Genomic DNA, 115,343 nt, shown 5'->3' on the forward strand with positions numbered 1-115,343 from the left:
TGCGACCGGCACTTGACCAGGCCAAATCCGAAAACCCCATAGCGCAGCGTGTGCGGACCGCGGGTTCCTGCATGGGTGGCTTTGCGACGCCAAGCGGCATCCCAAACCCTTCACCTTTCCGGCCGTTGCCATAGGAATGGACGTAAACCGAAAGCAGACCTTTTTTGCGCAGCTTGCCCATCGTAAGCCTGATCGGTAGACGGCGACCAGCTACCTCCAACCAAGGTTTCCGGCTGCATGTCGTCAAGCGTCCCGCGTGAGCGTATCCGCTCAACTCAAACACGGCCGCTGAAGGGAGAGGGAAGCGAAAGAACGTTAACTGTGAAGCCATCTGGGCCGGCAAAGGAGAGGTGGGCAGTACGCGCGCTGCAATGATTAGGAGTAGCGATCGATCGACAGGTCGGACGCTTCTATGTCGGGCTGACGTTGCGAGATCAGGTCGGCCACAATACGGGCGCTGCCGCATGCCATGGTCCAGCCCAGCGTACCGTGGCCGCTGTTGATCATCAGCTTTGCTATCCGCGTCGGGCCGATGATCGGCGTACCGTCAGGTGTCATGGGGCGCAGGCCGGTCCAGAAGTGGGCATCTCCGGTGTTGGCAGCGCCTGGAAAGAGTTCATCGACACAATGGGTGAGCGCGGCGCGCCGGCGCGGGGGCAGGTCGGTGCTGTAGCCGGATAATTCCGCCATGCCGCCGACGCGAATGCGGGATCCCAGGCGCGTGACGGCAATCTTGTAGGTTTCGTCGAGCACGGTGGAGACCGGTTCCGTTGCGGGGCCGACGAGGTCGGCCGTTATGGAATAGCCCTTCACCGGGTAGATGGGTAAGCGAAGGCCGATGGTTCGAGCCAAGGTCGGCGAGAAGCTACCCGCCGCGAGCAGGTAGCTGTCTGCAGTCAGCCGGCCGGCGCTGGTCCTGACGGCGGAAACCGCCCCTCCATCGATCTCGACAGCATCGATCGTGGTGCCGAAGCGGAAGGTGACGCCCCGAGCGCGGGCGAGGTCCGCCAAGGCCTGGGTGAAAAGCAGACAGTCACCGGTCTCGTCGCCGGGCAGCCGCAGGCCGCCCTCAATGCGGGCCGCGCTTTGCGCAAGGCCCGGCTCCGCCGCCTCGCAGCCGGCGCGGTCCAGCATCTGGTAGGGGACGCCATACGCGGCGAGGACCTCGGTATCCTTATGCGCATCCTCGAGCTGCTTGCGGGTGCGGAAAAGCTGTAGCGTGCCCTGCGTTCGACCCTCATAGCGGATGCCGGTATCGGCACGCAGTGCCATGAGGACGTCGCGGCTATATTCGGCGATGCGGACCATGCGCGCCTTGTTGATCGCATAGCGATTGGACGTGCAATTGGTCAGCATCTGCATCATCCAGCGATACATGGCTGGGTCTGCGGTGGGACGGATGATGAGGGGTGGATGCTCCATGGTCATCCAGGTCAGCGCCTTGCGCAGAACGCCCGGAGCGGCCCAGGGCGAGGCATAGCCTGGAGAAATCTCTCCGGCATTGGCAAAGCTGGTTTCCTGCGCGACGGAGGGACGACGCTCCACCACCTCGACCTCATGCCCCTGCAAGGCAAGATAATAGGCCGACGTGACGCCGATGACCCCACCACCCAGAACCAATATCTTCATCTCGTCACCTTGCAGTTCGCCGGTTGGCTGTGTCTTCGCCTTTAAGCCCGCTTCGCCGGCCGGAGCAGATTGCCGGAGATCAGTCCGCCAAGGACGATCAGTGCGGAGCCAAGCACTTCGTTGGCTGCCGGCACCTCCCGCCAAAAGAGGTATCCAAAGGCGATCGAAATCACGACGGCTGAATACCGAAAGGGTGCAATGGTGCCGAGCGAAGCCATGCGCATGGCGCTGATCAGCAGGAGATTGCCGATGCACACGCAGATGCCGGTTCCCGCTATCAGCAGCCAGTCGCCGCCCCCAATGGCCACCCAGCCGCTGCCAAGAAGATCGGGAATGCTGATAAGCGGCAGCGCCAGGGTTGAGACGAGGGCGATCCAGGTGCTCGGAATGGTGTGGGCCGTACCCCGCGTGACGAGGTCGCGGAGCACCATCATGGCCGCAGCGCCTCCGGCCGAAAGCAGCGACGCATCTGCCGAGACAGCGGCGATATTGGTTATGGCAAGAACCCCGATCATGCAGATGGCAAGAGCCACCCATTGCCGAACCGGCAGGAGATCGCGGAAGACGAGCACGCCGGCGAGCGTGGCAAGCACCGGTACGCTCTGGATAAGTGCGGTCACCGTGGCGATGGGCATGACCATCAGGGCATGGACGAAGAGCAGGCTCGCAGCTGCGTCGCAGAAGGCTCTTATCAGCACGAAAGGATGCAGAATGCCCCGCCAATGCCACGGCTCCCGGCTCCACCATCCGATGCCGAGGAGCATCAGTCCTCCCACAATGCCGCGCAGGACCATCAGCTGACCAATGGGCATGCCCGCGCCCGCGAACTTGAGCATGACGTCGTTGAGCGTGAACAACGTCATGGCAGAGCAGATCAGCAGCGCGCCACGAAGGGTTTGCGCGCCGGCGGCGGCGGTAGACATGATCGATTTCCGCTGGATTATGCCGACGTCATGGAGGCGACGAGATACTCGGCGAGCCGGTCAGTTGCCGTTCGCAGGACGTCGTGATCGCCGGCGAAGCACAGGCGGAAGAAACCTTCTCCGCCGGGTCCGAAGGCCGAGCCGGGCGCCAGACCCACACCGGTATGCGCCAGAATGGTCTTGGCGGTTTCGGTGGAGTTGCTGACCCCGGCAATGCGGAAGAAAAGATAGAAGGCGCCTGGTGCCGCGAACTCGATGCCGGATATCTTGGCGAGGCGGGCGGTCACTATCTCCCGACCGATCCGCGCACGGTCGAGCAGCGCTCCGAGCGCGTCTTCCCCCTGGTCGAGCGCGGCGATAGCCGCGCGCTGCATGAATACCGCGGAGCCTGAGGTCGAGTACTGAATCAGGTTCTCGATCGGCCCAGCCAACCCGGACGGCGCTTCCAGCCAGCCGATGCGCCAGCCCGTCATCGCCCAGTTCTTGGAAAATGTGTTCACGAACAATACGCGGTCGTCCGGTTCGATAAGGCTATGGAGGGACGGCGTCGTCATCGCGTCGGTATAGCTGAACCGACCATAGACCTCGTCGGCAATGATCCAGAGCGCGTGCCGGCGGGCGAATGCGAGAAAAGCCGTCAGATCGTCAAGGCTCGCCGTCCAGCCGCTCGGGTTCGAGGGGGAGTTCAGGAACAACGCGCGCGAGCGGTCGGTAACCGCCGCTTCGAGATCGTCCAGTTCCAGCTGCCACCCATTGGGCGAGAACCGCTGTTGCACCGGCACGGCCCTCGCGCCGGCGACACGGGTGGCTGCGGCAAAATTGGGCCAGGCAGGAGTGGGCACCAGGATTTCCTCATCGGTGCCGGCGACGAGGCGGATGGCGATCTGGATTGCCTGCATGCCCGAGCCGGTGACGAAGAAACGATCAGCGCCGAAGGGAGAACCGAACAACGAACCGAACAGGCGATCGTGGTATCGCGCCAGGGCCGCTCGCAGGTCGGGAATACCGGCCTGCGGCATGTAGAACGTTTCGCCCCTCTGCAAGGATTGCGTGGCAGCGGTGGCGATGAAATCAGGCGTCGGCTGGTCGCCTTCGCCCACCCATAGCCGGACGATGTCGTCGCGCCCGAAGCCATGCTTCATGACTTCGGCTATGCCGCTCGCCGGCGCGGCGGCGGCGGGGTTGCTGAGGCGGGAAAGCCAATCGACGCGGTCGGGCATTATCTATCCTCTGTTGCAGGCATGGGCGAAAAGCCCATGCCCAAGGCACACGGCCATTACTGGTGATCGTAGGGATTGCCGCGGGTCACGAAAGGCACGATGGAGATTTCGCCTGTCGGGGACTGCCGGTAACCTCTTACGCCCGCGTAAGGAATGGCGTTGTCATCGAGCACTTTTTGCGCCTCGGTTTCCTTGCCCTCCGGAACATAGAGGAAGAAAATGCGCGTGCCGTAATCGGGCAGTTCGTCACCGGCCGCTGAAGCGGCGCGCCATTGCTCGATCTTGGCGAGGTCGATGGTTTCCTCGACATCGCCGATCTCTCGCGTCTTGCCGGCGGCGTCCACGACGACGATGTCGGGATAATAGTCGCCTTGAGGGGTGGGTACTGCGCGCTTCTTGTCCGAGACGTTAGTCAGGGTGACGTATTCGGCCGGCCAGGTCTTCTGACCCGGAAAGGGGAAGCGGTTGGCGGCAACGAAGCGAACAACATCGTCGTGATCGGGTAGGCTCATGGCAGGCTCCTTGAAGATAAGATTAGAGGATTGACCATTCCGGGCCGCGTGGCGTCACCACCCATTCGGGCCAGTTATAATCGACGGGCGCCTGGAAATCGGCGGGAAGCAATGGTGCCACCCATTTCCTGCCGCCGACGCCACCGCCAGTGCGGTCGCGGAACTCTTCCTGGGCGCGGCTGAGGATGGCCGGGTCGGTCAGCAGGTCGATCAGCGTCGTGGAAATCACCTGGGCGGCCTTGGACCACATCGGATCGATGCAGGCCGGATCTCCATTCATGGCGTGGCGAAGCCATTCGGGATAGCGCTTGCCGGAGGCTGGGGGCTTGAGGGTCGGCCGGGCCACGTAAAGGCGCACGGTAGGCGCATGCCAGGTATAGTCGACATAATCGTCCGCAGCATAGTTGAGCTGCCAGGCCGGCAATTGCTGGCGGAAAGCGGCTTCAGCTTCCAGCGGTGGCGTCAGCCGCTCCATTTCGTCGATAAACGGCTCGTCCATCGGCTCATGGCCGAGGTGGCGCTGGCCTTCCCGCGCGAAAGCCTTGGCTTCTTCGGGCCAGACCGGAGCGCCGAGACGGACAAAGTTGCGATAGGTGGCTTCAGCCATGGCATGGTTGGGCAACCCGGCGCGCGTCTTGGTGATCCAGGCGGAACTGACCGTGCAATGGGTCATGGCCGCCACGTGTTCGGCATTGCGGTCGAGAACGGCAAAGGCGGTTTCGCACATTGCCAGCGTGGGCGCGCGCATCGAATACTGAATCTGCGAATAGGCCGGCGCCAGATTGTCGGCTGCGGCTTGTCCTGCCACGGGGATGAATTCATTGAGGGTCCAGGTGCCGGTATGGGGCAGCATGGATTCCTTCATCATCTTGGAATTGGTGTACATGAGGCACACCGCGTCAATGGCGCCGGGGGCCCGCGCGGTAGCATGCGCGTGGGCGACGCTGCCCCCATGCACGGTCTCCTGCCAAGTCTCGGGGTTATCGCACTCGAATGTGTAAATCTTGCTCCAATAGGGGGCGCTGGTCGTATCCCAGAACACGCCATTGGTTAGTGCATTGAAGGAATGCGGGTGGAAGCTCATCGCGGCGTCGAGGCCATCGTAATAGCCGTGCGCGGCGTGTACCGGCTTGGATCCGCACATCTTCTCGGCCGGTTCGCCGAAAAAGACCAGGGTGCCCCCAATGCCATGGGTTTCCATCGCGCCCTTGGCTGCCATGAATCCGGCGAAGGAGCCGATGCCCAGCGCTGAATGTGGATCGGTATGGCCGGCGGCATGCTTGGTCGTACCGGGGCGCGGCGCCCGGAAGGGCTGGGCGACCTGAGACTGGCCGGGCACGGCGTCGTATTCTGCATAACCGGCCAGAGTAGGGCCGGAACCATTGCTCCAGCGGGCACAAAAGGCGGTGGGCATGCCCGCCGAGCCCTGTTCCACCTGGAAGCCTTCGGCGCGCAGACGATCGACATAGAATTGCGAAGACCGGTATTCCCGCCAGGACGGTTCGTGGAATGACCAAATCGTCTGGTGATCGCGCGACAGGCTGGCATGGTTGGTCTCGAGCCAGTCAATGGCGGACTGCTGGGCAGGGGAGAAAGGATCGTCGGACATGATCTGCCTTGTTCGCGGCCGTGCAGCACCGGTCGCCGCGCTTGCGTGCGGCGCAGATTTTGCGCGGAACTGAAATGCTTTGCCCGCCGCTAGAATGCGAGCAAGCAGAGCCTAAGACAGAAGCGGAGAGCGTGGCAAGCGAAATTTGGAGTCAACTACAAACTTGAGTTTGACTCCGGCAAAACTACGCCGCGCAGCACCAGCCGCAGGTGGGGCAGGGCCGCCTCGCGCATGGCGTCGACGGTCATGCTGCTCGATGTGACAAGCCTGGCCAGTGCTGCATTGCCGATGCCGATCAGCACGTCGCAGAGCACGGACAGGTCAATATCGGGGGCAATGCGGCCACGTTCCTGATAGGTGCGCAGCATGACTATGTATTGGCGGCGGATCACCAGGTCGAGGCGGCGGGCGGTGCGATGGGCCAGTCCATCGGTATCGACGAACTGGGCAGACATGACGACGCGCCAGCTTTCCCGCGTCAGGTGCCGGACGGCCTGATCCGCCAGCAGCTTCTCGAAAGCGATGATGCCGTCGGTGGGGTCGCGAGGCAGCGATTCCAGAAACTGACGTCGTTCCGGAACCGCCGCACGAATATGGCGGAGCGTGATCTCCATGAGCAGGTTGGGCTTGTTCTTGAAGTAGTTATACACCGTGGCCGAGGCGACCGACGCAAGTTCGGCAATGTCCTCGATCTTGGTTTCCTCATAGCCCTGATCACGGAATAGGGTATCGGCGGCGTCCAGAACCTCGGCTGCTCGCCTGGTCTTGTGGCGTTCTCGCAAGCCCTTGGCCATGACAAATCTCCAGTTGCGGTGCTGCCGCAAGATCGCGCACACCCGGTCCGTGCTGCAAGAATGTGCAGCAAGCTCTAAATTTGGAGTTGACACCAAATTTATAGTAACTCAACATGACAGCAACTCGGGTCCCATTCAAGGGCCGGGTCGTCGTTCACAGACTTAGGTTGCTCCTCACGCCCGAGACGGTCCCCGTGTCGGCGAGCGGCAGCGGCTACCCTTCGGAGGCGTGCGTGCTCAAGCTCATCGACAATCCCCCCGCTTGGCCGAATGGCGCCAGATGCGCCGTCTGCTTTGCGTTCGACATGGATGCCGAAAGCCTCCTGCATCTCTATTATCCCGACGATTCCAAGCGTCGCATCACGCTGTCGTCGGCCTTGCGCTATGGTCCGCGTATCGCCGCCCCCCGGCTAGTACGAATCTGGGAGCATTTCGGCATCAAGCAGACGGTCTATGTGCCAGGCTGGTGCGTCGAGACCTATCCCGATGCGGTTCGCATGCTGTCGGATGCCGGGCATGAGATCGGTCATCACGGCTGGCTGCACGAACGGGTCAACCAGCTGACGCCGCAGGACGAAGCCAAGGTTCTGCGCGCCGGCATCGAGGCGATCGAGCGGGTGACCGGAAAGCGCCCGACCGGCTATCGCTGTCCATCGGGCGCCTTCTCCGCGGCAACGCTGGACCTGCTGCTCAAGGAAGGGTTTACCTATGACGCGTCTCTCTCGGGCGATGACGTGCCCTACCTCATCGAGTCCCATCGTGGCTCGCTGATCGAGTTGCCTTCGGACCATGCGCTAGACGACTGGCCGCAATATGTGAATATGCGAGACTTCAATCACATGCTGCCGATCCAGTCGCCGCAGCAGGCCATGCAGGTCTTTCGCTCGGAGTTCGATGCGGCCTGGACCGATGGAGGCCTGTGGTCAGCGGTCTGGCACCCCTTTGTATCGGGCCGCCCGGCGCGCGCGCATGCCATGGTCGAACTCATTGAATATATGAATTCCAAGGGTGGCGTGTGGTTTGCCACCATGGACGAGATCGCACGGCACATCGCCGGTCTGATAGCGAGGGGAGAGTGGACCCCACGCAAGGAGCGCCTGCCGTTCTGGGCAGAGCCGGTCCCCCAGATCGTTCGGCCCGTGGGATAAGCCGGCTCGGCGAGGAAACCCGGCAACCAAGCTCTAAATCAGTCATCTGGATTTCTCAGGAGGGAATCGTGCTCAAGAGCCTTTTGAACATCACCATAGCGGCGAGCGTCCTGCTCGGCACCGCAGTCGCTTCTGCGCAGGACGTGCCGCAGCGCATCGTCGACAAGGGAGCGATCGATGTCGGCATCGAACGGGATCACCCGCCGATGGAATTCATCGATGCCGATAGCGGCGAACTGGTCGGCTTCGACGTCGACCTGATCAATGCCGTCGCCGCCGAGCTTGGCGTAGACGTCAACCAGGTCCATTCCCGGTTCGAGGCGCTCACCCCGAACCTGCAGACCAACCGCATCGACCTGATCATCAGCGGCATGTACGATACGCCGGCGCGGCGCGAAAACTTTGACTTCATCAACTATCTGAGCGCCGGCGCTGTCTTTTATACACTCGACTCCAGCACCGACATCCAGGAGCCGCTCGACCTTTGCGGCAAGGTGGTCACAGCGAACCGCGGGACTTCCTATCCGGACTCAGTCACCAAATGGAGCGACGAAAACTGCGTCGCCGCAGGCCTGGCGCCAATGGAAGTGATCACCGACACCGACATGGCCAGCGAATTCCTCTATCTCAACCAGAACCGCGCGCAGGGTTCGGTCCAGGGCACCGAGGCCATCCCCACAGTGCTTGCCAGTGAAGAAGGACCGTTCCGTACGCTGGGCGGCCCCTTCACGAATGTGTTGCTCGGCATCGGTTTCCGCAAAGACGACACCGAATTGCGAGACGCTGTGTTTGCCGCGCTCGAAGAGGTGTTCGAGAGCGGGGAATATACCGAGATCGTGGCGAAGTGGGGCCTTGAGGCCAGCGCCATTGCCGCTCCTTCCATCAACGCCGGCGAAGCCCCTTAAGGGGCTCGCCACCTCCGAGACTGGAGTAGTCGATGTCCATCGTTGCCATAGACATAGCGCAGATGAAGCGCGCAAAGCCCCGCCATTATGGGCGTTGGCTCGGAGCCCTGGTCTTGCTGCTCTGCCTCGGATATCTCGTTTACGCGTTCGCCGTAGGCAAGATCGACTGGGGCACGGTCGGTAACTACCTCTTCCACCCGCGCATTCTGTGGGCCGTGGGAATGACGATCTTCCTGTCGGTGGTCTCGATGACCATCGGCGTGATCATCGGCACATTCACGGCCCTGGGCAGATCGTCGCGCAACCCGGTGATTTCCTCGATAGCGGCCTTCTATACATGGCTCTTCCGCGGAGCGCCGATCCTGCTGCAACTGCTGATCTGGTATAACCTTGCCCTGATCTTTCCGGTTATCGGCATTCCGGGCATTTGGGAAGCCGATACCGTTCGCATTATGTCGCCACTGGCGGCTGCGTTGATTGCCTTCAGCCTGCACGAGGGGGCCTATACATCGGAGGTCATCCGCTCGGGCCTGTTGTCGGTAGATGCCGGACAGCATGAAGCGGCCAAGTCGATCGGCATGAGCTATGGGCTGGCATTCCGGCGCATCATCGGGCCGCAGGCGCTGCGTATCGTCATTCCCCCGCTCAGCAACGAATTCATCGGCTTGCTGAAGATGAGCGCACTGGCGAGCGTTATCGGCTTCCTCGAGCTTACCGGCACGGCGCAGGACATCTACTACGTCAATACCAAGATCATGGAGATGCTGTTCGTCGCCACCGCCTGGTATCTCGTCGTCGTCTCGATGTTTTCCCTGGGCCAGTTCTGGCTCGAACGGCGCCTGGCGCGCGGCTTCGTCTACGGAGGCAAGCACGGATGAATTCTCCCATCGTATCGGCGCAGCGGGTCAGCAAGCGCTTCGACAAGTTCCAGGCCCTCACCGATGTCAGCATCGATGTGGAAAAGGGCGAGGTCGTCTGCATCGTGGGTCCCTCGGGCTCGGGAAAAACCACCTTCCTGCGGTGTATCAACCAGCTGGAAAGCATCGATGGCGGCAGCCTTTGGGTGGATGGCGAACTGGCTGGGTACCGCGTGGAAGCCGATGTCGTGCATCGGCTTCCCGACAAGGAAATTGCCCGCCAGCGCCATTTGACCGGTATGGTTTTCCAGCGCTTCAACCTGTTCCCGCACCGCACGGCGCTGGAGAACATCATCGAGGGGCCGATTCATGTCCTGCGTCAGCCGCGCAGGGAAGCTCTCGATATGGCGCAAGGTCTGCTGGCGCGCGTGGGTCTTGCAGCCAAGGCAGGGTCTTACCCTTCGGAGCTTTCCGGCGGGCAGCAGCAACGCGTCGCGATCGCCAGGGCGCTTGCGATGAAGCCCAAGCTGATGCTGTTCGACGAGCCGACATCCGCGCTCGACGCGGAACTGGTTGGTGAAGTGCTCGCCGTGATGAAGGACGTAGCGGCCACCGGTATGACGATGGTCGTGGTGACGCATGAACTCAATTTCGCGCGCGAGGTCGCCGACAAGGTGGTCTTCATGTCGGAGGGAAGGGTAATCGAAACGGGGTCGCCGGATCGCGTTCTCACCAACCCCGAGGAAGCCCGCACGCGCTCATTCCTCTCCGCCGTACTCTCCGGCAATTCAGAAGCTGCCTGACTATCATGCCTGGATCCATAAATCCCGATCGTCTTCTTTCGGACATGCGTAGGCTCGCCAGCTTCGGTGCCTACAGTAGCGGTGTACATCGTCCCACGTTCTCCGCGCCAGACATGGCCGCCCGCCACTGGCTGGTGGAGCAGATGCGCGAGGCCGGCCTGGCCGCGGAGATGGATGGCATCGGCAACATCATTGCCCGGAATCCCCGCCAAGGACGTCGCCTTCTGATGGGGTCGCATTCGGATTCGCAGAACCATGCTGGTTGGCTCGATGGCGCGCTGGGTGTGATCTATGCGCTAGAGATCGCCCGCAGCCACATCGAACGCGGCCATGCAGGCGCCATCGATCCGGTGGTCTGGGCAGACGAGGAGGCTCACTATGCCAGCTTTCTGGGCAGCCGTTCGGCCATCGGTGCGCTGGAAGAGAACGAAATCGAGGCGGCCCGGGATGCAACGACTGGTTTGGCCCTGCGCCAGGCACTGGCCGATGCGGGCCTTGCCGGCATGCCCCGCATGCATATATCGGCAGGGGATTATGTGGGTTATATCGAGGCGCATATCGAGCAGGGCGATCATCTGGATTCGGCCGGGCTGCGCATTGGTGTGGTGACCAGCATCGTCGGCATCTACCAGTACCGCATCACCGTCAGCGGCGCGCGCAACCATGCCGGCACCACCAGCATGGAACGGCGGCGCGATGCGTCCCGCACGCTTATCCGCCTGGCGGCACAGATCGATGCACGTATTGCCGAGCTGGCAGCCGAGCGAACGGTATGGACCGTTGGCAATATCACTGTCGAGCCGGGGCAGGTCAGCATCATCCCCGATCGCAGCGACATGCTGCTCCAGGTGCGCGACGCCGATCCGCAGGTTCTGGTCCGTATCGACGCAGCCCTTCGGGAACTGGTGGATCGCTGCGATGGTGGGTGCCCTGTGACGCTCGGCATGACAGCACGAAGCGAGCCGCATCGCATGGACGAAGGCATGCGGGAGGCGTTGCGCACAAGCGCCGAGCAGCATGTGCCGGGAGATTGGGTGGATATGCCCAGTGGTGCCGGACATGATGCGCAGATTCTGGCCGGCGTGATGCCGGCTGCCATGCTGTTCGTGCCCAGTATCGGCGGCATCAGCCATCACTGGACGGAGAATACAAAGGACGAGGACATCGTCCTGGGCTGCCAGGTGATGGCCGATGCCGCTTACCGACTGCTGGCGGGCTAATCCAATGCGTCCACTCGCGACTTTTCTCTGTGAATTGCTGGAAGCCAACGATGTCGAGTTCGTCTTTGGCATTCCGGGCGTGCATACCGTCGAGCTTTATCGCGGCCTCGGTGGTACCAGGTTGCGTCATGTGACGCCCCGGCACGAACAGGGTGCCGGCTTCATGGCCGATGGCTATGCCCGCGTCAGCGGCCGACCCGGGGTCTGTTTCGTCATCACGGGACCCGGGCTGGGCAATATCGCCACTGCGGTGGGGCAGGCATATGCCGACTCCGTCCCGATGCTGGTGATTTCCACCGTCAATGCGGTGGGTGAAATAGGGTCCGGCCGCGGCCACCTGCACGAATTGCCGCATCAGAGACAATTGCTGGCCCAACTGACCGCCTTCAGTCGCACCATCCTGGCGCCGACAGACCTGCGGCCCGCGCTTGCCGAAGCGTTTTCCGTATTCGCTGCGGGTCGCCCGAGGCCGGTGCATATCGAGATCCCCATCGACCTGCTGACGGTCGACACTGAAGATCTCGGTCCCGCCAGACGCTTCGTTCTGCCCGGCCAGCCGGCGCCAAGCCCCGATGCAATCATGCGGGCTGCCGCGCTGTGCCGCAGCGCCGTCAAGCCACTGATCATCACCGGCGGTGGCGCCACGCGCGCCGCCGCGTCGGTGCAGCGACTGGCCGAGGCGCTGGATGCGCCGGTGCTGATGACGGCGAATGGGCGGGGCATCATGCCCCCTCACCACCCGCTGGGCGTGTCCTTGGCAGCGGGCAGCGTCGGCGCCGTGTCGCTCATGACATCGTCGGACCTGATCCTGGCGCTGGGCACCGAGCTCGGACCGACCGATTTCGAAGCGGTGCTCGATGGGCCTGGCGCGCCGTCGGCGCCGGTGATCCGTGTCGATATCGATCCGCTGCAAATCCAGCGTGGCCTCGCGCCGGCTGTTGCTATCCTTGCAGATGCTGGGCTGGCCACGGATGCTCTTGCTGCGCAGATAGCTCGTGGCGCCAGGGACGGCGCGAAGCGGGCCGCCGAAACACGCGACAATGCTATGGCGGGAAACGATGCAAGGCAGGTGCGAACGCTGGGAATGATGGAGGCGGTACGCGATATCGTTCCGCATGCCCTGCTGGTGGGCGATTCGACGCAGCCGGTCTATGCAGGCCTGCAGGGATTCGCCGCTGCCTCGCCCAACAGCTTCTTCAGTTCGGCGACAGGCTTCGGCACGCTCGGCTACGGTCTTCCCGCCGCCATCGGTGCAGCCCTGGCCGCACCGGCGCGCCGTGTATTCGGCATTGTGGGCGATGGCGGATTACAGTTTTCACTGGGTGAGCTGGGCAGCGCCACTGAGCTTGGGATGCCGCTCACCCTTATCGTCTGGAACAACAGAGGCTACGGCGAAATCAAGTCCTTCATGCAGCGGGCAAATATCGAGCCTCTGGGTGTCGATATTCTTACACCGCAATTTTCGGCTTTGGCCCATGCCTATGGCTGGTCGTATCGTCTCGTGCGCTCGCCACAGGCCTTCGCCGATGCGCTCGAGCAGCCTCCGGCAGTGCCGCTGATGATCGAGATCGAGCAGGACGCCTTCTTGAGCAGCGTGGATGGAGCATGACCAGTCTCGTAGCTGAACGGCAGCTCTTTATCGGCAATCATTGGCGCGACAGCAGCGATGGCGGGGTGATAAGCATCGTCCAACCTGCAAGCGGAACGACAATGGGAACCGTCGCCTCCGCCACTCGTGACGATGTAGACATGGCGGTTTCGGCAGCGCATCGCGCCTTTGCGGATTGGTCGCAAAGCGCGAGCGAAACGCGGGCGCATGCGCTGGACGCTATCGCCGACCACCTCGAAGGGCGGCGGGCGGAGCTCGTCGAGAGAACGGCCCGCAATAATGGCAAGCCAATTGCCGAGGCGGAGGCCGATCTGGACGACGCCGTGGCCTGCTACCGGTATTACGGCAGGCTCGCCGCGGATGGCTTGCCGACTGTGCCGGTCGAGGCGCCCGCGGGTTGCAGCGTGCGCAAGGAAAGACTTCCCCTGGGCGTTGCTGCCCTGATCGTCCCGTGGAATTTTCCTCTGACCACGGCCGCATGGAAGGTGGCGCCGGCCCTGGCGGCGGGATGCACGGTGGTGCTCAAGGCTTCAGAAGTGACACCCTTTGCCGAACTTGCCCTGGGCTCGGCGGCGCTGGCGGCCAAGCTTCCCGAGGGCGTGGTCAACATCGTGGTGGGGGGTCCCGAATGCGGCGCGCATCTCACCCAGCATGCTCTTGTCGGCAAGATATCCTTTACCGGCAGCAACACGGTGGGCGAACGCGTGATGCGCGCGGCTGCCGAGCGCGCCGTTCCGGTGACGCTGGAGCTCGGTGGCAAATCGCCGATCATTGTCTGCGCCGATGTCGATCTGGACTGGGCCGCCGACATTGTCGCGGGATCGATCTTCACCAATTGCGGGCAGGTCTGCTCGGCCACGTCCCGATTGGTGGTCGAAGCTGACATCGCCGAAGCGCTGCATTCGAGGCTGGTTGCACGTGCCGAGGCGCTGGTGATGGGTGATCCACTCGATCGATCCACCACACTGGGTCCGCTTACCTCGGCCGCCCAGCTCGCCAAGGTGGAGCAGTATTTTGCCATAGCGGCGGAAGAGGGCCTGCGAAGGCTGACAGGCGGCACTCGGGTGTCGGGGCCCGGACAGTTCGTGACGCCGACCATCTATGCCGATGTGCCACCGACCAGCCGGCTCTGGCGGGAGGAGATCTTCGGCCCGGTGCTGGTGACCGCCCGGTTCAGCTTTACGGCGGAAGCGCTGGCCCTCGCCCAGGACACGTCTTTTGGCCTGGGCGCGACCGTCCTCTGCGGCGATGGTGAACGCGCCGCGCGCATGGCCGCCGCATTGCGGGCGGGCAATGTGTGGGTGAATACGGGGCAGGTCGTTTTTCCCGGCGGAAGTTGGGGTGGATTCGGCGCGAGCGGCTTCGGGCGGGAGCTCGGCCTTGCAGGACTCGAAGCCTTTACCAGCGTCAGGCAGACTCTGGCACCGAGCCAGTGGACGGCGCCTCGTCCATCATCTCGGCCCTGAGCCAGCCCGCGAACCGGCGTATGCGGTGGTCATTGCGCATCCGGGCTGCCACCAGCAGATAGTAGCCGCCCAGGTGAATATCGGTATCGAACAGTTCGACCAGCGCGCCATCGGCCAACTCGCGTGCCGTCATCAGGCTCGTGACCAGCGCAATGCCCTGACCGGCCATCGCCGCATCATATCCGAGATTGGCATCGGACAGGCGCGGGCCGCGCAGGCGCGCTGTGGGCGATCCAGCCGCCGCCAGCCAGGCACTCCATTGCTTGTGGCTTTCCTCATGGATCAGTGGGAATGCGGCGAGATGTTCAATAGCCTCGGGGCGGCCATTAAGGGCAAGCCAGCCGGGTGAGACAACGGGGAACATCCTGGGGCGCAGCAGGGGGATTGCGCCGGCCGGCAGGGCGTCAAAATCGCCAAAGCCGATCTGGATGTCGGCCTCGGCTGCGACAAAATCGGGAACCTCGTCCGTTGCGCGCATGACGATGTCGGTTTCGGGGAGAATATCGACAAGCATGGACAGGCGGGGCGTGAGCCATCGTGTGGCAAGTCCTGGAATACACCAGATCCGCAACACGCCGCCGGGATGGCGGGGGCGAAGCTCCGTCGTGGTTTCCCCGATAATGGCGAAGGCCTTGCCGACGCTGTCGAAAAGCGTCCGTCCCGCGTGTGTCGGCTTTACTCCGCGGGGTCCGGTCTCGACCAGCTTGGTGCGCATCCAATATTCTAGATTGGCGACATGGCGGCTGATGACCGTGTGAGAGACGCCGATCTCCTGCGCCGCAGCGCGCATGCTGCCGCATCGTACGGCGGCCTCGAAGGCCTGGAGCATGATGAAGGGGGGCAGGGGGCGAAACGAGCTCGCCTCGGTGGAGCGATTGGTGGGCATGTGGTGCATTCTACGCACCACAGTGGTCGAAGGCAAACGGCTGTTGAGCGGTTTGGCCCGACGATAGGTTTCCAGCAAACCGGAGACCATTCCATGCTCAATTCATCGCTCCATACCCGTCGCCAGGCCGCACTGCCGCGCGGTCTAAGTTCTGCAGTCCCGTTCTATGCCGGCCGGGCCGAAAATGCCGAGCTTTGGGACGAGGAAGGTAACCGCTACATCGATTTTGCCGGCGGCATCGCCGTGCTCAACACCGGTCATCGGCATCCCAAGGTCGTCGCGGCCATTGCCGCGCAACTCGAGCGCTTCACCCATACTGCATTTCAGATCGTGCCCTATGCGCCCTATGTGGAGGTCTGTGAGCGGCTCAACGCCATGGCGCCAATCTCGGGACCGGTGAAATCGGTCCTCTTCTCTACCGGGGCCGAAGCGGTGGAGAATGCCGTCAAGATTGCGCGCGCCCATACGCGGCGCCCCGGCATCATCGCCTTTGCCGGCGCATTTCATGGCCGGACCAATTTCACGATGACGCTCACCGGCAAGGTTGCCCCCTATCGGCAGAAGTTCGGCATCGGTGCGCCGGGAGTCTTCCACCTGCCGTTTCCCGCGCCCAGCCACCGCGTCTCGGTCGAGGATAGTATGCGTGCGCTCATGCAGGTCTTCCGCGCCGATATCGCTCCCGAGGACGTCGCTGCCATCATCATCGAGCCGGTCCAGGGCGAAGGCGGCTTCCTGCCGGCGCCCATCGAACTGCTGCAGCAGCTGCGCTCCATCGCCGACCAGCATGGCATCCTGCTCATTGCCGACGAAATCCAGACTGGTTTCGCCCGCACCGGCAAGATGTTCGGCATCGAGCATGCCGGTGTGGAGCCCGACCTGATAACGGTGGCAAAGTCCCTTGCCGGCGGCATGCCGCTCTCAGGCGTTATCGGCAAGGCCGAGGTGATGGACGCCGCCGATCCGGGCGGGCTGGGGGGGACTTATGCGGGCAATCCCCTGGCCTGCGCAGCGGCGCTGGCGGTCTTGGACATTATAGCCGAGGAAGGACTGGTCGAGCGCGCCAACCATATCGGCGCCCGCATCAGGTCGACGGTTGAAAAGGTGGCGCAGCGGAACGACGCGGTCGAAATATCCGGTCTGCGCGGTCCCGGGGCGATGGTCGCCTTCGATATTACCAGCGCGGGCCAGCCCGATGCCGGGCTGACGCGAAAGGTCATCGAAGCCGCTCGACGCGAGGGGCTCATACTTCTCTCCTGCGGCGTGTTCGGCAATACTATTCGCATTCTCAATCCCCTGACGATCAGCGACGCCATGCTGGACGAGGGGCTGGGCAAGCTCGAATCTGCCCTGATCGCCGCCATGAACCCGTGAGCACCGCCATGCACCAGCTAGCCAACCGCGCCTTGTTGCGCGACCAGTCCTTCATCAATGGCCGCTTCGTGGGCGAAGGCGCCGACCCGGTGACCAATCCTTCGACCGGAGAGGTCCTTGCTCTCGTGCCAAGCTTCGGCGCAGCGGAAGCGACCGAGGCGGTGGAAGCGGCATCGGCCGCCTTCCCGGCCTGGGCCGCCCTCACCGCCAAGCAGCGCAGCGCGGTGCTGCGCCACTGGTTCGACCTGATCATGCTGCACAGGCAGGATCTGGCCGCCATCCTTACGGCCGAGCAGGGCAAGCCCGTGTCCGAGGCGCTGGGCGAGATCGACTATGCGGCCAGCTATGTCGAATTCTATGCCGAGGAAGCCAAGCGGGTCAGCGGCGAAATCCTGGCTTCGCACCGCGCCGACGCCCGGCTTCTGGTGCTCCGCCAGCCCGTGGGTGTCGTCGCCGCGATCACGCCCTGGAATTTCCCTGCTGCCATGATCACGCGCAAGATTGCTCCGGCCCTGGCAGCTGGTTGCACTGTGGTCGTCAAGCCGGCGCCCGAGACGCCGTTGACGGCTCTTGCCTTGGCCGACCTCGCCCAGCAGGCAGGCTTCCCCGACGGGGCGGTGAATGTCATCACTGGCGACGCCATCAGCATCGGCAAGGTTCTCACAAGCCATCCGGCGGTGCGACTAGTGGGCTTTACCGGCTCTACCGAAGTCGGACGGATCCTGATGGCGCAGGCGGCGCCCACAATCAAGAAGGTGGCGCTCGAACTGGGCGGCAATGCGCCATTCATCGTCTTCGACGATGCCGATCTCGATGCCGCAGTCGATGGCGCCATCCTTTCCAAGTTCCGCAATATGGGCCAGACCTGCGTCTGCACCAACCGCATCTATGCGCAGAGCGGAATCCACGACGCCTTTGTCAAGCGCCTCCAGGAGAAGATCGCCGCTCTCAAGGTGGGCGACGGCTTCGAAGACGGGGTGGTGCAGGGACCGCTCGTCAATGCGGACGCCCTGGCCAAGGTCGAGGCCCATGTCGCTGATGCCCTTGCCAAGGGAGCGCGTCTCGTCACCGGCGGGCAGCGCCACGCGCTGGGTGGCAGCTTCTTCGAACCCACCCTGATCGTAGGCGCGCGAGCCGATATGCTGGTGGCGCAGGAAGAAACGTTCGGGCCTCTGGCGGCCGTCTTCGCCTTCGACACGGAGGCCGATGTGCTCGCGGCTGCGAACGCCACCGAAACAGGGTTGGCCGCCTATCTCTACACGCGCGACAACAGCCGGGTGTTCCGCATGATCGAGGGGCTCGAATATGGCATGGTTGGCGTCAATACGGGACTTATCTCGACCGAACTCGCCCCGTTCGGCGGTATCAAGCAGAGCGGCAATTCTCGCGAGGGCTCCCATCATGGGATCGAGGAATTCACCGAGCTCAGATATGCCTGCATCGGCCTCTGACCGGCAGAAACTGAGAAGGGCTGGAAGATGACAGCTGACGCGCCCCATGCCATTGCCCGTGGCGAGATCGAACTGCCGGTGATGACGCTGGATCGTCCGGTCTGGGAGAACAATCTCGCCGCCATGCTGGACTTCTGTCGGTCCGCTGGAGCGCTGTTCGCGCCCCATGCCAAGACGGCCATGATTCCTTCCCTTGCCATGGATGCTGTCCAGCAGGGCGCCTGGGGCGCGAGCGTCGCTGATGTCAGGCAGGCGGAGTCCATCCTCAAGTGCGGCATTAGCAATGTCATCATCGCCAATCAGGTCGTGGGCCGCACGGCGCTCGACCACCTTGCGGATCTGCAGCGGCAGATGCCGGAGGCAAGCATCGCTGTTTTCGTCGATTCCGATGAAGGCGTTGATCGTCTCGTCGCAGCGGCATTGCGGAACGGGACCCGGTTCCGTGTGCTGCTTGAGATCGGTGGTGGCCGCGCCGGGCTGCGAAGCAGCGACGAAGCCAAGGCGATTGCGGAACGGCTGCTCGGCCTGGACTGCATCACGTTGGTTGGGATTGCCTGCTACGAAGGCTCGGTCGCTTCGGCCGACCACGCCGAAACAGTGTCACGGATCGACGCGCTCCTGGCCATGACAAGCGAAGTCGCCTTCTGGCTCAGGGAACGCGATGCGCACCGCCCAATCATGCTTTCGGCCGGCGGATCGCTTTATTTCGACCTTGTCATCGAGCGCCTCGCCACCACGGCGCAACGCCTCGGCAATGCGGAAATCGTTCTGCGCTCAGGAGCGGGGATATTCCACGACCACGGAATCTATCAGATAGGGGTTGAGAAGATGCGTCAGCGCAATCTTTCCGGCTCGGAGGAATATGCCGGCCATCTCCGGCCAGCCTTGCGTGTCTGGACGGAAATTCTATCCAGACCAGAGCCGAAACTGGCCATAGCCGGCGCCGGCATGCGACACCTGTCCTTCGACCAGGGGCTTCCCGTGGTCCTCAATTGCTACCGCGACGGTAGGATGCTGACCATCCGTCCGGGCGAAGTCAGGATCGTGCGGCTGAATGATCAACACGCCTTTGTTAAACTACCCGAGGACTCGAACCTAGCCGTTGGTGACGTTCTGGAACTGGGTATTTCTCATCCCTGTACAGCAATGGATCGTTGGCGGCAGGTCACCGTGCTGGACCGGAGCGGTATCACCGGTAATCTGGACACGGAATTCGGCTGAAGGCTTTCTCCCGAGCGCGCTTCGAGTCCGATAAAGACGCCCGCAAACATGCTGGACTTTGCCGCTCGGAGCGAAGTTGGCAGCTCTTGATCCTCCCGGGAAAATGGCAGACTAAGGCTCATCTACGCCATAACCAGACAGTCTGCTTCCCACCCCATTTCTGCTGTTTGGTCACTAGGCCGATGTGACCAACATCTTGCTTGCAGGCCCACCCTTGAAATCGAAATGTGCCTGATACACATTGGTTTTCGAGCTTATGCCGCTGAAAGTCCCATGCTTCCGGAACTCCCGGAGAGTCCCTCTCTCTCCGCCAATCTTAAACCATTGATTTCATTAAACATTTGACATTTCGGGCGGGAATTGTACCCAGCAATGTACCCGAGGCGTCCATGCACCTTACCGCTCGTCCCAGCGGCTGGCGTTTTCAGATCAGAATCCCCCGTTCCCTTGAGCCTTGTTTCGGCACCGTGCCGGTCAGGCTGAACCTTGGCCCCTTGCCGAAACGTCCGGCATTGCGAGTGGCGCGTTTACTGGCCGGTCACGCCGAGCGGTTATTCCGTGCCGTCGAAACGGGGAACGCCATGACCGATATGAGCCGCGACGAACTGGTCGAAGAATTGCAGGAACTGCTGGTGCAGGTGCTGGCCGATGCCGAAGCCACCATCGACAGCCTTCGCCGGCAGCGTGAGATGGAGGTGAAGACCGTCACCTTGCGCTTGCAGACCGAGCGGTACCGCGACCAGTTGGAAATGCAGGACCGGTTGAAACTGCTGGGCGGCGCTATCGACGGCCTCACCAAGGCTGCGGAGAGCCTGCCGAAGAACCAGCGCGACGACATTGCCGCCCAGATCGCGGTATTGTCGGCACAGGTGCAGCAGGTCTTGGCCGGTGGCCCCGACAAGCCCATGCTGCTGGACCAGCTTGAGGTTTGGACCGAGCTTCGCAAGGACCACGCGCAGGACAAGAAGGTCAAGACTGACGCGAACCGCATCCGCGACTTCGTGGAATATGCCGGCAACAAGCCGGTCAACCGCTATCGGTTCTCAGATTTCCAGAGCTTCACCAATGTGCTGGCGCGCTCGCCCGCCAACATGGTCAAGGAGCGGGTGTTCCAGGGCATGACGCGGGAGCAGGCTGCGAACCACAATGACACCCTGAAGGAGCGTCGTTTCCCCACGCTCACGGGCAAGGCCATCGAGGCGAACTATCTCAGCCCGCTTCGCATGTTCTTCAAGACCATGGCCGCAGAACATGATTTCCGTTCACCTTTGGCCGACATGAGCCCGAGCATTCCCAACACGGCCCGCGATTCCGTGGTCCGCGTGCCGTTCACGGTCGAGGAACTGAATATCTGGTTCAAGGCGGCGGCGCAGGAGAAGCGGCCAGACCTCAAGTGGTTGCCGCTATTGGCGACACTGACCGGCGCCCGCGTGGGCGAACTGATCTTTCTGCAAGGCAAGGACGTTCGCAAGATCACCGATACGCTCTGGGTTGCGGACCTGACCACAGACCTCATCATCGAGGGAGAAGAGACGGAGCGGCAGATCAAGAACGAGACCAGCCGCCGCCTGTTCGCGCTGCATGAGATGCTGGAGCAGACGGGGTTTTATGAGCATTGCGCCAAGCGCAAATCCGACGAATGGCTGTTCCCCCATGCTTTCCGGCATGGCAAGGAACTGGTGAAAGACCCCGCAGATGCCGCCAGCAAGCGCCTTAATGGACGGTTGGAGAAGCTGGGCATCCATCGGCCCTATGAAACCACGTTCCATTCCAGCCGGCACACCGCAAAGGACATTATGCGCGTGGCCAAGATCGACCCTCGCACGGCAGACCGCCAGACAGGCCACGCGATGAAGAGCGCCGGCGACAACTACGGCAAGAAAACCTTGCTGGTCGAAGAAGTCGAGGTGCTGGCTGCGGTGCGCTTGCCCGAGGCGCTGGACCTGTCGCCTTATATCACCAGGCCAAACGCATAGGGGTCGTCCGAATCGACCCCACTACCGACACTCGCTGCGGATTTGGGCAATCCCGAAAGCCGCCGTTCACGCCCTCACGACAATATCGGCGGGCAGCTCTAAAAGTTCGAAATGGATGACAAAGGCCAAGCCAGACTACAACCCAGCTCCAATTGCCTCCATCTGCTCAATTTCGCGTCGTTGCGCCTCGATGATTTCGCTGCAGAGCTGCACCAGTTCCTGATCCCGTAGGTCTGCCTCACGGCACATGAGGATTGCGCCGGAATGGTGAGGAATCATGGAGTCGATGAACTGGCCGTCATCGATCAACGCCTGCGATCGTGTGGCCCAAAACGAGCCGACTGTTAGCACGGCGAACAGCACGTAGAGCATGATATTCAAGCCCTTCTTGGGGAACATGCCCGGCATGGTGGCGAGCATGAATATGCCCATGGGCGCCCACATGGTCACGGCCATGTAGAACATGTTTAGGTTGTTCCGGAAATCGCCTGTGCCATCGATCATCGAGAACATCACCACGTACATAACGACAAGGCCCAGGATCATGTTGATCCAGAACATCAAGTAGGGGTGCCCGTGGCCGCGATGCTTGCCCTGCAACTGGGCGTGTTGTTCATGTTTGCTCATGTTCGCTTTCCCTCTATGTCACGCAGTTCAGGCGAGTGAAGGCCCTCGGAGCTGTCTACCGCAAGCGCTTTCGTCAGTGCTCGCTACGCCTAGTTGCGCTGGCGCAACGAGCCGAAGCTTTAGCGAGGGTATCGTGAGTTCCATGATGTCGAGAGGAGACCACATGCGCGCGCGAAATCGCCTACTCCCGGCTCTGGCAGCAATCTTGATGTTGGTCACCTCCGCTGGAGCTGTTTCGGCAGCGGGGTCTCATGACCATCCTGAGGAGAACGGCACAGCCACTGCGCCGCTCGACATTGTTCGGAAGGCTACTGATCTGCCGGCATGGGAGAGCCGTGCGCCGCAGACCATCACGATAGACCTCGAAACGGTGGAGGTGACCGGAGCGCTCGCTGATGGCGCCAGCTACCATTACTGGACCTTCAACAGGAAAGTGCCAGGGCCCTTCGTGCGGGCTCGCGTGGGCGATACCATCAAGGTCAGCCTCCACAATGCCTCTGACAGTTCGGAACCCCACAGTGTCGACTTCCATGCTGCCACTGGCCCGGGCGGCGGCGGGGTGGCAACCCATGCAGAAGCGGGCGAGACCCGGGAGTTCTCCTTCAGGACGCTGAAGCCCGGGCTCTACGTGTACCATTGCGCTGTGCCATCAGTGGCACAACACATCTCAAATGGGATGTACGGTTTGATCTTGGTCGAGCCGGAAGAAGGGCTGCCGCCCGTGGACAGAGAATTCTATGTCATGCAGGGGGAGCTCTATACCGCTGAGGCATTTGGTACCCAAGGTAACCTGCAAGGGAGTGTGGAGAAGCTCGGGGCTGAACAGCCTGAGTACTACGTCTTCAACGGCGCTGCCGAGGCGCTGACCGGCAACAATGCATTGGTGGCTGAGACAGGCGAGACCATCCGGATTTATTTCGGCGTCGGTGGGCCGAACAAGGACTCTAGCTTCCATGTCATCGGAGAGATATTCGATCGCGTGTATCAGCTGGGCTCGTTCGTTACCCCGCCGATGCTGGATGTGGGCACTATCTCCGTGCCGCCCGGCAGTGCCGCCGTGGTTGATATGACGCTGGAGGTGCCCGGGGAGTTCATCCTGGTGGATCACGCTCTGTCGCGGGCCGAACGGGGACTTCTCGGCAAGTTGGTCGTCACGGGCAAAGAGCAACGGGATATTTTCGATGTGCCTGACCTTGGTTTGAATGAAACCCACACGGACAAGGAGCCACATTGATGAATGGAAGCCACGTCCAAGACGCAACCGCTGGTCAGTGAAGGAATAAGGACATGAAGATTTTCACCCGCAGATCGACCCTGTGTCTGGGTGCAGCCGCCGTGGGGCTTACGATCGTCCCTGCTTTCAGCTTCGAGAGCGGCCCGGAGGTGATGGTCTGGAACGATCCTTATTGTGGCTGCTGCAGTGGGTGGATGGCCCACCTGCGGGCAAACGGATTTTCAGTTCAGTCTGCTGATGTCGAAGACATGGAAACGCTGAAGAGCGAAAGAGGCATTCCTCCAGAACTCCGATCCTGCCACACCGCCCAAGTTCAAGGTTATGTTGTTGAAGGCCACGTGCCTGCTGCCGCCATAAACCGGCTGCTGGAAAAGAAGCCTGCGAACGTCTCGGGCCTTGCAGTCGCTGGCATGCCACTCGGTTCACCAGGAATGAGCGCACCCGAAGGATATCCACCCGACCGTTACGACGTGATTGCCTTCAGGGGCAAGGAACAGTTCCTGTTCATGCGTTTTGAGGGTGACCAGCAACTCTAAGGTGCAATGGCTTGCTGAGAAGGGGCGCTACAGCGCCCCTTCTGCTTTCTATCTTCAGTTCGCCGCTTCGGCTGCGGCGTGCTCCTCAAGCCAGGACATCATTTCGGCGATCTCCTGCTCCTGGGAGTCGATGATCTTCTGAGCCATTGCCCTGGCGTCTTCGTTGTCGCCATGGTCCAGCTCAGCCTTGGCCATGTTCACTGCGCTCTGGTGATGGGGGATCATGCCGCAGATGAACGCTACGTCGACGTCCTCGGCCATCATGCCCATCATCATTTGCCGGTTCATCTCATCCATGCCCTCCATGAGGGCCATGTGAGCTTCATCCATCTGTTCTGGTTTCATGGACATTTCTTCCATGGGATGGTCGCCGCCCGTCATGCAGATATCGGGAAGCTGCATCTGGCCGGGCGCCATGCCTGCCATGTCATGTCCTTGGTGTTCCTGAGCGAGAAGGTTTCCTGTCGAAGCTGCAAGCAGGAGACCGGCTACAGCAGTTGATTTGAAGAAGTTCATTTTGTTCATTCCTGAAAATGTTTTCCGAAAGGGATCGATCGGGTCAGGAATGCCTTGGAGGTCGATCAAGGCGCTCAATGGGCCAATTCACATCGACATGCGTGGCCAGCGGGTGGTGCGGAGATCGGTTCCAGTCTGGAGGGGTGGTAGCAGCAGGACCAGGCAGCGCAGCCAGGCATAAACCCATTCCGCAACATTCGGGCAAGGTGTGATGCTGTTGCTCGCAAGCCAAAGCTCCGCAGTCGTTATCGTGATGAACCTGGTCTTGGTGCTGATGGTGAGCAACAGAAAACTGGCTTGCCATTGCGCTGTGGTGCAGTGTCATGCTCGACACTACAGCCAGCATGACGGCGATAATCAGCCGCATGCGCCACCTGCCGCAATGGTCCAATCTGTATAACCTCATGGGCATCCTAATCTGCAAATCTCCGGTGGGTTCCCCGTGTAATTCACGCAAGGATCAGCGAGCACGTTCATCAAACTAGCCAATGCTGGCGCTGCGGAGGCGTAACGAGTTGGCGATCACGCTGACCGAGGACAGCGCCATGGCCGCCGCAGCGATCGCTGGTGATAGGGTAATGCCGAAAAACGGATAGAGGAGGCCTGCTGCAACCGGCACCCCGGCTGCGTTGTAGATAAACGCGAAGAACAGGTTCTGGCGGATGTTGCCCATCGTTGCATGCGACAGGCGGCGGGCACGGACAATCCCCATCAGGTCCCCATTGAGCAAGGTCACCCCGGCACTTTCCATGGCAACATCGGTTCCGGTTCCCATGGCAATGCCGACATCGGCAGCAGCTAACGCGGGTGCGTCATTGACACCGTCACCAGCCATGGCCACCACCTTGCCTTGGGATCGGAGACGTTCGACCACTTCGCTCTTGCGTTCTGGCAACACGTCGGCCTCCACTTCAGTGATCCCGAGGCGCTGGGCAACGGCATTTGCGGTCACAGCATTGTCGCCGGTCATCATGACGACGCGGATGTTCTCCGACCTCAGCGCCGATAGTGCATCGGCTGTCGTTTGGCGGATCGGATCAGCGATACCGATGCCCCCGGCAACCTCTCCGTCGATTGCCACCAGCACGACCGTGGCGCCCTCAGATCGGACATTGTCAGCCCTTCCCTTCCAGTCGTCTATCGAAACGCCCTCGGAAGCGAGGTACTTGGCGCTGCCGATCAGCACCCGCTTTCCGTCTACCATGCCCGTCAACCCTTTCCCCACAGGAGAGTCCACGTCTGACGGGTTAGACAGTTCAATGGCCCGTTCCTGGGCGGTAGCCACGATGGCGACACCAAGCGGATGCTCGCTTGCGCGTTCAAGGCTGGCCGCCACACGAAGCAGGGTATGCTCATCGAAACTTTCGGCTGGAAGAAGGTGGGTCACTTTGGGCTTACCTTCGGTCAGGGTGCCGGTCTTGTCCACGACCAGCGTGTCGACCTTTTCCAGACGTTCCAGAGCTTCCGCATTCTTGACCAACAGCCCGGATTGGGCACCCTTACCCACACCCACCATGATAGACATGGGTGTAGCCAGACCGAGGGCACAAGGGCAGGCGATGATCAGCACCGACACGGCGGCAACAAGCGCGTGGGCGAAGCGAGGTTCGGGCCCCCAGATCATCCATGCGCCGAATGCCACGAACGCGATGCCGATCACCAGGGGAACAAACCAACCGGAGACTTGATCCGCCAGGCGCTGGATAGGCGCCCTTGATCGCTGTGCGGTGGCCACCATTTGCACGATACGAGCCAACATGGTGTCGCGGCCAACGCCAGTCGCCTCCATGACCAGACCCCCAGACTGGTTGATTGTTCCGGCAACCAGCTTGGCTCCTTCCATCTTGGTAACCGGCATGGACTCGCCCGTCACCATGGACTCGTCCACTGCACTACGACCTTCCAGGACCTTGCCATCGACCGGCACCTGTTCGCCCGGGCGCACCCGCAGCCAGTCACCTACACCCACCGCATCGACCTCCACCTCTTCGTCGGAGCCATCCGCTCTAATACGGCGGGCAGTTTTTGGCGCCAAGTTGAGCAGAGCCTTGATCGCACCCGAGGTCTTCTCCCTGGCCCGCAGTTCCAGCACCTGACCGAGGAGAGCCAACGCCGTAATCACAGCGGCGGCCTCGAAATAGACAGGAACGGCGCCGTCCATTTCACGCATGTTGCCCGGGAATATCCCGGGAAGGAATGTTGCCACGACCGAATAGATCCAGGCGACGCCGATCCCCATGGCGATCAGCGTGAACATGTTGAGGCTGCGGTTTCGGATCGATCCCCAGCCACGTTCGAAGAACGGCCACCCTGCCCAGAGGACAACCGGTGTTGCCAGCACCAGCTGTATCCAGTTGAGCGTTTGCCCAGACACCCAATGGTGCAGGTCGATCACATGCGCCGTCATCTCCAGGACGAACACCGGTAGCGCCAAGGCCGAGCCCACCCAGAACCGTCGCGTCATGTCCTGCAGCTCCGGGCTGGGCCCAGTCTCTGCTGTGGGTAGTTCCGGCTCAAGGGCCATTCCGCAGATTGGGCAAGAGCCGGGTTCGTTCCGCCTTATCTCTGGATGCATCGGGCAAGTCCAGATCGTGCCGGGCGGCGCCGTTTTGGTCGGGGCGTTCACTTCCCCCAGATACTTGGTCGGCTCGGCCGTGAACTTGCTTCGGCAATTTTCGGAGCAGAAATAGTAGCTGGTTCCTTCGTAGGCCGCCTTGTGCTGTGCGGTCAGCGGATTGACCGTCATTCCACACACGGGATCTCTTGCCGCCGACGTGCTATCAAGCGCATCATCGCGTCTATGATGATGGTCATGGTGCTGGTGATCATGGTCGTTGTGCGTGTGGGGTGCAGACATGGATGATCTCCTTTGTCCGACCTTGCACCTTCCTGCAGTGGTAAGGTCAAGGGGAAAGGAATCTTCCGACGCTATGTCTATGTGTTGATCTGCAAAGCCAAAAGCCGACTGACGGCTACCCACCCCCACTATCGCCATCGAGGGGCTTGGTAGATTTCAATGCTGCTACTGGATACGGCGAGACAGTGATCAGAGGGTAGCGAACCACGTTATGATCCTCACGGCCAATGCGCCGAGCAGGAAAAGGATGATGACGCCAAGAAATCGCTCAACGTTGTGCCACAGGCCAGCTTTCGGCCTTTGACCTGTCATCTTTCCAGAATTTCGATGATGAAATCCAAGGCCTCCGCAATCCTCGCCATTTCGCCACTATCCAGTAATCAAACGATAGCGCCTACAGCATGGTTAGGGGAAGTTTCCGGTTTCCTAACCACCCTCTCATTGCATTCTCAGCATCGTAAGCGGGCCGCCACCCTTCGCTATATGGCGGCTACGGGCAGCGTCCCGCCGACAGATGATCTGCCGAACTGCGTGCTGGCGCACATGTCCTTTGTCGATTTTTCCGTACATGCCTATTGCGGTATTCTAATACCACATCGATACTTATGCCGAACCTGAGGAAGGGGGCCAGCCATGTCCGTTGCACGGACAGCTGGGCAGGGGGCAAGCCCCCGTGCACCCCAAAAGCAGAAAGGCGGTACGGTATGCGCTCGAATGATGTGAGGATGGAGCTTCGGCTGCCAGCGGAAGACAAGGCTGCCGCGGAACGCGTCGCGAAGGAAAGGGGCATCTCGGTTTCGGCCTTGATCCGTAGCGCCCTGCGCTCGCATCTGAAGCGGCCTCAGCCCCTGTCATCCGATGATGCCCATGCCGTCGCATCGCTGCGCCGCCGCATCAATGCCATCGAGGCTCGCCATGGCCGCACCGACGATCTGGTGCAGACGCGGGCCGATGTCCAAATGCTGCTGGGTCGCTGACCATGCTCATCAAGGCCACACGCCTCAGGGCTTCGGCTGGGGCCGGCGCTCTGGCCCGGCATCTGAGCAATGCGGACGACAACGAGGCGGTGGAGATCGTGCAGGGCGCGATTGCCGACCTCGATGACGCCGTGGCCGATGCACGCCGGTTCGGCCGCACCTATTCCGTCCGGCATTTCATTATCGCGCCGCAGGTGGAGATGGACCGCCAGCAGTTCCACGGGGTGGTCGGCATGCTGGGGACCGAGTTCGGTTTTGACCCCGCAACGCCCCTTATTGTGGCACACACCAAGGCCCGTGCCGTCGCCGATGTCGCCACCCAGCATTGGCATTTGGTTGTGCCGGAAACGGATCCTGCGACAGGACGGGTTCTATCGTCGCGCTTCGATCATGCCCGGCATGAGAAGATCGCCCGCCAAGCTGAAATCTTGCTGGGCCATCCCATCATCGCCGGGGCGCATGATCTGGCCGTCCTCGCCGCCCTTCGAGCTGAGGGCAAGGCAGAGATAGCCGACCAGTTGGCCGTCCATCTGGGTAAAGGCGAGCGGCCTGCGGCCGCCTTTACCACGGTCCAGCATCAGGCAGCAAAACGGGCCGGGATAGACCTCGCCCTTGTCCGCGAGAATATCCGTGCCGCATGTGCCGACATGCCCACCGGCGCGGAATTGCGTGGGCGGTTGGCTGCCCACGGCCTTACCCTCGCCCGAGGCGAGAAGCCGGCAACATGGGTGGTGATGGGGCCGGATGGTCAGTTCCTTGGTGCCGCTCATCGCCTATCCGGTCTGAGGAAGGCCGATTTCAACACCATCATGGAGAATGATCATGACCACGACCGCCAAGCTTGCCCAGCCCAACGCCGGGCATTTGATCCATCAAGACACGCAGGCCCTGCGCCGGGACGTCGCGACGATCCTGGAACTGGCGCGAAACACCGCCCTGCCGATGCCGGGGGAGAGCATGTCCGTTCTGGACGCGATGCTGGGCCTGCTGCAAACCATCTGGCTGGTCGAGTCGAAGTCATTGAAGCTCTACCTGACCTCGTTCCGCAACCACGGCGCATTCCACGAAGACTGTACCGTCTCGATTGGACGCCGGCTGGTGAGTCTGCTTGAGCCCAGATGGCTGCGGATCGGCGGATATTGGTATCCTCGCGGCGGCATTCCGATTGACGTGTTCTGGCAGACCGGGGTTGTACCCCAGCACGTATGGCTGCCCGACACAGGTGTGCCGGCCTATCGGGGGCGGGGATAGAAACCGACGCCAGAGAACCTGTTTGTTTCAGCCGAACTGTCGGCTGAACGCCCGGCCAGCCAAAGCAGATGAGGTGGATGGCTCACGCTCCCCTCGTTGCTGGAAACAGAGGTGCTGGTGGCCGCTAACCGGCAGCCACCAGCCGAAGCTCAGTCGGTCAGCTCGATACTCGCGATTGCGCGCTCAAGCAACGAAATGGGCTTTAGCTCTTTCGAGTAGCCTGTGGTGGTGCGTTGAACCACAACAAAGCCGACCGAGCATAGGTCTGCGGAAAGCTGCAGAAGGTCGCGCTTGTCCGCTCCGTTGAAGGCCCGACCAGAGTGCAGGGTAAACTTGTAGTTTGGCGCCGTTGGCGGCGCCATATGTGAACCTTTTGGAGATCGATGGCCGCATCGAACGGTATTGCCCCACAGTGACACGATCCGTCGACGTGCATCTGACCCTCCCTTTGCCAAGAAACGATCACCCTATGGTGATTGTGAGGTCAAGGAGGCCAGCTTACCTTACGTGGCCTCTGGAAGCCGCCAGTCCGCAACCCTCCCCACAATCGCCGGTCAGCAAGCGAGCCCATTGCGGCCGTTGGATTGACAAAGCGTGGAGATTGAAAGCTGTGGATGCCGTTCATCCGCTACCGGATGCGGCGGCTGATCAACCAACTTAATGCCATAGCATTCTGCCAACGGTCCAACCAACACTTGCGCCGAGTAAAGCCAGGATCAAGGCGCCTATGAGATTGTAAGTGCTGCCGAAAATGAAGCCCCCAGCAGCCCCGGCAACTAGACCAAGAAGGCCGGTAGTAGCTTCTTTATTGCTCAATCCGCCAGCTCCCAGCTGATGCTCTAGAAGGCTCAAAGTACTGACCCATATACCCTGTCGCCTTCTAAGCGTGAATAGTTCCGATAGAAGCGGGACCGCCAGATTACGGATGTCTAACAAAAAGGCCGCCAGTCTTCATGCCACTCCACTGAAGTCATGTAAGCAGCCCTTGAATGGACGTTCGTCAAAATAGCAAGGAAGCAAGAAGCGCTGTGTTTCTGAATTCCATTTGACATAATAATTGGCTGGTGCCAGTCTCCAGATGCTGAGGGGCACAACAATGGCGATGAGGGGTACAAATCAGGAGAAGGCTCGGCCGCTCAATCGGCGCATCGTCCTTGAGTGTATTCGCAGCAACCACGCGATAACTCGTGGTGCCATTGCCGATCAGGTGGGCCTGACTGTGCAGACGGTTTCCACCATAGTGCGGGAACTTGAAGAACTCGGGTATGTTCTGTCGGTGCGCGAAGCACCTAAGGGGCGCGGACTTCCACCGACTACGCTGCGGCTCAATCCCGACGGCGGCTATGCTATCGGGGTATCTGTTACGCCGCTGGGCGTCGCTGCTGCTCTGATGAACCTTGCCGGCGACATGCTCGGCAGTACAACACGTCCATCTAACCATCCAGCACCAAACGAGGCTTTTGCCTTGATTGAGGACTTGGTCGCTGAAATGCGGGCCTTGCGTCCGGACGGGCGTATCCTTGGCGTGGGTTTCGCGATGCCCGGGCCGTTTGACGTGCAGGCCATGAGCTTTGTAGGTCCAACCACCCTCGATGGATGGTCAGGTGTACCCGTGCATGCCCGGCTTGAGGAGGTCACCAGGCTGCCTGGCTTCATTGCCGTCGACACGGTGGCGGCCGCAGTTGGGGTTCGCCTCTATGGTGAAGGCGGTTCATTTCCTCAGTTCTACTATCTTCATTTCGGCGCAGGATTGGGCGGCGTCATGATGCAGGATGGAATTCCGATCCGAGGTGCATGGGGCAACGCCGGCGAAATCGGCCATATCTCCGCCGTGCCAGGCGGCTCGCCATGTCCCTGCGGCAATGAAGGTTGTCTTGAGCGCTATGTTTCGCTTGAAAGCTTCAACAATCGCCCTCATGGGCAAAGCTTGGCTGAGTGGGTCGACGAAGTCACCCCGATTTTCCATCGTGCCATCCAGACGATCGAAAACCTGTTCGATCCGCAAACCATTGTTCTCGGCGGTATGGCGCCAGCCGAGTTAATCGAGGCGCTTGTCGCGACGACCGAGCGCCTGCCTACATCTATTTCCAGCCGCTACGACCGGACCACGCAGCGCGTCATCGCCTCGGCTGGTCATCAGTCAATGCTGCGCGGGGCAGCAGCTCTAGCGGTAAGTGGAGTGTTGTCGCCACGGCAGGAACTCGCGACTTCCCCCACTCGCAAGAAGCGCGATCCCTTTTCGACCGGAATAGCGGCATGACCGATCAGTTGCTTGTTCTCGATAAGGTTACCAAGAACTACGGGGCGGTTCAGGCGCTACGGGGGGTGTCGTTCTCTATCGGCAAGGGCGAGGTGATTGCTCTGTTGGGAGACAACGGTGCCGGAAAGTCCACCCTGGTCAAGATCATCTCGGGAGGGCTTGAGGCAACCTCGGGCAGCATGCACTTCGAGGGGGGCGAATTTCGCCCGAAATCACCATCTGAAGCCAAGGCGGCTGGTATCGAGACCGTCTACCAGGACCTTTCCCTCTGCACCAACGTCGACGTGGTCGCCAATTTCTTTATGGGCCGGGAACTCACCCGATCGATGATGGGCATCAAGGTGCTCGACGAAAGGCGAATGGAAGAGCAGGTTGCGGCCGCTATGGAGAATGCCGGCACCCGCATCCCGTCGTTGCGCACTAAGGTGGAGCATCTTTCCGGCGGCCAACGGCAGGCCATCGAGCTCAATCGCTTTGTTCACTGGGGCGGCAAGCTTGTGCTGCTGGACGAGCCCTTTGCGGCACTAGGAGTGGAGCAGACGAAACGTGGTCTGCAAATGATCCGCAAGGTAGCGGCGCAGGGGATTGGCGTCGTCATTATCACTCATATCATGCAACAGGCCTTTCAAGTGGCAGATCGCATGGTCGTCATAAGGCAGGGCGTCGTTGCTGGAGACGTGCCCACCAAGCAGACAAACGCGGACGCAGTGATCGGCATGATCACCGGCGAAACCCTGACCGGTGCCGGACCGGGCGAGGGCGTGGGGGAGTAGCGATCCGGCTCAAGGAGCGACGAATTGAAGCATTTGTTGAGATACGGCTTAGTTCTCCTGGCCGGCACTGCCGGTTTCCTGCACCCCGCCTATGCCCAAGAAAAAGGCGCGGTCTACTACATGGTTCCAACTCTTCTCGACGAGTTCCAGACCGGTTCGGTCAGTGCACTCGAGATGTTTCTCGAACAGGTTGGCTACGATCTGACCACGCTGAATGCCGACAACAAGACTGACCTGCAGCAATCGCAGATGAACGACGTGATAGCTTTGGCGCCCAAGGCGATCATTCTCGCCGCTGTGGATTTCAACGCACTGGCACCTTCAGTTGATGCTGCTCGGCAAGCCGGTATTCCGGTGATCCAGTTCGATCGACAGATATCATCGACCGTTTCGGACTTCACATCAGTCGCGGGTACGGTGGAGATCGGCTATGTCGCTGCCGATGAGGTGGAGCGACTCCTCACAGAAAAGAACGGATCGGTGAAGGGCAAGGTATTGCAGGTCCTGGGCGACCCAGGCGATCCTTATACACTTGATATCCAGAAAGGGTTCGAGGAACGAATGGCGGCGTTCCCCGAAGTGACTATCATCAGCCAGCCGGCAATGATGTGGGAGGCAAGCAACGCAGGCACGATCGTGTCCGACCAACTCCTCGCCAATCCGGATATCGATATCGTATTTAGCCATGCGGCTCACCTTTCGGTGGCGGCCGTCGCATCTCTGGAAGCTGCCGGCAAGCAGCCGGGCGACGTCTACGTGATGAGCTCCAATGGCGCACCGGTGGCACTGCAATTGATCCGCGATGGTTGGATGCAAGTTGAAGTCGAACAGCCGCTTTATGCCCAGGCAGCGGCCGTAGCCATGTTCATGGACAAGATCGTTGCCGGGGAAGAAATTGCACCCGGCGAATACGATGTGCTTGGCCTTCCTTCGGTGGTGAGCGTGGAAGAATGGGGACCGACCATCAAGATCCCGGGTGCTGCCATCACGGCCGAAAACGTTGATAATCCAGCGTTCTGGGGCAATCTTAAGCCGCCAGCTGATCCGATTACGCCAGTCGAATAGTTCTCGCCAATGCTCCTCCCTAATTTGGGAGGAGCTCCAACAGCCAACATTTCGAGAAACCGTGATGCAGCAAAGTCAACGCCGCAGTCTTGAGTTCGTGCTCGACAATCTTGTCTGGTTCATGCTGCTGGCTGTGCTTGCCATTTTTTCGGCAGCCGTGCCGAGCTATTTTCAGCCTGGCATCTTCGCCAACATCATAGAGCAGTCCAGCGTGCTCGGCGTCATGTCGATCGGATTAGCGCTGGTGATTATCGCGGGCCACATGGACCTATCGGTAGAATCGGTAGCGGCGCTCAGCGCCATGGCAACCGGGATCCTGTTCGCGTCTTCCGGCATCGGGATGGGTATCACCTTCACACCTGGCTGGTTGGTCGTTCCGGCTTCACTGTTGATCGGAATTGTGGTCGGCGGGTTGATCGGGGCGCTCAACGGCTACCTCGTCGTCAAAGTCAAAATGAACGCCTTCATCGTCACGCTGTCGAGTTTCATTTGGGTTCGCGGGCTCGTGGTCGCGACCTCAGGTGGCCGCTCGGCACAAAACCTAGCCGACGAGGTTCGTTTCCTTGCAATCCAACGTTTCCTTGGTATTCCGCTCACCGCCTACATAGCCATTCTTTGCTTCGTCGGCTTTTCCTTCATGATGGCCAAGACACGCTTGGGCCGTCACCTGTTGATGATCGGTGGTAATGAGGCGGCAGCGTTTCGCGCCGGCATCAAGGTCGACAAGGTGCTGATGATTGCGTTCATTCTTTCCGGCGCGATCGCTGCTCTGGCTGGGTGGCTGCTAGCGATCCGCACGTCGGGCGCCACGGCGAACCTCGGTGCGGGCATGTTGTTCAACGCCTTCGCGGCTGTGGTGATCGGCGGTGTCAGTCTCAAGGGTGGCCTGGGTGCACTTCCCGGAGTTTACGCTGGAGTGCTGCTGTTATCCTCGATCAACACGGCAATCAATCTGATGGGACTACCCGCTCACTATACCCAGGTAATCCACGGCTTGCTGGTGCTTGCTGCCGTGCTGCTGGATACCCTTAAGCAAACCATTCGAAAGCAACTGGCATGACCGGACGTCTGGAAGGAAAAACCGCACTGGTGATCGGTGCTGCGCGGGGTATTGGCAAGGGAATAGTCATCCGCTTCATCGAGGAGGGCGCTAATGTCATTCTTGCCGACTGGGAGGCAGAAGTGGGCAGTGCGACTGCAAAGGAGCTTGGCGTCACTTTCATCCACACAGATATAAGCAAATACGTCGATGCCGAAGCAGCGGTAAATCTCGCTATCTCGACCTTTGGCCGGCTCGACATCATCGTGCAGAATGCCGGCATCTACCCGTGGCAGCTCATCGAAGACACCACGTCTGAGGACTGGGACCGTGTCATGGCCGTTAACTTGCGCGGCAGCTTCAACGCTGCAAAAGCGGCGCTGCGGCCCATGAAGTCGCAAGGCTATGGCCGGATATTGTTTACGTCCTCAATCACCGGCCCCTACGTCACCAGCCCTGGGCACGGGCATTATGGGGCTACCAAGGCTGGCATAAACGGCCTCATCCGTTCTGCAGCGCTTGAATTCTCTGGTTTCGGGATAACGGTCAACGGGGTAGAGCCGGGCAATATCCTGACCGAGGGCATTCAGGAACAGCGCGGCGACGCTCATATAGCCTCGATGGTCGCAGCCATTCCACTGGGCCGGTTGGGCTCAGTGCGCGACGTGGCCAACGCCTTCCTTTTCCTGGCGTCGGACGAAGCCAGCTACATAACCGGTACCACTATCGTTGTGGACGGTGGTCAACTGCTACCAGAAGGCAACGACTTCCGGCTTGTGCCAACTGCAGCTCAATAGGCGGAGGCGGACTAGCATCCCATCAAGCCGGAGCCGCGAGGTTCCCGTCGCCTACAACAGGGACGTCAACGAGTCCTGAGCCTAGCTGTCATGTCATGAAGCTTTTCGACCGGTGAACAGCTTCATGAGGACCACGATCAAGGCTATCACAAGAAGGAGGTGTATCAGCGCACCAGCCACTTTGAACGCTAGTCCTACGGCCCACAGGATGAGCAGAATAATTGCTATTGTCCAAAGCACTTGTGGCCTCCGTGCTTGCCAAGCGGATGTATGGCAAATGTTGAACACGTAGGGATGTTCCGGAAGGTCCAAACATTAGTGCCCTGCTGAAAGCAAAGTAGGCGAGGGCGGATGGGCTACGGACCGGCCGACGCTATTCGCCTTTGGCACCGCATTCGAGAAAAAGGCGGACCTCCTCGCGGCGGGATGGCACGTTGCTCGCTCGCCCACCCCGCCAAACTCGGTGTTCCCGATCGGATCGCTGTTTAAATCATGCTCTTAAGCCTGGCGTGCCGCATAGGTGGCGCGCAGGAATTCGGCCGCCGTCGTCGGCTTGCGGCCGAGGAGGTGCTCCAGGTCGCCCGTCTTGCCGTCCCACGCACCTGCGTTGACGCCCTGCACCCACGCGAGCGCGAAGCCGGCGGCCGACTCGGGCAGACCCGCTGCGACGAGGTGGGCGATGTAGTCCTGATCAGAGCTGGCAACGAACGGTACCGGTTTGCCGCTGATATCGGACAGGATCTGTGCAACATCCGCGAAGGACACGGCCGGATCGCCGTACAGCGAGTAAGTCTTGCCCTCGTGACCGGCTTGGCTCAGCACAACGGCATGTGCCTCTGCCAGTTCGTCACGGCTGGCATACCCCGCCTTACCCGCACCGGCCGGCGCGTGCACCCCGGTCTCCAGGGCATTGCCACCGATGTAGAATGCGACGCTCTCGAGAAATGGCGGGTGGCGCACGAGCGTGTAGGTCAAGCCTGAGGCCTTAAGTTGCTCCTCGACGAAGCGGTCCTGCTCGGTGATATCCGGCAAGGTGAAGGCAGATTCTGCTTCGCGGATGATCGGCATGTAGACGATGTGTTTGACGCCGGCCTGCCGCGCCGCACTGATGACGTTCTGGTGCTGGGTGTTGCGATCGGTGAAGGCCGTGGCGGACACGAGCATGACCTTTGCGATTCCCTCGAACGCTCGCACCAGTCCATCATAGTCGAAATAGTCGCCCTGACGGATCTCGATCCCCGCGGCGGCAAGGTCGGTCGCCTTGGCGGGATCGCGGACCAGGCCGACGAGATCACTGGCGGGCACGCGCTTCAACAAATGTTGGAGGGTCAGTCGCCCGATATTGCCGCTGGCGCCGGTGACGAGAATCCTGGGCATGGTGTTTCCTTTTGGTTGGTGAATGGTGTGGGTAAGGTGCCGTCGCGAAGCTATCCGCGCGGATTCCCGGCCAAGCGATGAATGGTCAGGCGACGATCACGATCTTGCCTATCGTTCGTTTGCTTTCGAGCAGCTCGTGCGCCGTCTTCATGTTCCGGGGGGTGAGACCGTCGAGCGGGGTCGTCACGATCGGGCGCAGCCGGCCGGCGACGACCAAATCGGCCCCCATCGCCTCGCACCATTCCCTCGATTCGGGGCGTGAGGCGGTGGCGATGACCAAGGCGCCTGTCCTGGCTTTGAGCAACTGGGTCGCCAGCGAGCCGACACCCCCCGCGCCGCCGACCACGAGCACACGCTCAACGCCGGTCGGCAGCGTATCGCGATCGCGGAACACCGACTCCCATGCCGTCAGGCCACCGATGGGCAAGGAGGCGGCATCGACGAAGGAAAGCTGATCGGGAATCTGGGCGACGAGGCGATGGTCGACGGCAAGCCGCTCGGCCCAGCCGCCATCGCGGGTGACGTCGCCGGTGCCCATGACGCGGTCGCCGACCGCGAAACCGGAGGCGGCCGAACCTACTCCGATCACGATCCCGGCGAATTCCCAGCCGAGCACGACGCGCCCGCCTGCTGCGGCGCTGCGCACGCTCCTGATATACGCCTCGCCTGGATTGACGCCCACCGCACGGATGTCGACCAGCAGGTCAGCATCGCCCAGCTGCGGTTCGGCGATGTCCATGTCCTGGATCGCAAAAGCGTCAAGGACATGGGCCTTCTCGTAAGCCAGCGCCTTCACAGCACGAACCGGTCTACGAGGGTCAAGTTGAGAGCCGCCAACGGGCCACCGACTTGCTGCAGCCGGCCACCGATCGCCAGTGAACCGAGATCGACAGCGGCGAAGCCGACCTGTTCGAGCACTTCGCCCAGCGCCTGCTTCACGACGGCATCGTCGCCGGAGATGAAGAGAACGGTTTTCAGCCTGTTGGGCGATGGATCATCGATCCACGCCATCGGTACTGTGTTGAACGCCTTGACTACCTTGGCGCCCGGCGCCTGGTCGGCAACGATCTCGCTCGAGGTGCGACCGGAGATATCGCCGAGATCGCGGGGATTGTTACGCTCGATACGGTTGGTGGCGTCGATCAGGGTACGTCCCGACCAGTCGGGGACCGACGCAAGTGCCTCTGGGACATCGGCCCAGGCAACGCTCAGCACGACGACGTCCTGGTCCGCGGCCTGTTGCGGGGTGCCAGCGGCCGCACCTTGACCCAGTTTGTCCACGACAGCGGCGAGCGTCTGCGGCCCGCGGCTGTTGCTAAGCAAGACTTCATGGCCGAACAGCAGTACGTGGCGTGCAATCGTCTGCGCGACCACGCCGGCGCCGATAAATCCGAACTTCATGGCAGGCTCCTGTAAATCTGCATCCGCGACGTTGGCCCGGCGACCAGTCAATCGCCGGACCTATTGCACGTCGACATCGCCGTCCGATCCAGTTAGGACAGAACTGACCTGCACTCCAGTACCGACTATTTGGTAAGTGTCATGAATGGGGAGATCACGATGACGGGGACGAATTTCCAATGCGGCCTCGAAGCGGTGCTGGCCATCCTTGGGGGCAAGTAGAAGCCGCTGATCCTCTATCACCTGACCAGCGGGGCCAAACGCACTGGTCAACTCCGCCGGCTGGTGACCAATGTCAGCGTAAAGACGTTGATCCAGCATCTCAAGGAAATGGTCGACGACGGCGTCATTCGCCGCATCGATTTCCAGACCGTGCCGCCGCACGTCGAGTATGCGCTGACCGAATTTGGCCACAGCCTAGCCAAAGTCCTCGCCCCCTTATGTGAATGGGGAACACGCCACACGTCCGAGGTGGCAGAGATCGTGCAAAACCGTAAACGCGCACCAGAAGCGGCATAGCGGATTGGAATCCGGTTGACCGGTGTCTACGCGAAGAGTTGCTGTTGCTAAACCTAATGTGATCCGTGTTGCTGATTGCAAACGGACCGCGCTTTCATGCCCCGCCGCTGCACACTACTCGCCGGTTTCGCCACGGGCCCGCTTGCCACGTGCGATTTCGGTGGCCAGGGCCTCGAGCTTGTGTGGCCAGAAGACGCGAAAGCGTTCGAGCCAGTCGTCGACGCCCTTCAGAGGCGTTGGGTCGAGCGTGTAGACGCGCCGCGTGCCGATAGGCTCGACGCGGGCGAAGCCATTCGTGCGTAGGACCTTGAGGTGCTGGCTGACTCCGGCCTGCGAAATGCCGAATTCCTTCGCGATGACCGCCACCACCTCACCGGAAGCATGCTCCCGCTCGGCGAGAAGCTCGAGGATGCGGCGGCGAACCGGGTCACCAAGAACGTCAAAGGCGTGCATCAGGCCTCCTGCGGCGGCTCGCCGGAATAGAAGCGCCGCGTCGCTTCGGCCGCCCTGCGAGCTTGCTCTGGCTGCTCACCGGCGGCGATCTCCGCTTCACCCCAGGCGGCGCTGGCCTGTCGAACCAAATCCTTCGCCTCGGGCGAAGTTTCCCAGCCGTTGACACCCTCGGCGCGCACGTCGTCGGCCGGGCGCCTCAGATGCTCGGAAAGTCCTAGCAGGCCCATTTCCCAGCCAACTCCGCCGGCACCAGCGCCATACTGTGTCCAGTGCGGGCTGACATGGGCGATATGCTCGAGCACCAGCATCGTGCCTCCCTCTGCGGAGACAATGCTGAAATTGACCCAGCTGGTATAGCCGCCGAACTCCCATGTTAGTTCTGCACGGTCCTGCGGCACGCACGCGGTGATGGTGCCGCTGGCATTGCCCTCCACATGATAGCGGCCCCCGAGCTTGAGATCGCCGGTTACTGGCGCGAACCAACGCTTCAGCCGTTCGGGTTGGGTCAAAGCATCCCACAGGTCGGCTGGCGTGGTGTCATAGACACGGGAGGCGACGATCACCTTTGCCGGCTGCCCTTCGATCTCCAGATCGCGCACTTCGCGCGTGATGGCGCCAAGATGCGCCGCGATATCGAATGCCATGGACTTGTTCTCCTCAATTTAACCGTGCACTTATATAAGTGGAAACTGAGATAGAGTCGAGCCATCGGAAGATGGTGCGTGGTTGAGTCGGAGGCTGAGGGTGATGGTGATGGACACCACCAATTGCCAGGCCTGCTTGATTGCAGCGCGACACTTTGGTTCTGTTCAATTTCATGGTCGGCATGTAGTAACGCTGGTGTGAGGGACACGATGCCGTTTCGCCTGAGAAGCATGGCCAGAGAGATCGGCGCCGCGGTTGCGGTGCTGGGGCTCTATATGCTTGTGCTTCTTGCGCCATTGCACCAAGCGGCGGGCCTGCAGCGCGATCTGGCCGATCTTGGCTATGCTGCCCTGGACACCTGGTCCATTTGTGAGCCGCTGGCGAACGAGCCGGGAGAGGGCGAAGCGGTTGCCCAATGTGCGGCTGTGGGCATCGGCAAGAACGAGATCGTTCCTGTTGATGTGCCCCGCATTGTGATCGGCAATATCCAGCTGGCCAGCGTCGTTGACTATCCCACGCGGCCTCTGCTCATTGCGCCCTCCGTCGAACAGCACCCCGGCAATCCCAGAGGACCTCCAGCGATCGTCTGACTTTAGCTTGCAGTTTGGCCTGCATTCAGACCTATCTTCTCTGGAGATCACCATGATCCGTTTCATCGCTTCTGCGGCTATCGCCGCCACTTCTCTTGTCGCCTTCGCCGCCCCCGCCTTTGCTCACGCCACTCTCGAAGTGCAGGAGGCTGCAATCGGCTCCGGCTACAAGGCCGTGCTGCGCGTGCCCCATGGTTGCGGTACAGAGGCGACGCACACCGTCCGCGTGCAGATCCCGGAGGGATTTTACAATGTGAAGCCGATGCCCAAGGCTGGCTGGGACCTGGCGACTGTAACCGGCTCCTATGAGCGGGGCTATGAGAACCACGGCACGACCTTGACCGAAGGCGTCAAGGAGATCGTCTGGTCGAATGGCAATCTGCCCAATGAATGGTACGACGAATTCGTTTTCCGCGGCACCTTCGCCAGCACGCTTGAGCCAGGCACTTTCTATTTCCCGGCCGTGCAGGAATGCGCCAATGGCGAGGAGGCCTGGATAGACATCTCGGGCGATGAAGGCGCCGAAATGCCGGCGCCTAGCGTCGAGTTGGTTCCGGCCACTAGCGCTGGCCACTAGGCTGCACGAAGGGGTGCACCCTGGTGCATCCCACCACCCCATGAGAGGAGGACGGGATGCGATTGCTCGCCCCGATGCAGCTGCTTGCCGCATTGCTGATGTTCGCTCTTGTGCCGGTCGAGGTCGCCTTGGCGCATGCGCAACTGCTGTCGACCAGCCCAGCGGAGAACGCCATTGTCGAGGTTGCGCCGGAGCAGGTCGAACTCCGATTCAACGAGCCGGTAAGCCCGCTCACGATTACCCTGATCGGTCCCGAGGGGGCGAGCCTTGATGCTACAGGCACGGCAACGGGCGGCGTAACGAGCGTGGTTCGCATGCCCGCCGATCTTGCGCGCGGCACGCATGTCCTGAGTTGGCGCGTGGTTTCGGCAGATGGTCACCCCATTGGCGGGTCGCTGGTGTTCTCCATCGGCGAGATCACCGGTTCTGCCGCAGTGGAGCCAACGAGCGACAGGGCAGTGGCCGCTTCGCTCTGGGCGGCCAAGACCCTGCTGTTCACCGCCTTGTTTGCGGGTGTTGGCGCAGCCGGCTTCTCGGCACTCGCACCACTTCCGCCGTTGGCTCGGACCGCCGCGCTATGGCTGTCGGTCGCTGGCGCAGTGTTGGGGCCCGTCTCGCTCGGTTTGCAAGGACTGGACGCATTGGGGCTGCCGCTCACGGCATTCGCAGATGTGCGCGCCTGGAGTACCGGCTTTTCGACCAGTTATGGTGCAACCACGATCGCTGCTGTTCTGGCCTTCGCCGCTGCCCTGGCTAGCCTTTTGATGCCGCGGAGTGGCTGGAGCAACAGCCTGGGGATACTCGCCGCCGCAATAGCAGCGCTGTCGTTGGCGCTGAGTGGCCATGCCAGCGCCGCCGCTCCGCAATGGCTAACGCGGCCCGCGGTGTTCCTTCATATCGCCGGCGTACTGTTCTGGGTGGGCGCGCTGCTGCCGCTCTGGCTGCTCTTGCGGGGCAGAACGCATTCTGCCGACACTGCGCTGGCCTCCTTTTCTCGTTTCATTCCATATGCCGTGGCGCCGCTGGTTCTGTCCGGTCTAACGCTCGCCGCCGTCCAGATGGGTTGGCCGGGTCCACATTGGGCGACGCCCTACGGCTTCATCCTGGGTGCCAAGCTCGGCCTGCTGGCGTTGCTTTTCGGCCTTGCCATCTGGAACCGGCGCTGGCTGACCGCCCCGGCGCTCGCCGGCGACACACTGGCCCGCTCTCGTCTCAGGCGCTCCATCGGCTGGGAAATGGCGATCATCGTCGTCATCCTTGCGCTCGTCGCCGGCTGGCGGTTCACGCCGCCGCCACGCGCGCTGGCCGACGCACCCTCGGAGCTGGTGGCCGAGCCGATCATGGCTCATCTGATGGATGGCGAAACCATGGCCATGGTGATGGTGACGCCGGGCAGGGTTGGACCAGTCGTGCTGGAAACCACGATTTCCGATTTCGAAGGCTTCCCCATGGACGCCCAAAGCGTTCGGCTGACACTCGCAAATCCGAATCTGGGCATAGAGCCGATCACCCGCGAGGCAAGCTTGATCGACGAGGTCTGGCGCGTCGAGGACATGACCATCCCTGTCACCGGCAATTGGCAGGTTTCAATCGAGGTTCGCGTCAGCCGTTTCGAAATGGTTCGTCTTCGAGGCGAGCTCATCATCCCGTAGAAAATCGAAGGAAAACCAGGTGAACGAATGTACCCTGTGGCCCACCGTCGCGCATGCCGAGTTGAGCTCCGACGTCCTCGTCGACTCGACCACCCGACGACAGGCATCGTAAATGGCGAGAGCGCTTCAACTCGCCATAGGGCTGGCCATTGTAGTTGTCGGCGCAGGAGTTCTGGCGGGCTCGGCTGGGCTCTTTGGCCAGTCAATTCAGGCACCTCACAGCAAGCCAGACGAGGTCGCCACCACCACCTCAAGCGCGCCGGTCCGGCCGCCAGCTGAAACCTTCGCCGCTATCTTCAGGCCCTGCGCCCATTGCCACCAGATCGGGGAGGGCGCACGTGCGGTCACGGGGCCGGTGCTGAACGACGTCTTTGGACGCCCTGCAGCCTCAGGCGACTATCCCTATTCGAAGGCCATGAAGGAAAGTGGACTTGTCTGGGATGCCGCGACCCTGCGCGATTTCCTTGTCTCGCCACAAGATGTCGTTCCAGGTAGCCGGATGTACTTTCAAGGGGTTCCAGAGAGCGAGGTCGACGCCATCATCGAGTTTCTTGGGGACCCACAAGCTGATGCGCCGGCTGTCAAACCGACTGCAGCTGAATCAAGATAAGCCCCGAAGCAGACCGCATCATAGGCTAGAGCCGGAACAAGCTCTCCGGGATAAAAGTTGCCGATGAACAGCGGGACCTGAGGGACAACGATGTTGAGCGAGCGATCCGCAATGGAGCAGGAATGGTGGCGAACCGCGCTATTCTACCAGGTGTTTCCACTTTCGTTTCAGGACAGCAACGGTGACGGGAGAGGCGACATCCGCGGGATCATCTCGCGTCTTCCATATCTCGAATGGCTGGGTGTCGACGCAATCTGGCTCGGTCCGGTTTACCGATCATCGATGGTGGACAGCGGTTATGACATCAGTGACTTCTGCGACATCGATCCGGTGTTTGGAACGCTTGCGGGTTTCGATGACCTTGTCAGCCAGGTCCATGCAAGAGGCATGAAGCTGATTATCGATTTCGTCCCGAACCACACTTCGGTGGAGCATCCCTGGTTCAAGGAAAGCCGAGCGTCACGGGACAACAGCAAGCGCGATTGGTACATCTGGCGGTCGCCCCGACCAGGAAATACCGCGCCCAGCAACTGGATTGACAATACCTGGCAGCCGGCTTGGGAACTCGATCCGCGTACCGGCCAATATTATTACCATCGCTTTTTAAGACAGCAGCCTGATCTCAACTTTCGCAATCCCGATGTTCGACGAGCCATCCAGGACGTGCTCAGGTTCTGGCTGGACCGGGGCGTCGACGGCTTCAGATTGGATGCTGCAGCCGATCTCCTCGAAGACGAGCTGCTGCGCGATGAGCCGCGCGAGGATGACGCTGCTCAGCAAAAGCCACCCGCCTGGAAGGACCACATCTTTTCGACGGATAGGCCGGGCACGATCGAGTTGCTTTCCGAATTCCGCAGCGTCGTTGACAGTTATCCCGGCCGAGTTCTGCTCGGAGAGGTGAATGTCACCAAGGCCAATTTTGCCAAATATTATGGCCTGGAACGTCCGGCTCTAAACCTTCCATTCAATTTCGAGCTCCTGAATCTGAAGAACTGGAGCGCGCCACATGTGTCGGCAGTTATTGACCAGTATTTGACTCAGCTGCCGCCGGATGGATGCCCGAACTGGCTTTTGGGCAGTCATGACGTTCCTCGACTTCGGCAGAGGATCGGCTCGGAGCATTTGCAAGGAGCGGCGGTGCTCGCCTTCACCCTACCGGGCGCAGTTCTGATCTATTATGGGGATGAGCTTGGATTGGACAACGCCGAAATACCCCAAGAGGTAATGGTGGATCCCTATGCCGAGTTCGGCTTCGGCCGTGACCCGCAGCGTGTACCGATGCCGTGGGACAATTCTGCGAATTTCGGTTTCAGCACCGCCACTCCGTACCTTCCATGTGCGCCGGAAGCATCAAGCCGCAACATGGATTACCAGAAGCGCGACCACCGATCGCTGCTGAACCTTTACCGCAGGCTCGCAGAGTTGCGGGGCAATCAGAATGTCTTGCGCCATGGCACGTACATCCCCGGGCCATGCTACGGTCATCTCCTGCAATTCCGCCGCGAGCTGGGTTCGCACAGCTTAAACGTCGCCCTGAATTTTGGACCGGACCCCATCTTGATCGAAGGGCATCAAGGAAAGGTGGTTCTGTCCACCTCACTGGAGAGGCAGGGCGAGACTATCACGGACGGGCTGCTGTTGCAGCCCTATGAGGGGCTCATCCTGGAGCAGACGTCAAACTAGGCAGAAGACCGCGCTGCGCGGGCCACCCATCCGCGGAACGAGAATGCAGCATAGAACATCTGCACATTGTCGAACCCCGCGGCCCGCAACGCATCCTCTTCGTCAGAAGGAGAGAGAAGTGACAGATGTGTGGACATGGTCTTTGCCGTAGCTTCGGCTTGCTCCCATCCAATGCCGGATCGATCGCCGAACAGGACCGAGCGGGTCATCCAGAGCAATGGATCAGGACCCGGCGCAGAATGTTCCAACATGACGAGGTGCGCGCCCGGTTTCAGACGTCGGTGCGTCTCTCGCAAGGTATGCAGCCGATCGCCCTTGTCGAGGTGGTGCATCATCAAGAGGCATGTGGCGCCGTCGAACGGGCCGGATGGCGCCTGATCCACGGTGCCTTCTATCAGATCAACACGACTGCCGAAGTCTTCGAGGGTCTTGCGGGCAGCGTCAAGCATCGCCGTTGAAGGATCAACCCCGGTGAACCGCCAGCCAGCCTGCGCTTCGGCCATGGCTCTCGTTTCCATGCCGCCGCCGGCGCCGACCACCAATATGTGAGCCGACTCCGGCGCCTGTTCGGCGAGGAGCAGCATCACCATTCGGTGGAGGTCGTCCAGCCCTGGTACTTTGTTCCGTGTGTTGACCGCGTAGGACGCGGCAGTGGAAGGCCTGGCGAAATGTCCGTGCTTGTGCTGCATCACGACGCTCCGCCATAGGCTCGCGCCCGATTGAGGGCCAGCCCGGCCATCACGCCGACCGATTTTGCGAAGGTACCGGTATGACCGCGGTCCCCGGTAATATCGCTTGCGGCATACACATCTGACACGCTGGTCATCTTCATATCACCCACCTGAATTAAAGGGCCGAACGGGCCGTCGTTGACAGGCAGCCAATGTCGCGCCCAGACGCCAACTTGCGTGGGCATCACGGTTCCATGTCATGTATCTAATAAAGATACGAGATATTTGGTGATGCGTCAACCAGGTTCGCGGCACACCGTTTAGGAAGCTCGGCAGTACGTTCCTGGCAATAGCCTAGGAAAGGGCGATCACGCGCACGCCGTCGAGGATTGCCGGATTGTCGAACCGCAGGGCCGGATCGCCATTGGTGATCAGCACGTCGATATCCCCCAGCTGGGTCACGACATGGGGCGCGCGGCGGCCGAATTTCTCGTCATGGGCAACCAGGATGACCTGGCGTGCATGGGGCAGGATGGAGCGAACCAGATCCACCTCCATCGGGTCGAACTCCTGCACGGTCCCGTCACGATCGATGGCACTAGTGCCGATCAGCGCCACGTCGAACTTGAAGCGCTGCCGGCTATCATCGGCCAGGGTCAGCACGGACGAGTCCTTGTTGCGCACGTAGCCGCCATAGACATAGACGGTCGCGTCCGTCTTAAGCGCGCAGGAATGGGCGACTTCCAGATTGGGAGTGGCGATCAGCACGCCGGGATGCCTGGCCAGCACTTCGTGCAGGGAGTCAAATGTGGTGCCGAGCCCGACAAAGATCGTGGCGCCCGGCATGAGGAATTCTTCGAGCGCCGCGACCAGCTGCCGCTTGACCGCTACCTGGGTGGCGTGGCGCTCGTCATGGGTGTGATGTGCAACCCCGGGCGATGCGAAGGCGCCGCCAAAACCCTTTTGCAACAATCCTTGAGTTTCCAGCGTCCGCAAGTCGCGGCGGATGGTCTGGTAGGTCACGTCGAACCGCGCCGCCAGTTCCGCCACCGATGCCGCACCATTGGCGCGCACGGCCTCGAGGATCGCCTGCCGGCGCTCGACGGCCCGGCCGCTCTCGGCGCGCGCCGTTTCAGGTCCCTTGCCCAGGCGGGGCGCGATTTCTCCGCTCATTTCATATGAACCCCCAGATAGCTGCGGTCATCGGTCAACTGCGATGCGGTGGTGCCCTTGGTGCTCAGATAGCGCCCGATCTTGTGCAGGTCTTCGGCCTCAACCTCCTGGAAAGCGGCTTCCCATGCCGCCACGCCGAAACCTTCTCCCATTTTGAAGTAACCGTCGGAAAAGAGTTCAATGGTTTCGATATCGTCCAGCAGATAGCTGCGGGTTTCGATGAAGCGAGAGGGCACGGCAAAGCCATCGATGCCGCCATAGCCAAGCACCGGTTCGGTGACATTCTGAAAGCGCCCCTGACCGTGGGAGATGCCGTGCTGGATGAGCAGCAGAAGTTCCTGTTCCGGCACGCTGGGCAAATGCTGGCGGCACGCCCTGAGGGCGCGTCGTTCGATGGCAGCGACGATTTCGGCGGATGCGGTGATGCTGTCGGCGGGCTGATTGCGCGTGCCCTGCCAGGTCATCGAGGCAGCATGCTGGTCACATTCTTCGGCAGAGTAACCCTGTGCCTCGAAATAGCGCCAGGTTTCGCGACGCAGGATTGCCGTCACGTCGTCCAGCGGCTTAAGCACCTGGAGCGTATCCTTGCCGTTGATGCGGATGCCGCTATCGCCTACGGCGACCACTTCCAGGCGGTCGCCCAACAAAAGCGCGGCCATGACCGTGCAGCCGCCCCGCAGTTTCCAGTCGGCCTCCACCGCCTTGAGCGCGCCATGGGCGACATACCCGTCGTAGATGGCCTGGCCCAGATAGGCAATAAAATGCTCCCCGCCCTGAAATTGCAGCTCCGGCTGGTCCGCCTGCCCCTGCGCCAGAAGGAAGGTCTCGATGGCCCGCTTCACCGTGCGGGAGGCGAATTGTCCTGACAACATGCCGCCATAACGCGTGCCGTTACGGTCGGTTACGCCGTCGATGACGGCGTAACCGAGGTTGGGCATGACCACGAGGCTGTCTTCATTGGTCTCCGGCTGACCAAACTTCTTGCCCAGCGTAAAAGCTTCAAGCTGCCTCATTCGTCCTGCTCTGATCGTGTGTTGGTGGACTGCCGGTTTTATTCGCCGATCGCGGTCCGCCATTTGGCGAGCACTTCTTCGGCGCCGCCGAATTCACTGAGCGGCTTGACGTCGATCAAGGTCAGATCGGCCAGGTCCGGCGTGCCCTCGGGGCCTGCCACATCCAGGCGCACCGAGCGGCGCCCGATGTCCATGGCCAGCTTTTCCTGGGTCGATTTGGACATGGCCCAATCGATGAAAGCCTTGCCGCCTTCGGGGTTGGGGCTGCCCTTGACCAGGGCCACGCCGTCCGGCGTTGCGGCCGTGCCGTCCGACAGATGCACGATCGACATGGGGGCGCCGCCCTGAACATATTCCAGCGCATTGTCTTCCAGCGTCAGGCCCATCGAAGTTTCACCGTCAGCCACGAAGCGCGGCACGGCGCCCGAGGAATCGGCAAAGACGAAGTTCTTGGCAATCTCGGCATATTTGTCCCAGCCTTCGTCGCCGAACACCGTCAGCACGGTCTGCAGCTGCTGCATGGCGGAGCCCGATCCGTCGGCACGCGCGCTGGCGATCTGGCCCGCCCATTGCGGATCGGCCAGTTCGGCCCAGGTCTTGGGTGCGGTGTCGAGCGGCTGCAGATCGGTATTGACCGCCAGCACATAGACAACTGCGGTATAGGGCGTCCAGGCCGGATCCTTGATGAATTGCGGATCGATCGCATCGAACTCCGGCGGCGTATAAGGCTCGAGCAGATCCTTGAGCTCGGTCAGTTGGCTGCCGGAAATGGACCAGATCACATCGGCGGCTGGAGCGCCGGCTTCGGCCTGCACGCGCTTGGCGATATCGCCCGAGCCCAGCTTGACGACTTCGGCCTTGAGCCCGGTTTCCTCCTCGAAAATGGGCAGCAGGGTATCCACGATGGATGATTTGTGCGCGGTGTAGATGACCACCGAGCCCTCCTGCGCCAGCGCCAGCGTGGTCATGCTGGTGGACGCGATGAGCGCCGCCGCGGACAGGGCCAAAAATGTGCGTTTGCGAATGTTCATTCGAATCCTCCGGTTCGTTTTCGATCATTCTCGATCCAGATGATCCTGAACCACGCTGAAACATGTTGCAATACGAAACTATGTCGGTGTCATATGGGATGCACGCGCCTTGGGGAGGAGTACGCATGGGTTATCTTGAGGTCCGCAATGCGACCAAGCAGTTCGGCGCCAGCTTCCTGGCCCTGAATGGCGTATCGGTTGCGGTGGAGCGCGGCGAATTCTTCACGCTGCTGGGCCCGAGCGGCTGTGGCAAGACCACGCTGCTGCGCTCGATCGCGGGCTTCAATGACCTGACCTCGGGCGAGATCACGCTGGACGGTTCCAACCTGCGCATCGTGCCGCCGCACCAGCGCGACATCGGCATGGTGTTCCAGGATTATGCCGTGTTCCCGCATCTCAGCGTGTTCGATAATGTCGCGTTCGGGCTCAAGCCGCGCAAGGTGCCGGCGGCCGAGATCAAGACGCGGGTTACCCAGGCGCTCGATGCCGTCCGGCTCGGCGCCATGGCCGATCGCCTGCCGGCGGCCATGTCCGGTGGCCAGCAGCAGCGCATCGGGCTGGCTCGCGCCATGGTCATCAATCCGCGCCTGCTGCTCATGGATGAGCCGCTCTCCAATCTCGATGCGAAATTGCGCATCGAGCTGCGCGAGGAAATCCGCGATATCCAGAAGCAGGTCAATATCGCCACCATTTATGTGACGCATGACCAGGAAGAGGCGCTGGCGATCTCGGACCGCATCTGTGTGATGAATGCGGGTCGCATCGAGCAGGTTGGTACGCCGCAAGAGATCTACGGCAATCCGCAAACGCGGTTCGTTGCTGAATTCGTGGGGACGCTGAACGTCTTCCAGCCCGGCGCGGCACGCGATGGCATGCTGAACCAGCTCGGTCTTGCTGCGCCAGACGATGCCAGCTGGGCGGTGCGTCCGGAGCGGCTGGATCTGGTGGCGCAAGGCAGCGCTCCCGCGGGCGCAGCGGTGCTGGAAGGAAGGGTCAGCAAGTTCACCTATCTGGGCCGCGAGGCCCATGTGCAGGTGGAGACGCCGGCGGGGCTGATCGTCGTCCAATTGGCCAATCCCGGCATGGCCGCTACGCGGGCGGTCGGAGAAGTCGTTTGTGTCCTCGTGCCGCGCGACGCTCCCATGGCATTCGGCGCCGACGGCGCCCGCATCGGAGGGTGATCGCCATGCCGCGCTTCAATTTCTGGACCGTGGTGATGATCCTCACCTGGTTGCTGCTGTTTGTCCTGCTGTTCATTCCGGTTGGATCAGTCCTGGTCTCGAGCCTTTACGACCAGAGCGGCAATCTCACCTTTGCCAACTACCTCAAGTTTCTCGGCGAACCGCGCTTCCACCGGGCATTTATCAACACGCTGGTCGTCGGCTTTGGCGGCCTGTTCGGGGCGTTGCTGCTGGGCTCGATCATGGCGTTTTGCGTGTCGCGTTTCGTGATCCGCGGCGGCAAGTTCGTGTCGCTGCTGGCGATCCTGGCGCTGGTGTCGCCACCGTTCATCGGGGCCTATTCCTGGATCGTGCTGTTCGGTGCTGGCGGGGTGGTGCGTGGTTTCCTGCGCGATCTGGGGATCAACATGCCACCCATCTACGGGGTCGGCGGCATCCTCATCGTCTTCTCGTTGAAGTTCTACCCCTACGTCTATCTGATGGTTTCGGGGGCGCTCAGCAATGTTAACCGCTCGCTCGAAGAAGCTGCCGAAGGGCTGGGCCTGACCCCCTGGCAGCGAACCTTCAAGATCTCGTTCCCCATGGTGTTCCCGGCGCTGACCGCGGGTGGCCTCTTGGCGCTCATCCATGCCATCGCCGATTTCGGCACGCCGCGCCTGTTGGGCCGTGGCTATAACGTGCTGGCAACCGAAGCCTTCACGCTCTATTCGGCCGAAGTGGGCTCCAACATGTCCATGGCCACCACCATCAGCGTCATCCTGATCCTCGTGTCGATGGTGTTCGTGATGCTGCAGCGCTACATGTCGCGCCGCAACGTCTATCATGGCAACATGATCAACAAGCCCAACCGCATCCAACTCAAGGGCTGGCGCAATGTGCTGGCGCATGTTGCGGTCTACCTGATCGGGCTGTGCGGGGCGATGCCGGTGATCATCTCGGTGATCTATTCCTTCCGCAAGACCAATGGCCCGGTGTTCCAGAATGGCTTTGCGCTGCAGAGCTACGAGCGCATCCTGTTCAATCTGGGTGACGTGATCCGCAATTCTGTGAGCTTTTCGGTCGCTGCCGTGGTGCTTATCGTCATCGTCGGCACGGTGGTGGGCGTGCTGGTCGCACGGCGCACCAATTTCAATACGGCGCTGCTCGATGGCGCGTTCATGGTGCCCTATGTGATGCCGGGTATCGTCATCGGTATCGCCTTCATCGCCGCGTTCAACACCGGCCCGATCGTGTTGACCGGCACGGCAACGATCATCATCCTGTCGATCTTTATCCGCCGCCTGCCCTATACGGTGCGCACCACGGCCTCCTCGCTGCGCCAGATCTCGCCCAGCATGGAAGAAGCGGCCATCTCGCTCGGATACAGCCCCTTCCAGGCCTTCCTGCGCATTACCGTACCGCTGATCGTGCCCGGTATCATCGCCGGCGGCATGCTCAGCTTTGTGACCGCGATCAACGAGCTGTCATCCTCGCTGGTGCTCTATGTCGGCAGCACCATGACCATGCCGGTGCGCATCTATCTGCTGATCCTCGACGGTGATTTTGGCACCGCGGCAGCACTATCGACCGTGCTGCTGCTGCTGAGCGGCTGCGCCGTCTACATCGCCTTCCGCTTCATGGGGCGCAACGAACAGGCGCTGCTTTAGCGCTATCTGGCTTCGACGATGGCCGCGACCGAGGCGCCGACGCTTTGCGGGGTGGAGCCGGTGACGACGACGCCCAGAAGCGGCGCGGCGATGCCGGCGGCGCGGAGGGCGGGGATATTCGCGGGGGTGAATTTTTTCTGGCTGGGTGCAATGACCGGAGCGCTGGAAAGTGCCGCGATATGCTTGTAGCGCGCGAGGTCTTCGGCCGTGAGGGCGGTGCCATAGCCGGAGAATTCCATGATGGAAGCCTCGATCATGGCGCCGGGGATGGCCGCGAGGCGCAGGATGTCTTCGTCGGTGCTGGTGGACGAGAGCGCCGGCATGGGCCGGAGGCGGGATTGCAGCAGATGGGGCTGCAAATGATCGACATAGACGTTGAAGCCCTCAAAGCCGAGGTCAGCCAGGCTATCCATCTCTTCGCTCGTGGGGACGGTTTCCTGGCCAGCCATGACCAGCATCGGCGCGCCGAGTTTTGCCAGTTCCTCAAGGAACGGCCGCTCCTCGGTGAAGCTGCCGAAGGTCGTCCCGCTGGCGCGGTGGAAGGCGTTCAGATGCACCTTGATGGCGCCGGCGCCGCCGTCCAGCGCGGCCTTGGCGAGATCGAGGTCGTGGCGGGCCAGCGAAACGATGACGGGGAACTGACCGGTCGTGATGGCGCGATAAAGGGACGTGTCGGGATAAATGGGCATGGTCAGTTGATCCGCAGGCCAGTGCCGGCGTCGAAGAGGTGGATATTGGCGATGTCGGGCTTGATGGTGATGGTCGAGCCTGGCTTGGCCTGGACGCGCTCGCGGAAGACGCCGATGATCTGATGCTCGCCCAGTGTCATGGTGACCTGCGTTTCCGATCCCATGGGCTCGACCAGCAGCACGGTCGCAGGCAAGCCGTCTGGCGACAGCTCGAAGTGCTCTGGCCGGATGCCGTAAACGGCGTTTTCGCCACTGACGCCCGCCGGCAGGGGCAGGGTAACGCCTGCGCCAACAAAGCCCTCTGTCGTGATCCTGCCGCCGATAAAGTTCATCGCGGGCGAACCGATGAAGCTGGCGACGAACTGGTTGGCGGGGCGATCATAGAGATCGAGCGGCGCGCCGATCTGTTCGACCTTGCCAGCGTTCATCACCACGATCTTGTCGGCCATGGTCATGGCCTCGATCTGATCGTGCGTGACGTAGACGGTGGTCACGCCCAGGCGCTGGTGCAGGCTTTTGATCTCGCCGCGCATCACCACGCGCAGCTTGGCATCGAGGTTGGACAGCGGCTCGTCGAACAGGAACACCTGCGGATTGCGTACGATGGCACGACCCATGGCGACGCGCTGGCGCTGGCCGCCCGATAGCTGGCGCGGATAGCGCTTGAGCAGCGGCTCCAGCCCCAATATGCCAGCAGCCCAGCGCACGCGCTCGGCGATCTCGGCCTTGCTGGCGCCGCGATGCTCCAGCGAAAAACCCATATTAGTTTCTACCGTCATATGCGGATAGAGCGCATAATTCTGGAACACCATGGCGATGTCGCGATCCTTGGGATCGAGGTCATTGACCACCCGGCTGCCGATGGACACCTCGCCATCGGTGATGGTTTCAAGACCCGCGATCATGCGCAGCAGGGTGGACTTGCCGCAGCCGGAGGGGCCGACCAGCACAACGAATTCGCCATCGGCAATGTCGATGTCGACGCCGTGGATGATGGCGGTGTCGCCATAGCTTTTCTTGACGTGATGAAGGGTAACGGGCGCCATCAAAAATCCTTTAACCCTTGAGACCGGTATGGGCGAGGCCCTCGACGAACTGCTTCTGGGCGATGATGAACACGGCCAGCACAGGCAGGGCCGTCATGGTTGCTGCCGCCATCTGGATGTTCCACATGGCGCCACCATAGGCGTCGGTGAACTGGGTCAGCGCCTGGGGCAGGGTGAACATGTTGCGGGCCGAGATGAACACGATCGGCTCGAGATAGAGGTTCCAGCTATGAAGGAACGTGAAGATTGCGACGGCGCCAAGCGCGGGCTTTGCCAGGGGCAGGGCGATGATCCAGAAGATCTTGAACCGGCCCAGCCCATCGACGCGCGCGGCCTCCTCGAGTTCGCCCGGCAGCGCGATAAAGAACTGGCGCATGACGAAGGTCGCAAACACCGAGGGCGCGCCAAAGATCGGCACCAGGATCAGCGGCCAGTGGGTGTTGATCATGCCCCATTTGAGGAACATCTGGAACAGCGGCACGATGGTGACTTCGGAGGGGATCAACAGGCCCAGCAGCACGATGGTGAACAGCAGGTTCGCGCCGGGGAACTTGATGCGGGCGAAGGCGTAGCCGGCCATGGAGGAGAACACCATGGTACCCAGTGTCACGACCGCGGCGATATAGGCCGAGTTCCAGTATTGCTGGGCGAAAGGCTGCAGCTCAAACACCTTGCCATAGGTGGTCCAGTCAAAGCGGCGCGGCCACAGATCAGGCGGGAAGGCGAAGATGTCGCTGATCGGCTTTACCGACGAGGTGACCATCCACCAGGTGGGAAAGACGAACGGGATCAACAGTACGCACATCAGTCCGTAAAGCGCGACTTTGACGCGGGGCGAAAGCTCAGTTTTCATAGAACACGATCCGCTTGCGCAACTGCCACTGGGCGAAGGTCAGCACGGCAACGATGAGGAACAACAGGATCGACAGGGTCGAGCCATAGCCGAAGAAGTGGAATTGGAAGGCCTGCTGGTAGAGGTAATAAACCAGCACAGTGGTGGAAACCCCGGGGCCGCCCTGGGTCAGCACGGCGATCTGCGCAAAGACCTGGAGCGAGCCAACAATGGTGATGATCGAGGTCAAAAGGATCGTGGGCGAGATCATCGGCACGGTGATGCGGCGGAACTGCTTGAAGGGTGAGGCGCCATCGACGCGTGCGGCCTCATAGAGTTCCTTGGGCACACCCTGAAGCGCGGCCAGGAACAGGATCATGTTGAGCCCGACATTCTTGAACACCTGAACCACGATCACCGAGAGCATGGCGGTTTCGGGATTGCGCAGCCAGTTCGGACCAGTGACGCCAAACATCTGCAGGAATCCATTGATGCCGCCATTGTTCTGCAGCAGGAAGCTCCACACGATCGTCCAGGCGACCAGCGAAACGACGACGGGCGAGAAGAAGAGCGTGCGGAAGATCACCATGCCGCGCAGCTTCTGGTCGAGTAGTATGGCGAGCAGCAGGGCCAGGCTCATGTTGAGAACGACTAGCCCGGCCGAAAAAACCGCGGAGGCCGTCAGCACCTTGGGCAGCGAGGGATCGCGCAGCAATTGCTGGTAATTGGCGTCGCCAACGAAATTGAAGCTGTTGGCCAGCACGTTCCACTCATGGAGCGAATACCAGAACACCAGAGCAAGCGGGAACAGCACGAAGACGAGCGTGCCGATCAGTTGCGGGGCGATAAAGGCATAGCCGGCCACCGCATCGCGGCGCTCAATGGTCCAGAACGGACGTTTTCTCGATTGAGATGTCATCGGACTTCCTTCTCCCTCCCCTCGCGGGGAGGGCCGGGGTGGGGGTGCAGGGCCCTCAAATTCGGGCTAAGCATCCCCCACCCTTGATCCCTCCCCACAAGGGGGAGGGTGTCGACTTCAATGTCGGTGATCAGCGGGCCAAAAGCGGCCCAACGCTGTCGCACACCGATTGCAGCGCGGCGGGCACATCGGCATCGGCAACCCAGAGGCTATCGAGGCCGGCGCGGACGGTCTGCTGGATCTGTGCGAAGTTGGTATGCCCCGGCAGCACGGTGCCGCTCGCGATACCTTCGATCACCACGGTCTCGATCTGCTCGGGCGAGAGCAGCGGATTGGTGGCGGCGAGGGCTTCGGTGTTGAGCAGGCTGGCACGGGCCGGCGGGAAGAACTGCGCCAGCTTGGCGCTGTTTTCCGCGTTGGTCATGTAGGCGAGGAATTCCACGGCTGTTTCAGCATTGGGGCCGGCAGCGAAAGCGCCGACGCCGGCCTGGCCGACCACCGCATATTCACCGGCAGGGCCCGCGGGCAGCGGCACAAGGTCCCAATCGAAGGGGTTTTCCTTGGGCAGCAGCGAGGCGCGCGAGATCTGGGTGATGGTCATGCCGGTTTCGCCAGCGAAGAAGTCGATGTCCTCGCCGGGGCCGGGCATGGCCTTGTCGGTGAAGATCGCCTTGTGGATGACGGTCATGGCATCGACCATCGGCTGCTCGGTGAAGGTGCAGCTCTTGCCATCGGCGGACCAGGGCGAAGCGCCCCAGCCATTCCAGATCGAGGCCAGGTTCTGCCAGGTCTGGTACTTGAAATCGCGAACCACGAGGCCCGTCTTGCCGCTCTGACCGACAGCGGCAGCGCTGGCAAAGGCATTGTCCCAGTTCCATTCGCCGGCTTCGATCAACTCGGCCGGGGTCTTGGCGCCAGCGGCCTTGAGCACGTCGTTATTGGCAAAAATGGCGAAGGGCGAGGTCGAGAACGGATAGGCATAGAGCTGCCCGTCCTTGGTCCAGAGCGCGGTGGCCTGCTCGGTCACGTCGCTGAGGTCATAGCCTTCGGTGGCGGTGAAGGCTTCGGTCAGTGGCGCCAGCGCACCCGAATTGACGAAATCGGCGGCCGTGGTCTCGAGGATCCAGGCCAGGTCAGGCGGATTGCCGCCGGCGATCTGGGTGGTGAGGGTCGTGGTGTAGCTGTCGAATGGCAGCGGCTCGAAGGTCACCGATACATTGGGGTGAGTTTCCTTGAAGCCCGCGGCGATCTCATCGAACATCGCGAGATGCGCTTCGTTGGCGCTCCAGATGGTCATCCGCAGATTGATCGCATCCTGGGCCCAGGCAGTGCCGCCCCAGGCCAGTGGAAGCGTCAGGCTTGCCAGCGCGACGCTGGATTTCAGAGTTGTGCATTTTGACAATATTTCCTCCTGTTGTTGTCAGTATCCGCGCACGTCCGGCCAGCGGATTTCGATCCCCTCGCCATAAAGCCGTGTCTGGAAGTCGGTGAGCTGGGCGTCGTTTTCCTGCACCTGGTGTGGTGTGAGCCCGTTGTTGAGGCAGTGTGCGGCGAGCAGTCCGGCGACTTCGCCGATATTCCACTCGACCGGATGCAGCCGGTAGCAGCCATTGGTGATGTGCGTGGTGCCGATATTCTTGCCGGCCGGCAGCAGGTTTTTCACGCGGCGCGGCAGCAGTGCGCCGAGCGGGATTTCGAAAGGCGCGGATTCCACGTCCACATAATTGTCGCCGCCCGTCGATGGGTGCAGGTCGATGCGGTACATGCCGACACCGATGCTGTCGCGATACTGCTTGGACAGCTGGTTGCCGTGGATGGTCATGGACACATCTTGTTCGACAATGGTCGTGACCGCCTTGATGCGGCGGCTTTCGCGGATATAGGGCGCCATGGCCAGGCCATGGTCGGTTCCGGTGACATCGCCGCGCAGGCGAAGGCCGGGGAAACCGACCCCACCATCGACGCGCGGCGCTTCGGTCTGCAGCCAATAGAACACCGAATAGGAGAGGTCCGCGGCCGCCTTGAGGTGGCGCGCTTTTTCCTCTTCGGAAACGTCGATGATCGAGCCTTCCATGTAGTCGATCATCGGCCAGTTCACGAGGCAGATGTCCGAGCCATAGGCGCCGGGCACGAAGTTGCGGCGCGCAGCGATGCGGCGGAAGGTCCACAGATTACCGTCGCCCGGATTGCGGCGCTGGTCGGCATCGACCAGCAGCGGATCGTCATCGGGATTGGGCGTGAAGGAGCGCTCGGTGATCTCAAGCGTGCGCGGATGCGGCGCCTTGAAGCCGAGCAGTGGCCCGCCCCAGAAGCTGGGCTGGTATTTCCGCCAGAAATCATAGTTCTCCGGCTTGTCGATAGTCTGGTCGCCATCGACATAGTCGATGGCAAAGCACACTGACACGGCCTGCACATTGTCTGGCTGCGCCGTTTCGGGCGCGCTGGGCTCGCCGGTTTCGCCGCGGCTTTCAAAGCCGGTGACATATTCCGTTGATGTCATGGGCAACAGGTCGCCCAGTTCGGTCGCGTCAATGATGTAGGGCGCTGAAGCGACGATTTCGGCGCCGCTGTCGCGATGGCGCAGGGTGACCGAACGCACGATATCGCCGTTCACATCGGCCGCGACCGGACGGTAAGGCTTGAGAAGGGTGAGCCTGCCGCCGCCTATATAGGGCATCAGCATGGCGTCGATGACGGCGACGCCAACGCGCGGTTCGGCGCAAAGGCGGCTGACGAAACCAGCGCCGGGGTTGAGATCGGGCCAGGCGCGGCTTTCGGCTGTGAGCGGATAGTGGTCGCGATAGAACTGGCGAATGCCGTTGCGCAGCTCGCGATAGGAGCGGGTGATGCCGAACTGCTCGACCCAGCTATGCTCGTCGGGCGGCACGGCCTGGCTGGTCAACTGGCCACCGAGCCAGTCGAATTCCTCGCTCATGATGACGCTGCGGCCATTGCGGAGCGCGCCCAGCGCCGCGGCGACGCCGCCAAGGCCGCCGCCAACCACCAGGATATCTGCGCTGAGTTCTTTTGCTGTCATGGTCTCGTCTTAGAAAGTGTTCGAAGGGGCGGGGCCGAGGGTTTCCCCTTCGACCGGTTCGCAGGGCAGCAGGATCTGCTGGATGGGTTCGGCATTCTCGACCCGGCGCACCAGCATTTCCGTGGCGGCGCGGCCCATGGCCTCGCGAGGGATCAGGAATGAGGTAAAACGGCGCTCGGTCTGTGCGGCGCGGATGTGATTGCCGAGCACGACGATGGAGAACTGTTCTGGAACGGCGATGTCGCGCCGGCGGGCGGCTTCATCGACCTGGATGGCGTCGGCCAGTTCGGTGAAGAAAACCGCCGTGGCGCCACTGGCAAGCAGCGTGTCGAAGTTCTTGGCGCCGTGCTGCCCGACTTCGGGAATGTGCTTCACCAGATCGAGGCCATCGATGGCGCCGGAAAAGCCGGCCCAGCGATCGATGGTGGATTCTGCCCCTTTGGACGGTCCGACATAGGCGATGCGGGTGTGGCCCAATGCCCGCACCCGATCCACCAGTGCTGCCGTGCCGGAGGCATAGTCGCCACCCACATAAGGCACGGGTCCGCCGGCATCGTCGCGGCGGCCGACGGCCACAAAAGGATAATCGCCCGCCACCAGAAGCCTGAGCTCTTCGGGGTCGAATTCGCGACCGAGTACCACGCAGCCATCGGCGAGGCGCAGGCGCGTATTGTTGCCGAAAATCTTGCGCTGGGCACCTTTGGCGGCGCCGGTCAGCAGCAACAGGTCATAGCCCATCTCCTGGGCTGCTTCTTCGATGCCGAGCAGGAACGGGGTGAAGAAATCGGCTTGGGCGCTCGGGAAGGCTGGCTCATAGGTGAAAACGCCAAGGATGCGGTTGAGCCCCTTGGCCATGCGGCGGGCCACCGGGTCGGCGACATAGCCCGTCTCACGGATAACCTTTTGAACCCGCTCCCGGGTTTCCTGCGGAATCCGGCCCTCGGCAGAGATCGCGCCGTTCAACACCAATGACACCGTAGCCTGGCTCACGCCGGCCATCTGGGCGATGTCTTTCTGGGTCAAGCGCTTGCTGGCAGCCACACAAAACTCCCGCTAATGCGTATTAGCTGCTTATGCGTATTAGCAGAATGAAGCGTTGTCAAGCCGTCGGGTTATGGGAACCAGTGGAGCGTCAGCCGCTGATGCTGTGGACCTGCACACCCGGCACCACCGCTTTGGCCATATCGCAGAGGTGGCGGTGGTGGGTGAGATAGATGACCTGGCCAATCTTGCTCATTTCGCCAAGCAGGCGGAACACCTCTTCAGAGCGCGGCTCATCAAAGGTTTCCATGATGTCGTCGGCGATAAATGGCACCGAGGGACGGGCGAGGGCGAATTCTTGGTAGCCGGCGAGGCGCAGGGCCAGGTAAAGCTGGAACTGGGTGCCCTTGGACATGTCCGAGGCCAGCTTTGAGCCGCCCTGGCGGGGCAGGCCAACCAGCGTTTCGCGGTCTTTCTCCGGACGCGCCGTGAGGCCCGTGTAGTCGCCGCGGGTGATCAGGGCAAAGGCTTCGGAAGCGCGGTTCATCATGGAGCTGCGATGCTTTTCGCGATAGACGCGGAGGGCCTTTTCGGCCACCAGGGCGCCGGTGCGCAGGCGCAGATATGTCATCGCCTTGTCTTCGATTTCGAGCAACACGGTACGTCGGCGCGCTTCGATGCGAGCCACGGCGTCGTCGCCGCCGATGGCCTGGAGCCGGTCGGCCGCCCGTGAGCGCTCGGCGAAAAGCTGGAGCCGGCGCTCTTCGAGGTCGTTGAGCCGGGTGGATGTTTCGGCGGCATCCTGCTCGCTTTGAGCAAGATCGATCGCGGCGAGTTTTTCCGATGCGCTGGCCAGGTCTGGGCTGCGCATTTCTTCCACGATGCGCGTTTCCAGCGCTTGGAGACGCTCTTGCAGCCGGGCTCGTTCGGCCGCCTGCTCCAGGGCAGGCGCCACTTCATCGAGCCGCTCGACCGCAAAAAAGTTGGTCATCTCGCCGGTGCGGGCGGAGAGGGATTCGAGGTCACTGCCGATGCTGCGCAGGATTGCGGCAAGTCTAACGCGCTCGCGAGTTTTCTGCTCAAGCAGGCGCCGGGCGCGATCGGCCGCTTCGCGGCGCTCGGCCAGATTCTTCGCCGTTTCGACGAGGCGGGACGGGTTCAGGGGCTCGCCGAGCTCGTTCGTAAGGGCGCCAAGGCTTGCGGCAAAGTTCTCCTGGTCACGCTGCATGGTGTCGATGCGACGCAGCAGTTCGTCGCGCTGGTTGAGAGCCGCTGGGAGATCGGCAAGGGCGTCCAGCGTTTCGCGCACGGCGCCCGCGCCACCTGCGGCGAACCAGGTCTTTTCGAGCGCCGCTGCCCAGGCTGTTTGCCATTGCTGTACGCTGGCCTGCGCCTGCTTGAAATCGCGCTCGCGGGCCTGGAGGTCACGTTCGCGGTCGCGCAAGGTCTTTTCGGCTGCAGCGGCGCTGGCCTGGCGGGCGCTGCCTTGGGTAAGCGCCGCCTCGGCTGCCTGCATCAGCGCATTGGCGGACAGGTCTTCGACATTCTCGTGGCCCGACAGGGTGAGGGCTTCGGCAAGCATGGCGATGTCGCGGTCGAGGTCGGCCTTGGCGTTGGCGAGATCGTCTTGGGTTTCTGCCAGCGCATCCCAAGCCACGATGGCCTCGTCGCGACGGCGGGTCCAACTCTCCAGGGCTTCGAGCAGGATCAGGATTTCGGCGCTTGACGGTGTCATGCCCGCTGGCAGCGCAGCCTCGACTTCGGCGCGGAGAGCTTTGAGGTCTGCGTCTGTGCGGGCAAGCTCCTCCTCCTGCGCGCCCAGCCGGGCCTTGGTGACGGCTAGCGCCTGCTCCAGCGCCCGCAGGTCTGCCAGGGCCTGAGCGTTGGCGAGGCGGGCGGTTCCGATGGCATCGTCGTCGCGCAGGGCTTGGACGAAGGCTGCGGCGCTGGCTTGCTCGAGTTGTTGCAGGTGGGCGGTCCAGGCGGCGTCTCGGGCTGCGCGGAGGCGGTTGGCTTCGGTGTCATCGATCCGGCCGGTCTGGGCGCGAATGGCCGAGATGCGAGCGGTTTCTTCCTGTTCGCGCGTCTTGAATTCGTGGAGCTTGCCGCTGTGTTCATTGCGACGAGCCTCGAGGCCGATCGTCCTGGTGCGCCACAGGTCGATCTGCCGCTGGGTCGGCAGCGTGAGCGAGCGCAGCGCGTTGCCCTCGCCGCGCCAAGGCAGCAAAGAATCCAGAGCTGCGTGGTAGCGGCGAGAAAACTGCGGCAAGGCGCGTTCGGCCAGATGCAGGCGGGCCTGGTGATTGCTGCGGCGCATGGTCGATAGCGCTGCTTCAATTCCGGCCAGGCCAGCGGAGGCAGATGGCGCCGCTCCAGTGCCGATCGCGTCCTTCTCGGCGCTGGCGATTTCAACGTTTTCACGGGCTAGTGCGAGTTCTCGCTCGGCCGTCGTTAGCTGTGCGTCAACGCCGGAGCGGGCTTCGATCAGGTCGCGCAATTCGCCGACCACGGGTGCGGTGAGCAGCAGTTGACGAGGGTCGGGGTGGTTTTCCTCGTCAAGCGCGCGAAGGATGGCGGCGATGACTGCTTCGTGTTCGATCAGGGTTTCGCGGCGGCGGGGCAGGTCGCTTTCGGCCGTGGTAAAGCGATCCATGCCGGTGGCGAGGGCGTCGATCTGGTTACTCAGGGCCAGCAATTTTTCATCGACAGTGATCTCGGCGATCTCGCCGTCGAGGCGTTTGAGGTCCTCCCCGGTGGTTGCGATTTGCGTGCGCAGCTCGGTTGAGCGGGTCAAAAGCTTGGGCAGTTCACTGGCCCAGTCGGCAGGGGGCGTCGGCAATTCGCCAATGGCGGCAAGGGCTTGAACCAAGCCGTGGTGTTCGCTGGCAAGAGGCGCCGCGCGGAGCAGGCGGGTTAAGCCATCAAGCTGTGCCTTGGTTTCGGCCTGCTCGCGGATGGCGCTTTCATAGGTGGCTTCGGCTTGGGCGAGGGCAGCAACCAGGGCGGAGTGCGCCGAGGCGAGGGTGTCGACGGCGTCGCGGTCGGCCTTGAGCAGGGCAAGCTGTTTCTTGAGCTCGGCTATGTCGGTTGTACGACCGCGCTGCTTGTAGATTTCTTCCGCTTTGCTGCGAATTGCTTCGAGCATGCTGCTGAGATCCGCGAGGCCTGCACTGGCGGAGAACAGCAATTCGCCCAGATCGCCCTTGGACTGAATGATGGCGTTGCCCCCTTCCTCGAGCGTGCGGTCATCCAGCGAGAACATAGTCTGGTAGGCGTCGCGGGTGAGACCGGCGAGGGGGACGCTGAGCAGGGCTTCGTTGAGCGGTTGCCCGGATTTGTCGAGCAGCGATCCGGTGCGTTGCTTGACGCGGACGAGTTCGTGCCTCTCGCCGCTGAATTCGAGCAGGCCGCCGATCTGCATGCTGGGATAGGGATGGAGGAAATTGAACCGGCTGCGCTCCTCGATGCCGAAGATCAGATCGAGATAGGCGGCCAGAGCGGTGGATTTGCCCGCTTCGTTGAGGCCGTAGACGATGTGCAGATCGGGCGCGCCGGGCTCGGCGGGGCCAAAGTCGATGCTGTGGTCGGTGAACTTGCCGTAGCGGGTGAGGTCGAGGCGGCGCAGGCGCATCAGTGGTTTCCAGCGCCATCGTGGCGGAGGCGAGCGACGATGTCCTGGCTGCCTTCGGAGAGGAGCCGTTCGACAAAGGCTTCGAGCTCGGCTTCGTCCTTGCCGGCAAAGCCGCGGATTTCGGCCGGGAGATCGTTGCGTAAGTCCTCGACGAGTTGCCGCACTTCGAGCCGGGCGGCTGAATTGGCGCCGATGTCGGCGAGCATCAGGGCGCCAAGTTCAAGCACGGGGTCGGCAGCGCTGCCGTTGCCCTGTTCGCTTGGCGCTTGCGCCGAAATTTCGAGCTTTTCGATCCAGGTCGCGCCGATCCCTTCGGCGCGCTGTTCGGCTTCGGTGAGGACCAGGTCGCGGTCCCTGCGCAATTGCCAGGCCAGCGGTGTGCGGCCGGTGAGGCTGAGGCGGGCGACCAGATGGGGTGAGCGGGTGGTGGCACGCGCTGTGGCAAGCTGGCCTTCGATGGCGTCCATGGCTTCGCGCCAATCGGCAATGCCGCTGAGGTCAACGGCGACACGCTCGAACTGGGCAATGCTGGTGAGCCGCTCCTCGACCAGAATCGAGCGGTCATCGTGGACGGTGACGAGGGTCACGGTCTTTTCGCCGGCCTCGTTGATGTCGCGGCCCTGTGGCATGCCGGGCATGATGACGGGGCGCTTGTCGTCATGGGCAGCGCGCTTGTGGATGTGACCCAGCGCCCAATAGTCGAAGCCTGCGGCGAGCAGGTCGGCAACGTTGGTCGGAGCGTATTGGTCGTGTCCGGGGGCGCCACCAAGGCTTGTGTGCATGATGCCGATATTGACGGCGCCGGGTTCGGGCAGTTTGTATTTGGGCAGCAGGGTCTCGGGCGCCTGCGGCTTGGCAAAGCTCAGCCCATGAATGGCAATGTCGAGACCGCCCCAGCGCTGAACCATCGCTTCCGGGCGTCCGCCGAACACCTTGACCGTGGGGGGCAGCACCAGTTCCTGGGTGATACGCGAGAGCGCATCGTGATTGCCGCGGATCTTGTAGACTGCAATCCCGGCCTCATGCAGGCGGCCCAATTGCGTGGCGAGGAACCGCGCCGTCTTCATGGAAGTCTGGTCGCCGTCGTAGAGGTCGCCGGCGATGATGAGGGCGTCCACCTGCTCATCGAGGCAGAGATCGACGATGGCGATCAGCGCTTGACGGGTGGCATCGCCCACCAGCCCTGCCAGGTCGCTGTTGCGCAGCGACAGGGACCGAAGCGGGGAATCGAGGTGAATGTCGGCGGTGTGGACGAAGCGGAAGGGCATTGCGGGCACCATGGCTTCGGGCGCTCCGGCTTTCAAGTCGGAATGGCATCACGAACCCGGCCAGGCGCAATTCTCCGGTTCATATCGGCAGCGTAAACCGAAAGCGGTGCAGGATTTGATAACCATGAATCAATGCGTGAACCACATCGGTTGGGCCTTTCAGGATTCATTGGGGTTGAAGCGGTACGACGAAGACGGGGCCGGATCTTTTTTCTCATGCTTTCGTCCATGCCGATTACCCGCAATCGCGTAACTACCCAGATTTTCTGGGCTTCGCTTCTATTGGGGTTTTGTCTCGTTTCAGCTTTGGCGGCTTGCCTGTGGTGGGCTGCCGGCCGCATCGACGCTCGCGCGATAGCCGAAGAGCGCATGACCGTCGAGGCGGCGCTGCGTCAGGAGATGGAGCGCATTCCCATCGACCAGGACGGCTCGGCTGTCTGGGACGACGCCGTCCTCAACGTCCGGAACAATAATCAGGACTGGATTGCCGACAACCTTGCCGACTGGATGAGCGAGTTCTTCGGCCACAATCGCGTCTACGTCATTTCACCCGAGGGACGGGTCATTCGCGCGGCGGAGGATGGCGCCTATGCCGGCACCACCTACAAGCCCATCGACGTAAGTGTGCTGCTGCCACGCCTCGCCCAGTTGCGCCGGCAGATGGCCGAGGCAAGCCTGGGCCTTGAGGACTCCACTGCGGCTATCGCGGATCTGGGCGTGCTCGAGGCGGATCGCCTGTCGGACGGAAGTGTCGTCTTCGTAAGTATTCGCCCGGTGGTGCCGAGCAGCAGCAATGTTCTTCAGTCGCCGGGCAGCGAAGCCCTGATCGCATCGGTGAAGCTGGTTGACGTGCCGATGCTGACGGAAATTTCCGAGCGCTTCGGCATCAAGAACCTGCATCAGGTTCACTACACCAAGGATGAAGCGGCGTTTCGGATCAGGGATGGGCTGGGCCACGCCATCGCATCCCTGACCTGGACGCCAGCCCGGCCGGCCGCTGCCCTGCTGGTCGAAACAGCACCCGCAACGGTGGGCCTGCTGCTCGTTGGGCTGACGTCGGTCGTGGCGCTGCTGATCTGGCTTTTGACGACGTCGCTCAAGCTGGAAAAAAGCCGCGAACAAACCGCCTATTTTGCGCTGCACGATCCCCTCACTGGTGCGGCGAACCGGATATTGTTCGATCGCAAGCTGCGCGAGGCGATGAACTATGAGTTCCTGGCGCGAGCGCAAATCCTGCTGGTCTCCATCGATCTCGACCACTTCAAGGAGATCAATGATGCGCTTGGTCACGCGGCAGGGGATCAATTGCTCAAGGAAGTTGCGCAGAGGCTGATGTTCGAATTGCCTGAGGAGGCAACCGTCGGCCGCCTCGGTGGAGACGAGTTCGCGGTTGTGCAGCCCGGCATCATCAGTGAGGGGCAGGCACTCTGGATCTGCCAGAGATTGCTCAACGCCCTGGAGAAGCCATTCCACATCGATGACTCGCCCGTGGTGGTGACCTTCAGCCTCGGGGTCGCGCTCGAAGACGGCGCTTCGGTATCCCACGAGGAGATCCTGCGGCGGGCCGATGTCGCACTTTATGCCGCCAAGGCGGAGGGCCGTGACCGGTTCAAGCTTTATAACGAGAGCATGGACCAGAGCCGGCGTGAAAAGCGCGCCCTGGAGATCGAACTGCGCAATGCCCTGCTGAACAAGCAGGAATTCTATCTGCAGTATCAGCCGATCTTTGCGGCTCGCAGCGGCAAGATCGCGGGCGTCGAAGCGCTGGTTCGCTGGCAGCACCCCATCCGCGGCGCAATGCCGCCAGACCAGTTCATCAGCCTCGCCGAAGAAACCGGGCTCATCGACCAATTGGGCCATTGGGTCATGGGCGAAGCCTGCCGGATGGCGGTTGCAAGCGAATTGCCCTGGGTCGCGGTCAACGTGTCTCCGATTCAGTTCCGCGATCCGCAACTGGCCGACAAGATCCTCGAAATTCTGGTGCAATCGGGGCTGGCCGCCGATCGGCTCGAAATTGAGATCACCGAAGGCGTGCTGTTGCAGAACTCGCCGATTGTCCAGCAAACCCTGACGAGGCTACGCGAAGCGGGCGTACGGGTGGCGCTTGATGACTTCGGCACTGGCTATTCCTCGATCAGCTATTTGCGTGCCTATGCCGTGGACAAGCTCAAGATCGACCAATCATTCACCCAGCTGGTCATCGAGGATCACGCCATCGCCCGCATCGTCAGATCGATTGCGGAAATGGCGGAAGCGCTGGGGATGAGCGTGACGGCAGAGGGCATCGAAGACGAAGCGCAGCGGCGGACTCTGGCCAATCTGGGCTGCACACATCTTCAGGGCTATCTGTTGTCCCGGCCCCTGACGGGAACGCAACTCACGGCCCTGTTGGCTGAGCACCACTCGGGTGCGTTGGTCAGACTATTTGCGCGTGACTGACGAGCGCACGGCCATTTCGAGGCCCTGACCGGGCGCTCTCTTTACAGGCAATTAAGCAAAAAACTGTACTGACAGCTACGAAGGCAAGCTTCGGGAATCAATTCCATTTCAGTGATGAACGACTTGCAAGGTTTGTAGCAAGTCCGCCGCCGCATGGGCGCGGACAGGAAGTCAGAAATTGATCAGGTTCATCACAGCAAGCATCAGCCGCCGCCTCTATCTCCTATTGACGCTGTTTGCCCTCGGGCTCGTGGGCGTCGTCGGCTATCAGCTCTATAGCTTGCGCACCAATCTGGAGGACTTCAAGCGCACGGAACTGCAAAGCGTTGTCCAGTCGGCAACCAGCATTGTCCAAAGCTACCACGACCGGGCCCAGGCCGGCGAGTTTACCGAAGATCAGGCCAAGCAGATGGCGCTCGAAACGCTGCGTGGCCTGCGCTATCAGGGCAAGGAATATGTCTTTGTCGACAGCTTCGGCATGGTGCTGCTCATGCACCCGACCAAGCCCGAAAAGCAGGGTTCGGATCGCTCGGTCGAGCAGGACGGCAACGGCAAGCTCTTCATGAAGGAGATGATCGAGAACGCCAGCGCCGACGGCTCCGCCTTTGTGGAATATGCGTTCCTCGATCCCGAGACCAAGAACTTCCTCGACAAGGTCACGTTCGCACAGGCCTTCGAGCCATGGGAATGGACGATCGCTTCGGGTGTCCTGCTCATCGATGTGGATGCCGAGTTCATGGAGGCCGCGACCATTGCGGCCCTGGTCAGCCTGAGCGTGGTACTGGTGTTGCTGGCGGCGGGTGTTGTTATCGCCCGTGGCATTGCCAGGCCGCTGGTCCGGCTGAACACCGACATGCTGGCCATTGCCGATGGCCGCTTCGACATTGCTCTGGAGGGCCAGGATCGCCGTGACGAGATCGGCGACATGTCCCGTGCCGTGGAAGTGTTCCGCCAGAACGGCCTCAAGGTGGCGGAGATGACGGAAGCGGAAGCGGCCCGCATCATTCGCGACGATGAAGCCCGCAAGGACATGATGATCGAGTTGCAGGCCGCCTTCGGCTCGGTGGTCGATGCCGCTGTCGACGGCGATTTCTCGCGGCGCGTGGACAAGACCTTCCCGGACGCCGAACTCAATTCCATCGCCAATGGCCTCAATGCCCTGGTCGATGTGGTGGATCGGTCGATCGATGCCACCGGCGAAGTGCTCTCGGCGCTGGCGCAGGCAGATCTGACCAAGCGGGTGGAAGGCGATTTCAAGGGATCGCTGGCGCAGCTCAAGGCCGATACCAACAGCCTTGCCGAAAACATGACGCAGGTCATGGGCCAGATCCGCGATACCTCGCGCGCACTGAAATCGGCGACGGGTGAAATCCTGGCCGGTGCCAATGACCTCTCCGAGCGCACCACCAAGCAGGCGGCCACCATCGAGGAAACCTCGGCGGCGATGGAGCAGTTGGCGACCACCGTCAGCGAGAACGCCAAGAAGGCCCATGATGCGGCGCTGCGCACCGAGTCGGCGGCCCAACTGGCGCAGGAAGGCGGCCAGGTGATGAACGAAGCAACCGTCGCCATGGAGCGGATCAGCACGTCATCGTCGCGCATCTCCAATATCATCGGCATGATCGACGACATCGCGTTCCAGACCAATTTGCTGGCGCTCAACGCCTCGGTGGAAGCGGCGCGTGCCGGCGAAGCGGGCAAGGGCTTTGCGGTTGTCGCGGTGGAAGTGCGCCGGCTGGCCCAATCTGCCGCCCAGGCTTCGGCCGAGGTCAAGCAGTTGATCGAGCAGAGCTCGCAGGAAGTGGCGGGTGGCTCCAAGCTGGTGGATAGTGCCGCGGCCAAGCTGCAGGCGATCCTGCAATCGGTGCAGGAAAACAGCGCCTTTATGCAGGCCATCTCCTCGGCGAGCAAGGAACAGTCATCGGCCATTGGCGAGGTGACCACGGCCGTTCGCCAGATGGATGAAATGACCCAGCACAATGCGGCCCTGGTCGAAGAAACCAATGCCGCGATCGAGCAGACCGAAGCGCAGGCCAATGACCTCGATCGGGTGCTCGATACGTTCAAGATCGACGAGACCGGCACGGGCAAGGCCGTCCGTGCTCCGGCGGCCAGCAAGCCAGCTCTGGCGCAGAACGGCGTCAATGTGCTGCAGCAACGGGTCAGGACGGCTGCCAAGTCTTATCTGAGCCAGGGTAATACGGCGCTCAAGGACGACTGGAGCGAGTTCTAGGAGCCTAATCGGCGGGGGGTGCATGTTGCTCCCCGCCAATGCTTGCCTGTCATCGCCACGGGCATTCTTCTGATCCTCGTATCGGTACGGCCTGTTCACTGCTTCGTGGATTTACGCATCGTTATCGTTCAGTGTATACTGAACGTACTAATGGAAGGGTTGTGGCACGTGTCGGCTGTCGAGCGATTTATCGAAGAAATGGGATTGATCTCCCAGGAGGGCGGCGACGCCCGGATCGCTGGCCGCATCTTCGGGCTGCTGGTCGTGGAAGGCCGTGAGCTCAGCCTGCACCAGATCAGCGAGCGGCTGGGCGTGAGCCGCGCCAGCGTCAGCACCAATGCGCGGCGGCTTGCCCAGCGCGGCGTCGTCAGGCTGACCGCTCATGCGGGCGACCGGCAGGACTATTACGTGCTCAATAATTTCCCCAATGTGGACATGCTCGGCGATCTCGCGGATCGCCTTATCCGCAATGCCCGGGACATTCAGGCTTGCGTCGAGCCGATGCGTGCGGAAAATGAAGCGGCTGCGCGGCGGGTGGATGATCTCTCCGATGCTTTCGAGCAATCCGCCCAGATTCTCCAAGACTGGGCTATTGCCCTGCGCAATGGCGACAAGACCTTCCGAAAGGACCACCAATGACAGCGTCGCACCCCAAGCCGGAATGGGCCCAGAGCCGGCGCGAAAAGGCAAATGCCGAGCGCGTGGCCCAAGGCCTGAAGCCGAAGCGCCGGATTTTGCCCTGGGTGGTGCTGGCGGTTGTCGTCATTGGCATTGCGGGTTTTGTGTTCTTCCGCCCGGCACCGCCTCCTGTTCAGGAGGTCGTGGAGGAGACGCCTGTGACCAAGCAGATCCGTCAATCCGAGACGGCGACGATAGAAGCGGCGACGCTTAGCCAGACGGTCAAGGTCACGGGCACGCTGGTGCCCGGGCGCCAGTCCGAGGTCTCTGCGCAGGCTTCAGGCCGGGTGATAGCCGTGCTGAAGCGTCCTGGCGATGCGGTGCAGGACGGCGATGTTCTTGCCCAGATCGACCGCGCCACGCTTGAACTGCAGCTCAACCAGCAGCAGGCCACGGCTGAAGCAACCCGGGCACAATTGGTGTCCTCGCAACAACAGCTCGACCGCACCGAGGAACTGGCGCGGCAGGGGCTCGCCAGTCCGTCGACGCTGGAACAGGCGCGATCTGCGACTGCGGCATTGGCGGCCAATCTGGCAGCGCTGGAAACCGCCGTGCAAAGCGCCGAGCTTGCCCTGAGCAATGCGACAGTCAAGGCGCCGCTTTCGGGCGTGGTGTCGTCAAGGTCGGTCGAGCCGGGACAGACCATAGCCTCCGGTACGCCCCTGTTCACCATCGTCAATCTCGAAGAGATGGAGTTCCAGGCTGCGGCCTCGGTCAACACCAGTGCCATGGTCGATGCCGGGCAGACTGTGAGCGTCGACGTAACGGGCCTTGAGGGGCAAACCTTCAGCGGCGTCGTGACACGCGTCAATCCGGTGGCCGTCAGCGGCACGCGCACGGTTCCCATTTATATCGATCTGGAAAACACAGAGGGCAGTCTGCGCGGCGGCATGTTCGCGACCGGCAACATCACCGTGGTGGAAAAAGCCGAAGCCCACGCCGTTCCGGCTGCGGCGCTGCGGGAGGATGCGGAAGGGCAGTTTGTCCTCAAACTTGCCGATGGCACTCTGGTGCGCCAGGGCGTGGAAGTTGTGCAGGAGTGGGAGCGCGGACGCCTCGTGGAGGTTACCGGGCTTGCCAATGGCGACGTCGTGGTTGCCGCGCCACTCGATGATCTGGAAGCCGGCGCCGCCTATACGCTTGTGGAGGGCTGATCGATGTTTCTCACCCGCATCAGCGTAAATCATCCGGTCTTTGCCACCATGATCATGGTGGCGATCATGGTGTTCGGCGTCTACTCCTACCAGCGCCTGCCGATCGAGCAATTGCCCGACGTGGACTTCCCCGTCGTCGCCGTTGTCGTGAGTTACCCCGGCGCGTCGCCGGAAGCGGTGGAAACCGACATCATCGAGCCGCTCGAAGAAGCGGTCAACACCATTGCGGGGCTCGATACGATCCAGTCCACCGCGCAGGCCGGTCAGGCCATGGTGCTGATGATCTTCAATCTGGAAAGCGATTCCCAGCAGAAAGCCCAAGACGTTCGCGACAAGATCGACCCTATCGCGGCTACCCTGCCCGATGGCGCCGGTGATCCGCGGGTGCTGCGCTTCGACCCCAGCGCGCTCCCGGTGCTGTCGCTGGCGGTCAGCTCCGACTCGCTGTCGGAGCGCGAGCTCACGGCGCTGACCGAGGACGTCATCGCCAAGCGCATCTCCAACATCGAGGGCGTCGGCAGCGCCACCGTGGTGGGCGGGGTGCCGCGCCAGCTCAATATCCAGATCGATCCAGACCGGCTGGCCGCGTTCAACATCAGTCCGAGCGCGGTGGTGCAGGCACTCGAGGCTGCGAACCGCGATCTTGCCGCTGGAACCATCACCCAGGATAGCATCGTGCAATCGGTGCAGGTGCTCGGGCGGCTGGAGGACGAACAGGATTTCTATGACATAAGCGTCGGCAACCAGGGCGGACAGCCCGTTACGGTGCGCGATGTGGCGACAATCGTGGACGGAACGGGAGAGGCGCAGAGCCTTGCCATATTGAATGGCGAGCGCGCCATCGCCATCGATATTCTCAAGACCCAGGGCGCCAATACCGTTGGCGTCGCCGAGGAAGTCCGGACACTGATCGCCGACCTTCTGGCCAATGAGCTGCCGGAAGGGCAGGTCAATATCCAGGTGGTTGTCGACAACGCCGAGCCCGTCGAGGAGTCCTTCCACGCCGTGCAGAACATGCTCGTCGAGGGCGCTGTCCTGGCCGTCGTGATCGTCTTCCTGTTCCTCAATTCCTGGCGTTCCACCATCATCACGGGCCTGACCCTGCCGATCTCGATTATCGGCACCATGGTGGCGCTCAATGTGCTGGGCTTCACGCTCAACATGATGACGCTGCTGGCGCTGTCGCTGGCCGTCGGTATCCTGATCGACGACGCCATCGTGGTGCGTGAAAACATCACGCGGCACCTGCATATGGGCAAGTCGCACCGGCAGGCGGCGTTTGACGGCACCAACGAGATCGGCCTCGCCGTGATGGCGACCACGCTCTCCATTGTGGCGGTGTTCCTCCCCGTCGCCTTCATGGACGGCATTATGGGCCGCTTCTTCCTGCAGTTCGGCGTGACGGTTTCTGTTGCCGTGCTGATCTCGCTGTTCGTCGCCTTTACGCTCGATCCGATGATGTCGAGCGTCTGGTACGACCCGGCGTCGCACCCCGGCGCCAAGCGCGGGCCGATCGGCAGAGCGGTGCAGCAGTTCGACCGCTTCTTTGAGTGGGTTACCGGGGGCTATCGTGGGCTCATCCGTTTGGCCCTGAAATACCGCAAGAGCGTGTTGCTCGTCGCCCTGCTCTCCTTTGTGGGATCGTTCCTGCTGTTTCCGCGCGTCGGGGTGGAGTTCATCCCGGTTACCGACACGGGGATATTCACCGTGACGGTGGAAACCCCGGCGGGTTCATCCAAGGAGGCGACGGCCGCCAAGCTGCGCCAGGCAGAAACCGTGATCCGGGCATTCCCGGAGATCGCCCGCACATATTCAACCGTGGGCGGTGGCTTGGCCGCGTCCGGGGCCAATACCGGCACCATGACCGTCACCATGGTGGAGAAGGCGGAGCGCTCCATAACGCCCGAGCAAATCATGCCGCGCATACGCCACGCGCTGACGGCCGTACCCGGAGCAGAGTTCCAGGTGTCGGCGGCTTCGGGCATGGGTGGCAGCAGCGCGCCTGTTTCCGTCACGCTTTATGGCGATAATTTCGCCACGCTGGGCCGGCTCTCGGACCAGCTGGAAGCAGAGCTGGCGCAGATTCCTGGCTTGATAAACATCACTTCCAGTATCGACGCGGCCCAGCCAGTGATCGGCATCAGGGTCAATCGCGATCTGGCCAGCAATCTGGGCGTATCGATGGACCAGATTGCCGCGACGCTGGGGCCGCTGATCAGCGGCGAGGACGTTGCCGACTGGACGGCCCAAAATGGCGAGGTCTATTCGGTGGTCGTACGTCTGCCCGAAGAGCTTCGCAGCGATGTGGATGCCATCGGCAATTTGCCGATAGCGCAATCTGGCGCCACGGGATCGAGCGAGATGATCACCCTGCGCCAGGTTGCCGAAACGGTGCAAAGCACCGGCCCGGCGACGATCAACAGGCAGGACCTTCGGCGCGGGGTCACCGTGGAGGCCTATCTGGAAGGCGTGGAGCTGGGAACGGTGACGCCGCAACTGCAAGCGGCCGTCGACCGACTCGACTTCCCCACCGGCTATAGCAGCTCATTTGGCGGCGACGTCGAGCAAATCGGGGAAACCATGGGGGCGGTGGGTTCGGCCCTGCTGCTGGCCGTGATCTTCATCTACCTGGTTCTGGCCAGCCAGTTCGGCAGCTTCCTGCAGCCGATCGCGATCATGGGTTCGCTGCCGCTGGCCCTGATCGGGGTGATGGTGGGCCTGCTGGTGGGCGGATCGACGCTCAACATGTTCTCCGCCATCGGCTTCATCATGTTGATGGGCCTGGTGGTCAAGAACGCCATTCTGCTGGTCGATAATGCCAACCAGCACGTCAGGCAGGGCTGGAACCTTTATGAGGCTCTGGTCGAGGCGGGCGCGACGCGCTTCCGGCCGATCATCATGACCACGCTGGCGATGATCTTCGGCATGCTGCCGCTGGCGCTGAACCTGCATGAAGGCAGCGGGCAGAACGCGCCCATGGCGCATGCGGTGATTGGCGGGCTGATCAGCTCGACGGCGCTGACCTTGCTGGTGGTGCCGGTGCTGCTGACCTATATCGACAGCTTCAGCGCATTCACGCGGCGCTTCCTGCCCAAGGCCCCGGAGGACAGCGGCGAGCAGACAGGCGAAGAACAATCGGGTGCTCGCCTGGAGAGCTAGGTTGTGTGGGTGATGCCTTTTCCTTCTCCCCTCAGGGGAGAAGGGAAGGGAGCACCGAGCCGGTCAGGACGGTTGCATGAACTGAATACCTGCCAGGGCGCCTTGCTGCCAGACCAGGCGGCAAGGTTCGGCAGTGTGCCTGAACAACAGCACGAACTGCTCCGGCAATGCTGTTCGCTGCGACACCTCGACCATCGCGCCGGACTTAGACTGGTTGACCACCCAAACGGGCAGCCGGATCAGTCCATCTCCGGCAACAGCGGTGCCTTCGATGCGGATCGCTTCTCGCGCGTGCCGTCGACGCTCATCATGGGTGCTCATGGCCAATCGATACCGCCACGCGCTTAAGGACTCATAAAGCAAATCGCCGCAATTTTAACGATTGGCGCCTCGGTGGGGCAGGCGATGCCCGGGGATCAGGACCTGAGATAAATGGGATTGCCGATGGCGCGGCGGATCGACTGGTCGGCGATAGCTGGATACATGGTGCCGGCAGCGATCTGCACAAGCTGGGCCAGTGCCGCGCGATGCAACGCTTTAGTGACGGGTTCGAGGATATTACCCCCGAACGCCTCGCCTTGGGCGGGACCTTGCCATGGTGGCGGAGCATACCTGGAGCGTCGATCTCAAGACCTATCTGCGGGAAAGCCCGACTACGCGGCCGGCGTGCGCTTCAATCTCTACAGCAATAAATGGGGCACCAATTTCCCGATGTGGTGGGAAGGCAGCGTGATGTTCCGCTTCGTCGTGGAACTCGCTCGTTAGCCTCAGCGCTCCATACAATGAAGGCAGACTGGAACCCTCAGGCCGTTCGGTCGTTCCGCGCTGGTAACGATTTATCAGGGGGGCCTTCCACATGGCGCGATCGGTCGGGGGATTTGGTTATTGGGCCGTGGTGGCTCTGGCGGCGGTTCTGGTGCTGTTTGGCGTGCCGATCCTGGGGGGCGGCGTGTGGCTCATCACCCTGGGAGGGTCCTGGTATTATGCATTGGCGGGGATTGGCCTGCTGATCACGGCCTGGTTCCTGTTCAGGCACTCGATGCTGGCGGTGTGGGTTTATCTTCTCACCTTTGCCGGCACCCTGGCCTGGGCGCTGTGGGAGCGGGGCTTCAACGGTTGGGCGCAGGTCCCGAGGCTCGTGGCCCCGACAATCATCCTGATCCTGGTGCTGCTGGCCATTCCGGCATTGCGAGGTCGCTTTGCCGGCGGGCGAGCGGCGGTGGCAGCGGTGGCGGTGGGCGTTCTTGGCCTGGGTGTTTCGGGGCTCGCCCTCGTCTCGGTGCAGCAATCGCCATTGCTGGCGCAGGAAGCGGTACCTTCGGAAGCCGCACCTCCCGAAACAGTACCTCCCGAGGCCGCTCCTCCGGTGGCGCCGCCAGCGGCTCCCCCCGCGGCAGCGCCGGAGACACCTCCTGCAGTCGCCGAAAATGCCTCGCCAGAGCGGGTCGCCGAAGCCCAGATTGCCGTTGGCGCCGCCTGGCCCGCCTATGGTGGCACCTACGAAGCCGTCCGCTACTCGCCCCTATCGCAGATCACGCCGGACAATGTCGCCCGGCTCGAACGCGCATGGGAATACCACAGCGGCGACCTGCCGTCCGAGGCCGCCGAGGGCAAGTATTCGCCAGAAAACACGCCGCTCAAGGTGGGCGATAACCTCTTCATGTGCACGGCAAAAGGCATTGGTGTTGCCATTGACGCAATGAGCGGCGGCGAAGAATGGCGCTTCGATCCGGTGGTGTCAGATGATGCCATCCCCTATGGCGCTACCTGCCGCGGCGTCGCCTATTATCAGGTGCCCGATGCACCTGCGGACGAGGCATGTGCCACCCGCATACTCTGGGGTACGCTCGATGCGCGCCTGATCGCCGTTGACGCCGAAACCGGGCAGCCCTGTGCCGAGTTCGGCAATAATGGCGAGGTGGACATGGAGCAGGGCATCGGTGAGACAGTGCCGGGCTGGTACGCCGTCACCTCCGCGCCGACCATAGTTCGCGGCGTCGCCGTCATGGGCGCCCAGGTCAAGGATGGCCAGGCCGAAGATGCACCCTCCGGCGTTGTGCGTGGCTACGATGCCGTAACGGGCGAACTCGCCTGGGCGTGGGACCTCGGCAATCCGGGGAACCGCGGCGCGCCGCCGGAAGGCGAAGTCTATACTCGCGGCACACCCAATATGTGGACCACCGCAGCAGGGGACGAGGAACTCGGCCTGGTTTACCTGCCGCTGGGCAATTCATCGGTCGACTATTACGGCTCGAACCGCAGCGAGCTCGAAAACCAATACGCCACCTCGCTGGTTGCGGTGGACGTCACTACTGGCGAGGATGTCTGGCACTTCCAGACCGTACACAACGACGTCTGGGATTATGATCTTGGCTCGCAGCCGACGCTGATCGACTTTCTGGGTCCCGATGGAACCGTTCCGGCGCTCGTGCTGGCTTCCAAGCAGGGCGATATCTACATTCTCGATCGCGCCACCGGCGAGCCGCTGGTGCCGGTAGAGGAGCGTCCTGCGCCCACAGGCGGCGTCGAGCCTGAATATCTCTCACCCACCCAGCCCTATTCCGGCTATCACACCCTGGCTTTTCCCGACCTGACCGAAGCCGATATGTGGGGCATGACGCCGCTCGACCAGCTTTGGTGCCGTATCGAGTTCAAGCGCTCGCATTACGAGGGCATGTACACGGCGCCAACGAGCGACCGGCACTGGATTCAGTATCCCGGCTATAATGGCGGCAATGACTGGGGCTCCATCGCCATTGATGCCGAGCGCGGGCTAATCATCGCCAATTACAACGACATGCCAAACCACAATCGCCTGGTTCCGCGCGAGGAAGCCGATGCAGCTGGGCTCGTGCCGATCACCGACCCGGGCGCTGGACAGGGCGAGGGCCCTCTGGGCGAAGCCGGACCACAGATGGGTGCGCCCTTTGCCATCGACGTCAATGCCGGCTGGCGCGTGCCGTATACGGGCCTGCTCTGCAAGGAGCCTCCCTATGGCGGCATCCGTGCCATCGATCTTGCGACCGGCGAGACGGTTTGGGATCGTCCCTTCGGCACGGCGCGCAAGAATGGTCCGTTCGGCATCCCTTCTATGTTGCCCATCGACATCGGGACGCCTAATAATGGCGGTCCGGTGATCACGGCGGGTGGCCTGATCTTTATTGCTGCCACCACGGACGATCTGCTGCATGCCATCGACATCGAAACGGGCGAAACCCTGTGGACGGATGCCCTGCCGGGTGGCGGGCAGACCAATCCCATCATGTATGAGGCAGACGGGCGGCAATTCCTGGTCATCGCGCCGGGTGGGCACCATTTCATGGAAACCCCGATCAGCGACGCGGTTATCGCCTATGCTCTTCCCCGGTAATCGGGGGAGAGGTTAGCCGCGTCGTCATTCCCGCGAACGCGGGAATGACGCGGTGAAATTGAACCAAAGTCGTCTTACTCTCCGTACCACTCTGCGACGGCGTGCATGTCTTCTTCGGACAGATTGCCGATGGCATGGGCCATGATGTTGGCGTAGGGGCCGCCGCGCTCGATGCCCAGCTCGGCAAAGAGCTTGAGTTGTCGCAGCAGATAGGTGGTGTCCTGGCCGGCCAGTCGAGGGTAATGGGGATTGCCGGTTTCGCCATGACATGAATCGCAGGCGGCGACGTCAGCCTGGGGGATACCCGTTCTTGCGATCTCGGCGCCGCGAGTTGCGCCATCCGGTTCGAACTTTGTCGAGCGCCCGAATTTCGTAGCGAGTTCGGCAATCGCCGTTTCATCCAACTGGGCTGCAACGGCCTTCATGGTGCCGCTCTCGCGCGTGCCGTCGCGGAATGCCCGCAGCGCTGCTGCGATATATTGCGGGTCCTGGATGTCGAGGCGCGGCTGACCCGCAACGCCGCCTTCGCCATTCTCGCCATGGCAATCGGTGCAACGCGCCGCGCCGGCCATGGCCCGGTATTGGCTTGCGTCCATCTCGGCCATGACCCCGAGGAAAGCGACCATGTCCCAGACTTCGTCATCCCTTACGTCGCTGGGCCAGCCAGGCATGGCGGTACGGCGGATGCCGTGGCGGACTGTCCAGAACAGCCGCGCATCGGGGCGCCAGCGCTCCATCTGCTGCATCAGCAAGGGTGGCTGTGGGGACAGTTCCTGTGCCAACCGCTCCGGCGGCCCGGCGGGACTGCCATGGCAGGTCGCACAGACCAGTTCGTAATGACCCGAAGCGCGCTGAACCATGGCCGGATCGTCAAGCGGCGGCACGGTGAGATCGAAGCTGCGCAGGGCGATCGACTGGCGGGACGCCAGGCGAAAATAGAGATCGGTTAGATCTGATTGCGCCGGGTCAGCGGAGAAATTGAGCAGGCCCGAAATCGGCAAGATGGCGAGGCCCAGCACGCCTCCGACCGCACCGATGATAAAGGGGCGCAGCTTGGTCAAGGCGTCACCTCCCGGCGGAGGGCACGGGCTACCAGCGTCAATCCGCCTGCCAGATAGATCACGCCACCGATGGCGAGCATGATGACTCCGCCCAATTGCTGGTCGGCCAGAGGCGGGAGACCGGCCAGGCCATGGTGGGAATGATCGAACATCGTTCGCGGGGCCAATCCCAGCAGCGCCCCCAGCAAGGTCATGTGCATGGACGTAAAGAACAGCGTCAGCGCGCCGGAAAGGGCGGCCTGGGTGCGGGTTTGTTCGGTGCCGGCCAGCGCGAGGACCCACACCAGCAAGGATACAACGGCGAAACTGGCCTGCTCGACGGCCAATACCGCGGGGTTGCTGCGGGCGGCATCGTGTAGGGCAGGCGCATGCCAGCCCCAGACGACAACGAAATCGATCAGGCTGACCGCAATGGGCAACATCAGCTGCGAGCGCGGCAAGCGATCGGCTACCAGCGGCGCCAGCCCGATTGCCACCAATGGAACCCCGATGCCGACCACGCTCATGTGCAGCATCATGTGCGCGGCAAAGCTCGCCGGCACCAGAGAGGGCAGTGGCCCGGCCCAGGCGATGAGCAGCACCAGCAGGCCGCAAATGAGCACACCCCGGCTGCTCATCGGCAGTTCACCAGATAGAGCATCGGAATGGCGACATAGATCACCGCAACTGCCGACAACACGCAGAGCATCAGCGCGACATGGCTGAGGAAGCGATGCCGCTCCTCGGGCGTATTGTGCTCGAACTCGAAGTCGTTGTCGGTCAGGCTGCGGCCGCGCACGCGCCAAAGGTGGACGGTGGAAAGGGCGATCAGCGCCAGAGCGAATACGGTGGCGATGATGATGGCGATCCGTGCGTCGTCCAGTGGTGCATCGCGGCCCAGCTTCTCGCAGTAGATGGCGCCGTAGATGTAGCAAAACAGGAAATGCAGCGCCCAGACGATCGGCGCCGCGATGACGCGCCACAAATCGGTGCCGTGACCGGTTTCGCGCTCGACTTCGTCATGGGCTCGGTTTGCGTTCATTGCACCAGCGGGAAGCCTCCAATTACCAGAGCAGTCAGCAGGCCGCAGAATCCGGTGAAGTGCCAGTAGAGGGTGACGTTCCACAGATCGGCATCATGCTCGGGCGTGAGCTTGCGGAAGCGGGAGCGGGCGATGCAGTAGGCCTGCATGATCATGCCCGCCGCCAGATGCAGCACGATCCACACCACCAGTGCCCAGACGATTGCCGGATAGGTGTGCTCGGTCGGATCAAGCCCGTTAGTCCAGGGCCCCGCCATCAGCGCCAGGCCGGATGCTGCGGCTGCCACCAGCCCCAAGGCCAGCAGCACTTGCGCAAGTCCCGGCCTGCCGCGGGCATTAATCAGGCGCGCGCCCAGCGTCAACGCCCAGGTAAGCAGCGTCAGCAGCGCTGCAACAGCCGGCCATTGCCAGCCGGGACCCTCGATATGGGCGGGCGGAAATTCCTCATGCACGGTCCAGAAAAAGAAATAGCCGAACAGCAAGGACAGATAGGCCGTCAGATCACCCGTCATGGTGATGAACATGGCCCACCATCCCGTCGAGCGGACGCCGGCCACGTAGAGCGGCATCTGCCGTCCGTCGCCGACATCCTTGGTGGGTTTTTCTGGAATGACGGCGGTTCCGGTCCAGAGCCACCACAGCACGGCCACGAGGAACACGATCCCCCCGGCAAGCGTCAGCCACCAGAGCTTCCAGGTGGCGAAGATGAAGACCGCGCCCAGTCCGAACGCTGAGATCATCGGCAACCAGCTCGGGCCGGCGACGCGCAGGATCTGCAGGGGCTTCGCATCGAGGACCGAGGTCACCAGCGTTTCGCGCTTGCCCTCTTCGGCGCTGGGCAACAGGCCCCGGCCCTGGTCGATGGTCTCCAGCAGGGTCTTGTCGTCCCACAAGGGATAGCGGCTATTAATTTGGGGAATAGAGCGCATGCCCCAATTATCGGCCGGCACACGCCCCGCCCATTCCAGGGTCCCCGCGTTCCAGACGTTGCGGGTGGCGTCCTTGTCCCGGCCTTTGGGGCGCACGCAATCCCACACCATTACCAAAAAACCGGCGGCAAAGATGAAGGCGCCAATGGTCGAAACCATGTTGAGCAGGTCCCAGCCGCGATCGGCGTCATAGGTGAAGACGCGGCGCGGCATGCCCAGCATTCCGGTGAAGTGCATGGGCAGGAAACCGATGTTGAAGCCGCCGAACATCAACCAGAACGACCAGATCCCCAGGCGCCACGAAAGCACCTTGGCGGTGACGAAGGGATAATAATATTGCACCCCCGCCATCACCGGAAACAGCATGCCCCCGATCAGCGTGTAGTGCAGGTGCGCCACGATGAAGTGGGTATCGTGGACCTGGAAATCGAATGGTGCGACGGCGATCATTACGCCGGTGAGGCCACCCACGATAAAGGTCGCCAATGCGCCCAGGCAGAACAGCATGGGCACGCTGCGCACCACATTGCCCATCATGACGGTGGCGATGAAGACAAAGATCTGGATGCCGGTGGGAATGGCGACGGCTTCTGACGCTGCCGAGAAAAAGCCCAGCGAAATCGCGGGCAGGCCAGTGGTGAACATATGGTGCACCCAGAGCCCGAAGCTGAGGAACCCGGTGCCCAGCGCCGAAAGAACGATCCAGGAATAGCCGGCGATCGGGCGCTGGGTGAAGGTCGGCACGATCATCGCCAGCAGCGCGATGGCGGGCAGGAAGATGATGTAGACTTCCGGATGCCCGAAAATCCAGAACAGGTGCTGCCAGAGCAGCGGGTCGCCACCGCGCGACACGTCGAAGAATGGCCAGTCAAAGGCGCGTTCGAGCTCGAACAGGTAGTCGCCAGCAATCAGGGGCGGAAAGGCAAAGAGGATCATGGCGCCCACGATCAGCACATACCAGCCATAGAGCGGGGTGAGATTGATGTGCATGCCCGGCGCCCGGCATTTGAGCACGCCTACGATCAACTCCACCGCCGCGGCGATGGAGGCGACCTCGATGAAGGAGAGGCCAAGGAGCCAGATGTCGGCGCCGATGCCGCTCTGTTCGGTCGACAGCGGGGGGTACATGAACCAGCCGGCATCGGGCGCGGAGTCGAAAAAAATCGAGCCGCAGACGAAGACACCACCGATCAGGAAACACCAGTAGCCGAACGAGGACAGCCGGGGAAACGGCAGGTCCCGCGCCCCCAGCATGGCGGGCAGGATCAGGATGGCGACGGCCTCGAAGATCGGAACCGCGAACAGGAACATCATCACCGTGCCGTGCAGGGTGAAGACTTGGTTGTAGAGGTTGGCGGATAGCAGGGTGTTTTCCGGAACCGCCAGCTGCAGCCGGATCAGCAAGGCCAATGCGCCGCCAAACAGCATGAAGGCGAAGGCGGTGGAGATGTACCAGACGCCAATCGTCGAGTTGTTGACGTCGGAGAAATAGCGCCAGCCTTTGGGTGGCTCCCAGACCTTGGCGAGTTGCCGTTCCTCGGCGCTTTTGTAGATCATTGCAGCCCCAGCAGAAATTGGACGATGGCGTCGCGTTGTTCGTCATCGAGTGCGGCGAAGTCGGGCATGCGGGCACCCGGTTTGATATGGGAGGGCGCGGCGATCCAATCCTCGAGTGCTTGGCGGGTCATCGGCATTGTGCCCGCTGCCAGCGTCCGGCGACGGGCAAGGTGGGTCAGGTCCGGCCCGACTGATCCCGCTTCGCTGACGCCGCGCACCGTGTGGCAGCCGCCGCAGCCGGCGGCGATGAAGGCCTCGCTGCCGGCGGGGTTGGCGGGCAGGGCTTCGGCCTCCAGCCAGCTCTGGAAATCGGCAACCGGATGGACGATGGCAGGAAAGGCCATGAAGGCATGGGATGGTCCGCAAAATTCGGCGCAAACACCGCGATAAACGCCCGCCTTGGTTGGCTTGAGCCGCAGCACATTGGTGCGTCCGGGGATAAGGTCCATCTTGCCGCCCAGGGCGGGGATCCAGAAGGAGTGGATGACGTCGGTGCTGTCGAGCACGAATTCCACATTCGCACCGACGGGCAAATGAAGTTCGTTGGCGGTTTCGATACGCTCGCCGGAAGGGCCCTTATAGGCGAAGCGCCACCAGAATTGCTCGCCGGTAACATGGACGCGCATGTCGGGCTCATCCCCGCCTGCCCAATTGGGCAGCAGTGCGAGGCCAAACACCAATAGCGCCGCGAGCGTAACGGTGGGAAAGGCTACGCCGCCAAAGAAAATGAAGCGATCGGCAAAGCGCTCGCTGCGGGGACGTTTCTTGCCGAGAACAGCATAGATTGCCGCTCCCATCACAACGCACCAGATGACGACGCCAGCGGCAGCCATGACCCAGAACAGGGTTGCCAGACCCTCGGCCTGCTCGCCGGCAGGATGCAGCATGCTTTGCTCGCCATTGCAGGCCGCGAGCAGCACCGCACTCGACGCGAGCAGCATCAGGCGTAAGATGGTTTTTGGTTGCTTGCCCCTGTCTCGCCTCATTGCCCCCCACAGCTTCGAGATAGTTCGGGAACGCGGAGCGGCCGCTGGAGTTCCTGCCTCATGCGTCCTGCGACACGAGATCACACATCAGCGCCCTCCGGCTACTCCAATCTGCAGATCGTTTTGCATTGGACGATTGCGGCGCTGATCATTTTTCAATTGCTGGTCAACAAGGACATGCAGGCAGCCTTCAATGACCGGCTGGAGGGGCGTCCGACGGAAGAGTTCGGTGCTGCTGTCCTGCATATCGCCGTAGGGTCGACAATTTTGCTGCTGGCGATAGTTCGCCTGTTCATCCGGCGGACCCGCGGCGTACCGGCTGCTCATCCCGACAATCCTGCCCTCGTCAACTGGCTGGGCCAGGCGACGCATTTTCTGCTCTACGGTTTTCTCTTCCTCATGCCGGTGACTGGCCTTGTCGCGTGGTTCGGCGGGGTGGAACTCTCCGCCGAGTTGCACGAGCTTGGGCGGCTGGTGCTGATCCCGGCCATCGGCCTGCATGCCCTGGGCGGGCTTGCCGAGCATTTCGTTTTCCGCAACGACTCCCTTCGGCGCATGCTGACCTTCAAGTAATCAGCCGCTGGTGGAGGCGGGCTCGACTTCCCCGCCGATCTTGCGCACACTCCGGGGCCAAGGTGCGAAGCAGGACGGGCATGTTCTTATCCATATTCGACGTCTTCAAGATCGGCATCGGACCGTCAAGCTCGCACACTATGGGCCCCATGAGTGCAGCGCGGCGGTTCCTCGATGAATTGCAGAGTGGCGACCGTCCGCGCGCCGTCAATGCGCGACCAGCCTCCCTGACCGCGAGCCTGCATGGCTCGCTCGCCTTTACCGGGGTGGGACATGGCAGCGGCCGCGCCGTGATCCTGGGGCTGTGCGGGGAAGACCCCAAGACCATCGATCCCGATACGATGGATGCGAAAGTTGCGGCCGTTGAAAGCCATGGCCGAGTGCAGCCACCCGGCCATCCCACCTATCGGTTCCGCCCGGCGGTCGATCTGGTGTTCGACAAGCGCAACGTCTTGCCGGGGCATCCCAATGGCCTGCAGTTCGCCGCCTTCGATGATGATGGGCAGCTCTTGTTGCGCCGGGTTTACTACTCGGTCGGCGGCGGTTTCGTGGTGAGTGCCGAGGAGCTTGAGACGCTCAAGCAGGCGCAGCCCGAGCAGACCGATACGCCCTATCCCTTTGCACACGCCCGCGACATGCTGGCCATGGCTGCCGCTTCGGGCCTGTCCATTGCGGCGATGAAGCGGGCCAATGAGGAAACCCAGCGTTCCCCGCTCGCCCTTGATCGGGGAATCGATGAAATCTGGGGCGCGATGAGCGGGTGCATCGAGCGGGGCATCGCCCAGGAGGGCATCATGCCCGGTGGGCTCAACGTCAAGCGCCGGGCGCGGAGCATTTTCGTCCAGCTCGATGCGCAATGGCAGCGCAATGAAATTACGCCGCTGATGGCCAATGACTGGCTCAGCCTGTTCGCCATGGCGGTGAACGAGGAGAACGCTGCGGGCGGGCGCGTGGTCACCGCGCCGACCAATGGCGCTGCGGGCGTGATCCCTGCGGTGCTGCGGTATTTTCTCAAGTTTAACGCGGGAGCCAGCAGCCGTGACATCCGGGATTATCTGCTGACCGCGGCCGCTATCGGCGGCATCATCAAGCACAATGCCTCGATCTCGGGCGCCGAAGTGGGCTGCCAAGGCGAGGTGGGTTCCGCCTCGGCCATGGCCGCCGCTGGTCTTTGCGCCATTATGGGTGGCACGCCGCTGCAAGTGGAGAACGCTGCCGAGATTGCACTCGAGCATCATCTGGGCATGACGTGCGATCCCGTTGCCGGCCTTGTCCAGATCCCCTGCATCGAGCGCAACGCCTTTGGGGCGGTCAAAGCCGTCACTGCTGCTTCCCTGGCCCTCAAGGGCGACGGCACGCATGCCGTTCCCCTGGATGCCTGCATCGAGACGATGCGCCAGACCGGTCTCGACATGAGCGAACGCTACAAGGAAACCAGTCTGGCGGGCCTCGCCGTCAACGTGGTGGCGTGCTGAGAAACGCAGTCCTCAGGTCAATGAGGTTTGCCGCGTTTCTATCCTGATCATGAACGCCGCCCCCGCCGCCAACAGCAGCAGGACGGCGAACAGCCCGATCGCGACGGAAAAGCCCTGTGCAATCACCAGCGCCAGAGCCGATGGCGCCAACAACCCGCCCAGACGCGCCATCGATCCCGCCGCGCCCATGCCGGTTGCCCGGCTGGCCGTGGGGTAGAGCTCGGGCGTGAAGGCGTAGAGCGCCCCCCAGGTGCCCAGCAGGGCAAAGCTCATCAGGAGAATGGAGCCCCCGATAAACAGGCTTTCCGAAGCGACAAGGAACAGGGCGCAGCCGACCGCACTCAGCAGCAGGAATGCAATCAGCGTGGGTCGGCGGCCCCAGCTCTCGACACCCCATGCGGCGAGGGCATAGCCAGGGAGTTGCGCCAGAGCCACCAGAACCAGGAAGCCGTAGCCGCGCACATAGCCAAAGCCTTCGTCGGCCAGTCGCGCCGGCATCCAGGTGAATACGCCGTAGTACGAGATCGAGACCAGGAACCAGACCAGAAGGACCCAGACCGTGCGGTGGCGCAGCATGGGAGAGAATATGCTGGATTGAGCAACGGGCGCAGGGATGACGATTTCGTCGCCGGCTACCAGTTGGGGCGCGCCATTGGCGTCGAGCACCTGATTGAGGACCTGTTTGGCTTCCTTGGCCTTTCCCTTGCGCAACAGGTGATGCGGGGATTCCGGCACCCAGAGCCGCAGCCAGATGCCCACAACGGCGGGCAGGCCGGTGACGAGGAAGATATAGCGCCACCCATCGGCCGGTACGTAGAGGCTGACCGCCCATGCCGCCAGGGCAATAACCACGGTTCCCACTGCCCAGAAACCTTCCAGCATCACCAGCCATCGCCCGCGTGAGCGCGCCGGCAGGAACTCTGCCATCAGCGCGTAGTCGACCGGCAAGGTGCCGCCCACCGCAAGACCCGTCAGAAACCGCAGGCCCAGGAGGATGGCGAAGTTCGGTGCAAAGACCGACAGCAGACCGAACACGGCATCCATCGCGACCGTGATGATCAGCACTTTCCGACGCCCGAAGCGGTCGGCCAGGCGGCCGAAGAGGCTGGCGCCGATCAGCATACCCAGGAAAAACAGGGTTCCGGTTTGGAGCGCTTCCGGTATCGAGAGCCCGAACGTTGCCGCGATGGACGCGCCGGTAAAGCCGACCGCCAGAACCTGCATTGCGTCGGCCGCCCAGACCAGCCCGAACACCATCAGCAATTTTCGCTGGAACGAGCCCGTACCGGCGCGGGTAAGGATATCATCGACAGTCTGCGGCACAGCTCTCTCCCCTGCTGTAATAGCGAGCGAAGCGGTAGGTCGATTCTGGGCGCGCTGCAACGCAGGTGATGGCTCGGCTTGCCCAATAACGCTGGCTGCGCCATACTATGGCTTCAAGCACGCACCAGGAGAGCGAGATGAAAACCTTCGTGTCCCACCAGAAAGGAGCCGATCAACAGGACATGATGCGTTATGCACTTCCACTTTCCATGGGCGAGGGCCACAGCCGACACACGCCCTAGCCGCTTTTTCAAACACCGTTTCTTAAACCTATTCCAGCCGACGCCCGCGCCTCGACCAAGCGCCCGCTGGCGCACGTTTTTATCTTATTATCGTCCCCACCTGCCGCTGCTCGCGGGCGATCTCGCCTGTGCAATGCTTATTGCGGCAACGGCGCTGGCGCTGCCGCTTTGTGCAAATTACGTGACCCGCAATCTGGTTGAACTGCCCGAGGCGCCGCAAGCCATTGGCAGCATCTACGCCGTAGGCGGATTGATGCTGGCGCTGCTTGCCGCGCAGGTGCTGGCAATCTTCTTCGTGGACTATCAGGGCCATGTCATGGGCGCCAGGATCGAGGCGTCCCTGCGCAAGGAGCTGTTCGAACACTGCCAGAAGCTCTCCTTCAGCTTCTACGATGGCCAGCGCGTGGGGCAGTTGATGAGCCGCATCACCAACGATTCCCTATGGATCGGCGAGCTTTATCATCATGGGCCCGAGGACCTTTCGATCTCAGCGCTCAAATTCTTCGGAGCGCTCGCGGTCCTCACCTTTATCGATCCGGTGCTGACCTTGCTGATTGCCGGTCTGACGCCGTTCGCGGTGGTCTATGCCCTCCATTTCAATCAGCGGATGAACCGGGCCTTGCAGCAAAGCAAGGAGCAGATCGCCAGCGTCAATGAAAGGGTGGAAGATGCGCTGGCCGGCATCAGGGTCGTGCAATCCTTTGCCAATGAAGACCTCGAGGCGCGGCGTTTTGGCGAGGCCAACGGGCTGTTTCTCGAGAGCCGCAAGGATGGCTATCGCAGCGAGGCATTTTTCTCGGTCGGCAGCGAGACATTCGCCCAATTGGTGACGGTGATCGTGATCGTTGTCGGTGCCGTTCGGGTGGTGAACGCCCAACTGACGGTCGCCGAAATGCTGACCTTTTTGTTGTGCGTTGCGGTGCTGGTCGATCCGGTGCAGCGCCTGGCCAATTTCGTGCGGCTTTGGCAGGAGGGCTATACCGGGTTCGTGCGGGCCATGGAACTGCTCGAAATCGCGCCGGATATCGAGGATCGGCCCCATGCCAGGGAACTGGACCGCGTCAAGGGCGCTATCAGTTTCCGCAATGTGGGTTTCAGCTACGAAGCGGAAGGAGCCCGGGTCCTGAGCAATCTATCGCTCGATATTGCGCCCGGCGAATTTGTCGCGCTGGTCGGGCCGTCAGGGGTAGGAAAATCAACGCTTTGCGCCTTGATTCCCCGATTCTACGAGGTCAATTCGGGGCAGGTGCTGATCGACGGCACGGACGTCCGCGATGTTACCTTGGCATCGTTGCGCCGCAATGTCGGGGTGGTGCAGCAGGACATCTATTTGTTCAGTGGGACCGTGGCGGATAATTTGCGGTATGGGCGGTCGGATGCTTCGGATGAGGCGGTGATCTCGGCGGCCAAGGCGGCGAATGCGCATGAGTTCATCATGGCGTTGCCGCAGGGTTATGGCACCGATATTGGGCAGCGCGGGGTGAAGCTGTCGGGTGGGCAGAAGCAGCGGCTGACGATTGCCCGGGCCTTCCTAAAGAACCCCGCCATCCTCATTTTCGACGAGGCGACCAGTGCCCTGGACAATGAGAGCGAGCGGGCGGTGCAGCAGGCGCTGCTGGAGCTAACCCGCGGGCGGACAACGATTGTTATCGCCCATCGGCTGTCGACGGTGCGCCATGCCGACCGCATTGTGGTGTTGACGGAGCATGGTATTGGCGAGGAGGGCAGCCATGATCAGCTCATGGCGGCGGATGGGCTTTATGCCAATCTGCACCGGGTGCAGGGCAGTATCTAGCTCACTTTCGCGGCCTTGATCGCAGGGCGGCGAGGGCCAGGGAGACGGGCAGGGCGACGGCCATCGAGCCGAGCGAATGGCTGCGCTGGGGACGGTATTTCTCCTGCGCAGCCTGGAAGCCTGCCTGCCATTCGGCGCTGTTTTGCGGCGAGCTTGCTGCCGAATTGCTTCGGTTCTGCTCCCCATTTGCTGCAACGTTTGCTTCGGTCTGTCGCTCCGCCTCGGAATTGAGCTCGGCGCCGATGATTACCGCCGTGACGGTAATCCAGATCCAGGTCAGCAGCGCGATGAGGCCGCCGAGCGAGCCATAGGTCTTGTCGAAATTGCCGAAATTTGCGGCGTACCAGGAGAACAGCAGCGACACGACCATGATGGCGAGTGTGGCAAGGATCGCGCCGGGCGTTATCCAGCGCCAGCGGGCCTGCTGCCGGCTCGGGCCAAATCTGTAGAGAGCAGCCAGCCCCAGCAGCAGGGCGAGGGCCAGCAGCACATAGGAGCCGATGCGGATCAGCCATTCGAACCCGGTGCCGAGGCCGATGAACTGCAGAACGATAGGCATCAGCACTGCCGCGCCGATCATCAGCATGGCGCCGACGATGCCGGCCAGGGTGAACAGCAGCGCCGTGGCGTTGAGGACGAAGAAATTGCGGCTTTCGCGCTCGTCATAGGCCACGTTCATGGCTTCGAACATGGTCTTGACGCCGGAGCTGGCGCTCCATAGCGCGATGGCGAGGGAGATGAACAGCGCCAGGCCCAGGGTTGTGCCGCCGGTGCTGGCAAGGCGTGTCAACTGCTCGTTGATGATAGCCATGCCGCCTTCGGGCACCACCGACGACAGCATTTGAACCTGCTCGGAAACCGTGGTCGGATCGGTGAACAGGCCGTAGATCGAGACAAAGGCGGTCAGCGTGGGGAACAGCGACAACAGCAGATAATAGGTGACGGCGGCGGCGATCAGGGTCACCCGGTCATCGTTTATCTCCTGGTAGGTCCGCCACAAAATGTCCTTCCAGCCGGTCGGCGGTATCTGCTCGGGGCTTTCGGCGTGCCGGCCCTTGCCGCTTTCCGGGCCGTGATCTGCAGGGGACATTTTGCGCTCCATTTTGGAGGCAAACGGCGGCTCCTGTCGGGCGGTTGCACATGCGCTGCCGGTTGCTCGGAGGGTACGCAGTAGTGGCGGCTTGCCAGCGCCGGTTTGTTGTTGATATCTATTAGTCGATATTTTCCACCATTCCGGACCCTTTATGCCGCGGCGCAACGACATGAACGGATCTGCCGGGAGCGTGGTGCGGGCCGGGCGGCGGGCGCAATCGCGCCGGGTGACGATGACGGACGTGGCGCGTGAAGCCATGTGTTCCCAGGCAACAGTGTCCTTCGTGCTCAACAATGCCCCGGGCATCAAACTGTCGTCCGAAACGCGGCAGCGGGTGTTCGATGCGGCGCGGCGGCTTGGCTATATCGCGCCGCTCTCGGGGGCGAATCTGCGGCCCGAAACTGCTACGCCGCAGATCGGCTTCGTGGTCGATCAATTGGCGACCAGCCCGGAAGCGGCCATTGCCATCGACGGCATCAATACCGCCGCACGCTCGAACGGCATGATCGTCATGGTGGCGCAGACCTCCAACGACCCGCTGGTGCAATCCCAGGTGGTGCGCGCCTTCAAGGAACAGGGCGCCTCGTGCCTTGTTTATATGACGATCTTTACGCGCGAGGTGGAATTGCCGCCGGAGATCCTGGCGTTGGATATTCCGGTGTTCCTGCTCAATTGCTACACCGAAAATCAGTCGCATCCGGCCGTAGTGCCGAGCGAGATTGCCGGCGGGCAGCGCAGCACGCGGCACCTGATCGAGCATGGACATCGCCGCATCGCGACCATCACCGGGGAAATCTGGATGGAAGCGGCACAGGACCGGCTCAAGGGTTATCGCCGCGCGCTGGCCACGGCGGATATTCCGTTCGATCCGGCGCTGGTGGTGGAGGGCAACTGGTCGGCAAGCGCGGGTTATGAAGGCACCCGCAAGCTGCTGGCGCTCGACAACCCGCCGACGGCGATATTCTGCCAGAACGATCGCACGGCGATTGGCTGCTACGAGGCGCTCAAGGAGGCGGGGCTTTCCGTGCCCCGCGATATGTCTGTGGTGGGCTATGACGACGAGGAAATCTCGCGCCATCTGCATCCACGGCTGACGACATCCATCCTGCCGCACCGGGCGATGGGGCAGTGGGCGATCGAGCAGTTCGAACTGGGCCTGGCCAGTGCTGCGCGGTTTCCGATCACCAAGCTCGAATGCCCGCTGGTCGAGCGGGATTCAGTCGCGGCGCCACGGTCTGCCTAAGGTGGAGGCCCGGTGGCACGACCTCGTGGTTCGACAGGCTCACCATGAGGTCTGCTGGGTGATCCCATTCTGTGTGATGCGCTTGAGGTCGCGACCAGTTCGACCGATGTGCACACCCCAAATGGGCCTCTTGCCAGCGTCGCGGACCCGGCCTAAGCTAATAATAATATAACTAATATCGTCGAGGGTGGAGATGGATCACAGCAGCCTGGCAAATGCCGAGCAATCGCAGGCGCCGACGCGTCGCACGGCTTCGCTGGATGGCGTGTGGCGCTTCCGGCATGAGGATGGACCGTGGCGCGACGCGCATGTTCCGTCGCCCTGGCAGGCAGAGTTTTCCGATCTGGTCGATACCAGCGGCCATGCGGTTTACCAGCGCAATTTCACCGTGCCCGAAGGCTGGGCCGACAAGGAGTTGGCGCTCAAGTTCGGCGCGGTCAGCTATTTCTGCGATGTGTTCCTCAATGGCGAGAAGCTGGGCAGCCATGAAGGCGCCTATCTGCCGTTCGAGTTCGTGCTGCCGCCGCATCTGCTCAAGGCGCAGAACGAAATCGAAGTGCGGGTGACCATGCCTTCGTCCGACCAGCGCGCCTATCCCGATTACCCGTTCAGCGAAGTGCCGCACGGCAAGCTCAGCTGGTATGGCCGCATTGGCGGGCTGTGGCAGTCGGTGACGCTGGAAGCGCGCGATGCGCGCCGCACCACCGAAGTTGTTGTCACCGCTGGAATGGATGGGGTGTTGAACCTCGATCTGGGGTTCTCCGCTGATGCTGCCGGGCTCGATGCCGAGATCAGCCTGCGGGATGCCGATGGGTCGGTGGTCGCAAGCGCGACCGTCTCCGCGGCGGAGACGGCAACGGTCAGTCTTGCGGTACCCGATGCCAAGCTCTGGTCACCCGAGGCGCCCAATCTTTATGCGCTGACAATCGATCTGGGTGCCGGTGTCGACCGGCTGACACAGAACATCGGTTTCCGCACCATCACGACCGAGAACGGACAAATCCTGCTCAATGGCCAGCCGCTCTATATGCGTGGCGCGCTGGACCAGGATTACTATCCCGAGGGTATTTATACCACGCCGTCGCTGGAGTTCCTCGAGGACCAGGCGCGCAAGGCCAAGCATCTCGGGCTCAATTTGCTGCGCTGCCATATCAAGGTGCCGGACCCGCGCTATTACGACGTGGCGGATCGCCTGGGCCTGCTGGTCTGGACGGAAATCCCGAACGTTGCGAGCTTCACCACCCATTCGGCCCAGCGGATGCGCGACACCATGACGGGCATTCTGGCCCGTGACCGCAACCATCCCTCGATCATCGCCTGGACGATCATCAACGAGGATTGGGGCACGCGGCTGGTGGAGAATGCCGAGCACCGGCAATGGCTCAAGGATGCTTATGACTGGCTCAAGGCCGAAGATCCGAGCCGGCTGGTGGTCGACAATTCGGCCTGTTTCCCGAACTTCCACGTCAAGACAGACCTCAACGACTACCATTATTACCGCTCGGTGCCCGAGCGGCGGCAGGAATGGGACGACATAACCGCCCAGTTCGCCGCCGGCGCCGACTGGACGTTCTCCTCCCTCGGAGACGCCGAGCGCCGGGGCGATGAGCCACTCATCGTTTCGGAGTTCGGCGTGTGGGGGCTGCCCGACCCGAGCAAGCTGCGCCGCGAGGACGGCAGCGAGCCCGACTGGTTCGAGACGGGTGCGGTATGGGGCGACGGCGTTGCCCTGCCGCATGGCGTGGAAAAGCGCTTCGCAGCGCTCGACCTGCACCGGACCTTTGGCTCGTTCCCGGCCTTTATCGAGGCTGCGCAATGGTATCAGTTCATGAATTTGCGCTACCAGATCGAGCAGATGCGGCTGCATCCCTCGATCATGGGCTATGTCATCACCGAACTGACGGACGTGCATTGGGAGGCCAATGGCCTGCTCGACATGGAGCGCAACCCGCGCGTCTTCCATGACGTCTTCAGCCAGATCAATACCGACATCGTTATCGTGCCGCGGCCGGAGCGTTATTCGGCCTATGCAGGAGCGAAGCTGCCGATCGAAGTCAACATCGCCACGGGCGGGCTGAGCGTGCCCGAGGGGGCGGAGCTGCGCTGGAGCGGGGATGTCGAAGGTTCGACCGCGATTGCGGCGACAGAACCGGTTTCAACCACCGTGACCGTACTCAACCTCGAAATGCCGCAGGCCAGCGCCAATCGCATGGTGCATCTGGATTTCGTGCTGACCGCGAACGGGCAGGAACTGGCGCGCAACAGCCTCGAGGTTTCCCTGTTCGCAGCGCGGGACACGGCCAGCCTGCCGTGCCTGGCGGTTGCGGACCCGCAATTGGCCGAGTACGCCCAAGGCCTGGGCTATCGCGTGGTGGGGGCCGATGAGGCGGATGTGCATCTGGTGCATGCTGTCGATGGCGATGACGTCGAAGCCATAAAGGCCGGGGCGCGCTATGCGATCCTTGCCGATGGCTCGGTCGAGACCAACAAGAATTTGCGCGCCGACATGCCGGTGGGCGAACTGCCCCATCGCAGCATCGTCGCCGATGGCATCCAGTTCCGGCCGTCGCTGGACCAGCATCTGCCGGGCATCAACCTGGTCGAGCGGGACGGCACGATCTGGCGCGGCGACTGGATTGCCGGTTTTTCCTGGGTGCGGCGCGACGGTCCGTTCCGCAACATTCCGGGCGGCCCAATTCTCGACCTGTCGTTCTCGGGCGTGGTGCCGCACTATCTGATGACCGGCTTCCGGCCATGGGAATATGGCTCCAACGTGCATGCCGGCATCGTGGTCGGCTGGGTGCACAAGCCGGCGGCGATAGTGGTCGAAAAGAAAGTGGGGCGCGGCGGCGTCGCGGCAACGACGTTCCGCCTGACGCGGGAGGCGCCGGGCGCCGATCCGCTGGCCGCCGCACTGTTTGATGCCGTGGTGCAAACCGCGCTGGAAATCGTGGTGGATCGCTAAAGCGTGCACCGGCATGTTTTGTGGTGGATTGACTAGGACGACCCAAGCCTGATTAGTATGATAAATGGGTGCGAGCGACCGCAGAGTTGCCGCATCCGATAGGTGGATGTTGCAGGGCCGAGGCCCCGCCGAGGAGACACAATGGCCGATATCGTCCTCAATGAGGTCAGCAAGTCGTTTGGCGCGGTGAGCGTGCTCGACAAGGTGTCCATGCACATCAAATCGGGTGAGTTCATCGTGTTCCTGGGGCCATCGGGCTGCGGGAAATCCACCTTGCTGCGCATGATTGCGGGCCTCGAACAGGTTAGCGAAGGCGAGATCTTCATTGGGGACCGCCGGGTCGATCAATTGCCACCCAACGAGCGTGGCGTCTCCATGGTGTTCCAGAACTACGCGCTCTATCCGCATATGAGCGTGCGCGACAATATGAGCTTCGGGCTGCAGAATGTCGGCACGCCCAAGGACGAGATCGCCCGCCGGGTCGATGAAGCCGCGCGCATGCTGGAAATCGGCCAATTGCTGGATCGCAAACCCGCCCAGCTTTCGGGCGGGCAGCGGCAGCGCGTCGCCATCGGCCGGGCGATTGTACGCGAGCCGGTGGCGTTCCTGCTCGATGAGCCATTGTCCAATTTGGACGCCGGCCTGCGGGTGCGGACGCGCGTGGAACTGGCGCAGTTGCACCACCGGATCGGCACCACGATGATCTTCGTGACGCACGACCAGACCGAAGCCATGACCCTGGCAAGCCGGATCGTGGTGATGAACAACCGCCGCATCGAGCAGATCGGCAAGCCCATGGAAATCTATTCGCGCCCGGCCAGCCGGTTCGTGGCAGCGTTCGTGGGTTCGCCCGCGATGAATTTCCTGCCGGTAACGGGGGTCAGCGACGCGGGTGGGTTTGCCGCGATCAGCTTTGCCGGGCAGGGGCCGGTCACCACCACCGTGCCATTCACCGATATTCCCAAGGACAAACTTACCTTCGGCATACGCGCCGAGGCTGCGCGCATTTCGCGCGAGGGGCAGGGCGTCACGGGCGTGGTCGACGTGGTCGAGCGGCTCGGTGAGCGCACGCTGGTCTATGTGAGCCTGCCCGACGGTACGCCGCTGATCGCCGAAGACGAAGGCGTCAGCGCGGTCGAGCCAGGTCAAACCGTGCACATCGCCATAGATGGCGGTGCGGGGATCATCTTCGATGAGCCCGGCAAAGCATATCACGCCGCAAAATAAGCGGCGGAGCAATTCAGGGCCGTCCCAGGACGGTTATCTGAACATCGGCGCGGATCGCATCGCCGGCGAGCCGCAATGCCAGAGGAAATGGCGCCGGGGCCCTGCCCCAAGGGAGGATTACGTGAAGACATTTTTGAAGATCGCTATGCTGTCGACCGCGCTGCTGTCGGTCGGCTCCGTCCAGGCCCAGGAAACCGTGGTGTGGTGGGATTTTCTCAGCGGCGGCGACGGCGTGCGCATGAAGGCGCTGATCGAGCAGTTCAACACCGAGCATGCCGGCGAAATCGAAATCCAGCCGACGACGCTGGAATGGGGTACGCCGTTCTACACCAAGGTGCAGACCTCGGCCGCCATCGGTGAAGGCCCCGATGTGATGACCTATCACCTCTCGCGCGTGCCGCTCGGGGTGGAATCGGGTGCCCTGGCCCCGATCAGCGCCGAAGACCTTGCGGGCGTTGACCTCGGGCCGGATACCTTTGCGCCGGCCAACTGGGAAGCCGGGCAGATCGAGGGCCAGCAATATGCCGTGCCGTTCGATATCCACTCCCTGATCCTCTACTACAACAAGGACAAGCTGGCCGAAGCGGGCCTGCTTGGCGAAGACGGGCTGCCGACCGGCCTCGATGGCGCCGACAATTTCATGGCGGCGCTCGAAAAGCTTCGCGGCGGCTCGGAATATGCGCTGTCGCTGCAGACTTCGGGCGATGGTACGCCGTGGCGCGTGTTCTATTCGCTGTTCGGCCAGCAGGACGGCGTGTTCCTGGCCGAGGATGGCACATTCTTCCCCGAGGAAAGCATTCCGAAGGCCGTCGCTGCCGTCGAAACCATGGCCAGCTGGGTCGAAGGCGGTCTTGCGCCGGCATTGACCGAATATGAAGGCTCGGTGGCCCTGTTCACCTCTGGCGCTGCTGCGCTGCACCTGAACGGCGTGTGGGAAGTGCCCACCATGGCCGACCTGTCCGAAAAGGGCGAACTGGGCTTCGAGTGGGGCGCCATTGCAGTCCCGACCTTCTTTGACCATCCCGCGACCTGGGCCGACTCGCATGGCTTTGCCATCCCGAACAATGTCGGCAAGGAAGTGACGCCCGAGAAGAAGGCCGCCGTGCTCGAAGTCATCTCCTGGATGAACAAGAACTCGCTGGCCTGGGCCAATGCCGGTCACATTCCGGCCTATACGCCGGTTCGCGAAAGCGAAGAGTTCAAGACCATGCAGCCAAACGCCACCTATTCGATCCTGGCCGACACCGCGGTGTTCGATCCTCGCTCGACCCTGGCCGGCGTTGCATCGCCCGTCTATGACGCTGTGGCAAACTATATCAGCCCGGCCATGAACGGCGAGCTCGAACCTCAGGACGCCATCGAAGAGATGAAGGCCGACCTGCAGGATCAGGCTGAATAACAAGTCCCTCGCATCTGGCTCGGTGGCGGAGCGCCACCGGGCCTTCTTGAGGCCGGAGCACCCATGATCAGGAACCACCGCGGCGAAGTTGCGATTGCCTATCTGTTTATCCTACCGTTCGTGCTGACGTACGGCGTGCTGTTCCTGTGGCCAACCCTGCAGATGGTCTATCTCAGCTTCACCGACGCGCCGCTGATCGGCCCCGGCGAGTGGATCGGCTTCGAGAATTATGTCGAAATGTTCGACGACCGCAGGTTCTGGACCTCGGTCAAGAATACCGCCTACTTCGTTGCGCTGACGGTGATCCCCAACACGCTGATCGGCCTGGCCATTGCCATGATGGTGTCGCGCCTCAAGGGCTGGCAGCAGAGCCTGATCCTGGCGATGTTCTTCCTGCCCTATATCCTGCCGGTATCGGTGGTCTATCGCATCTGGAACTGGATGTTCAACTTGCAGTTCGGCATCATGCAATACCCGCTGACCTGGGTTTTCGGGAAGCCAACGCCGGTATTCCGTACCCAGTGGATGTTCATGCCCGCGGTGGCGTTCGTCACTATCTGGTGGACATGCGGCTTCAATATCCTGCTGTTCCTTTCCGGCCTGCGCTCGATTTCGACCGATATCTATGAGGCCGCAGCCCTCGACAATGCCAGCCGCTGGACCATTTTCCGCCGCATAACCTGGCCGCTGATCTGGCCGGTGACGGCGCTGGTGCTGACCATCCAGCTGATCCTGCAGCTCAAGATCTTCGATCAGGTCTATCTGTTCGTGCAGGGCGGCCGCCCCGATCCATCGATGGTGCTGGTGCAATATATCTACAGCCAGGCATTCCAGAAAAACCAGGGCGGCTATGCCGCCGCGATTGCCGTGGCGCTGTTTGTCATCGTGATCGTCTTCTCCGTGCTGCAATTCCAGCTGCTTCGTGCCCGAGGTGAAAAATGAGTATTGCCGAGAGCCGGGACGCTGACATTGGCGCTGCCGCAGCCTCCAAACGGGCGCGGACCATCAAGACGCTCGATATCGGCGGGCTGATCCTGACACTGGTGACGGTGATCTTCGCCGTGCTGTGGGCCTTCCCGATCTATTGGGGCGTGGTTACCTCGCTCAAGCCAGAATCCCAGGTCATCGCCAAGACGGTAGAGTTCCTGCCGCGCACCTGGACGATCGACGCCTATTGGCACGTGCTGGTCAACACCATGATCGGGCGCTGGTATCTCAACTCGCTGGTGACATCGGTCGCGGTGACGCTGCTGACCCTGGTCATCAGTGCAACCACCGCCTATGCCCTGTCGCAGCTTCGCTTTCCGGGCCGCACGCTCATCTGGTACATGATCCTGGCGAGCTTCATGGTTCCGATCGCCGCGCTGATCGTCAACCACTTCATCCTGATGGCGCAGTTCGGCCTGATCAACACATGGATCGGCGTCATCCTGCCCCAGCTGATCCATCCCGTGGTGATCATCGTCTACAAGAACTTCTTTGACTCGGTGCCCAAGGAGTATCGGGAGGCCGCCAAGATGGATTCAGCCAATGAATGGCGCATCTTCAGCCGCATCTACCTTCCGATGAACTGGGGTGTCACGACGGCCCTCGCCATCGTCACCTTTATCGGTGCCTGGAACAACTTCCTGTGGCCGTTCCTTGCGGTATCCAAGCCGGAGATGATGAACGTTGCCGTCGGCATCACTCAGGTGAACGACGCCTTTGGCGTGCAATATGCCCGCGAACTGGCCGGTGCCATTCTGGCGGCGCTGGTGGTTGCCGTGCTTTATTTGATCTTCCAGCGTCGGGTGACGCAGGCGATCATGCTGTCGGCTGGGGTGAAGGGGTGAAGTGTCGTTGAGCAGGGTCCACAGTAGACCTCATCCTGAGCTTGTCGAAGGACGAGGTCGTGGCACCAATCCTCCACTCGCTCGACCTCGTGGTTCGACAGGCTCACCATGAGGCCTTCTGGGGCCCTTCGTCTGAGGGAGTGTTTACGTCCGGCCGCTAGTTTTGATGATGCAACAACCACCACGTCATTCCCGCGAAAGCGGGAACCTCTGTTTTTCTTGCAACCATCGCCAACGGAGGTTCCCGCTTTCGCGGGAATGACCCGGTGGAAAGCGTACCGATTTATCCAACGCGGTGTTCTTGAATACATTGCGCCACTGGCAGGCGTTTGATGTGCGTTCGGCGAGTATGCAGGACCGTGCTGCAGCAATTTCAGTCTCTCTTAACCGCGCTGCGGGATTGCGTTGACCCTGTTGCTGCACAAAAATAATAATAGGGGCATGGCCTCGTGGCGGAGGGACACGCAGGGGATTGCAAATCCCCGGACCCTTGGTTCAAGTCCAGGGCGAGGCCTCCATTTCCCTGATTGCTTGCGAAGCTGGCAAAGGAATTTTTCTTCATTGCCAACCAGAAGTGGGATTCCCGCGTCCGCGGAAATGACGCCGTGGATGTTTGAGGTGAACACTGCCGGGCTTGCCAATAGATTGTGCGAAAGGCTGGTTTTTAGGCCGGCGCAATGCCATTAGGTTGATCCAAGTCCCGGGTTTCGCAATCGAGATGCTTTCATGACCGACACTTCCATTTTCGCCCGCGCCGTTGCCGCCATCGGCGCTGTCGCCGTTGCCGTGCGGCACTCCAAGGATGGTCCGCGCGCGCCGGTTTATGGCACGGCACCGAGCATTCCCGAGGCCAAGCCGCAGGGCGCAATTCCGACGCTGAAAATGCCGACTGCCCAGGGCTGGGAGAATGGGCGCACGCCCATCGCCGCACCGGGGCTCAAGGTCACGGCCTTTGCTGCCAAGCTCGATCACCCGCGCAATATCTATGTGCTGCCCAATGGGGATGTGCTGGTAGCGGAATCCATGGGTGAATCGGGTAACCCCAAGACATTGTTCGACCACGCCATGTCGAGCACCATGAAGCGGGCCCGCGCTTCGGGCGATAGTCCCAATCGTATTACCCTGCTGCGCGACAGCGATGGCGACGGGATTGCCGAGACGCGCCATGCGTTTATCGAAAACGTGCGCCAGCCCTTTGGCATGGTGCTGCTGGGCGATACGCTCTATGTGGGCGCGAGCGATGCCGTGCTGGCCTATCCCTACCAGCCCGGCTCCACCAGGATCACGACACCGGGCCGCAAGATCATGGATCTCGTGCCCGGCGGGCACTGGACGCGTAACCTGATCGCCAGCAAGGATGGCAGCAAGCTTTATGTTGCCGTCGGCTCGCTCAGCAATATCGGCGATGCGGGTTTCGATGCGGAGATCAACCGCGCCTGCATCCATGAGCTGGACCTGGCAACCGGCCAGTCGCGCATTTTCGCGGGCGGGCTGCGCAATCCCGTCGGCATGGCCTGGGAGCCGGGCACGGATACGCTTTTTACCGTCGTCAACGAACGCGACGGGCTGGGCGATGAAACCCCGCCCGACTATCTGACCTCGGTGCGCGATGGCGGCTTTTATGGCTGGCCCTACAGCTATTGGGGCAAGACGGTGGATGACCGCGTGCCACAGGACGCTGCCAAGGTGGCGTCGGCCCTGGCGCCGGATTATGCGCTGGGCGGGCATACTGCCTCGCTGGGCCTTTGCTGGTTGCCCGAGGGAACCCTGCCGGGCTTTCCCGCCGGCATGGCCATCGGCCAGCATGGCTCGTGGAACCGCAGCAAGCTCAGCGGCTACAAGCTGGCTTTCGTGGCGTTCGAGAATGGCAAGCCAACCGGATTGCCGCGGGAAATTCTCACCGGCTTCCTGTCAGCGGATGAGAAGTTCTCCTTTGGCCGCCCGGTCGGCGTGGCGTTGGCGGCCGATGGCGCCGTGCTGATGGCCGACGACGTGGGTGACGTGATCTGGCGCGTCACGGGCGCCTGAAGGGGGTCATTTCCGGCACTTGCCGGCTTTCCAGTTATCACCGGGTAATTCCCGCGAAAGCGGGAACCTCCGTTTCAAAACAGGGGTTCCCGCTTTCGCGGGAATGACGCGGTGGATGGAACTGACAGCAGGCTCAGCCCGCTTTATGCGTCTTTTTGCACGGACTGACCGATGGCCCAGGTGACGCCGAACGGGTCCTTGAGCTGGCCATAGATGTCGCCCCAGAATTCCTGCTTGAGGGGCGAGGTGACGGTGCAGCCGGCGCCGACTGCCCGATCCCACCATTGCTGGGCATCATCGACATGCAGATGCAGATTGAACGCCTGGGGCGCAACCGGCGGATAGCCATAATCGGGGAAGAAGTCGGACAGGAATAGCGGCGTGCCGTTGACGTCGACCTGCGCATGCATCAACCGGTCGCCCGCGTCGTTTGGAATGGCCTCCCGCTCGATGGCGCCAAATGCCTGAACATAGAAATCGATGGCCTTGCGGGCCCCGTCGACGCTGAGATAGGGCGTGAGGCCGCTCTTGGGGCGAAACTCGTTCATGGGGGTCTCCTCTGGAACTGGTTATGCCGAGACGACGAGCCAGTTCACGCCGCTTCGACACGGCTGGCAAGATTAATTGCGCGGGCGCGAATGCCGCCGGAGGCAGCGGCATTGTCCGTCACCTGGCGGGCTCGCCGGGGTGATAAAGCGAGACCGGCCGGATTTCATAGGAACCGAGGCCCGGATTGGCGACTGCGAGGTCCTTGGCGAACTGGACGGCTTCGTCCAGCGTGTCGCAATCGGCGACATAGAAGCCCAGGAACTGCTCCTTGGTTTCGGCGAACGGCCCGTCGATAACGATCGGTTCGCCCGAGCTTTTGCGCAGTGTGGTGGCGGCGGTGGTTGGCTGCAGCCGCGCGACTGGGCCGAGCTTGCCCTTGGCTTTCATGGCGTCCTGGACCTTGCCGAGGCGCGCCATGCAGGCGTCATCCTCTTCCTTGGTCCAGGTGGCGACAGCGTTCTCATCGTTATAGCAGAGGATGGCGTAAAGCATTCTGGTCCCTCGTCAGTTTGCTGGGCGGGGAACTATGCCTGATTTGGATGCCGGGTGAAGCCCCTTTCGTCAGGAAACCGGTGGCGGGGCGTTGCGGGCGATGGTCACCGTGGCGCCGAGCGAAGCGATGATGATCGCGGCGATGCCCGCGAGTTGCCACGGGCTCAGTCTTTCGCCAAGCACCAGAAGGCCCATCAGGGCCGCAAGCGCCGGTTGTCCGCTCATCAGTATGCCGAAGAGGCGCGAGGGAATATGGGGCAGGGCAACCATGTCCAGCGCATAGGGAATGGCGCTTGAGAGCAGCGCGACGCCCAGCGCCAGGGGCAGGATGGCGGGGTCGAGTAGCGCCGTCCCCGCCGTGGCGACGCCGAACGGCAGGGCGATGATGGCGGCAATCGAAACACCGAGCGCGGTGATATGCGGGCCTCCACCGGTGCCGGCCCGCTGGCCGAAAATGATGTAGCCCGCCCAGCAGCCGCCGGCGGCCAGCGCCAGCAGGATGCCGGGCAGGGCGATATTGCCTGAGGTATGCCCCAGCGGCAGGAGCGCGCCAAAGCCTGCGACCGCCAGCGCGATCCAGAAAAAATCGAGCGGCTTGCGCGATCCGGCCAGGGCAACTGCCAAGGGGCCGGTGAATTCCAGCGCCACGGCCACGCCCAGGGGGATGGTGGCGAGCGCCGCGTAAAAGAACAGGTTCATGGCGCCCATCGTGGCCCCATAAAGCCAAACGAAGCGCCATTGCCGCCGGTCCAGTTTTTGCCGCCAGGGTTGGAACACGACCAGCAGCACCATGGCGGCGAGGGTCAGCCGCAGCGTGGTGGCGCCGGCCGCGCCGACCTGGGGAAAGAGGCTCTTGGCGAAGGATGCCCCGGTCTGGGTGAAGACCATGCCGAGGGTGATGAGGGCGACGGAAAGGAGGACAGATGGAGGCCGCACGGAAAGCGCTTTCGAGGTGAGGCGTTTGCTGTAGCGCGGTTCGAGGCTTCGTGCCACGCCCTCGACACCAATCCATTGACCCGATCCTCATTGCCCGGTAGCGCTAGGGAGCAAGAACAAAGGAGGAATGTCGATGGAGTATCGCTATCTCGGCCGCTCGGGCCTGAAGGTCTCGACGCTGACCATGGGCACCATGACATTTGGCGGCTCGGAGCGGATCGGCAACACGGCGCAGGACGATGCGACACGCCAGATCGACATGTGCCTCGATGCCGGGATCAACCTCCTCGATACGGCCAATGTCTATAATGCCGGCGTTTCCGAGGAGATGATCGGGGTCGCGCTGGCCGAGAATGGGCGGCGCCAGAGAACGCTTGTCGGCACCAAGGTGCGCTTCAAGATGGGGGAGGGTCCCAACGAGATCGGCCTCTCGCGTCACCACATCATCGAGCAGTGCAAGGCGAGCCTGCGCCGGCTCAAGACCGACCATATCGACCTCTACCAGGTGCATGAGTGGGACGGTATGACGCCGATCGAGGAGACCATGGAGGCGCTCGATACGCTCGTGCGCCATGGCCATGTCCGCTATATCGGCTGTTCCAATTATTCCGGCTGGCACATCATGAAGGCGCTGGCGGCTGCCGGTGCCCGCGGTGGGGAGCGGTTCGTTTCACAGCAGATCCATTACACCCTTCACTCCCGGGAAGCGGAATATGAGCTGGTGCCGATCAGCCAGGATCAGGGGCTGGGGATACTGGTCTGGTCGCCGCTCGCCGGCGGGCTGTTGTCGGGCAAGTACCGGCGCGATGGCGGGCCCAAATCGGGCCGGCATGTCGGGGGCTTCCGCGAACCACCGGTTTATGACTGGGAAAAGCTCTATGACATCATCGACGCCATCGTGGCGGTTGCCGAGGCGCGCGGCGTGTCCGGTGCGCAGGTGGCGCTGGCTTGGCTGTTGGGACGGCCTGGGGTGAGTTCGGTCATCATCGGCGGGCGCTCGGACGAGCAGTTCAGGGACAATCTGGCGGCGGCCGAGCTCAAGCTGACGGCAGAGGAGCGCGCGAGCCTCGATGCGGCGAGCCAGCCGCCATTGCTTTATCCATACTGGCACCAGTCATTTACGGCGCAGGACCGTCTGGGCCCCATCGATCTGGACCTGATCGGACCTTATGCAGAGGACTTCAAGCGTGGCTGATTTCTTGTTCGAGCCTTATGCCCCGGTTACCGTGCCGATCGCGCGGGGCGGGCTGTTCGCGGTGCGGCGCATCTATTGCGTGGGCCGCAACTACGTTGAGCACATCCGCGAGATGGGCAATGACGAGCGCGATCCGCCGTTCTTTTTCGCCAAGCCGGCGGATGCCGTGGTGGTTGGCGGCGCATCCATCCCCTATCCACCGCAAACGGCCGATCTGCATCACGAGATCGAACTGGTGGTTGCCATCGGCAAGGACGGCAGCGACATCGCCGTTGGGGATGCGCTGGACCATGTCTATGGTTACGCGGCCGGGCTCGACATGACCCGGCGTGACCTGCAGGCTTCGGCGAAGAAGGCCGGGCGTCCGTGGGAGATGGCCAAGGCGTTCGATTATTCGGCGCCTATCGGCACCATCGAGCCGGCCAGCGCCATCGGCCACCCGGACAAAGGCGGCATCATGCTGTCGGTCAATGGCGCGGTGCGCCAGCAGGGTGATCTGGCCGAACAGATCTGGAGCGTGAGTGAAGCGATCGCTCACCTCAGCGGCTTCGTGACGCTGCGGGCGGGCGATCTCATCATGACGGGCACGCCTTCGGGTGTGGGCGCGGTGGTGCGCGGGGATGTGCTGGAAGGCGCCATCGAGGGTGTCGGCACCGTCCGGACAATTATCGCCTGATGCCTGCCTGGTCTCCCCAGCAGGACGCGGCGCTAAAGGCCGTGTCCGATTGGCTCAAGGACAAGAACGGACCCCAGGTGTTCCGCCTGTTCGGCTGGGCCGGCACCGGCAAGTCGACGCTTGCGGTGCACCTGGCGCAGGACGTGCGCAGCGTCAAGTTCGCGGCCTTCACGGGCAAGGCGGCGCTGGTCATGCGCAAGCGCGGCTGCAAGGGCGCCCAGACCATTCATTCGCTGATCTATACGCTGGTCAGCGAAAAGGAGGGTGAGCCGCGCTTTGTGCTGGATGACGAAAGTCCCGCCGCCGACGCCGATCTCATCGTCATCGACGAGGTGTCGATGGTCGACGAGCAATTGGGCAAGGACCTGCTCAGCTTCGGGGTCAAGGTGCTGGTGCTGGGCGATCCGTTCCAGCTGCCGCCGGTGCAGGGCGCGGGGTTCTTCACCGCCGACGAGCCCGACATCATGCTGACCGAAATCCACCGGCAGGCCGCCGACAACCCGATCATCCACCTCTCCATGCAGGTGCGCGAGGGCGGTTTCCTCGAACGCGGCTCCTATGGCGATTCCATCGTGGTCGGGCGCGATCATGTCGACCGCAATGCGGTGCTTGAGGCCGACCAGGTGCTGGTGGGCCGCAACAAGACGCGGCTGCAGTACAATGACCGGCTGCGGGAGCTCAGGGGGCTGCCGTTTCATGAGCCGGTGCTGGGCGACCGCATGGTCTGCCTGCGCAACAATCCGCGCAAGAAGCTGCTGAACGGGCAAATCTGGATCGTGACCGAGGCCACCCGCCGCACCAACGGCAAGTGGAGCCTGTTGCTGGGGGCCGACGAGGGCAAGGGCGAAGCCAAGGTTTTGACCCACAAGGCGTTCTTTTCCGGCGAGGAAGACGCCATGGGCTGGCCCGAGCGGCGCCAGTTCGACGAGTTCACCTTTGGCTATTGCCTCACCGTGCACAAGGCGCAGGGCTCGCAGTGGGACAATGTCTATCTGTTCGACGAGAGCTTCGTGTTCCGTGAGGAGCGCGCGCGCTGGCTTTATACCGGCATTACGCGGGCCGCTGAAAAGATCACGGTCGTCTCGTAGGCCGGCCGGCGGCACGACCATCGCCAAGCCAGCCTAATTGCTGACGTTTTCGTTTCGCACAACGCTTGCGCGTCAGGTTTCGATATCCCATCTTGGTAGTCGAGATTTCAGTTTCACCCCAGTCTTGAACCCAGCCGGAGGCAATATGCACCACGACACCCCCCTGATCTCAACGATCGTCGCGGGTCTGGTGCTGGCGTTTATCTTCGGGATGATAGCCAACCGGTTCCGCATGCCGCCACTGGTGGGGTATCTACTGGCCGGTGTGCTGGTGGGTCCCCATACGCCCGGCTTCGTGGCCGACCAGGCGCTCGGGGCGGAACTGGCCGAACTTGGCGTGATCCTCCTGATGTTCGGGGTGGGACTGCATTTTTCGCTCAAGGATTTGATGAGCGTGCGGGCGCTCGCCATTCCCGGCGCCATCGCCCAGATCGCCTTGGCGACGCTGCTTGGCCTGGGGCTGGCGCTCCTGCTGGGCTGGGGCATCGGCGCGGGGCTGATCTTCGGTCTGGCGCTGTCGGTTGCCTCCACCGTGGTGCTGCTCAAGGCGCTGCAGGACCGGCGTCTCATCGAGACCGAGCGCGGGCGCATCGCCGTGGGCTGGCTGATCGTGGAAGATCTGGCCATGGTGCTGGCGCTGGTGCTGATCCCCGCCATTGCCAGCCTCAGCGGCGTGGAAAACGCCGTGCACGACCCGTTCGTGTCGTTCGTGGAACGCCTGATAGGCGGGTCGGTCGGGATCTGGGGCGTGCTGGCGCTCACCATCGTCAAGATCGCCGCCTTTGTCGGCTTCATGCTGGTCGTGGGCCGGCGCCTCATTCCGTGGGCGCTCCATGCCACCGCCCATACCGGCAGCCGCGAACTGTTCCGTCTTGCGGTCCTCGCCATTGCCCTGGGCGTGGCGCTCGGCTCGGCCGTGCTGTTCGGGGTTTCCCTGGCGCTGGGCGCCTTCTTCGCGGGCATGATCCTTTCCGAAAGCGAGCTCAGCCACCGCGCCGCGCAGGAAACCCTGCCCCTGCGCGATGCGTTTTCCGTGCTGTTCTTTGTTTCGGTCGGCATGCTGTTCGACCCCAGCATCATCGTCACCAATCCGCTGCCGATCCTGGCCACGGTCTTCATCATCGTCATCGGCAAGTCGCTCGCCGCCTTCGGCATCGTCCTGCTGTTCAGGAGGCCGGTCGCCACGGCATTGACCATTTCGGCGTCGCTGGCGCAGATCGGCGAGTTCTCGTTCATTCTGGCCAGCCTTGGCGTATCGCTCGCCATCCTGCCGCGGGAAGGGCAGGATCTGATCCTGGCCGGCGCATTGATCTCCATCGTGCTCAACCCGGTGGTATTCTGGGCGCTGGACCTCGTCAGGCCGCGGTTCGAGGCGAAGGCGGCGCAGCACCGTGCCGCCCGCATGGAGCGCGATGGCGTGCGCATCGAGCCCGGCGAACCCCCGGCAGCTGCACAGGGTCCGCTGACTACCGATGCGCCGGGTGAACCCGCCATAGACACCGGCGCGCCCGGAGCCGATGACGATGTGCCCGAGCCCACTACGCAAACCGATCACACGGTTCTCGTCGGCTTCGGCCGCGTCGGGCGCACGGTGGGCGAGGGGCTTCACGCGGCTGGTGCGCCGCTGGTCGTCATCGAGGATATTGACCATGCCGTGGCTGCGGCCCGCGCCAAGGGTATCGAGGTCGTGGTGGGCAATGCCGCCAGCGCCGCAGTGCTGCAACTGGCCAATCTGCCCGCCGCGCGTTCCCTCTTGATCGCCATTCCCAACGGCTTTGAGGCCGGCACGGTCTGCGAGGTGGGCCGCAAGCTTTGTCCGTCCATCCGTATCATCGCCCGGGCTCACTCCGACGAAGAAGAGGCGCATTTGCGAGCGCTTGGTGCCGATACCGTCATCATGGGCGAGCGCGAAATCGGGCTGGGCATGCTGGCCTGGTTGCGCGGAGAGCGCCGGGCTGAGGTCGCCGCAGAACCTGCGCCGGCCGAGCCCAAATTGCCGCCGGTCGACAATATCCTGCAAACCGCTGGCGCTGCGCCTGTGATCGCCGAACTGATCCCGCTTGCCCCCGAGGAGGCAAGTCCCAGCGCTGAGGCGCCGGTTGCCGATGAAGCGGCTGTCGAGGCGGAGGAAAACCGGGAAGCAGTGCTGGAAGAAGAGTTGCCCGGCATTGAAACGCTGGAGCCGGAGATCATCGATGCTGATCTGGAACTGACGCCGCCAGAGACGCCGGATGAGGACACGGTGGAGGCCAGCGAGCCCGAGGTAATCGAATTGCCCGCTCCCGATGTTGAAACGGTGGATGCCGCGCCTTCAACTGCAGTTGAAGCCCTTGATGTCGGCGAGGCGCCACCGGCCATCGACGAGATCGTCGTGGCGGTGGTTCCGCAGTCGGGGCCCGCGCAGAGCATCGTCAGCGAAGTGGTGTTGCCGACGGAGATCATCGCCCTGGAGCCTCTGCCTGAGGACGCCATGCCGGCACTGGAGAGCGATCTGGAGCCGGAAGACGAAGCGGCAGTGGAGGGTGATATTGCGGCACCCGCCGAGCCCGATGGCGAACAGGAGACGGCCGGGCCGGACAAGAGCGAAGGCGTCGTACCGCCAGTGGTGCCGGAACCCCGGAGTTGAGGTCTTGTCAAAGGCCTCCAGCTTGGCGCATAGGTCTTGTCGGAGCCCACTCCGGCTCCACACCGGTGTAATGGATGCGCCTCCCAAAGCGCATCGCGACTAGTCGGCAGCAATGATTTCGCAGAAAGCCAAATACGCCCTACGCGCCCTGGTTTCCCTTGCCCGGGCGGGGCGTGGCGAAACCCGGATGATCGGCGAGATCTCCAAGGAACAATCGATTCCCAAGAAGTTCCTCGAACAGATCCTGCTTGAGCTCAAGCGCGCGGGCTATGTGGCCAGCCGTCGCGGGCGGTCGGGCGGCTATGAACTGCTCAAATCGCCCGAGCAGATCATGTTCGGCGAAGTGCTGCGGCTGATCGACGGGCCCATCGCGCCGCTGCCATGCCTGTCCAAGATCGCCTATCGCAAATGCGAGGATTGCCGGGATGAGGAATCCTGCGAGATCCGGCATGTGTTCGAGCGGGTGACATTGGCCACGCGCGCCGTGCTGGACCAGACCACGCTGGCGGATTCACTGCGGCTTGAGGATTTGCCGGTTTAAGTGCTGTACTTCACCTGACACTCTCCTGTCAGGGGGAGTGTTTATTTCCTCGTCTCCTGTCAGTCCCATCCACCGCGTCATTCCCGCGAAAGCGGGAACCCCACTTGTGTCGAAGGAAGTGAGATTCCCGCGTTCGCGGGAATGACAGGGTGATAATGGGGAACCCGGTAAGTGCGGGAAGTGAACACCCAAATACACCTGCCATTGGCACAAGGCAGTCAATAACGCCGTGCTGCCCTCGGGCCTGACCCGAGGGCCGTTCAGGGAGCCCTTGCCGGGGCGGTTGTCCCGGCGGGACGTGGCCCTCGGGTCAGGCCCGAGGGAAGCACGGTGGGTGGGGTGCCTTACCCAAACACCACGGTCTTCTTCCCATTCAACATCACCCGGCTTTCCAGGTGCAGCTTGACGGCGCGGGCCAGCACCCGGCTTTCGATGTCGCGGCCAGCGGCGACGAGATCGTCGGGGCTCATGGCGTGGGTGACGCGGGCGGTTTCCTGTTCGATGATCGGGCCCTCGTCGAGGTCCGGGGTCACGTAGTGGGCCGTGGCGCCGATGATCTTGACGCCGCGCTCATGGGCCTGGTGATAGGGTTTGGCGCCTTTGAAGCTGGGCAAAAACGAATGGTGGATGTTGATGACCTGGCCGAACAGGCGGGTCGACAGATTATCGGACAGCACCTGCATGTAGCGCGCCAACACCACCAGGTCGGCGCCAGATTGCTTGACCAGGTTAAGCACCTGCTCCTCCTGTTCGGCCTTGGTCTGGGGCGTTACCGGCAGCAGGTGGAATGGAATGCCTTCGGCTTCGGCGAGCTTGCGGGTGGTGTCGTGGTTGGAAATAACCGCCGCGACCTCGGCATCGAGCCAGCCAACCTGGATCTGGTAGAGCAGATGGCGCAGCGTGTGGTCGAACTTGGAGACCATGATGACGATGCGCTTCTTGCGCGCTTCCTCGGTCAGGTTGGTCTTCATGGAAAAGCGCTCGATGGGCGATTTCAGCGCCCGCTCGATGGCTTCGCGGTCGACGCCTTCGGGCGCGGTAAAAGCCAGGCGCATGAAAAAGCGGCCGGTTTCGCGGTCCCAGAACTGGTTGGATTCGGCAATATTGGCGCTGAGCGCTGCCAGTTCGGTGGTGACGGCCGCCACGATGCCGGGACGGTCGGCGCAGCTCAGGGTCAAAACGAAATTGGCCGGGGACATGAATACAGCTCCAGGATTGTTGCGAGCGGTATCAATGGCTTGGTCCCATTCGTCAAGGGACAACAAAAAGGGCTGCCCCGAGGAGCAGCCCTTCCTGAGTAATTCGGCCTCGAGGCCTGGAGGTGTGCTAGGCGGGCATCCCCGTCACCAGCACTTCAAATCCATGACCTTTAACGAGCGCCGTATTCTCAAAAGACATTGGATCACCTCCTTCGCGTTGGTTGAACATGGGGGAATGGTGCCCGGCTTTTCGGGGCTTGTCCAGTCACACAAATGTCACGCTGGCAGAGGGAACCCATTCATGCCCGCGCCTTCCTGGGACGCGAACGCAGCTGCAGCAGCGTCGCGGCCAGCACGCCAAGGGCGACGATGCCGATGATGATGGTGGCGAGCGCATTGACGTCCGGCGAGACGCCCAGGCGGACCTTGGAGAAGATCACCATGGGCAGGGTGGACGATCCCGGGCCCGAAACGAAGCTGGCGATCACCAGATCGTCGAGCGACAGCGTGAACGCCAATAGCCACCCCGAAACCAGCGCCGGGGCGATGATGGGCAGGGTGATGTCGAAGAACACGCGGATGGGCGTGGCGCCGAGGTCCATGGCGGCTTCTTCCAGGCTCAGGTCGAGATCGGACAGGCGCGACTGTACCACCACCACGACATAGGCCGTGCAGAAGGTGGAATGGGCGATGACGATGGTCATCAGGCCACGCCCGGCCGGCCAGCCCAACGTTGCCTCCATGGCAACGAACAGCAGCAATAGCGCGAGGCCGGTGATCACGTCCGGCATGACGAGCGGTGCGGATGCCGTGCCGGCCAGAACCGTGCGCCCACGGAATTTGCGGAAGCGCACCAGCGCCACGGCACACAGCGTTCCCAGCACCAGCGCGATGGAAGCGGCAGCGAATGCCACCTGCACGCTGAGCCAGGCGGCGCCCAGCATTTGCGGATCGGCCAGCAAAGCGCCGTACCATTTGGTCGAGAAGCCGGACCACACGGTCACCAGATTGCTTTCGTTGAACGAAAACACCACCAGCGAAACGATGGGGGCATAGAGGAAGGCAAAGCCCAGGCTTGCCGCTATAGGGAGAAACCAGCCGCGCCGCATCTACTTGGCCCTTTCCCGGTCCTGCACCGCATCCTGCGCCTTTTGCAGCAGCATGATGGGAATGACCACCACCACCAGCATGGCGACCGCGACAGCGGAAGCGCGCGGCCAGTTGGTATTGGCAAAGAACTCGTCCCAAAGGACGCGCCCGATCATCAGCGTCGATGGTCCGCCCAGGAGCGCGGGAATGACGTATTCCCCGATGGCGGGGATGAACACCAGCATGGAGCCGGCAATGATCCCCGGCATGGACAGCGGCAGGGTGATGGTGAGGAAGGTGCGCAGCGGCCGCGCGCCCAGATCCGCCGACGCTTCCAGCAGCGCGCCATCAAGCTTCACGAGGTTGGTGTAAAGCGGCAGGATCATGAAGGGCAGGTAGGAATAGACGATGCCGACATAGACGGCGAAATCGGTCTGCATCATCACCAGCGGCTCGATGCCGAACAGCCCGAGGAAATTGTTGATGACGCCATTGCCGCGCATGAAGCCGGTCAGCGCATAGACGCGCAACAGGAACGAGGTCCAGAACGGCAGGATCACCAGCATCAGCAGGATATTGCGCCACTGGTCCGGCGCACGGGCGATGGCATAGGCCATGGGGTAGCCGATGCACAGCGCGATGACCGTCGAGATGAACGCGATCTTGATCGAGGACAGATAGGCCGAGATATAGAGCCCGTCGGTGAACAGGCGGATATAGTTGTTGAGATGCAGGGTCAGCTGCACCGTGCCGTCCTCATTGGTGAGGAGCGGGGTATAGGGCGGGCGGCCGAACTGCTTGACCGTCAGCGAAATGCCGAACACCACCAGCAGCGGCACGAGGAAGAACACGGTGAGCCAGATGGCGGGCGCAGCAATCACCAGCGCCTTGCCGGAGAGCCCGACAGCGGCGAGGCCGCGTTCCACCACGGTCCAGGGACGCCGCGGGCGCGGCGGTGGGGCTTCGGTGTCAAAGCTGGACATGGGATGCTCCAGGCAGAGGAGTGATGGGATAGTCCATCATACCGTCAACACCGATCCGGCATTGTCGTCCCAGCTGAGATAGACCTGTTCGTCCCAGGTGATCGAGTCCGGATTGCCGCGCACGGTGTTGGTCTGAGTGACGCGGATATGCTTGCCGCTTTCCAGGCGCACCTGATAGACGCTCATGTCGCCGAGATAGCCGATTTCCTCGACGATGCCCTGGGTGACATTGGCGTCTTCGGCATTTTCCGGCTTGTCGCGGCTGAGCGTGATCTTTTCGGGCCGGATTGCCCACCACAGGATCTGGTCGGGCGCGCAATCGACGCCGTGGCCGACGAAGATATCGCAGCCCAGTTCGCCCGAGCGGATGCGGACATGGTCGGGCTCGTCCTCGATGACGATGCCTTCCACCATGTTGACCGAACCAATGAAGCCGGCGACGAATTTGGAATTGGGGAATTCATAGATGTCGGTCGGTTCGCCAATCATGGCGATTTCGCCCGAATTCATCACCCCGATGCGGGTGGCGAGCGACATCGCCTCTTCCTGGTCGTGCGTCACGACGATGAAGGTCACGCCCAGCGTTTCCTGGATCTTGACCAGTTCGAACTGGGTTTCCTCGCGCAGCTTCTTGTCGAGCGCGCCAAGCGGTTCATCGAGCAGCAGGAGCTTGGGCCGCTTGGCGAGCGCACGAGCCAGGGCCACGCGCTGACGCTGGCCACCCGAGAGCTGGTGCGGGCGGCGCTTGCCATAGTCCTGCAGCTTCACAAGGCTGAGCAGTTCCGCGACACGGTTGTTGATTTCGGCGGGCGGCAGGTGATCGCGCTTGAGGCCATAGGCGATGTTCTGTTCCACATTCATGTGCGGGAACAGCGCATAGCTCTGGAACATCATGTTGACGGGGCGATTATAGGGCGCCACCTCCGTCATGTCCTGGCCGTCGATCTCGATGCTGCCCGAGGTCGGCTGCTCGAAGCCGGCCAGCATGCGCAGCAGGGTGGATTTGCCCGAGCCCGAACCGCCCAGCAGGCAGAACAGCTCCGACTTGTAGATATCCAGCGACACATCCGAAACGGCATAAACGTCACCAAATCTCTTGGTGACGTTCTTGATGCGGACAAACGGTTTCGCATCGGGATCGCGCCAGGGGCGGGTGTCGATAGCAAGTTGCGGTTTTTTAGCCATCTAGAGTTCCTAACCGCGTTGGCGGCGAGCAGTTGTGTCTGGCACCATCGCGTCCATCCACCGGGCGGTACCTCCCCCTTGACGGGGGAGGCCAGGAGGGGGTGTCGGTTGGCCCCGATATGCGGGCCAGCCATCCCCCACCCTTGATCCCTCCCCGCCAGGGGGAGGGTGTCGACTGCGGCATATGAGGCAGATTACTGGCCGGTTTTGATGCGGGTCCAGGTGCGGGTCAAGACCTCTTCGTAGTCGGGGCTGTGCGCGCCCAGAACGAAGGCCTTGGCGATGGTTTCCGCCGGGGGGTAGATGCCAGGGTTGTTCTTGACTTCCTCGTCCACGAACTCGATCGCGGGCAGGTTGGGGTTGGCATAGAACACGTAGTTGGTGATCGCGGCCACGACTTCGGGCTCAAGGATGTAGTTGATGAACTTGTGCGCGTTGTCCGGATGCGGGGCATCGGCGGGGATGGCGAGGAAATCGAACAGCGTCGCCGCGCCTTCCTTGGGGATCACATACTGCACTTCGACGCCCTGGTTGGCGGCAGCAGCGGCGTCGGCGGCGATGAAGATATCGCCCGAATAGCCCAGAGCCAGGCAGATTTCGCCATTGCCCAGATCGTCGATGTATTGCGAGGAATTGAAGTAGCGCACGAACGGCTTGATGGACGTCAGCAGTTCCTCGGCCTTGGCGAGATCCTCTTCGCTTTCGCTGTTTGGATCGAGCCCGAGATAGTGCAGGGCAATGCCGACCACTTCGGAGGGGCTATCGAGCAGGCTGATGCCGCAGGAGCTGAGCTTTTCGGCATATTCGGGCTTGAAGATCAGGTCCCAGCTGTCGAGCGGGGCATCGGTACCCAGGGCTTCGGTCACCTTGGCGACATTGTAGCCAAAGCCGATGGTGTTGATCATGTAGGGCACGGCATGGGCGTTGTCGGGGTCCTGGGCCGTTGCCGTCTGCATCACTGCGGGATCGAGATTGCTCAGATTGGGCAGCTTGGACTTGTCGAGCTCAAGGATCAGCCCGGCCTGGATCTGGCGCTCGAGGAAATTGCCCGAAGGCACCACGATGTCATAGCCGGACGAGCCGGCCAGCAGCTTGGCATCGACAATCTCGTTGGTATCGTAGACGTCGTAATTGACCTTGATGCCGGTCTCCGCCTCGAAATTGGCGATGGTGTCCTCGGCGATATAGTCGGACCAGTTGTAGACGTTGAGCACGGGCTCTTCCTGGGCCAGCGCGGGGCTGGCGACCATCAGGGCACCGAAGGCAAGGGCGAGCGATTTGTTCATTGTGAAAAGAGCTCCTGTGCAGGGTCGTTCGATTGAGTGATGGGGCGCCAGGCGTGCAGCATGGAAACAGGTCCCCGTCCGCTAGGCAGGGTGAGCGGCACGCGCTTATCTTTGAGTGAACGGCAGGCGGGAAAGAAAGGATGCGGCAATCCGACGCCCGGAGGCGCCGGCAAACTTTGCTGAACTCTGCCCGGAGCGGGGCGCGTATCGATCGGTGGATGGTGCCCGATCAACAATGAGCGTCTGCAGCGAAGTGCCCTTTCTCGCCAGAATACCGGGGGGACCCTAAAACCAAATCCGCCCCGCGACAAGCGCCTTTGCCCATGATTTTCGGGGGGTTGACGCGTTGCGGCAACCGGGCCCAAATCCCCCCCAAACAGGGCCGCAATGGCTCAAGCACCAGATCGATGAAGCGAGCCATTTTCATGAGCGCCAAAGCCTATCTCTCCATCAGCCCGGAAGTCCGCCATGCCCTGGGCGAAGGCAAGCCCGTAGTGGCGCTGGAATCCACCATCATAACCCACGGCATGCCCTATCCGCAGAACCTGGAAATGGCCAACAATGTGGAGGCGGTGATCCGCAAGCATGGGGCCACGCCGGCCACCATCGCCATCATGGATGGCCGGTTCTGCGTCGGCGTGTCGGGCGAGGATCTGGAGCGGCTGGCGCTTGAAGGCGGCAAGGCCGCCAAGGCGTCGCGGCGCGATGTGAGCGCATTGCTTGTGCAGGGTGCGGTGGCGGGCACCACGGTTGCCACCACCATGCAGATCGCGGCGCTTGCCGGCATCCATGTGTTCGCCACCGGCGGTATTGGCGGCGTGCATCGGGGCGCCGAGGAAACCTTCGATATTTCGGCGGACCTGGAAGAGCTCGGCCGCACCCCGGTCGCCGTGGTTTGTGCCGGTGCCAAGTCGATCCTCGATATCGGCAAGACGCTGGAAGTGCTGGAAACCAATGGCGTGCCGGTCCTGGGCTATGGCACCGAGGATTTCCCCGCATTCTGGGCCCGAAAGAGCGGCCACAAGGTGGATCACCGGTTCGACGATGTCGCCGATATCGCCAAGGTCATGCAGACCCAGATCGCCCTGGGGCTGGGGGGTATCCTCGTCGCCAACCCGATCCCCGAGGCAAGCGAGCTTGATGCGGAGGCCATTGAAGCGCGGATTGCCGAAGCGATTGCCGGCGCCGAACGGGAAGGGGTGTCGCGCAAGGCGCTGACGCCGTTCCTGCTCAAGCGCATTTTCGAGCTCACCGAAGGCAAGTCGCTGGTCGCCAATATCGCGCTGGTGGAAAACAACGCCATGGTGGCCGCCCAGATTGCCAGCGCAATGGCCAGGAAGCCGGCGACCCTGCGCGCATGAGCGGCCGCGTCCTGGTCGTCGGGGATGTGATGACCGACGTGATCGTGGTGCCGGAGGGGCCGATCGTTAGGGGCAGCGACCGGCGCGCGACGGTGCGCAGCCGTCCCGGCGGATCGGGCGCCAATCAGGCGGTGTGGCTGGGGGCCATGGGCGCCGACGTGGTGTTTGCCGCCCGGGTCGGGGCTGGCGACCGGATGG

98 protein-coding genes, 1 tRNA gene and 3 pseudogenes (1 of these 102 running past the window's edge) are annotated in these 115,343 nt (G+C 62.2%); 53 read left to right on the top strand and 49 right to left on the bottom strand.

Annotated elements, in window-relative coordinates:
* The 7 genes from C8264_RS22360 to C8264_RS08885 form a co-directional block, all read right to left on the bottom strand.
* A partial coding sequence (locus C8264_RS22360; protein WP_205245649.1) for a hypothetical protein occupies positions 1-181 on the bottom strand: 181 nt, incomplete at its 3' end.
* Positions 182-375: 194 nt separating this feature from the next.
* A complete protein-coding gene (locus C8264_RS08860; protein WP_108460632.1) occupies positions 376-1,629 on the bottom strand; it encodes a D-amino acid dehydrogenase in 1,254 nt (417 codons plus the stop codon).
* Between the two features lie 41 nt (positions 1,630-1,670).
* Entirely contained in the window at positions 1,671-2,552 is an 882-nt protein-coding gene (locus C8264_RS08865) for a DMT family transporter (protein WP_108460633.1), read from the bottom strand.
* Between the two features lie 17 nt (positions 2,553-2,569).
* On the bottom strand, positions 2,570-3,772 hold the full coding sequence (locus C8264_RS08870; RefSeq protein ID WP_108460634.1) for a pyridoxal phosphate-dependent aminotransferase: 1,203 nt from the start codon (positions 3,770-3,772) through the stop codon (positions 2,570-2,572).
* A 56-nt stretch (positions 3,773-3,828) separates the two neighbouring features.
* The gene (locus tag C8264_RS08875; protein WP_108460635.1) at positions 3,829-4,284 is read right to left on the bottom strand and encodes a hypothetical protein; all 456 of its coding nucleotides are present in this window, start codon (positions 4,282-4,284) and stop codon (positions 3,829-3,831) included.
* A gap of 22 nt (positions 4,285-4,306) precedes the next feature.
* Positions 4,307-5,893, bottom strand: coding sequence for a zinc-binding metallopeptidase family protein (locus C8264_RS08880; protein ID WP_108460636.1), 1,587 nt, complete (start codon positions 5,891-5,893; stop codon positions 4,307-4,309).
* A 155-nt stretch (positions 5,894-6,048) separates the two neighbouring features.
* Entirely contained in the window at positions 6,049-6,687 is a 639-nt protein-coding gene (locus C8264_RS08885; RefSeq protein ID WP_108460637.1) for a TetR/AcrR family transcriptional regulator, read from the bottom strand.
* Between the two features lie 233 nt (positions 6,688-6,920).
* Here C8264_RS08885 and C8264_RS08890 point away from each other — a divergent pair, with 233 nt between their 5' ends.
* From C8264_RS08890 to C8264_RS08920, 7 genes are all read left to right on the top strand, one after another.
* Entirely contained in the window at positions 6,921-7,835 is a 915-nt protein-coding gene (locus C8264_RS08890) for a polysaccharide deacetylase family protein (protein ID WP_108460638.1), read from the top strand.
* Positions 7,836-7,903: 68 nt separating this feature from the next.
* On the top strand, positions 7,904-8,740 hold the full coding sequence (locus C8264_RS08895) for an ABC transporter substrate-binding protein (protein WP_108460639.1): 837 nt from the start codon (positions 7,904-7,906) through the stop codon (positions 8,738-8,740).
* A 32-nt stretch (positions 8,741-8,772) separates the two neighbouring features.
* Positions 8,773-9,618: an amino acid ABC transporter permease gene (locus C8264_RS08900; protein ID WP_108460640.1), complete on the top strand. Its 846-nt coding sequence runs from the start codon at positions 8,773-8,775 to the stop codon at positions 9,616-9,618.
* On the top strand, positions 9,615-10,400 hold the full coding sequence (locus C8264_RS08905; RefSeq protein ID WP_108460641.1) for an amino acid ABC transporter ATP-binding protein: 786 nt from the start codon (positions 9,615-9,617) through the stop codon (positions 10,398-10,400). Before C8264_RS08900 ends, C8264_RS08905 begins: the two co-directional genes overlap by 4 nt.
* 44 nt (positions 10,401-10,444) lie before the next feature.
* Complete coding sequence (locus C8264_RS08910; protein ID WP_342748691.1) at positions 10,445-11,620, top strand: hydantoinase/carbamoylase family amidase; 1,176 nt, start codon at positions 10,445-10,447, stop codon at positions 11,618-11,620.
* On the top strand, positions 11,592-13,229 hold the full coding sequence (locus tag C8264_RS08915) for a 5-guanidino-2-oxopentanoate decarboxylase (protein ID WP_245893004.1): 1,638 nt from the start codon (positions 11,592-11,594) through the stop codon (positions 13,227-13,229). Before C8264_RS08910 ends, C8264_RS08915 begins: the two co-directional genes overlap by 29 nt.
* The gene (locus tag C8264_RS08920) at positions 13,226-14,695 is read left to right on the top strand and encodes an aldehyde dehydrogenase family protein (RefSeq protein WP_108460644.1); all 1,470 of its coding nucleotides are present in this window, start codon (positions 13,226-13,228) and stop codon (positions 14,693-14,695) included. The genes C8264_RS08915 and C8264_RS08920 overlap by 4 nt, the downstream gene beginning before the upstream one ends.
* Here the strand turns inward: C8264_RS08920 and C8264_RS08925 are convergent.
* Complete coding sequence (locus C8264_RS08925) at positions 14,637-15,581, bottom strand: LysR substrate-binding domain-containing protein (protein WP_162783533.1); 945 nt, start codon at positions 15,579-15,581, stop codon at positions 14,637-14,639. The two genes, C8264_RS08920 and C8264_RS08925, sit on opposite strands and share 59 nt — an antisense overlap.
* A gap of 93 nt (positions 15,582-15,674) precedes the next feature.
* Here C8264_RS08925 and gabT point away from each other — a divergent pair, with 93 nt between their 5' ends.
* The 4 genes from gabT (at position 15,675) to C8264_RS08945 (ending at position 21,600) form a co-directional block, all read left to right on the top strand.
* A complete protein-coding gene (gene gabT / locus C8264_RS08930) occupies positions 15,675-16,952 on the top strand; it encodes a 4-aminobutyrate--2-oxoglutarate transaminase (RefSeq protein ID WP_108460646.1) in 1,278 nt (425 codons plus the stop codon).
* An 8-nt stretch (positions 16,953-16,960) separates the two neighbouring features.
* The gene (locus C8264_RS08935) at positions 16,961-18,403 is read left to right on the top strand and encodes an NAD-dependent succinate-semialdehyde dehydrogenase (RefSeq protein ID WP_108460647.1); all 1,443 of its coding nucleotides are present in this window, start codon (positions 16,961-16,963) and stop codon (positions 18,401-18,403) included.
* Between the two features lie 27 nt (positions 18,404-18,430).
* Entirely contained in the window at positions 18,431-19,624 is a 1,194-nt protein-coding gene (locus tag C8264_RS08940; protein WP_108460648.1) for an alanine racemase, read from the top strand.
* 581 nt (positions 19,625-20,205) lie between these two features.
* Positions 20,206-21,600, top strand: a complete 1,395-nt coding sequence (locus C8264_RS08945; RefSeq protein ID WP_162783534.1) for a site-specific integrase — start codon at positions 20,206-20,208, stop codon at positions 21,598-21,600.
* Between the two features lie 135 nt (positions 21,601-21,735).
* Here the strand turns inward: C8264_RS08945 and C8264_RS08950 are convergent, their stop codons facing one another.
* Positions 21,736-22,227: a DUF305 domain-containing protein gene (locus C8264_RS08950; RefSeq protein WP_108460650.1), complete on the bottom strand. Its 492-nt coding sequence runs from the start codon at positions 22,225-22,227 to the stop codon at positions 21,736-21,738.
* A 163-nt stretch (positions 22,228-22,390) separates the two neighbouring features.
* Here C8264_RS08950 and nirK point away from each other — a divergent pair, with 163 nt between their 5' ends.
* Both nirK and C8264_RS08960 read left to right on the top strand, forming a co-directional pair.
* Complete coding sequence (gene nirK / locus C8264_RS08955; RefSeq protein ID WP_205245650.1) at positions 22,391-23,461, top strand: copper-containing nitrite reductase; 1,071 nt, start codon at positions 22,391-22,393, stop codon at positions 23,459-23,461.
* 53 nt (positions 23,462-23,514) lie between these two features.
* Positions 23,515-23,997 (top strand): DUF411 domain-containing protein, encoded by a 483-nt coding sequence (locus tag C8264_RS08960; protein WP_108460652.1) that lies wholly within the window; start codon positions 23,515-23,517, stop codon positions 23,995-23,997.
* Between the two features lie 54 nt (positions 23,998-24,051).
* Here C8264_RS08960 and C8264_RS08965 read toward each other — a convergent pair whose 3' ends face one another.
* Both C8264_RS08965 and C8264_RS08975 read right to left on the bottom strand, forming a co-directional pair.
* Positions 24,052-24,591, bottom strand: coding sequence for a DUF305 domain-containing protein (locus C8264_RS08965; RefSeq protein ID WP_245893005.1), 540 nt, complete (start codon positions 24,589-24,591; stop codon positions 24,052-24,054).
* Between the two features lie 403 nt (positions 24,592-24,994).
* A complete protein-coding gene (locus C8264_RS08975) occupies positions 24,995-27,370 on the bottom strand; it encodes a heavy metal translocating P-type ATPase (RefSeq protein ID WP_108460654.1) in 2,376 nt (791 codons plus the stop codon).
* Between the two features lie 704 nt (positions 27,371-28,074).
* Between C8264_RS08975 and C8264_RS08980 the strand changes: the two genes are divergently transcribed.
* Both C8264_RS08980 and C8264_RS23050 read left to right on the top strand, forming a co-directional pair.
* Positions 28,075-28,347: a ribbon-helix-helix protein, CopG family gene (locus tag C8264_RS08980; protein ID WP_108460655.1), complete on the top strand. Its 273-nt coding sequence runs from the start codon at positions 28,075-28,077 to the stop codon at positions 28,345-28,347.
* 200 nt (positions 28,348-28,547) lie between these two features.
* Positions 28,548-28,712, top strand: a pseudogene (locus tag C8264_RS23050) (hypothetical protein); the annotation flags it as partial.
* 6 nt (positions 28,713-28,718) lie between these two features.
* Here the strand turns inward: C8264_RS23050 and C8264_RS08985 are convergent.
* Positions 28,719-29,117 (bottom strand): hypothetical protein, encoded by a 399-nt coding sequence (locus tag C8264_RS08985; protein WP_108460656.1) that lies wholly within the window; start codon positions 29,115-29,117, stop codon positions 28,719-28,721.
* 229 nt (positions 29,118-29,346) lie between these two features.
* Between C8264_RS08985 and C8264_RS22500 the strand changes: the two are divergent.
* Positions 29,347-29,598 (top strand): annotated as a pseudogene (locus C8264_RS22500) (preQ(1) synthase); the annotation flags it as partial.
* Between the two features lie 149 nt (positions 29,599-29,747).
* Here the strand turns inward: C8264_RS22500 and C8264_RS08995 are convergent.
* Positions 29,748-29,960, bottom strand: a complete 213-nt coding sequence (locus C8264_RS08995; RefSeq protein WP_108460658.1) for a hypothetical protein — start codon at positions 29,958-29,960, stop codon at positions 29,748-29,750.
* 734 nt (positions 29,961-30,694) lie between these two features.
* Between C8264_RS08995 and C8264_RS09000 the strand changes: the two genes are divergently transcribed.
* From C8264_RS09000 to C8264_RS09020, 5 genes are all read left to right on the top strand, one after another.
* On the top strand, positions 30,695-31,858 hold the full coding sequence (locus C8264_RS09000) for an ROK family transcriptional regulator (protein WP_108460659.1): 1,164 nt from the start codon (positions 30,695-30,697) through the stop codon (positions 31,856-31,858).
* Positions 31,855-32,631, top strand: coding sequence for an ATP-binding cassette domain-containing protein (locus C8264_RS09005; RefSeq protein WP_108460660.1), 777 nt, complete (start codon positions 31,855-31,857; stop codon positions 32,629-32,631). The genes C8264_RS09000 and C8264_RS09005 overlap by 4 nt, the downstream gene beginning before the upstream one ends.
* 24 nt (positions 32,632-32,655) lie before the next feature.
* The gene (locus tag C8264_RS09010; RefSeq protein ID WP_245893006.1) at positions 32,656-33,696 is read left to right on the top strand and encodes a sugar ABC transporter substrate-binding protein; all 1,041 of its coding nucleotides are present in this window, start codon (positions 32,656-32,658) and stop codon (positions 33,694-33,696) included.
* 121 nt (positions 33,697-33,817) lie between these two features.
* On the top strand, positions 33,818-34,756 hold the full coding sequence (locus C8264_RS09015) for an ABC transporter permease (RefSeq protein ID WP_245893007.1): 939 nt from the start codon (positions 33,818-33,820) through the stop codon (positions 34,754-34,756).
* Positions 34,753-35,532, top strand: a complete 780-nt coding sequence (locus tag C8264_RS09020; protein ID WP_108460662.1) for an SDR family NAD(P)-dependent oxidoreductase — start codon at positions 34,753-34,755, stop codon at positions 35,530-35,532. Before C8264_RS09015 ends, C8264_RS09020 begins: the two co-directional genes overlap by 4 nt.
* Before the next feature lie 93 nt (positions 35,533-35,625).
* Here C8264_RS09020 and C8264_RS22710 read toward each other — a convergent pair whose 3' ends face one another.
* The 4 genes from C8264_RS22710 to C8264_RS09040 all read right to left on the bottom strand — a co-directional run bounded on the left by C8264_RS22710 (position 35,626) and on the right by C8264_RS09040 (position 38,310).
* A complete protein-coding gene (locus C8264_RS22710; RefSeq protein WP_342748692.1) occupies positions 35,626-35,820 on the bottom strand; it encodes a lmo0937 family membrane protein in 195 nt (64 codons plus the stop codon).
* A gap of 210 nt (positions 35,821-36,030) precedes the next feature.
* On the bottom strand, positions 36,031-36,909 hold the full coding sequence (locus tag C8264_RS09030; RefSeq protein ID WP_108460664.1) for an SDR family oxidoreductase: 879 nt from the start codon (positions 36,907-36,909) through the stop codon (positions 36,031-36,033).
* An 85-nt stretch (positions 36,910-36,994) separates the two neighbouring features.
* Positions 36,995-37,705, bottom strand: coding sequence for an alcohol dehydrogenase catalytic domain-containing protein (locus tag C8264_RS09035; protein ID WP_108460665.1), 711 nt, complete (start codon positions 37,703-37,705; stop codon positions 36,995-36,997).
* Complete coding sequence (locus C8264_RS09040; protein WP_108460666.1) at positions 37,702-38,310, bottom strand: NADPH-dependent F420 reductase; 609 nt, start codon at positions 38,308-38,310, stop codon at positions 37,702-37,704. The genes C8264_RS09035 and C8264_RS09040 overlap by 4 nt, the downstream gene beginning before the upstream one ends.
* A gap of 231 nt (positions 38,311-38,541) precedes the next feature.
* Here C8264_RS09040 and C8264_RS09045 point away from each other — a divergent pair, with 231 nt between their 5' ends.
* Positions 38,542-38,829 (top strand): winged helix-turn-helix transcriptional regulator, encoded by a 288-nt coding sequence (locus C8264_RS09045; RefSeq protein ID WP_425430672.1) that lies wholly within the window; start codon positions 38,542-38,544, stop codon positions 38,827-38,829.
* 114 nt (positions 38,830-38,943) lie between these two features.
* On the opposite strand, the gene C8264_RS09050 is transcribed toward C8264_RS09045, so the two are convergent.
* Positions 38,944-39,282, bottom strand: a complete 339-nt coding sequence (locus C8264_RS09050; RefSeq protein ID WP_108460667.1) for an ArsR/SmtB family transcription factor — start codon at positions 39,280-39,282, stop codon at positions 38,944-38,946.
* On the bottom strand, positions 39,282-39,926 hold the full coding sequence (locus C8264_RS09055; RefSeq protein ID WP_108460668.1) for an SRPBCC family protein: 645 nt from the start codon (positions 39,924-39,926) through the stop codon (positions 39,282-39,284). Before C8264_RS09055 ends, C8264_RS09050 begins: the two co-directional genes overlap by 1 nt.
* A 231-nt stretch (positions 39,927-40,157) precedes the next feature.
* Between C8264_RS09055 and C8264_RS09060 the strand changes: the two genes are divergently transcribed.
* From C8264_RS09060 to C8264_RS09080, 5 genes are all read left to right on the top strand, one after another.
* Positions 40,158-40,517 carry a hypothetical protein gene (locus tag C8264_RS09060; RefSeq protein ID WP_108460669.1) on the top strand — a complete coding sequence of 120 codons (360 nt, stop codon included), beginning with the start codon at positions 40,158-40,160 and terminating at the stop codon, positions 40,515-40,517.
* A gap of 52 nt (positions 40,518-40,569) precedes the next feature.
* Entirely contained in the window at positions 40,570-41,094 is a 525-nt protein-coding gene (locus tag C8264_RS09065; RefSeq protein ID WP_108460670.1) for a YcnI family copper-binding membrane protein, read from the top strand.
* Positions 41,095-41,150: 56 nt separating this feature from the next.
* Complete coding sequence (locus C8264_RS09070; RefSeq protein WP_108460671.1) at positions 41,151-42,746, top strand: copper resistance CopC/CopD family protein; 1,596 nt, start codon at positions 41,151-41,153, stop codon at positions 42,744-42,746.
* 112 nt (positions 42,747-42,858) lie between these two features.
* A complete protein-coding gene (locus C8264_RS09075; RefSeq protein WP_108460672.1) occupies positions 42,859-43,356 on the top strand; it encodes a c-type cytochrome in 498 nt (165 codons plus the stop codon).
* Between the two features lie 93 nt (positions 43,357-43,449).
* The gene (locus C8264_RS09080; RefSeq protein ID WP_245893008.1) at positions 43,450-45,039 is read left to right on the top strand and encodes an alpha-amylase family glycosyl hydrolase; all 1,590 of its coding nucleotides are present in this window, start codon (positions 43,450-43,452) and stop codon (positions 45,037-45,039) included.
* Here the strand turns inward: C8264_RS09080 and C8264_RS09085 are convergent.
* From C8264_RS09085 to C8264_RS09105, 5 genes are all read right to left on the bottom strand, one after another.
* Positions 45,036-45,728, bottom strand: a complete 693-nt coding sequence (locus C8264_RS09085; RefSeq protein WP_108460674.1) for a class I SAM-dependent methyltransferase — start codon at positions 45,726-45,728, stop codon at positions 45,036-45,038. The genes C8264_RS09080 and C8264_RS09085 overlap by 4 nt on opposite strands.
* Positions 45,728-45,871, bottom strand: a complete 144-nt coding sequence (locus C8264_RS22115; RefSeq protein WP_162783535.1) for a hypothetical protein — start codon at positions 45,869-45,871, stop codon at positions 45,728-45,730. The genes C8264_RS09085 and C8264_RS22115 overlap by 1 nt, the downstream gene beginning before the upstream one ends.
* 193 nt (positions 45,872-46,064) lie before the next feature.
* Positions 46,065-46,883 carry a DeoR/GlpR family DNA-binding transcription regulator gene (locus C8264_RS09095; protein ID WP_108460676.1) on the bottom strand — a complete coding sequence of 273 codons (819 nt, stop codon included), beginning with the start codon at positions 46,881-46,883 and terminating at the stop codon, positions 46,065-46,067.
* The gene (locus C8264_RS09100; protein WP_108460677.1) at positions 46,880-47,896 is read right to left on the bottom strand and encodes a hypothetical protein; all 1,017 of its coding nucleotides are present in this window, start codon (positions 47,894-47,896) and stop codon (positions 46,880-46,882) included. Before C8264_RS09100 ends, C8264_RS09095 begins: the two co-directional genes overlap by 4 nt.
* 38 nt (positions 47,897-47,934) lie before the next feature.
* Positions 47,935-48,927, bottom strand: coding sequence for an extracellular solute-binding protein (locus C8264_RS09105; protein ID WP_108460678.1), 993 nt, complete (start codon positions 48,925-48,927; stop codon positions 47,935-47,937).
* Between the two features lie 125 nt (positions 48,928-49,052).
* Here C8264_RS09105 and C8264_RS09110 point away from each other — a divergent pair, with 125 nt between their 5' ends.
* Positions 49,053-50,108 carry an ABC transporter ATP-binding protein gene (locus C8264_RS09110; RefSeq protein WP_108460679.1) on the top strand — a complete coding sequence of 352 codons (1,056 nt, stop codon included), beginning with the start codon at positions 49,053-49,055 and terminating at the stop codon, positions 50,106-50,108.
* Between the two features lie 5 nt (positions 50,109-50,113).
* Positions 50,114-51,754 carry an ABC transporter permease gene (locus tag C8264_RS09115; protein ID WP_108460680.1) on the top strand — a complete coding sequence of 547 codons (1,641 nt, stop codon included), beginning with the start codon at positions 50,114-50,116 and terminating at the stop codon, positions 51,752-51,754.
* Positions 51,755-51,756: 2 nt separating this feature from the next.
* On the opposite strand, the gene C8264_RS09120 is transcribed toward C8264_RS09115, so the two are convergent.
* The 9 genes from C8264_RS09120 to C8264_RS09160 all read right to left on the bottom strand — a co-directional run bounded on the left by C8264_RS09120 (position 51,757) and on the right by C8264_RS09160 (position 64,157).
* Positions 51,757-52,443 carry a hypothetical protein gene (locus C8264_RS09120; RefSeq protein WP_108460681.1) on the bottom strand — a complete coding sequence of 229 codons (687 nt, stop codon included), beginning with the start codon at positions 52,441-52,443 and terminating at the stop codon, positions 51,757-51,759.
* 2 nt (positions 52,444-52,445) lie between these two features.
* Entirely contained in the window at positions 52,446-53,489 is a 1,044-nt protein-coding gene (locus C8264_RS09125) for an ABC transporter ATP-binding protein (protein WP_108460682.1), read from the bottom strand.
* A 10-nt stretch (positions 53,490-53,499) separates the two neighbouring features.
* Entirely contained in the window at positions 53,500-54,342 is an 843-nt protein-coding gene (locus tag C8264_RS09130; protein WP_108460683.1) for a carbohydrate ABC transporter permease, read from the bottom strand.
* Positions 54,332-55,240 (bottom strand): carbohydrate ABC transporter permease, encoded by a 909-nt coding sequence (locus tag C8264_RS09135; RefSeq protein ID WP_108460684.1) that lies wholly within the window; start codon positions 55,238-55,240, stop codon positions 54,332-54,334. The genes C8264_RS09130 and C8264_RS09135 overlap by 11 nt, the downstream gene beginning before the upstream one ends.
* Positions 55,241-55,370: 130 nt before the next feature.
* Positions 55,371-56,624 (bottom strand): ABC transporter substrate-binding protein, encoded by a 1,254-nt coding sequence (locus C8264_RS09140; RefSeq protein WP_425430673.1) that lies wholly within the window; start codon positions 56,622-56,624, stop codon positions 55,371-55,373.
* A 36-nt stretch (positions 56,625-56,660) separates the two neighbouring features.
* The gene (locus tag C8264_RS09145) at positions 56,661-58,277 is read right to left on the bottom strand and encodes an FAD-dependent oxidoreductase (protein ID WP_108460686.1); all 1,617 of its coding nucleotides are present in this window, start codon (positions 58,275-58,277) and stop codon (positions 56,661-56,663) included.
* A gap of 9 nt (positions 58,278-58,286) precedes the next feature.
* Entirely contained in the window at positions 58,287-59,318 is a 1,032-nt protein-coding gene (locus C8264_RS09150; protein ID WP_108460687.1) for a LacI family DNA-binding transcriptional regulator, read from the bottom strand.
* A gap of 91 nt (positions 59,319-59,409) precedes the next feature.
* Positions 59,410-62,889: an AAA family ATPase gene (locus C8264_RS09155; protein ID WP_108460688.1), complete on the bottom strand. Its 3,480-nt coding sequence runs from the start codon at positions 62,887-62,889 to the stop codon at positions 59,410-59,412.
* Positions 62,889-64,157 carry a metallophosphoesterase family protein gene (locus tag C8264_RS09160; RefSeq protein WP_108460792.1) on the bottom strand — a complete coding sequence of 423 codons (1,269 nt, stop codon included), beginning with the start codon at positions 64,155-64,157 and terminating at the stop codon, positions 62,889-62,891. Before C8264_RS09160 ends, C8264_RS09155 begins: the two co-directional genes overlap by 1 nt.
* A gap of 216 nt (positions 64,158-64,373) precedes the next feature.
* On the opposite strand from C8264_RS09160, the gene C8264_RS09165 reads away from it, so the two are divergent.
* From C8264_RS09165 to C8264_RS09185, 5 genes are all read left to right on the top strand, one after another.
* Complete coding sequence (locus tag C8264_RS09165; RefSeq protein ID WP_162783536.1) at positions 64,374-66,596, top strand: putative bifunctional diguanylate cyclase/phosphodiesterase; 2,223 nt, start codon at positions 64,374-64,376, stop codon at positions 66,594-66,596.
* Between the two features lie 178 nt (positions 66,597-66,774).
* Positions 66,775-68,829 carry a methyl-accepting chemotaxis protein gene (locus tag C8264_RS09170; RefSeq protein WP_108460690.1) on the top strand — a complete coding sequence of 685 codons (2,055 nt, stop codon included), beginning with the start codon at positions 66,775-66,777 and terminating at the stop codon, positions 68,827-68,829.
* A 168-nt stretch (positions 68,830-68,997) separates the two neighbouring features.
* Positions 68,998-69,468 carry a GbsR/MarR family transcriptional regulator gene (locus tag C8264_RS09175; RefSeq protein WP_162783537.1) on the top strand — a complete coding sequence of 157 codons (471 nt, stop codon included), beginning with the start codon at positions 68,998-69,000 and terminating at the stop codon, positions 69,466-69,468.
* Complete coding sequence (locus tag C8264_RS09180) at positions 69,465-70,661, top strand: efflux RND transporter periplasmic adaptor subunit (RefSeq protein ID WP_108460692.1); 1,197 nt, start codon at positions 69,465-69,467, stop codon at positions 70,659-70,661. The genes C8264_RS09175 and C8264_RS09180 overlap by 4 nt, the downstream gene beginning before the upstream one ends.
* A gap of 3 nt (positions 70,662-70,664) precedes the next feature.
* The gene (locus tag C8264_RS09185; protein WP_108460693.1) at positions 70,665-73,820 is read left to right on the top strand and encodes an efflux RND transporter permease subunit; all 3,156 of its coding nucleotides are present in this window, start codon (positions 70,665-70,667) and stop codon (positions 73,818-73,820) included.
* Between the two features lie 63 nt (positions 73,821-73,883).
* On the opposite strand, the gene C8264_RS09190 is transcribed toward C8264_RS09185, so the two are convergent.
* Entirely contained in the window at positions 73,884-74,141 is a 258-nt protein-coding gene (locus C8264_RS09190) for a hypothetical protein (protein ID WP_162783538.1), read from the bottom strand.
* Between the two features lie 535 nt (positions 74,142-74,676).
* Between C8264_RS09190 and C8264_RS09200 the strand changes: the two genes are divergently transcribed.
* Positions 74,677-77,190: a membrane-bound PQQ-dependent dehydrogenase, glucose/quinate/shikimate family gene (locus C8264_RS09200; RefSeq protein ID WP_108460696.1), complete on the top strand. Its 2,514-nt coding sequence runs from the start codon at positions 74,677-74,679 to the stop codon at positions 77,188-77,190.
* Between the two features lie 74 nt (positions 77,191-77,264).
* Here the strand turns inward: C8264_RS09200 and C8264_RS09205 are convergent, their stop codons facing one another.
* Genes C8264_RS09205 through coxB form a run of 5 tightly spaced genes read right to left on the bottom strand, consistent with a single transcriptional unit; the run spans position 77,265 to position 82,645 of the window.
* Positions 77,265-78,251, bottom strand: coding sequence for a c-type cytochrome (locus C8264_RS09205; RefSeq protein ID WP_108460697.1), 987 nt, complete (start codon positions 78,249-78,251; stop codon positions 77,265-77,267).
* Positions 78,248-78,868 carry a cytochrome c oxidase assembly protein gene (locus C8264_RS09210; protein ID WP_108460698.1) on the bottom strand — a complete coding sequence of 207 codons (621 nt, stop codon included), beginning with the start codon at positions 78,866-78,868 and terminating at the stop codon, positions 78,248-78,250. The genes C8264_RS09205 and C8264_RS09210 overlap by 4 nt, the downstream gene beginning before the upstream one ends.
* Entirely contained in the window at positions 78,865-79,272 is a 408-nt protein-coding gene (locus C8264_RS09215) for a hypothetical protein (RefSeq protein ID WP_108460699.1), read from the bottom strand. The genes C8264_RS09210 and C8264_RS09215 overlap by 4 nt, the downstream gene beginning before the upstream one ends.
* Positions 79,269-81,758 carry a cbb3-type cytochrome c oxidase subunit I gene (locus C8264_RS09220; protein ID WP_108460700.1) on the bottom strand — a complete coding sequence of 830 codons (2,490 nt, stop codon included), beginning with the start codon at positions 81,756-81,758 and terminating at the stop codon, positions 79,269-79,271. Before C8264_RS09220 ends, C8264_RS09215 begins: the two co-directional genes overlap by 4 nt.
* On the bottom strand, positions 81,755-82,645 hold the full coding sequence (coxB, locus tag C8264_RS09225) for a cytochrome c oxidase subunit II (RefSeq protein WP_245893009.1): 891 nt from the start codon (positions 82,643-82,645) through the stop codon (positions 81,755-81,757). Before coxB ends, C8264_RS09220 begins: the two co-directional genes overlap by 4 nt.
* A gap of 159 nt (positions 82,646-82,804) precedes the next feature.
* On the opposite strand from coxB, the gene C8264_RS09230 reads away from it, so the two are divergent.
* Both C8264_RS09230 and C8264_RS09235 read left to right on the top strand, forming a co-directional pair.
* Entirely contained in the window at positions 82,805-83,317 is a 513-nt protein-coding gene (locus tag C8264_RS09230; RefSeq protein ID WP_108460702.1) for a cytochrome b, read from the top strand.
* A gap of 80 nt (positions 83,318-83,397) precedes the next feature.
* Positions 83,398-84,792: an L-serine ammonia-lyase gene (locus tag C8264_RS09235; RefSeq protein WP_108460703.1), complete on the top strand. Its 1,395-nt coding sequence runs from the start codon at positions 83,398-83,400 to the stop codon at positions 84,790-84,792.
* Between the two features lie 12 nt (positions 84,793-84,804).
* Here C8264_RS09235 and C8264_RS09240 read toward each other — a convergent pair whose 3' ends face one another.
* Complete coding sequence (locus C8264_RS09240) at positions 84,805-86,115, bottom strand: MFS transporter (protein WP_162783539.1); 1,311 nt, start codon at positions 86,113-86,115, stop codon at positions 84,805-84,807.
* A gap of 375 nt (positions 86,116-86,490) precedes the next feature.
* On the opposite strand from C8264_RS09240, the gene C8264_RS09245 reads away from it, so the two are divergent.
* Positions 86,491-88,152 carry an ABC transporter ATP-binding protein gene (locus C8264_RS09245; protein WP_245893010.1) on the top strand — a complete coding sequence of 554 codons (1,662 nt, stop codon included), beginning with the start codon at positions 86,491-86,493 and terminating at the stop codon, positions 88,150-88,152.
* Between the two features lies 1 nt (position 88,153).
* Here the strand turns inward: C8264_RS09245 and C8264_RS09250 are convergent, their stop codons facing one another.
* On the bottom strand, positions 88,154-89,242 hold the full coding sequence (locus C8264_RS09250) for a YihY/virulence factor BrkB family protein (protein ID WP_162783540.1): 1,089 nt from the start codon (positions 89,240-89,242) through the stop codon (positions 88,154-88,156).
* Between the two features lie 172 nt (positions 89,243-89,414).
* Here C8264_RS09250 and C8264_RS09255 point away from each other — a divergent pair, with 172 nt between their 5' ends.
* The 8 genes from C8264_RS09255 to C8264_RS09290 all read left to right on the top strand — a co-directional run bounded on the left by C8264_RS09255 (position 89,415) and on the right by C8264_RS09290 (position 99,939).
* Positions 89,415-90,488 carry a LacI family DNA-binding transcriptional regulator gene (locus tag C8264_RS09255; RefSeq protein WP_245893011.1) on the top strand — a complete coding sequence of 358 codons (1,074 nt, stop codon included), beginning with the start codon at positions 89,415-89,417 and terminating at the stop codon, positions 90,486-90,488.
* A gap of 193 nt (positions 90,489-90,681) precedes the next feature.
* On the top strand, positions 90,682-93,453 hold the full coding sequence (locus C8264_RS09260) for a glycoside hydrolase family 2 protein (RefSeq protein ID WP_108460706.1): 2,772 nt from the start codon (positions 90,682-90,684) through the stop codon (positions 93,451-93,453).
* 141 nt (positions 93,454-93,594) lie between these two features.
* On the top strand, positions 93,595-94,680 hold the full coding sequence (locus C8264_RS09265; protein ID WP_108460707.1) for an ABC transporter ATP-binding protein: 1,086 nt from the start codon (positions 93,595-93,597) through the stop codon (positions 94,678-94,680).
* A gap of 121 nt (positions 94,681-94,801) precedes the next feature.
* Positions 94,802-96,079 carry an extracellular solute-binding protein gene (locus C8264_RS09270; protein ID WP_108460708.1) on the top strand — a complete coding sequence of 426 codons (1,278 nt, stop codon included), beginning with the start codon at positions 94,802-94,804 and terminating at the stop codon, positions 96,077-96,079.
* A 63-nt stretch (positions 96,080-96,142) separates the two neighbouring features.
* Positions 96,143-97,021: a carbohydrate ABC transporter permease gene (locus C8264_RS09275; protein WP_108460709.1), complete on the top strand. Its 879-nt coding sequence runs from the start codon at positions 96,143-96,145 to the stop codon at positions 97,019-97,021.
* Positions 97,022-97,083: 62 nt separating this feature from the next.
* Positions 97,084-97,911 (top strand): carbohydrate ABC transporter permease, encoded by an 828-nt coding sequence (locus C8264_RS09280; RefSeq protein WP_205245655.1) that lies wholly within the window; start codon positions 97,084-97,086, stop codon positions 97,909-97,911.
* A 443-nt stretch (positions 97,912-98,354) separates the two neighbouring features.
* Positions 98,355-98,429: transfer RNA gene (locus C8264_RS09285), tRNA-Cys, on the top strand.
* A 208-nt stretch (positions 98,430-98,637) separates the two neighbouring features.
* Complete coding sequence (locus C8264_RS09290) at positions 98,638-99,939, top strand: PQQ-dependent sugar dehydrogenase (protein WP_108460711.1); 1,302 nt, start codon at positions 98,638-98,640, stop codon at positions 99,937-99,939.
* Between the two features lie 143 nt (positions 99,940-100,082).
* On the opposite strand, the gene C8264_RS09295 is transcribed toward C8264_RS09290, so the two are convergent.
* From C8264_RS09295 to C8264_RS09305, 3 genes are all read right to left on the bottom strand, one after another.
* Positions 100,083-100,487 (bottom strand): VOC family protein, encoded by a 405-nt coding sequence (locus C8264_RS09295; RefSeq protein WP_108460712.1) that lies wholly within the window; start codon positions 100,485-100,487, stop codon positions 100,083-100,085.
* 118 nt (positions 100,488-100,605) lie between these two features.
* Positions 100,606-100,980, bottom strand: a complete 375-nt coding sequence (locus C8264_RS09300) for a YciI family protein (RefSeq protein WP_108460713.1) — start codon at positions 100,978-100,980, stop codon at positions 100,606-100,608.
* Between the two features lie 69 nt (positions 100,981-101,049).
* Complete coding sequence (locus C8264_RS09305) at positions 101,050-101,973, bottom strand: EamA family transporter (protein WP_245893012.1); 924 nt, start codon at positions 101,971-101,973, stop codon at positions 101,050-101,052.
* 76 nt (positions 101,974-102,049) lie between these two features.
* On the opposite strand from C8264_RS09305, the gene C8264_RS09310 reads away from it, so the two are divergent.
* From C8264_RS09310 to C8264_RS09330, 5 genes and pseudogenes are all read left to right on the top strand, one after another.
* Complete coding sequence (locus C8264_RS09310; protein ID WP_108460714.1) at positions 102,050-103,111, top strand: aldo/keto reductase; 1,062 nt, start codon at positions 102,050-102,052, stop codon at positions 103,109-103,111.
* Positions 103,104-103,787, top strand: coding sequence for a fumarylacetoacetate hydrolase family protein (locus tag C8264_RS09315; RefSeq protein WP_245893013.1), 684 nt, complete (start codon positions 103,104-103,106; stop codon positions 103,785-103,787). The genes C8264_RS09310 and C8264_RS09315 overlap by 8 nt, the downstream gene beginning before the upstream one ends.
* Positions 103,787-104,875, top strand: coding sequence for an ATP-dependent DNA helicase (locus C8264_RS09320; RefSeq protein WP_108460716.1), 1,089 nt, complete (start codon positions 103,787-103,789; stop codon positions 104,873-104,875). The genes C8264_RS09315 and C8264_RS09320 overlap by 1 nt, the downstream gene beginning before the upstream one ends.
* A gap of 145 nt (positions 104,876-105,020) precedes the next feature.
* A pseudogene (locus tag C8264_RS09325) lies at positions 105,021-106,868 on the top strand (cation:proton antiporter domain-containing protein); the annotation flags it as partial.
* Between the two features lie 745 nt (positions 106,869-107,613).
* Positions 107,614-108,042: an RrF2 family transcriptional regulator gene (locus tag C8264_RS09330; RefSeq protein ID WP_108460718.1), complete on the top strand. Its 429-nt coding sequence runs from the start codon at positions 107,614-107,616 to the stop codon at positions 108,040-108,042.
* Between the two features lie 344 nt (positions 108,043-108,386).
* On the opposite strand, the gene purU is transcribed toward C8264_RS09330, so the two are convergent.
* The 5 genes from purU to C8264_RS09355 form a co-directional block, all read right to left on the bottom strand.
* Entirely contained in the window at positions 108,387-109,241 is an 855-nt protein-coding gene (gene purU / locus C8264_RS09335) for a formyltetrahydrofolate deformylase (protein WP_108460796.1), read from the bottom strand.
* Between the two features lie 299 nt (positions 109,242-109,540).
* The gene (locus tag C8264_RS09340) at positions 109,541-110,350 is read right to left on the bottom strand and encodes an ABC transporter permease subunit (protein ID WP_108460719.1); all 810 of its coding nucleotides are present in this window, start codon (positions 110,348-110,350) and stop codon (positions 109,541-109,543) included.
* Positions 110,351-111,313, bottom strand: coding sequence for an ABC transporter permease subunit (locus tag C8264_RS09345; RefSeq protein WP_108460720.1), 963 nt, complete (start codon positions 111,311-111,313; stop codon positions 110,351-110,353). It abuts the gene before it with no gap.
* Between the two features lie 36 nt (positions 111,314-111,349).
* On the bottom strand, positions 111,350-112,498 hold the full coding sequence (locus tag C8264_RS09350; RefSeq protein WP_108460721.1) for an ABC transporter ATP-binding protein: 1,149 nt from the start codon (positions 112,496-112,498) through the stop codon (positions 111,350-111,352).
* A 194-nt stretch (positions 112,499-112,692) separates the two neighbouring features.
* Positions 112,693-113,784, bottom strand: a complete 1,092-nt coding sequence (locus tag C8264_RS09355; protein ID WP_108460722.1) for a polyamine ABC transporter substrate-binding protein — start codon at positions 113,782-113,784, stop codon at positions 112,693-112,695.
* Positions 113,785-114,209: 425 nt separating this feature from the next.
* Between C8264_RS09355 and C8264_RS09360 the strand changes: the two genes are divergently transcribed.
* Both C8264_RS09360 and C8264_RS09365 read left to right on the top strand, forming a co-directional pair.
* Positions 114,210-115,145: a pseudouridine-5'-phosphate glycosidase gene (locus tag C8264_RS09360; protein WP_108460797.1), complete on the top strand. Its 936-nt coding sequence runs from the start codon at positions 114,210-114,212 to the stop codon at positions 115,143-115,145.
* Positions 115,142-115,343, top strand: partial view of a carbohydrate kinase family protein gene (locus C8264_RS09365; RefSeq protein WP_108460723.1) — the beginning only. 683 nt of this gene lie beyond the right edge of the window; 202 of the gene's 885 nt are visible here — the first part of the coding sequence; it begins with the start codon at positions 115,142-115,144; its stop codon lies off the right edge, out of view. Before C8264_RS09360 ends, C8264_RS09365 begins: the two co-directional genes overlap by 4 nt.

Source organism: Devosia naphthalenivorans (genome assembly GCF_003056355.1).
In the GTDB taxonomy this organism is placed as follows: Bacteria; Pseudomonadota; Alphaproteobacteria; order Rhizobiales; family Devosiaceae; genus Devosia; species Devosia naphthalenivorans.

What these genes read in the sequence shown, in the direction of transcription:
- C8264_RS08860 (WP_108460632.1), bottom strand. Translation starts at nt 1,629, where the DNA reads ATGAAGATATTGGTTCTGGGTGGTGGGGTCATCGGCGTCACGTCGGCC.
- C8264_RS08865 (WP_108460633.1), bottom strand. Translation starts at nt 2,552, where the DNA reads ATGTCTACCGCCGCCGCCGGCGCGCAAACCCTTCGTGGCGCGCTGCTG.
- C8264_RS08870 (WP_108460634.1), bottom strand. Translation starts at nt 3,772, where the DNA reads ATGCCCGACCGCGTCGATTGGCTTTCCCGCCTCAGCAACCCCGCCGCC.
- C8264_RS08875 (WP_108460635.1), bottom strand. Translation starts at nt 4,284, where the DNA reads ATGAGCCTACCCGATCACGACGATGTTGTTCGCTTCGTTGCCGCCAAC.
- C8264_RS08880 (WP_108460636.1), bottom strand. Translation starts at nt 5,893, where the DNA reads ATGTCCGACGATCCTTTCTCCCCTGCCCAGCAGTCCGCCATTGACTGG.
- C8264_RS08885 (WP_108460637.1), bottom strand. Translation starts at nt 6,687, where the DNA reads ATGGCCAAGGGCTTGCGAGAACGCCACAAGACCAGGCGAGCAGCCGAG.
- C8264_RS08900 (WP_108460640.1), top strand. Translation starts at nt 8,773, where the DNA reads ATGTCCATCGTTGCCATAGACATAGCGCAGATGAAGCGCGCAAAGCCC.
- C8264_RS08905 (WP_108460641.1), top strand. Translation starts at nt 9,615, where the DNA reads ATGAATTCTCCCATCGTATCGGCGCAGCGGGTCAGCAAGCGCTTCGAC.
- C8264_RS08910 (WP_342748691.1), top strand. Translation starts at nt 10,445, where the DNA reads ATGCGTAGGCTCGCCAGCTTCGGTGCCTACAGTAGCGGTGTACATCGT.
- C8264_RS08915 (WP_245893004.1), top strand. Translation starts at nt 11,592, where the DNA reads ATGCCGCTTACCGACTGCTGGCGGGCTAATCCAATGCGTCCACTCGCG.
- C8264_RS08920 (WP_108460644.1), top strand. Translation starts at nt 13,226, where the DNA reads ATGACCAGTCTCGTAGCTGAACGGCAGCTCTTTATCGGCAATCATTGG.
- C8264_RS08925 (WP_162783533.1), bottom strand. Translation starts at nt 15,581, where the DNA reads ATGCCCACCAATCGCTCCACCGAGGCGAGCTCGTTTCGCCCCCTGCCC.
- gabT (WP_108460646.1), top strand. Translation starts at nt 15,675, where the DNA reads ATGCTCAATTCATCGCTCCATACCCGTCGCCAGGCCGCACTGCCGCGC.
- C8264_RS08935 (WP_108460647.1), top strand. Translation starts at nt 16,961, where the DNA reads ATGCACCAGCTAGCCAACCGCGCCTTGTTGCGCGACCAGTCCTTCATC.
- C8264_RS08940 (WP_108460648.1), top strand. Translation starts at nt 18,431, where the DNA reads ATGACAGCTGACGCGCCCCATGCCATTGCCCGTGGCGAGATCGAACTG.
- C8264_RS08945 (WP_162783534.1), top strand. Translation starts at nt 20,206, where the DNA reads ATGACCGATATGAGCCGCGACGAACTGGTCGAAGAATTGCAGGAACTG.
- C8264_RS08950 (WP_108460650.1), bottom strand. Translation starts at nt 22,227, where the DNA reads ATGAGCAAACATGAACAACACGCCCAGTTGCAGGGCAAGCATCGCGGC.
- nirK (WP_205245650.1), top strand. Translation starts at nt 22,391, where the DNA reads ATGCGCGCGCGAAATCGCCTACTCCCGGCTCTGGCAGCAATCTTGATG.
- C8264_RS08960 (WP_108460652.1), top strand. Translation starts at nt 23,515, where the DNA reads ATGAAGATTTTCACCCGCAGATCGACCCTGTGTCTGGGTGCAGCCGCC.
- C8264_RS08975 (WP_108460654.1), bottom strand. Translation starts at nt 27,370, where the DNA reads ATGTCTGCACCCCACACGCACAACGACCATGATCACCAGCACCATGAC.
- C8264_RS08980 (WP_108460655.1), top strand. Translation starts at nt 28,075, where the DNA reads ATGCGCTCGAATGATGTGAGGATGGAGCTTCGGCTGCCAGCGGAAGAC.
- C8264_RS08985 (WP_108460656.1), bottom strand. Translation starts at nt 29,117, where the DNA reads ATGAGCGGCACCAAGGAACTGACCATCCGGCCCCATCACCACCCATGT.
- C8264_RS08995 (WP_108460658.1), bottom strand. Translation starts at nt 29,960, where the DNA reads ATGGCGCCGCCAACGGCGCCAAACTACAAGTTTACCCTGCACTCTGGT.
- C8264_RS09000 (WP_108460659.1), top strand. Translation starts at nt 30,695, where the DNA reads ATGGCGATGAGGGGTACAAATCAGGAGAAGGCTCGGCCGCTCAATCGG.
- C8264_RS09005 (WP_108460660.1), top strand. Translation starts at nt 31,855, where the DNA reads ATGACCGATCAGTTGCTTGTTCTCGATAAGGTTACCAAGAACTACGGG.
- C8264_RS09015 (WP_245893007.1), top strand. Translation starts at nt 33,818, where the DNA reads ATGCTGCTGGCTGTGCTTGCCATTTTTTCGGCAGCCGTGCCGAGCTAT.
- C8264_RS09020 (WP_108460662.1), top strand. Translation starts at nt 34,753, where the DNA reads ATGACCGGACGTCTGGAAGGAAAAACCGCACTGGTGATCGGTGCTGCG.
- C8264_RS09030 (WP_108460664.1), bottom strand. Translation starts at nt 36,909, where the DNA reads ATGCCCAGGATTCTCGTCACCGGCGCCAGCGGCAATATCGGGCGACTG.
- C8264_RS09040 (WP_108460666.1), bottom strand. Translation starts at nt 38,310, where the DNA reads ATGAAGTTCGGATTTATCGGCGCCGGCGTGGTCGCGCAGACGATTGCA.
- C8264_RS09050 (WP_108460667.1), bottom strand. Translation starts at nt 39,282, where the DNA reads ATGCACGCCTTTGACGTTCTTGGTGACCCGGTTCGCCGCCGCATCCTC.
- C8264_RS09055 (WP_108460668.1), bottom strand. Translation starts at nt 39,926, where the DNA reads ATGGCATTCGATATCGCGGCGCATCTTGGCGCCATCACGCGCGAAGTG.
- C8264_RS09060 (WP_108460669.1), top strand. Translation starts at nt 40,158, where the DNA reads ATGGCCAGAGAGATCGGCGCCGCGGTTGCGGTGCTGGGGCTCTATATG.
- C8264_RS09065 (WP_108460670.1), top strand. Translation starts at nt 40,570, where the DNA reads ATGATCCGTTTCATCGCTTCTGCGGCTATCGCCGCCACTTCTCTTGTC.
- C8264_RS09070 (WP_108460671.1), top strand. Translation starts at nt 41,151, where the DNA reads ATGCGATTGCTCGCCCCGATGCAGCTGCTTGCCGCATTGCTGATGTTC.
- C8264_RS09075 (WP_108460672.1), top strand. Translation starts at nt 42,859, where the DNA reads ATGGCGAGAGCGCTTCAACTCGCCATAGGGCTGGCCATTGTAGTTGTC.
- C8264_RS09085 (WP_108460674.1), bottom strand. Translation starts at nt 45,728, where the DNA reads ATGCAGCACAAGCACGGACATTTCGCCAGGCCTTCCACTGCCGCGTCC.
- C8264_RS22115 (WP_162783535.1), bottom strand. Translation starts at nt 45,871, where the DNA reads ATGAAGATGACCAGCGTGTCAGATGTGTATGCCGCAAGCGATATTACC.
- C8264_RS09095 (WP_108460676.1), bottom strand. Translation starts at nt 46,883, where the DNA reads ATGAGCGGAGAAATCGCGCCCCGCCTGGGCAAGGGACCTGAAACGGCG.
- C8264_RS09100 (WP_108460677.1), bottom strand. Translation starts at nt 47,896, where the DNA reads ATGAGGCAGCTTGAAGCTTTTACGCTGGGCAAGAAGTTTGGTCAGCCG.
- C8264_RS09105 (WP_108460678.1), bottom strand. Translation starts at nt 48,927, where the DNA reads ATGAACATTCGCAAACGCACATTTTTGGCCCTGTCCGCGGCGGCGCTC.
- C8264_RS09110 (WP_108460679.1), top strand. Translation starts at nt 49,053, where the DNA reads ATGGGTTATCTTGAGGTCCGCAATGCGACCAAGCAGTTCGGCGCCAGC.
- C8264_RS09115 (WP_108460680.1), top strand. Translation starts at nt 50,114, where the DNA reads ATGCCGCGCTTCAATTTCTGGACCGTGGTGATGATCCTCACCTGGTTG.
- C8264_RS09120 (WP_108460681.1), bottom strand. Translation starts at nt 52,443, where the DNA reads ATGCCCATTTATCCCGACACGTCCCTTTATCGCGCCATCACGACCGGT.
- C8264_RS09125 (WP_108460682.1), bottom strand. Translation starts at nt 53,489, where the DNA reads ATGGCGCCCGTTACCCTTCATCACGTCAAGAAAAGCTATGGCGACACC.
- C8264_RS09130 (WP_108460683.1), bottom strand. Translation starts at nt 54,342, where the DNA reads ATGAAAACTGAGCTTTCGCCCCGCGTCAAAGTCGCGCTTTACGGACTG.
- C8264_RS09135 (WP_108460684.1), bottom strand. Translation starts at nt 55,240, where the DNA reads ATGACATCTCAATCGAGAAAACGTCCGTTCTGGACCATTGAGCGCCGC.
- C8264_RS09145 (WP_108460686.1), bottom strand. Translation starts at nt 58,277, where the DNA reads ATGACAGCAAAAGAACTCAGCGCAGATATCCTGGTGGTTGGCGGCGGC.
- C8264_RS09155 (WP_108460688.1), bottom strand. Translation starts at nt 62,889, where the DNA reads ATGCGCCTGCGCCGCCTCGACCTCACCCGCTACGGCAAGTTCACCGAC.
- C8264_RS09160 (WP_108460792.1), bottom strand. Translation starts at nt 64,157, where the DNA reads ATGCCCTTCCGCTTCGTCCACACCGCCGACATTCACCTCGATTCCCCG.
- C8264_RS09165 (WP_162783536.1), top strand. Translation starts at nt 64,374, where the DNA reads ATGCTTTCGTCCATGCCGATTACCCGCAATCGCGTAACTACCCAGATT.
- C8264_RS09180 (WP_108460692.1), top strand. Translation starts at nt 69,465, where the DNA reads ATGACAGCGTCGCACCCCAAGCCGGAATGGGCCCAGAGCCGGCGCGAA.
- C8264_RS09185 (WP_108460693.1), top strand. Translation starts at nt 70,665, where the DNA reads ATGTTTCTCACCCGCATCAGCGTAAATCATCCGGTCTTTGCCACCATG.
- C8264_RS09190 (WP_162783538.1), bottom strand. Translation starts at nt 74,141, where the DNA reads ATGAGCACCCATGATGAGCGTCGACGGCACGCGCGAGAAGCGATCCGC.
- C8264_RS09200 (WP_108460696.1), top strand. Translation starts at nt 74,677, where the DNA reads ATGGCGCGATCGGTCGGGGGATTTGGTTATTGGGCCGTGGTGGCTCTG.
- C8264_RS09210 (WP_108460698.1), bottom strand. Translation starts at nt 78,868, where the DNA reads ATGAGCAGCCGGGGTGTGCTCATTTGCGGCCTGCTGGTGCTGCTCATC.
- C8264_RS09215 (WP_108460699.1), bottom strand. Translation starts at nt 79,272, where the DNA reads ATGAACGCAAACCGAGCCCATGACGAAGTCGAGCGCGAAACCGGTCAC.
- C8264_RS09220 (WP_108460700.1), bottom strand. Translation starts at nt 81,758, where the DNA reads ATGATCTACAAAAGCGCCGAGGAACGGCAACTCGCCAAGGTCTGGGAG.
- coxB (WP_245893009.1), bottom strand. Translation starts at nt 82,645, where the DNA reads ATGCTGCATCCTGCCGGCGAGCAGGCCGAGGGTCTGGCAACCCTGTTC.
- C8264_RS09230 (WP_108460702.1), top strand. Translation starts at nt 82,805, where the DNA reads ATGCGTCCTGCGACACGAGATCACACATCAGCGCCCTCCGGCTACTCC.
- C8264_RS09235 (WP_108460703.1), top strand. Translation starts at nt 83,398, where the DNA reads ATGTTCTTATCCATATTCGACGTCTTCAAGATCGGCATCGGACCGTCA.
- C8264_RS09245 (WP_245893010.1), top strand. Translation starts at nt 86,491, where the DNA reads ATGCTTATTGCGGCAACGGCGCTGGCGCTGCCGCTTTGTGCAAATTAC.
- C8264_RS09250 (WP_162783540.1), bottom strand. Translation starts at nt 89,242, where the DNA reads ATGTCCCCTGCAGATCACGGCCCGGAAAGCGGCAAGGGCCGGCACGCC.
- C8264_RS09255 (WP_245893011.1), top strand. Translation starts at nt 89,415, where the DNA reads ATGAACGGATCTGCCGGGAGCGTGGTGCGGGCCGGGCGGCGGGCGCAA.
- C8264_RS09260 (WP_108460706.1), top strand. Translation starts at nt 90,682, where the DNA reads ATGGATCACAGCAGCCTGGCAAATGCCGAGCAATCGCAGGCGCCGACG.
- C8264_RS09265 (WP_108460707.1), top strand. Translation starts at nt 93,595, where the DNA reads ATGGCCGATATCGTCCTCAATGAGGTCAGCAAGTCGTTTGGCGCGGTG.
- C8264_RS09275 (WP_108460709.1), top strand. Translation starts at nt 96,143, where the DNA reads ATGATCAGGAACCACCGCGGCGAAGTTGCGATTGCCTATCTGTTTATC.
- C8264_RS09290 (WP_108460711.1), top strand. Translation starts at nt 98,638, where the DNA reads ATGACCGACACTTCCATTTTCGCCCGCGCCGTTGCCGCCATCGGCGCT.
- C8264_RS09295 (WP_108460712.1), bottom strand. Translation starts at nt 100,487, where the DNA reads ATGAACGAGTTTCGCCCCAAGAGCGGCCTCACGCCCTATCTCAGCGTC.
- C8264_RS09300 (WP_108460713.1), bottom strand. Translation starts at nt 100,980, where the DNA reads ATGCTTTACGCCATCCTCTGCTATAACGATGAGAACGCTGTCGCCACC.
- C8264_RS09310 (WP_108460714.1), top strand. Translation starts at nt 102,050, where the DNA reads ATGGAGTATCGCTATCTCGGCCGCTCGGGCCTGAAGGTCTCGACGCTG.
- C8264_RS09320 (WP_108460716.1), top strand. Translation starts at nt 103,787, where the DNA reads ATGCCTGCCTGGTCTCCCCAGCAGGACGCGGCGCTAAAGGCCGTGTCC.
- C8264_RS09330 (WP_108460718.1), top strand. Translation starts at nt 107,614, where the DNA reads ATGATTTCGCAGAAAGCCAAATACGCCCTACGCGCCCTGGTTTCCCTT.
- purU (WP_108460796.1), bottom strand. Translation starts at nt 109,241, where the DNA reads ATGTCCCCGGCCAATTTCGTTTTGACCCTGAGCTGCGCCGACCGTCCC.
- C8264_RS09340 (WP_108460719.1), bottom strand. Translation starts at nt 110,350, where the DNA reads ATGCGGCGCGGCTGGTTTCTCCCTATAGCGGCAAGCCTGGGCTTTGCC.
- C8264_RS09345 (WP_108460720.1), bottom strand. Translation starts at nt 111,313, where the DNA reads ATGTCCAGCTTTGACACCGAAGCCCCACCGCCGCGCCCGCGGCGTCCC.
- C8264_RS09350 (WP_108460721.1), bottom strand. Translation starts at nt 112,498, where the DNA reads ATGGCTAAAAAACCGCAACTTGCTATCGACACCCGCCCCTGGCGCGAT.
- C8264_RS09355 (WP_108460722.1), bottom strand. Translation starts at nt 113,784, where the DNA reads ATGAACAAATCGCTCGCCCTTGCCTTCGGTGCCCTGATGGTCGCCAGC.
- C8264_RS09360 (WP_108460797.1), top strand. Translation starts at nt 114,210, where the DNA reads ATGAGCGCCAAAGCCTATCTCTCCATCAGCCCGGAAGTCCGCCATGCC.